This is a genomic window from Polynucleobacter sp. AP-RePozz3-80-G7, assembly GCF_018882145.1.
Taxonomy (GTDB): Bacteria; Pseudomonadota; Gammaproteobacteria; order Burkholderiales; family Burkholderiaceae; genus Polynucleobacter.
In genome coordinates this window covers 1-109,048 of record NZ_JACVPC010000005.1, presented here as the reverse complement: position 1 = coordinate 109,048, position 109,048 = coordinate 1, and the positions used below count along the sequence as shown (strand labels likewise).

Annotated in this window: 131 protein-coding genes, 1 tRNA gene, 1 other RNA gene and 1 pseudogene (1 of these 134 cut by a window edge); 92 read left to right on the top strand and 42 right to left on the bottom strand. The window is 44.7% G+C overall.

Features of this window, described 5'->3' with window-relative positions; all coding sequences use genetic code 11:
- Nucleotides 1-20, bottom strand: the 5' end (the start) of a protein-coding gene (locus ICE90_RS10075; RefSeq protein WP_216192326.1) for an MFS transporter. Its footprint begins 1,186 nt before the window's first position; only the first 20 of its 1,206 coding nucleotides appear in the window; its start codon is at nt 18-20; its stop codon lies beyond the left edge, outside the window.
- A 43-nt stretch (nt 21-63) separates the two neighbouring features.
- On the opposite strand from ICE90_RS10075, the gene ICE90_RS10070 reads away from it, so the two are divergent.
- Entirely contained in the window at nt 64-744 is a 681-nt protein-coding gene (locus ICE90_RS10070) for a cytochrome b/b6 domain-containing protein (RefSeq protein ID WP_216192325.1), read from the top strand.
- A gap of 16 nt (nt 745-760) precedes the next feature.
- Here ICE90_RS10070 and ICE90_RS10065 read toward each other — a convergent pair whose 3' ends face one another.
- Both ICE90_RS10065 and ICE90_RS10060 read right to left on the bottom strand, forming a co-directional pair.
- Nucleotides 761-1,213, bottom strand: coding sequence for a cytochrome c (locus tag ICE90_RS10065; RefSeq protein ID WP_216192324.1), 453 nt, complete (start codon nt 1,211-1,213; stop codon nt 761-763).
- A gap of 68 nt (nt 1,214-1,281) precedes the next feature.
- A complete protein-coding gene (locus tag ICE90_RS10060) occupies nt 1,282-1,944 on the bottom strand; it encodes a site-2 protease family protein (protein WP_215320613.1) in 663 nt (220 codons plus the stop codon).
- 28 nt (nt 1,945-1,972) lie between these two features.
- Here ICE90_RS10060 and ICE90_RS10055 point away from each other — a divergent pair, with 28 nt between their 5' ends.
- The 4 genes from ICE90_RS10055 to crcB are packed head-to-tail and all read left to right on the top strand — an operon-like array spanning nt 1,973 to nt 3,501.
- A complete protein-coding gene (locus tag ICE90_RS10055) occupies nt 1,973-2,140 on the top strand; it encodes a hypothetical protein (protein ID WP_158009059.1) in 168 nt (55 codons plus the stop codon).
- 44 nt (nt 2,141-2,184) lie between these two features.
- Nucleotides 2,185-2,322 carry a hypothetical protein gene (locus tag ICE90_RS10050; RefSeq protein ID WP_169709848.1) on the top strand — a complete coding sequence of 46 codons (138 nt, stop codon included), beginning with the start codon at nt 2,185-2,187 and terminating at the stop codon, nt 2,320-2,322.
- Nucleotides 2,323-2,331: 9 nt separating this feature from the next.
- Nucleotides 2,332-3,111 (top strand): 4,5-DOPA dioxygenase extradiol, encoded by a 780-nt coding sequence (gene ygiD, locus ICE90_RS10045; RefSeq protein WP_216192323.1) that lies wholly within the window; start codon nt 2,332-2,334, stop codon nt 3,109-3,111.
- Between the two features lie 12 nt (nt 3,112-3,123).
- Complete coding sequence (crcB, locus tag ICE90_RS10040) at nt 3,124-3,501, top strand: fluoride efflux transporter CrcB (protein ID WP_216192322.1); 378 nt, start codon at nt 3,124-3,126, stop codon at nt 3,499-3,501.
- 45 nt (nt 3,502-3,546) lie between these two features.
- On the opposite strand, the gene ICE90_RS10035 is transcribed toward crcB, so the two are convergent.
- The 7 genes from ICE90_RS10035 to ICE90_RS10005 all read right to left on the bottom strand — a co-directional run bounded on the left by ICE90_RS10035 (nt 3,547) and on the right by ICE90_RS10005 (nt 9,914).
- Nucleotides 3,547-4,524, bottom strand: coding sequence for a tripartite tricarboxylate transporter substrate binding protein (locus ICE90_RS10035; protein ID WP_215320607.1), 978 nt, complete (start codon nt 4,522-4,524; stop codon nt 3,547-3,549).
- Nucleotides 4,525-4,545: 21 nt separating this feature from the next.
- Nucleotides 4,546-5,067, bottom strand: a complete 522-nt coding sequence (locus ICE90_RS10030) for a chromate transporter (RefSeq protein ID WP_216192320.1) — start codon at nt 5,065-5,067, stop codon at nt 4,546-4,548.
- Nucleotides 5,064-5,603: a chromate transporter gene (locus ICE90_RS10025; protein WP_215320603.1), complete on the bottom strand. Its 540-nt coding sequence runs from the start codon at nt 5,601-5,603 to the stop codon at nt 5,064-5,066. Before ICE90_RS10025 ends, ICE90_RS10030 begins: the two co-directional genes overlap by 4 nt.
- A 23-nt stretch (nt 5,604-5,626) precedes the next feature.
- The gene (locus ICE90_RS10020; protein WP_216192319.1) at nt 5,627-6,604 is read right to left on the bottom strand and encodes a D-2-hydroxyacid dehydrogenase family protein; all 978 of its coding nucleotides are present in this window, start codon (nt 6,602-6,604) and stop codon (nt 5,627-5,629) included.
- Between the two features lie 23 nt (nt 6,605-6,627).
- Entirely contained in the window at nt 6,628-8,001 is a 1,374-nt protein-coding gene (locus ICE90_RS10015; RefSeq protein ID WP_216154543.1) for an MmgE/PrpD family protein, read from the bottom strand.
- Nucleotides 8,002-8,056: 55 nt separating this feature from the next.
- Entirely contained in the window at nt 8,057-9,061 is a 1,005-nt protein-coding gene (locus tag ICE90_RS10010) for a tripartite tricarboxylate transporter substrate binding protein (RefSeq protein WP_255533355.1), read from the bottom strand.
- A 76-nt stretch (nt 9,062-9,137) separates the two neighbouring features.
- The gene (locus ICE90_RS10005) at nt 9,138-9,914 is read right to left on the bottom strand and encodes a sulfurtransferase (protein WP_215320597.1); all 777 of its coding nucleotides are present in this window, start codon (nt 9,912-9,914) and stop codon (nt 9,138-9,140) included.
- An 89-nt stretch (nt 9,915-10,003) separates the two neighbouring features.
- Here ICE90_RS10005 and ICE90_RS10000 point away from each other — a divergent pair, with 89 nt between their 5' ends.
- From ICE90_RS10000 to ICE90_RS09970, 7 genes are all read left to right on the top strand, one after another.
- Nucleotides 10,004-11,017 carry a tripartite tricarboxylate transporter substrate binding protein gene (locus tag ICE90_RS10000; RefSeq protein ID WP_216154544.1) on the top strand — a complete coding sequence of 338 codons (1,014 nt, stop codon included), beginning with the start codon at nt 10,004-10,006 and terminating at the stop codon, nt 11,015-11,017.
- Nucleotides 11,018-11,052: 35 nt separating this feature from the next.
- The gene (locus ICE90_RS09995) at nt 11,053-11,604 is read left to right on the top strand and encodes a carboxymuconolactone decarboxylase family protein (RefSeq protein WP_216192318.1); all 552 of its coding nucleotides are present in this window, start codon (nt 11,053-11,055) and stop codon (nt 11,602-11,604) included.
- A gap of 41 nt (nt 11,605-11,645) precedes the next feature.
- On the top strand, nt 11,646-12,500 hold the full coding sequence (locus tag ICE90_RS09990) for a pirin family protein (RefSeq protein ID WP_216192317.1): 855 nt from the start codon (nt 11,646-11,648) through the stop codon (nt 12,498-12,500).
- Nucleotides 12,501-13,673 (top strand): methyltransferase, encoded by a 1,173-nt coding sequence (locus ICE90_RS09985; protein WP_216192316.1) that lies wholly within the window; start codon nt 12,501-12,503, stop codon nt 13,671-13,673.
- Nucleotides 13,674-13,960: 287 nt separating this feature from the next.
- Nucleotides 13,961-14,398 (top strand): energy transducer TonB, encoded by a 438-nt coding sequence (locus tag ICE90_RS09980; RefSeq protein WP_216192315.1) that lies wholly within the window; start codon nt 13,961-13,963, stop codon nt 14,396-14,398.
- Nucleotides 14,399-14,401: 3 nt separating this feature from the next.
- Nucleotides 14,402-14,581 (top strand): hemin uptake protein HemP, encoded by a 180-nt coding sequence (gene hemP / locus ICE90_RS10905; protein WP_215320585.1) that lies wholly within the window; start codon nt 14,402-14,404, stop codon nt 14,579-14,581.
- An 84-nt stretch (nt 14,582-14,665) separates the two neighbouring features.
- A complete protein-coding gene (locus ICE90_RS09970; RefSeq protein WP_216192314.1) occupies nt 14,666-16,744 on the top strand; it encodes a TonB-dependent receptor domain-containing protein in 2,079 nt (692 codons plus the stop codon).
- Between the two features lie 71 nt (nt 16,745-16,815).
- On the opposite strand, the gene ssrA is transcribed toward ICE90_RS09970, so the two are convergent.
- The 4 genes from ssrA to ompA all read right to left on the bottom strand — a co-directional run bounded on the left by ssrA (nt 16,816) and on the right by ompA (nt 19,276).
- Nucleotides 16,816-17,174: a transfer-messenger RNA gene (ssrA, locus tag ICE90_RS09965) on the bottom strand.
- Between the two features lie 60 nt (nt 17,175-17,234).
- Nucleotides 17,235-17,915 carry an HAD family hydrolase gene (locus ICE90_RS09960; RefSeq protein ID WP_216192313.1) on the bottom strand — a complete coding sequence of 227 codons (681 nt, stop codon included), beginning with the start codon at nt 17,913-17,915 and terminating at the stop codon, nt 17,235-17,237.
- A gap of 8 nt (nt 17,916-17,923) precedes the next feature.
- Nucleotides 17,924-18,613: a bifunctional 2-polyprenyl-6-hydroxyphenol methylase/3-demethylubiquinol 3-O-methyltransferase UbiG gene (ubiG, locus tag ICE90_RS09955; RefSeq protein WP_215320579.1), complete on the bottom strand. Its 690-nt coding sequence runs from the start codon at nt 18,611-18,613 to the stop codon at nt 17,924-17,926.
- Between the two features lie 96 nt (nt 18,614-18,709).
- Nucleotides 18,710-19,276, bottom strand: a complete 567-nt coding sequence (gene ompA, locus ICE90_RS09950; RefSeq protein ID WP_215320577.1) for an outer membrane protein OmpA — start codon at nt 19,274-19,276, stop codon at nt 18,710-18,712.
- A 159-nt stretch (nt 19,277-19,435) separates the two neighbouring features.
- Between ompA and gyrA the strand changes: the two genes are divergently transcribed.
- The 15 genes and pseudogenes from gyrA to cysM all read left to right on the top strand — a co-directional run bounded on the left by gyrA (nt 19,436) and on the right by cysM (nt 36,698).
- Complete coding sequence (gyrA, locus tag ICE90_RS09945) at nt 19,436-22,150, top strand: DNA gyrase subunit A (protein ID WP_216192311.1); 2,715 nt, start codon at nt 19,436-19,438, stop codon at nt 22,148-22,150.
- Between the two features lie 25 nt (nt 22,151-22,175).
- Nucleotides 22,176-23,273 (top strand): 3-phosphoserine/phosphohydroxythreonine transaminase, encoded by a 1,098-nt coding sequence (serC, locus tag ICE90_RS09940; protein WP_216192309.1) that lies wholly within the window; start codon nt 22,176-22,178, stop codon nt 23,271-23,273.
- On the top strand, nt 23,273-24,352 hold the full coding sequence (gene pheA, locus ICE90_RS09935) for a prephenate dehydratase (protein ID WP_216192307.1): 1,080 nt from the start codon (nt 23,273-23,275) through the stop codon (nt 24,350-24,352). The genes serC and pheA overlap by 1 nt, the downstream gene beginning before the upstream one ends.
- Nucleotides 24,353-24,407: 55 nt before the next feature.
- Entirely contained in the window at nt 24,408-25,526 is a 1,119-nt protein-coding gene (gene hisC, locus ICE90_RS09930; RefSeq protein ID WP_216192305.1) for a histidinol-phosphate transaminase, read from the top strand.
- Nucleotides 25,526-26,407, top strand: a complete 882-nt coding sequence (locus ICE90_RS09925; protein WP_216192303.1) for a prephenate dehydrogenase/arogenate dehydrogenase family protein — start codon at nt 25,526-25,528, stop codon at nt 26,405-26,407. The genes hisC and ICE90_RS09925 overlap by 1 nt, the downstream gene beginning before the upstream one ends.
- The gene (aroA, locus tag ICE90_RS09920; RefSeq protein WP_216192301.1) at nt 26,407-27,753 is read left to right on the top strand and encodes a 3-phosphoshikimate 1-carboxyvinyltransferase; all 1,347 of its coding nucleotides are present in this window, start codon (nt 26,407-26,409) and stop codon (nt 27,751-27,753) included. The genes ICE90_RS09925 and aroA overlap by 1 nt, the downstream gene beginning before the upstream one ends.
- Entirely contained in the window at nt 27,750-28,412 is a 663-nt protein-coding gene (gene cmk / locus ICE90_RS09915) for a (d)CMP kinase (protein WP_216192299.1), read from the top strand. The genes aroA and cmk overlap by 4 nt, the downstream gene beginning before the upstream one ends.
- Before the next feature lie 135 nt (nt 28,413-28,547).
- Complete coding sequence (gene rpsA / locus ICE90_RS09910) at nt 28,548-30,221, top strand: 30S ribosomal protein S1 (RefSeq protein ID WP_068324328.1); 1,674 nt, start codon at nt 28,548-28,550, stop codon at nt 30,219-30,221.
- A 52-nt stretch (nt 30,222-30,273) separates the two neighbouring features.
- Nucleotides 30,274-30,612 (top strand): annotated as a pseudogene (locus ICE90_RS09905) (integration host factor subunit beta); the annotation flags it as partial.
- 66 nt (nt 30,613-30,678) lie between these two features.
- Complete coding sequence (gene lapB, locus ICE90_RS09900; RefSeq protein WP_216192295.1) at nt 30,679-31,890, top strand: lipopolysaccharide assembly protein LapB; 1,212 nt, start codon at nt 30,679-30,681, stop codon at nt 31,888-31,890.
- A 15-nt stretch (nt 31,891-31,905) separates the two neighbouring features.
- Nucleotides 31,906-33,270, top strand: coding sequence for a UDP-glucose/GDP-mannose dehydrogenase family protein (locus tag ICE90_RS09895; RefSeq protein WP_216192294.1), 1,365 nt, complete (start codon nt 31,906-31,908; stop codon nt 33,268-33,270).
- Nucleotides 33,271-33,281: 11 nt separating this feature from the next.
- Nucleotides 33,282-34,211 carry a D-glycero-beta-D-manno-heptose-7-phosphate kinase gene (gene rfaE1 / locus ICE90_RS09890; protein ID WP_215320559.1) on the top strand — a complete coding sequence of 310 codons (930 nt, stop codon included), beginning with the start codon at nt 33,282-33,284 and terminating at the stop codon, nt 34,209-34,211.
- Entirely contained in the window at nt 34,208-35,227 is a 1,020-nt protein-coding gene (rfaD, locus tag ICE90_RS09885) for an ADP-glyceromanno-heptose 6-epimerase (protein WP_216192293.1), read from the top strand. Before rfaE1 ends, rfaD begins: the two co-directional genes overlap by 4 nt.
- 89 nt (nt 35,228-35,316) lie before the next feature.
- Nucleotides 35,317-35,745: a helix-hairpin-helix domain-containing protein gene (locus ICE90_RS09880; RefSeq protein WP_251368451.1), complete on the top strand. Its 429-nt coding sequence runs from the start codon at nt 35,317-35,319 to the stop codon at nt 35,743-35,745.
- A 41-nt stretch (nt 35,746-35,786) separates the two neighbouring features.
- Nucleotides 35,787-36,698, top strand: a complete 912-nt coding sequence (cysM, locus tag ICE90_RS09875) for a cysteine synthase CysM (RefSeq protein WP_215320555.1) — start codon at nt 35,787-35,789, stop codon at nt 36,696-36,698.
- Here cysM and ICE90_RS09870 read toward each other — a convergent pair.
- Nucleotides 36,695-37,945 (bottom strand): lytic transglycosylase domain-containing protein, encoded by a 1,251-nt coding sequence (locus ICE90_RS09870; RefSeq protein WP_216192292.1) that lies wholly within the window; start codon nt 37,943-37,945, stop codon nt 36,695-36,697. The genes cysM and ICE90_RS09870 overlap by 4 nt on opposite strands.
- 83 nt (nt 37,946-38,028) lie before the next feature.
- On the opposite strand from ICE90_RS09870, the gene ICE90_RS09865 reads away from it, so the two are divergent.
- The 5 genes from ICE90_RS09865 to ICE90_RS09845 all read left to right on the top strand — a co-directional run bounded on the left by ICE90_RS09865 (nt 38,029) and on the right by ICE90_RS09845 (nt 44,240).
- Nucleotides 38,029-38,949 carry a histone deacetylase family protein gene (locus ICE90_RS09865; RefSeq protein ID WP_216192291.1) on the top strand — a complete coding sequence of 307 codons (921 nt, stop codon included), beginning with the start codon at nt 38,029-38,031 and terminating at the stop codon, nt 38,947-38,949.
- A 36-nt stretch (nt 38,950-38,985) separates the two neighbouring features.
- Nucleotides 38,986-40,638: an acyl-CoA synthetase gene (locus ICE90_RS09860; RefSeq protein WP_216192290.1), complete on the top strand. Its 1,653-nt coding sequence runs from the start codon at nt 38,986-38,988 to the stop codon at nt 40,636-40,638.
- A gap of 84 nt (nt 40,639-40,722) precedes the next feature.
- Nucleotides 40,723-41,472, top strand: coding sequence for an electron transfer flavoprotein subunit beta/FixA family protein (locus ICE90_RS09855; protein ID WP_216156194.1), 750 nt, complete (start codon nt 40,723-40,725; stop codon nt 41,470-41,472).
- Nucleotides 41,473-42,408: an electron transfer flavoprotein subunit alpha/FixB family protein gene (locus tag ICE90_RS09850; RefSeq protein WP_215320545.1), complete on the top strand. Its 936-nt coding sequence runs from the start codon at nt 41,473-41,475 to the stop codon at nt 42,406-42,408. It begins immediately after the preceding gene.
- A 44-nt stretch (nt 42,409-42,452) separates the two neighbouring features.
- Nucleotides 42,453-44,240 carry an acyl-CoA dehydrogenase gene (locus tag ICE90_RS09845; RefSeq protein WP_216192288.1) on the top strand — a complete coding sequence of 596 codons (1,788 nt, stop codon included), beginning with the start codon at nt 42,453-42,455 and terminating at the stop codon, nt 44,238-44,240.
- A gap of 68 nt (nt 44,241-44,308) precedes the next feature.
- On the opposite strand, the gene ICE90_RS09840 is transcribed toward ICE90_RS09845, so the two are convergent.
- Complete coding sequence (locus ICE90_RS09840) at nt 44,309-44,755, bottom strand: hypothetical protein (RefSeq protein ID WP_216192287.1); 447 nt, start codon at nt 44,753-44,755, stop codon at nt 44,309-44,311.
- A 38-nt stretch (nt 44,756-44,793) separates the two neighbouring features.
- Nucleotides 44,794-45,267 (bottom strand): META domain-containing protein, encoded by a 474-nt coding sequence (locus tag ICE90_RS09835; RefSeq protein ID WP_215320539.1) that lies wholly within the window; start codon nt 45,265-45,267, stop codon nt 44,794-44,796.
- Nucleotides 45,268-45,548: 281 nt separating this feature from the next.
- Here ICE90_RS09835 and rpsP point away from each other — a divergent pair, with 281 nt between their 5' ends.
- From rpsP to ICE90_RS09805, 6 genes are all read left to right on the top strand, one after another.
- Nucleotides 45,549-45,794 (top strand): 30S ribosomal protein S16, encoded by a 246-nt coding sequence (gene rpsP / locus ICE90_RS09830; protein WP_216192286.1) that lies wholly within the window; start codon nt 45,549-45,551, stop codon nt 45,792-45,794.
- Nucleotides 45,795-45,888: 94 nt separating this feature from the next.
- The gene (rimM, locus tag ICE90_RS09825; RefSeq protein WP_215320537.1) at nt 45,889-46,455 is read left to right on the top strand and encodes a ribosome maturation factor RimM; all 567 of its coding nucleotides are present in this window, start codon (nt 45,889-45,891) and stop codon (nt 46,453-46,455) included.
- 35 nt (nt 46,456-46,490) lie between these two features.
- Nucleotides 46,491-47,237 (top strand): tRNA (guanosine(37)-N1)-methyltransferase TrmD, encoded by a 747-nt coding sequence (gene trmD / locus ICE90_RS09820; RefSeq protein WP_216192285.1) that lies wholly within the window; start codon nt 46,491-46,493, stop codon nt 47,235-47,237.
- Between the two features lie 137 nt (nt 47,238-47,374).
- Entirely contained in the window at nt 47,375-47,767 is a 393-nt protein-coding gene (gene rplS / locus ICE90_RS09815; RefSeq protein WP_072583649.1) for a 50S ribosomal protein L19, read from the top strand.
- Nucleotides 47,768-47,831: 64 nt separating this feature from the next.
- A complete protein-coding gene (locus ICE90_RS09810) occupies nt 47,832-48,569 on the top strand; it encodes a CoA pyrophosphatase (RefSeq protein WP_216192283.1) in 738 nt (245 codons plus the stop codon).
- Complete coding sequence (locus ICE90_RS09805; protein WP_216192281.1) at nt 48,566-49,525, top strand: CobD/CbiB family protein; 960 nt, start codon at nt 48,566-48,568, stop codon at nt 49,523-49,525. The genes ICE90_RS09810 and ICE90_RS09805 overlap by 4 nt, the downstream gene beginning before the upstream one ends.
- On the opposite strand, the gene rsgA is transcribed toward ICE90_RS09805, so the two are convergent.
- Entirely contained in the window at nt 49,470-50,483 is a 1,014-nt protein-coding gene (gene rsgA / locus ICE90_RS09800; protein ID WP_216192279.1) for a ribosome small subunit-dependent GTPase A, read from the bottom strand. The two genes, ICE90_RS09805 and rsgA, sit on opposite strands and share 56 nt — an antisense overlap.
- 2 nt (nt 50,484-50,485) lie before the next feature.
- Entirely contained in the window at nt 50,486-51,739 is a 1,254-nt protein-coding gene (locus tag ICE90_RS09795; RefSeq protein ID WP_216192278.1) for a M48 family metallopeptidase, read from the bottom strand.
- 15 nt (nt 51,740-51,754) lie between these two features.
- Between ICE90_RS09795 and orn the strand changes: the two genes are divergently transcribed.
- The gene (gene orn, locus ICE90_RS09790) at nt 51,755-52,351 is read left to right on the top strand and encodes an oligoribonuclease (RefSeq protein WP_215320526.1); all 597 of its coding nucleotides are present in this window, start codon (nt 51,755-51,757) and stop codon (nt 52,349-52,351) included.
- A 71-nt stretch (nt 52,352-52,422) separates the two neighbouring features.
- Here orn and mog read toward each other — a convergent pair whose 3' ends face one another.
- Nucleotides 52,423-53,049: a molybdopterin adenylyltransferase gene (gene mog / locus ICE90_RS09785; RefSeq protein WP_216192276.1), complete on the bottom strand. Its 627-nt coding sequence runs from the start codon at nt 53,047-53,049 to the stop codon at nt 52,423-52,425.
- Nucleotides 53,050-53,075: 26 nt separating this feature from the next.
- Between mog and pmbA the strand changes: the two genes are divergently transcribed.
- The 4 genes from pmbA (at nt 53,076) to ICE90_RS09765 (ending at nt 57,515) form a co-directional block, all read left to right on the top strand.
- Nucleotides 53,076-54,422, top strand: a complete 1,347-nt coding sequence (gene pmbA / locus ICE90_RS09780) for a metalloprotease PmbA (protein ID WP_216156173.1) — start codon at nt 53,076-53,078, stop codon at nt 54,420-54,422.
- Between the two features lie 75 nt (nt 54,423-54,497).
- Nucleotides 54,498-55,580, top strand: a complete 1,083-nt coding sequence (locus ICE90_RS09775; protein ID WP_215320521.1) for a TRAP transporter substrate-binding protein — start codon at nt 54,498-54,500, stop codon at nt 55,578-55,580.
- Nucleotides 55,581-55,638: 58 nt separating this feature from the next.
- Entirely contained in the window at nt 55,639-56,916 is a 1,278-nt protein-coding gene (locus ICE90_RS09770) for an NRAMP family divalent metal transporter (RefSeq protein ID WP_215320519.1), read from the top strand.
- 221 nt (nt 56,917-57,137) lie between these two features.
- Nucleotides 57,138-57,515, top strand: a complete 378-nt coding sequence (locus ICE90_RS09765; protein ID WP_216192274.1) for a sulfite exporter TauE/SafE family protein — start codon at nt 57,138-57,140, stop codon at nt 57,513-57,515.
- 186 nt (nt 57,516-57,701) lie between these two features.
- On the opposite strand, the gene ICE90_RS09760 is transcribed toward ICE90_RS09765, so the two are convergent.
- Nucleotides 57,702-58,367, bottom strand: coding sequence for an alpha/beta hydrolase (locus tag ICE90_RS09760; protein ID WP_216192272.1), 666 nt, complete (start codon nt 58,365-58,367; stop codon nt 57,702-57,704).
- A gap of 129 nt (nt 58,368-58,496) precedes the next feature.
- Here ICE90_RS09760 and ICE90_RS09755 point away from each other — a divergent pair, with 129 nt between their 5' ends.
- The 3 genes from ICE90_RS09755 (at nt 58,497) to ICE90_RS09745 (ending at nt 60,412) form a co-directional block, all read left to right on the top strand.
- Nucleotides 58,497-59,726: a dicarboxylate/amino acid:cation symporter gene (locus ICE90_RS09755; protein WP_215320513.1), complete on the top strand. Its 1,230-nt coding sequence runs from the start codon at nt 58,497-58,499 to the stop codon at nt 59,724-59,726.
- Between the two features lie 81 nt (nt 59,727-59,807).
- Complete coding sequence (locus tag ICE90_RS09750) at nt 59,808-60,035, top strand: hypothetical protein (protein WP_215320511.1); 228 nt, start codon at nt 59,808-59,810, stop codon at nt 60,033-60,035.
- A gap of 146 nt (nt 60,036-60,181) precedes the next feature.
- Nucleotides 60,182-60,412, top strand: coding sequence for a hypothetical protein (locus tag ICE90_RS09745; RefSeq protein WP_216192271.1), 231 nt, complete (start codon nt 60,182-60,184; stop codon nt 60,410-60,412).
- A 9-nt stretch (nt 60,413-60,421) separates the two neighbouring features.
- Here ICE90_RS09745 and ICE90_RS09740 read toward each other — a convergent pair whose 3' ends face one another.
- Together ICE90_RS09740 and ICE90_RS09735 are read right to left on the bottom strand one after the other, a co-directional pair.
- Nucleotides 60,422-60,640 carry a hypothetical protein gene (locus ICE90_RS09740; protein WP_072583635.1) on the bottom strand — a complete coding sequence of 73 codons (219 nt, stop codon included), beginning with the start codon at nt 60,638-60,640 and terminating at the stop codon, nt 60,422-60,424.
- A 178-nt stretch (nt 60,641-60,818) separates the two neighbouring features.
- Entirely contained in the window at nt 60,819-61,169 is a 351-nt protein-coding gene (locus ICE90_RS09735; RefSeq protein WP_215320508.1) for an HNH endonuclease, read from the bottom strand.
- 41 nt (nt 61,170-61,210) lie between these two features.
- On the opposite strand from ICE90_RS09735, the gene ICE90_RS09730 reads away from it, so the two are divergent.
- From ICE90_RS09730 to ICE90_RS09695, 8 genes are all read left to right on the top strand, one after another.
- On the top strand, nt 61,211-61,480 hold the full coding sequence (locus ICE90_RS09730) for a TIGR03643 family protein (protein ID WP_215320506.1): 270 nt from the start codon (nt 61,211-61,213) through the stop codon (nt 61,478-61,480).
- Entirely contained in the window at nt 61,477-63,048 is a 1,572-nt protein-coding gene (locus ICE90_RS09725) for a cryptochrome/photolyase family protein (protein WP_216192269.1), read from the top strand. The genes ICE90_RS09730 and ICE90_RS09725 overlap by 4 nt, the downstream gene beginning before the upstream one ends.
- An 8-nt stretch (nt 63,049-63,056) precedes the next feature.
- Nucleotides 63,057-63,209 carry a DUF2256 domain-containing protein gene (locus ICE90_RS09720; RefSeq protein ID WP_215320500.1) on the top strand — a complete coding sequence of 51 codons (153 nt, stop codon included), beginning with the start codon at nt 63,057-63,059 and terminating at the stop codon, nt 63,207-63,209.
- A 110-nt stretch (nt 63,210-63,319) separates the two neighbouring features.
- Nucleotides 63,320-63,631 (top strand): hypothetical protein, encoded by a 312-nt coding sequence (locus ICE90_RS09715; protein ID WP_216156151.1) that lies wholly within the window; start codon nt 63,320-63,322, stop codon nt 63,629-63,631.
- 22 nt (nt 63,632-63,653) lie between these two features.
- Nucleotides 63,654-64,262 carry a glutathione S-transferase gene (locus ICE90_RS09710; RefSeq protein WP_216156148.1) on the top strand — a complete coding sequence of 203 codons (609 nt, stop codon included), beginning with the start codon at nt 63,654-63,656 and terminating at the stop codon, nt 64,260-64,262.
- 119 nt (nt 64,263-64,381) lie between these two features.
- Nucleotides 64,382-65,575 (top strand): CaiB/BaiF CoA-transferase family protein, encoded by a 1,194-nt coding sequence (locus ICE90_RS09705; protein ID WP_215320494.1) that lies wholly within the window; start codon nt 64,382-64,384, stop codon nt 65,573-65,575.
- A gap of 10 nt (nt 65,576-65,585) precedes the next feature.
- Nucleotides 65,586-66,521 (top strand): hydroxymethylglutaryl-CoA lyase, encoded by a 936-nt coding sequence (locus tag ICE90_RS09700; protein WP_216192266.1) that lies wholly within the window; start codon nt 65,586-65,588, stop codon nt 66,519-66,521.
- A 297-nt stretch (nt 66,522-66,818) separates the two neighbouring features.
- Nucleotides 66,819-66,980 (top strand): hypothetical protein, encoded by a 162-nt coding sequence (locus ICE90_RS09695; protein WP_215320490.1) that lies wholly within the window; start codon nt 66,819-66,821, stop codon nt 66,978-66,980.
- Nucleotides 66,981-67,144: 164 nt separating this feature from the next.
- On the opposite strand, the gene ICE90_RS09690 is transcribed toward ICE90_RS09695, so the two are convergent.
- Genes ICE90_RS09690 through ICE90_RS09680 form a run of 3 tightly spaced genes read right to left on the bottom strand, consistent with a single transcriptional unit; the run spans nt 67,145 to nt 70,230 of the window.
- Nucleotides 67,145-67,852, bottom strand: a complete 708-nt coding sequence (locus ICE90_RS09690; protein WP_215320488.1) for an outer membrane protein — start codon at nt 67,850-67,852, stop codon at nt 67,145-67,147.
- 23 nt (nt 67,853-67,875) lie between these two features.
- Nucleotides 67,876-69,633 carry a hybrid sensor histidine kinase/response regulator gene (locus tag ICE90_RS09685; RefSeq protein WP_216192264.1) on the bottom strand — a complete coding sequence of 586 codons (1,758 nt, stop codon included), beginning with the start codon at nt 69,631-69,633 and terminating at the stop codon, nt 67,876-67,878.
- Between the two features lie 3 nt (nt 69,634-69,636).
- Nucleotides 69,637-70,230: a response regulator transcription factor gene (locus ICE90_RS09680; RefSeq protein ID WP_215320484.1), complete on the bottom strand. Its 594-nt coding sequence runs from the start codon at nt 70,228-70,230 to the stop codon at nt 69,637-69,639.
- Between the two features lie 286 nt (nt 70,231-70,516).
- Between ICE90_RS09680 and ICE90_RS09675 the strand changes: the two genes are divergently transcribed.
- From ICE90_RS09675 to ICE90_RS09655, 5 genes are all read left to right on the top strand, one after another.
- Nucleotides 70,517-70,843 (top strand): hypothetical protein, encoded by a 327-nt coding sequence (locus tag ICE90_RS09675; RefSeq protein ID WP_215320482.1) that lies wholly within the window; start codon nt 70,517-70,519, stop codon nt 70,841-70,843.
- 44 nt (nt 70,844-70,887) lie between these two features.
- Nucleotides 70,888-71,229: a helix-turn-helix domain-containing protein gene (locus ICE90_RS09670; protein ID WP_215320480.1), complete on the top strand. Its 342-nt coding sequence runs from the start codon at nt 70,888-70,890 to the stop codon at nt 71,227-71,229.
- A 307-nt stretch (nt 71,230-71,536) separates the two neighbouring features.
- On the top strand, nt 71,537-71,740 hold the full coding sequence (locus ICE90_RS09665) for a cold-shock protein (RefSeq protein ID WP_072583619.1): 204 nt from the start codon (nt 71,537-71,539) through the stop codon (nt 71,738-71,740).
- 85 nt (nt 71,741-71,825) lie between these two features.
- Complete coding sequence (gene infA, locus ICE90_RS09660) at nt 71,826-72,086, top strand: translation initiation factor IF-1 (RefSeq protein ID WP_215320475.1); 261 nt, start codon at nt 71,826-71,828, stop codon at nt 72,084-72,086.
- A 29-nt stretch (nt 72,087-72,115) separates the two neighbouring features.
- Nucleotides 72,116-72,307 carry a hypothetical protein gene (locus ICE90_RS09655; RefSeq protein ID WP_216192262.1) on the top strand — a complete coding sequence of 64 codons (192 nt, stop codon included), beginning with the start codon at nt 72,116-72,118 and terminating at the stop codon, nt 72,305-72,307.
- Between the two features lie 33 nt (nt 72,308-72,340).
- Here ICE90_RS09655 and ICE90_RS09650 read toward each other — a convergent pair whose 3' ends face one another.
- The 3 genes from ICE90_RS09650 to ICE90_RS09640 form a co-directional block, all read right to left on the bottom strand.
- Nucleotides 72,341-73,042 carry a haloacid dehalogenase type II gene (locus tag ICE90_RS09650; RefSeq protein WP_216192261.1) on the bottom strand — a complete coding sequence of 234 codons (702 nt, stop codon included), beginning with the start codon at nt 73,040-73,042 and terminating at the stop codon, nt 72,341-72,343.
- 208 nt (nt 73,043-73,250) lie between these two features.
- Complete coding sequence (locus ICE90_RS09645) at nt 73,251-73,397, bottom strand: lmo0937 family membrane protein (protein WP_216192260.1); 147 nt, start codon at nt 73,395-73,397, stop codon at nt 73,251-73,253.
- A gap of 13 nt (nt 73,398-73,410) precedes the next feature.
- Nucleotides 73,411-73,746: a BON domain-containing protein gene (locus ICE90_RS09640; protein ID WP_255533354.1), complete on the bottom strand. Its 336-nt coding sequence runs from the start codon at nt 73,744-73,746 to the stop codon at nt 73,411-73,413.
- Between the two features lie 425 nt (nt 73,747-74,171).
- On the opposite strand from ICE90_RS09640, the gene ICE90_RS09635 reads away from it, so the two are divergent.
- Both ICE90_RS09635 and ICE90_RS09630 read left to right on the top strand, forming a co-directional pair.
- Nucleotides 74,172-75,416, top strand: a complete 1,245-nt coding sequence (locus tag ICE90_RS09635; protein WP_216192258.1) for a glycosyltransferase family 2 protein — start codon at nt 74,172-74,174, stop codon at nt 75,414-75,416.
- A complete protein-coding gene (locus tag ICE90_RS09630) occupies nt 75,413-76,357 on the top strand; it encodes a hypothetical protein (protein WP_216192257.1) in 945 nt (314 codons plus the stop codon). Before ICE90_RS09635 ends, ICE90_RS09630 begins: the two co-directional genes overlap by 4 nt.
- A 64-nt stretch (nt 76,358-76,421) precedes the next feature.
- Here ICE90_RS09630 and ICE90_RS09625 read toward each other — a convergent pair whose 3' ends face one another.
- Entirely contained in the window at nt 76,422-77,018 is a 597-nt protein-coding gene (locus ICE90_RS09625; RefSeq protein ID WP_216192256.1) for an AAA family ATPase, read from the bottom strand.
- Between the two features lie 164 nt (nt 77,019-77,182).
- Between ICE90_RS09625 and ICE90_RS09620 the strand changes: the two genes are divergently transcribed.
- Nucleotides 77,183-77,989, top strand: coding sequence for a Crp/Fnr family transcriptional regulator (locus ICE90_RS09620; RefSeq protein WP_216192255.1), 807 nt, complete (start codon nt 77,183-77,185; stop codon nt 77,987-77,989).
- A gap of 44 nt (nt 77,990-78,033) precedes the next feature.
- Here the strand turns inward: ICE90_RS09620 and ICE90_RS09615 are convergent, their stop codons facing one another.
- Together ICE90_RS09615 and ICE90_RS09610 are read right to left on the bottom strand one after the other, a co-directional pair.
- Nucleotides 78,034-78,192, bottom strand: coding sequence for a hypothetical protein (locus tag ICE90_RS09615; RefSeq protein ID WP_216192254.1), 159 nt, complete (start codon nt 78,190-78,192; stop codon nt 78,034-78,036).
- A 55-nt stretch (nt 78,193-78,247) separates the two neighbouring features.
- Nucleotides 78,248-78,319: transfer RNA gene (locus ICE90_RS09610), tRNA-OTHER, on the bottom strand.
- Between the two features lie 323 nt (nt 78,320-78,642).
- Here ICE90_RS09610 and ICE90_RS09605 point away from each other — a divergent pair.
- From ICE90_RS09605 to ICE90_RS09595, 4 genes are read left to right on the top strand one after another with little or no spacing between them, the layout of a single operon-like run.
- The gene (locus ICE90_RS09605; protein WP_216192252.1) at nt 78,643-79,095 is read left to right on the top strand and encodes a universal stress protein; all 453 of its coding nucleotides are present in this window, start codon (nt 78,643-78,645) and stop codon (nt 79,093-79,095) included.
- 18 nt (nt 79,096-79,113) lie between these two features.
- Nucleotides 79,114-79,242, top strand: coding sequence for a hypothetical protein (locus ICE90_RS10850; protein ID WP_255533353.1), 129 nt, complete (start codon nt 79,114-79,116; stop codon nt 79,240-79,242).
- Nucleotides 79,243-79,265: 23 nt separating this feature from the next.
- The gene (locus tag ICE90_RS10900; RefSeq protein ID WP_216192250.1) at nt 79,266-79,490 is read left to right on the top strand and encodes a heavy metal-associated domain-containing protein; all 225 of its coding nucleotides are present in this window, start codon (nt 79,266-79,268) and stop codon (nt 79,488-79,490) included.
- Nucleotides 79,491-79,506: 16 nt separating this feature from the next.
- Entirely contained in the window at nt 79,507-79,950 is a 444-nt protein-coding gene (locus tag ICE90_RS09595) for a hypothetical protein (RefSeq protein ID WP_216192248.1), read from the top strand.
- Between the two features lie 11 nt (nt 79,951-79,961).
- On the opposite strand, the gene ICE90_RS09590 is transcribed toward ICE90_RS09595, so the two are convergent.
- The 6 genes from ICE90_RS09590 to ICE90_RS09565 form a co-directional block, all read right to left on the bottom strand.
- Nucleotides 79,962-80,237, bottom strand: a complete 276-nt coding sequence (locus tag ICE90_RS09590) for a SemiSWEET transporter (protein ID WP_216192245.1) — start codon at nt 80,235-80,237, stop codon at nt 79,962-79,964.
- 27 nt (nt 80,238-80,264) lie between these two features.
- Nucleotides 80,265-80,687 (bottom strand): thioredoxin TrxC, encoded by a 423-nt coding sequence (gene trxC / locus ICE90_RS09585; protein WP_216192244.1) that lies wholly within the window; start codon nt 80,685-80,687, stop codon nt 80,265-80,267.
- A gap of 19 nt (nt 80,688-80,706) precedes the next feature.
- Nucleotides 80,707-81,135 carry an organic hydroperoxide resistance protein gene (locus tag ICE90_RS09580; RefSeq protein ID WP_216192236.1) on the bottom strand — a complete coding sequence of 143 codons (429 nt, stop codon included), beginning with the start codon at nt 81,133-81,135 and terminating at the stop codon, nt 80,707-80,709.
- Between the two features lie 120 nt (nt 81,136-81,255).
- The gene (locus ICE90_RS09575; RefSeq protein ID WP_216192234.1) at nt 81,256-81,462 is read right to left on the bottom strand and encodes a hypothetical protein; all 207 of its coding nucleotides are present in this window, start codon (nt 81,460-81,462) and stop codon (nt 81,256-81,258) included.
- 33 nt (nt 81,463-81,495) lie between these two features.
- On the bottom strand, nt 81,496-82,017 hold the full coding sequence (locus ICE90_RS09570) for a YceI family protein (RefSeq protein ID WP_216192232.1): 522 nt from the start codon (nt 82,015-82,017) through the stop codon (nt 81,496-81,498).
- Between the two features lie 8 nt (nt 82,018-82,025).
- Nucleotides 82,026-82,244: a hypothetical protein gene (locus ICE90_RS09565; protein WP_216192231.1), complete on the bottom strand. Its 219-nt coding sequence runs from the start codon at nt 82,242-82,244 to the stop codon at nt 82,026-82,028.
- 210 nt (nt 82,245-82,454) lie between these two features.
- Here ICE90_RS09565 and ICE90_RS09560 point away from each other — a divergent pair, with 210 nt between their 5' ends.
- The 3 genes from ICE90_RS09560 to ICE90_RS09550 are packed head-to-tail and all read left to right on the top strand — an operon-like array spanning nt 82,455 to nt 83,848.
- Complete coding sequence (locus tag ICE90_RS09560) at nt 82,455-82,808, top strand: hypothetical protein (RefSeq protein ID WP_216192229.1); 354 nt, start codon at nt 82,455-82,457, stop codon at nt 82,806-82,808.
- A 4-nt stretch (nt 82,809-82,812) separates the two neighbouring features.
- Nucleotides 82,813-83,214 carry a hypothetical protein gene (locus ICE90_RS09555; RefSeq protein ID WP_216192226.1) on the top strand — a complete coding sequence of 134 codons (402 nt, stop codon included), beginning with the start codon at nt 82,813-82,815 and terminating at the stop codon, nt 83,212-83,214.
- Nucleotides 83,215-83,269: 55 nt separating this feature from the next.
- Complete coding sequence (locus tag ICE90_RS09550; RefSeq protein ID WP_216192224.1) at nt 83,270-83,848, top strand: superoxide dismutase; 579 nt, start codon at nt 83,270-83,272, stop codon at nt 83,846-83,848.
- Between the two features lie 4 nt (nt 83,849-83,852).
- On the opposite strand, the gene ICE90_RS09545 is transcribed toward ICE90_RS09550, so the two are convergent.
- Nucleotides 83,853-84,101 carry a DUF2789 family protein gene (locus ICE90_RS09545; RefSeq protein WP_216192223.1) on the bottom strand — a complete coding sequence of 83 codons (249 nt, stop codon included), beginning with the start codon at nt 84,099-84,101 and terminating at the stop codon, nt 83,853-83,855.
- Nucleotides 84,102-84,192: 91 nt separating this feature from the next.
- On the opposite strand from ICE90_RS09545, the gene fumC reads away from it, so the two are divergent.
- From fumC to ICE90_RS09500, 9 genes are all read left to right on the top strand, one after another.
- Nucleotides 84,193-85,584: a class II fumarate hydratase gene (fumC, locus tag ICE90_RS09540; protein WP_216192221.1), complete on the top strand. Its 1,392-nt coding sequence runs from the start codon at nt 84,193-84,195 to the stop codon at nt 85,582-85,584.
- A 49-nt stretch (nt 85,585-85,633) separates the two neighbouring features.
- Nucleotides 85,634-86,113, top strand: coding sequence for a bacterioferritin (locus ICE90_RS09535; RefSeq protein WP_216192220.1), 480 nt, complete (start codon nt 85,634-85,636; stop codon nt 86,111-86,113).
- Nucleotides 86,114-86,129: 16 nt separating this feature from the next.
- Complete coding sequence (locus tag ICE90_RS09530; RefSeq protein ID WP_216192219.1) at nt 86,130-86,696, top strand: NADPH-dependent FMN reductase; 567 nt, start codon at nt 86,130-86,132, stop codon at nt 86,694-86,696.
- A 2-nt stretch (nt 86,697-86,698) separates the two neighbouring features.
- The gene (locus ICE90_RS09525; RefSeq protein ID WP_216192218.1) at nt 86,699-88,186 is read left to right on the top strand and encodes an RNB domain-containing ribonuclease; all 1,488 of its coding nucleotides are present in this window, start codon (nt 86,699-86,701) and stop codon (nt 88,184-88,186) included.
- A 5-nt stretch (nt 88,187-88,191) separates the two neighbouring features.
- On the top strand, nt 88,192-89,373 hold the full coding sequence (locus ICE90_RS09520) for an MFS transporter (protein WP_255533352.1): 1,182 nt from the start codon (nt 88,192-88,194) through the stop codon (nt 89,371-89,373).
- Nucleotides 89,374-89,413: 40 nt separating this feature from the next.
- On the top strand, nt 89,414-89,854 hold the full coding sequence (locus ICE90_RS09515; RefSeq protein WP_216192216.1) for a universal stress protein: 441 nt from the start codon (nt 89,414-89,416) through the stop codon (nt 89,852-89,854).
- Nucleotides 89,855-89,906: 52 nt separating this feature from the next.
- Nucleotides 89,907-91,379 (top strand): diguanylate cyclase, encoded by a 1,473-nt coding sequence (locus ICE90_RS09510; RefSeq protein ID WP_216192215.1) that lies wholly within the window; start codon nt 89,907-89,909, stop codon nt 91,377-91,379.
- A 51-nt stretch (nt 91,380-91,430) separates the two neighbouring features.
- On the top strand, nt 91,431-92,045 hold the full coding sequence (locus ICE90_RS09505; RefSeq protein ID WP_216192213.1) for an HD-GYP domain-containing protein: 615 nt from the start codon (nt 91,431-91,433) through the stop codon (nt 92,043-92,045).
- 357 nt (nt 92,046-92,402) lie between these two features.
- The gene (locus ICE90_RS09500) at nt 92,403-94,916 is read left to right on the top strand and encodes a bifunctional diguanylate cyclase/phosphodiesterase (RefSeq protein ID WP_216192211.1); all 2,514 of its coding nucleotides are present in this window, start codon (nt 92,403-92,405) and stop codon (nt 94,914-94,916) included.
- A 108-nt stretch (nt 94,917-95,024) separates the two neighbouring features.
- Here ICE90_RS09500 and ICE90_RS09495 read toward each other — a convergent pair whose 3' ends face one another.
- From ICE90_RS09495 to ICE90_RS09485, 3 genes are read right to left on the bottom strand one after another with little or no spacing between them, the layout of a single operon-like run.
- Nucleotides 95,025-95,255 (bottom strand): hypothetical protein, encoded by a 231-nt coding sequence (locus ICE90_RS09495; RefSeq protein WP_216192209.1) that lies wholly within the window; start codon nt 95,253-95,255, stop codon nt 95,025-95,027.
- Entirely contained in the window at nt 95,242-95,571 is a 330-nt protein-coding gene (locus ICE90_RS09490) for a hypothetical protein (protein WP_215361591.1), read from the bottom strand. The genes ICE90_RS09495 and ICE90_RS09490 overlap by 14 nt, the downstream gene beginning before the upstream one ends.
- Nucleotides 95,549-95,839, bottom strand: a complete 291-nt coding sequence (locus ICE90_RS09485) for a hypothetical protein (protein ID WP_215320469.1) — start codon at nt 95,837-95,839, stop codon at nt 95,549-95,551. Before ICE90_RS09485 ends, ICE90_RS09490 begins: the two co-directional genes overlap by 23 nt.
- A gap of 506 nt (nt 95,840-96,345) precedes the next feature.
- Here ICE90_RS09485 and urtA point away from each other — a divergent pair.
- Genes urtA through ICE90_RS09415 form a run of 14 tightly spaced genes read left to right on the top strand, consistent with a single transcriptional unit; the run spans nt 96,346 to nt 108,570 of the window.
- On the top strand, nt 96,346-97,605 hold the full coding sequence (urtA, locus tag ICE90_RS09480) for an urea ABC transporter substrate-binding protein (protein ID WP_076024347.1): 1,260 nt from the start codon (nt 96,346-96,348) through the stop codon (nt 97,603-97,605).
- Between the two features lie 51 nt (nt 97,606-97,656).
- A complete protein-coding gene (gene urtB, locus ICE90_RS09475) occupies nt 97,657-99,240 on the top strand; it encodes an urea ABC transporter permease subunit UrtB (RefSeq protein WP_216192207.1) in 1,584 nt (527 codons plus the stop codon).
- Nucleotide 99,241: 1 nt separating this feature from the next.
- On the top strand, nt 99,242-100,384 hold the full coding sequence (gene urtC / locus ICE90_RS09470; RefSeq protein WP_216192205.1) for an urea ABC transporter permease subunit UrtC: 1,143 nt from the start codon (nt 99,242-99,244) through the stop codon (nt 100,382-100,384).
- A complete protein-coding gene (gene urtD / locus ICE90_RS09465; RefSeq protein ID WP_216192203.1) occupies nt 100,381-101,178 on the top strand; it encodes an urea ABC transporter ATP-binding protein UrtD in 798 nt (265 codons plus the stop codon). Before urtC ends, urtD begins: the two co-directional genes overlap by 4 nt.
- Nucleotides 101,179-101,180: 2 nt before the next feature.
- Nucleotides 101,181-101,873 (top strand): urea ABC transporter ATP-binding subunit UrtE, encoded by a 693-nt coding sequence (gene urtE, locus ICE90_RS09460; protein WP_216192201.1) that lies wholly within the window; start codon nt 101,181-101,183, stop codon nt 101,871-101,873.
- Nucleotides 101,874-101,908: 35 nt separating this feature from the next.
- Entirely contained in the window at nt 101,909-102,784 is an 876-nt protein-coding gene (locus tag ICE90_RS09455; protein WP_216863872.1) for an urease accessory protein UreD, read from the top strand.
- Nucleotides 102,785-102,802: 18 nt separating this feature from the next.
- Nucleotides 102,803-103,105 carry an urease subunit gamma gene (locus tag ICE90_RS09450; protein ID WP_071539400.1) on the top strand — a complete coding sequence of 101 codons (303 nt, stop codon included), beginning with the start codon at nt 102,803-102,805 and terminating at the stop codon, nt 103,103-103,105.
- An 11-nt stretch (nt 103,106-103,116) separates the two neighbouring features.
- Complete coding sequence (locus tag ICE90_RS09445; protein WP_216192199.1) at nt 103,117-103,749, top strand: HupE/UreJ family protein; 633 nt, start codon at nt 103,117-103,119, stop codon at nt 103,747-103,749.
- A complete protein-coding gene (locus ICE90_RS09440) occupies nt 103,746-104,084 on the top strand; it encodes an urease subunit beta (RefSeq protein WP_076024341.1) in 339 nt (112 codons plus the stop codon). The genes ICE90_RS09445 and ICE90_RS09440 overlap by 4 nt, the downstream gene beginning before the upstream one ends.
- Nucleotides 104,084-105,787, top strand: coding sequence for an urease subunit alpha (gene ureC / locus ICE90_RS09435; protein WP_216192197.1), 1,704 nt, complete (start codon nt 104,084-104,086; stop codon nt 105,785-105,787). Before ICE90_RS09440 ends, ureC begins: the two co-directional genes overlap by 1 nt.
- An 8-nt stretch (nt 105,788-105,795) precedes the next feature.
- Entirely contained in the window at nt 105,796-106,392 is a 597-nt protein-coding gene (ureE, locus tag ICE90_RS09430; protein WP_216192196.1) for an urease accessory protein UreE, read from the top strand.
- On the top strand, nt 106,382-107,074 hold the full coding sequence (locus ICE90_RS09425; RefSeq protein ID WP_215363940.1) for an urease accessory protein UreF: 693 nt from the start codon (nt 106,382-106,384) through the stop codon (nt 107,072-107,074). The genes ureE and ICE90_RS09425 overlap by 11 nt, the downstream gene beginning before the upstream one ends.
- 9 nt (nt 107,075-107,083) lie before the next feature.
- The gene (gene ureG, locus ICE90_RS09420; RefSeq protein WP_216192194.1) at nt 107,084-107,707 is read left to right on the top strand and encodes an urease accessory protein UreG; all 624 of its coding nucleotides are present in this window, start codon (nt 107,084-107,086) and stop codon (nt 107,705-107,707) included.
- Nucleotides 107,708-107,712: 5 nt separating this feature from the next.
- On the top strand, nt 107,713-108,570 hold the full coding sequence (locus tag ICE90_RS09415; protein ID WP_216192193.1) for a hypothetical protein: 858 nt from the start codon (nt 107,713-107,715) through the stop codon (nt 108,568-108,570).
- Nucleotides 108,571-109,048 lie beyond the last annotated feature (478 nt).

The window sequence follows — 109,048 nt, the reverse complement described above, 5'->3', positions numbered from 1 at the left end:
AAGGCTTTGCCGGGATTCATGAATTCCCTCTATTTTAGAGGAGAAGAGGATTATTCTTAAAGGATGAAGAAAATTATTCGAGTCTGGGATCTACCAATCCGCTTATTTCATTGGTTGCTGGTGGTTTGTATAGCCGGTAGCTTTGTGACAATCAATCTGGGTGATGAATTCATTCAATGGCATGCTTATTTCGGTTACAGCATTTTGACCTTGTTGATCTTCAGGATTGTCTGGGGTTTTGTTGGGTCTACCCATGCGCGCTTCGCCTCTTTCTTGCCGACTAAAAAAGCGATTTTTGATTACTTAAGTGGAAGTTCGCCCCGCGTTCTTGGACACAACCCCATTGGTGCAATTTCTGTATTTGCACTGATTTTTGTTTTATGCGTTCAAGTGCTGACTGGCTTATTTGTTGATGATGAGGTCTCCTTTCAAGGGCCACTAGCAAAGTATGTGTCTGGTTCGATTTCTTCATTTTTATCGGAGATTCACGAAGGTAATCAAGTGGTGATTTATACCCTGATTGCAATTCATATTGCAGCGATTTGGTATTACAAGAAATTTAAAGGTGAAAATCTGATTAAGCCAATGATTAGTGGCGACAAAGAAATCGACTCAAGTGAAGAGGCTAAGTACTTGCCTACTGACTTGAGTCGGGCCTCCAAGGATGGAATGCTACAGCGCGGTTTCGCTTTATTGGTTTTAAGTGTGATCGCGGTAGTAGTGGGTTATTTGATTACGAAATAACGATCAAAAAAATTACTTATTTCTTTTTGAAGTCATCATGGCAGCCTTTGCAGGTTGCTCCTACTGCACCAAAAGATTTTTTAATACTTTCTAAGTCGCCTGACTGAGCGGCTTTATTGAGATCAACAACAGCCAATTGCATTTTTTCTGCAGCAGCTTTGAACTTTGCATTGTCTGACCACGCCTCAGGTTTTGCTTTGCCGCCTTCAGTGCCAGGACCAAAAGCTTGCCAAGGCAATGTAGACATCATTGCTACGATCTCCGCATTTTTGCTCACATCGTCTTTGTTATAGGGTGCGGCACCTTTAACAACAGCACCAATTCTTCCGAAATGAGTTCCAATGACTGTCATGACGCTTTGACGATATTCAATTGCTTTTTCTGCATTTTGAAATTGAGCAAATGCAGCGCCGGCGCTAATCGCTAAAGCAGTTGCAGTACCTGCTAAAACAAATTTCTGTAGTTTCATGTTTGCTCTCCCTTGATCAATTGGACTGCTTATTTTTAGCATATCCCAGAATAGTAGTTTTTGCCCACTTAAAAAATCATTCTGAGGGGAGTCATTAGGAGATTAATGATGCCCAGGAAAAAGCTGCTGAGGGGCTCCATCCACAGGGTGCCAATAATTCCAGTAAAGACTAGACCGAGCACAATAAAGAATCCCCATGGCTCTAATCTGCCCAGGGCGATGGATTGGCGTGCTGGCAAAAGGCCAGCCAAAATTCTTCCACCATCCAGGGGTGGTAGTGGAAACAGATTAAATACTAGTAAACCGATATTCCACATTACACCTGCTTTTGCCATTGAAGTCAGGAAGGGCTCATCAATTCCAAAGCCCTGAACCAGGACCCAAAAGACCGCCCAAATGATTGCCTGTATGAAATTCGATCCCGGTCCCGCTAAGGCAACCCAAATCGAGTCAATTCTGGGGTTTCTGAGTCGCCCAAAATTGACCGGTACCGGCTTGGCATACCCCACCAAAAAAGGAGACCCCGTCAGAATTAAGACGAGTGGAATCAATATGGTACCCACAGGGTCTATGTGTTTAGCGGGATTGAGGCTCACCCGTCCCAGCATGTAGGCGGTGTTGTCGCCGAACCTGCGGGCTGCGTAGCCATGGGCTGCCTCATGGATAGTGATGGCAAAAATTAGGGGAATCGCATTAATTGCGACAGCTTGGATAGAATAGTCAGTAATCATGGCAATATGATATCCATAGGAGCTCAAAGTGACTGACGAAAAGAAACCCGATTCAAAAACCCCAGCAAAAGCGCTAGCGGCGAAGCCGCCAGCACGTCCACCCGTACCCAAAGGACCCTCTGGCCCAGCTGGAAGGCCTCAGGCAGGCTTTGGTGGGGGAAAAGGCATGATGCGCAAGGCTGGTCGCGGTCGATAGTGGATAATTACCCTATTCATTAATGAGTTTATAGAGGATTTAGCATGAACGAATGGCATAACGAATCTAAAGAAGAGATCAACAAAAAGATCATTACATTGGTCGTGATGTTGGCCGCTGCTACTAGCTTGGCTATTTTGTTTGCCTTGGTTGCGGCTCATACAGGTTACGTATTCGGTTAATCAGTATTAATGACTAGCCATCGCCAACCTGCAATATTTGCTGGCCATGGCAGTCCGATGTATGCCATAGAGCCTAACTACTATACAGCGGCGTGGTCAGCTCTTGGAAAATCATTAAAGCGTCCTGACGCGATATTGGTGATTTCAGCGCATTGGGTAACCCGAGGAGTTTGGGTTACTGCAATGGCTAAGCCAAAAACAATTCATGATTTCGGTGGCTTTCCACAAGCACTGTTTGATGTTCAATATCCAGCTCCAGGTAGCCCTGCATTAGCTGATCGTGTGCAAGAATTATTGAGCGTCCCTGTCGTACTTGAAGAGAATGAATGGGGTATTGACCATGGTGCTTGGTCGGTTCTGAAATACATGTACCCCAATGCAGATGTGCCTATAGTGCAGTTGAGTCTCGATGGTGCGATGTCGGCACGTGAGCACTATGAGCTTGCTAAGGAATTACGCCCCCTGCGCGATGAAAATATTCTTATTTTGTCTAGCGGCAATGTGGTGCACAACTTGCGCACCATTCATTGGCAAGATAGGGCGGAGCCTTACCCATGGGCAAAAGAATTCAATGATTTTTTTGCTTCAGAAATGCGCGCCAATCATCATGAGGCATTGATTGACTGGGAGCATTTTGGTGATGCAGCACACCTATCTATTCCGACCGCAGAACATTATTGGCCAGCCTTGTATACCCTGGCCTTGCAGGAAGCGGGAGAGCAGGCCAAAATCTATACAAATGGAATTGAGATGAGTTCAATTAGTATGCTGGGTTTTTCAATTCAATAACAAGAGCAGATTATGTGGCTTCCTATCTTTGCAATCTTTTTTGGAGCGGGCTTCGGCGCTTTATTAAGAGCTGGCTTTAATTTCGCTACCGTTGGGATGGCTTCTGCGCTGCCATTGGGTACCTTTATATCGAATATGGTTGGCGGATACTTAATCGGGATTGCGGTTGCCTTCTTCGGTAACAATCCAAGCCTTTCTCCAGAGTGGAAGCTTTTAGTGGTCACTGGTTTCTTAGGAGGTTTGACTACCTTCTCAAGCTTTTCTGCTGAGGTGGTTGGCTTTATGCAGCGCGGGGAATTTACCTGGGCTTTGGGCACAGCCCTACTTAATCTAGTTGGCTCACTTGCGCTCACCTTTTTGGGGATCTTGACCTACCAGGCTTTTAAATAAAATTGGGGGCACTAAGCCCCCCAATGCCATTCAAAATTGAATTCCTTACTCCGGCTTGATATTGGCTGTTTTTACAACAGCACTCCATTTGGCACTTTCAGCTTTAATCAGGCTGGCAAATTCAGCTGGACTCCCTCCGCCAATCTCATTCCCTTGAGAGAGTATGAGTTCGCGTAGTTGTGGATCTCTAAGCGCTTCATTTGCAGCGGCATTTAATTTATCGATGATAGCCTTTGGCGTCCCCTTAGGCGCAATCAAGCCTTGCCAATTGAGAACCTCAACCTTGGGATAGCCAGCTTCAGCAAAAGTAGGTATGTTCGGTAGAAGAGGGGAGCGCTTCTTGCTAGTAATAGCAATGGGGCGTAACTTATCGGCTTTGATGCTTGGCATCGCTGAATACATTTGATCAAACATCATGGTGACGTTTCCGGCCATTAGATCGGTTAAACCAGCAGATCCACTCTTATACGGTACGTGAATCATATCGATGCTAGCGCTTTGTTTAAAGAGCTCACCGGATAATTGATGGCTACCTCCAATGCCGCCCGATGAGAAAGTGAGAGTACCCGGCTTAGCTTTAGCGGCCGCAACAATTTCTTGTACTGTTTTATATGGTGAGCTTGGATTGACCACCAGCACCAGAGGCCCTTTTTCAATCAAAATGATAGGCGTAAGATCTGCTTCTGGGTCGTAACGCAAGTTGCCAAAGAGCGTTTTATTAACAGCCATGGGCGCGAAGTTGCCCATCCCAATGGTGTAGCCATCTGGAGCGGCTCTAGAAATGAATTCTGTACCAATGTTGCCGCCAGCCCCCGGTTTGTTATCAACGATGATGGGTTGCTTGAGAATGACACTCATTTTTTGGGCAATCTGACGACTGCGTGAGTCTGCGCCACCACCGGCACCATAAGGAACAATGAAATTAATGGGTTTGCTGGGGTAGTTATTTTGCGCAAAAGCAGCGGCAGAAAATAAGGTAATTAGACTTATTAAACAGACTGAAAAGTTCTGAATGAGTCGCATATTTATCCTAAGAAAAGTGATTTAAATAAAACCCAGAATTCCTAAAGCGCCGCCAATTGCAATGAGGTAGAGCGGATGCCAGCGTGTAAACAAGGTAATAGCAATCGTACCAAAGGTCAAGGCGTAGGCTGCCGCGCCATGGTTAATTTGAATAGCAATTTGCCATGCAGAAGAAAGAACCAGTCCAATAGCTAGTGCAGCCGCTGCGTATTGAATAGATTTCTTCTTGATGGGATCTTGAATACCCATAATAAAGCGTTGCAGAAAATAAATCAGGATGGATGAGGGCCATGCAATTGCCAGTGTGGCAATAAATGCACCTAGTACACCATAAATATGCCAGCCTAATAGCGTGACAGTCATAAAGTTAGGGCCTGGTGCTGCTTGCGCTATAGCAAAGTAATCTGAAAAAGTTTGCAGATCAATCCAATGCTCTTGATAGACAGCTAAGTTCAACAACTCTGGTAGCAATGCATTCACGCCGCCAAACGCAACAAGCGAGAAGGCGGATAGTTTCAGAAAGACACTAAAAAGCATACTCATGAACTAAGCGCTTTCTTGCGTGCCAAGAACAGTGCCAGCGGTAAAACAGCAAGCACAACCCAACCCAGACCGACATGAAAGTAGGTAACTGCACAGATGGTGATGACCACTACTAGCAGCATCAGAGGAAAGCGAAACTCATCGCGTAGCATCTTGAAACCAGTTGAAGCGATGAGACCTACGCCTACTGCAGAGATGCCCCGCAATAGTCCTTTTACTGTATCCAAATAGCTGTAGTGTTGATAGAGTATGGCGAGTAACAGCACAATGGCAATTGGTCCGAGGGTCAGACCAAGAACTGCAGCTGCCGCCCCTCTTGCTCCCGCAAACCGAGAGCCAACGCAAACAGCGAGGTTAACAATATTGGGGCCTGGAACGATCTGGCAAATACCAAGGATGGCACTAAATTCCTCGGAAGTCAGAATTTTGTCCCGCTCCACTAGGGTTCGTCTAGCCCAAGGGAGCACACCACCAAAGCCTGACATACCAATTTTGCTAAAACTAATAAATAGCTGTGACGGCGTTAGGCTACTCATCGAGGTCGCTTTTTATAAATAAATTATTGAGGCTTAAAGGGGTGCGGTACAGGCTTGTTTTCTAACCATGCTTCCAGTGTTTCGGTAATGCCTTTTGAGAAGGTCGCAAAAATTGGTTCAGCAATAAAGCCTAAATGAGGCGTCACCAAAAGATTGGGAGTATTGCGTAGTGCATCTTTTTCAGGAAGGGGTTCAACATCAAATACATCCACTGCTGCTTGTCCTGGTCTACCCACGGAAAGTGCCTTTTGGAGGTCGGGCATATTAATGAGCGCAGCACGTGAGGTATTGATCAGAATCGAATCTGCGCGCATGAGTGCTAATTGATCGGCGCTAATCAATCCTTTAGTTCCGGGACCTGCTACTAAATGCATGGATACCACTTTGGAGGTTTTGAGTAACTCATCCAAGCTAACGGCTTTTGCATTTTCAGCGGCTGCACGTTCTGGGGTCATGCGCGGGCTCCAGGCTACAACCTCCATACCAAAGGCGGCGCCAACGCGCGCCACACGACTGCCAATAGCGCCTAAACCCATGATGCCTAAGCGTTCGCCAGAAAGCATTGGCAGGAGAGAGAATGCATCGCGCCAGCCACCAGAGGCAATCAGTTTATTTTCTTCAACCAGACGCTTAGATGCACCCAGAATCAAAGCCCAAGTAAGCTCAGCGGTAGTTTCTTTGGAGGGTCCACCGGGTGTGCAAGCCATGGGAATGTTTCTTGAAACCAAGGCCGGCGCCTCAAGAGTGCCATTGCGTTCGCCAGTAAACATTAAAAACTTGAGTTTTGGTAAGCGCGCGATCATCGCCTCATTGAAGGGCGAGCGATCTCTTACGATAGCAATTGCGTCGGCATCTTTTACTGCTTCATATAAGGCTTCATCACGCAAAGGCTCATGGTAGATGGTGAGCTTAGCTTGTTGATCTAACTTATCCCAGTTAGAGAAGCGACGTAGAGCGCGCTCATAATCCCCAAGAATAACGATGTTCGGTAATGAAGCCATGGATAAAAAACTTTCAGTTGAAATTAGTCTGGAGTGCAAAGGCTTAAGATTTGTTTGAGGTCTGGCGCTTGTCCTAACTTCCAGAGTGCGGAAATCAGTTGACGGGTTTTCTCTTTTCCAATCACTGGCTCGGCCAAGCTTGTAAATTTTTGCTCCAAGTTTGCATCGCTCATTGGGTTTTCTACTGAACCAATCGCATTCTTTACGAAAATATGCACTTCTTTGCCATCCTTAAGGAAGGCTTTAACGTCCACAGATGCTTCACTAATAGAGGTATCGGTAGTCGCATTCACCTTAGCGCGCAAAGCTACAACGTCAGGACGGTTAACGATGTCATCTGCATATTCACCTTCACCTGCTTGACCAAACATCAAGCCTACAGCACAGCCGTGATACACGCTGAACTTGCCTTCCAGTCCATCCTTAGGTGTTTTCTTGCCAGTTAATTCCAGTACCAGTGGGTGAACACGCAACTCAATGCGTTCAACCTCTTCTGCCTTGACACCTTGGGCGCGTAATTGGGCGCAAGCATCAATGGCTGGGTGAATCACAATTCCGCAAGCAAAAGGTTTGTAGGTATTTAGGGAAATCTCAAAAGATTTTCCGAGGGCGCGATCAATTTCTGACCAGTCACACTTAGTAGAAACGGTTTGCATATATCCACGACCCGCTTCAAGCGCTTTAGAGCTTGCAGTAAAACCATGTTTTGCCAACAACGCAGAAAGTTGACCTGCACGTGCAGCGCCACCCGGATGAAAGGGTTTGGTCATCGTGCCAAATTGCTCGCGCATACCAACCGGTTGTGAGGCAGCAATACCCAGAGCCATAGTTGTTTTTTGCAGATCAAGACTCATTAAGCGTGAACATGCAGCAGCAGAGCCCAGCATCCCTGTGGAGCCAGTGATATGCCAGCCACGATGGTAGTGATCTGGATACATTGCATTACCGACTCGACAGGCAACATCAATGCCTAGAACAAGAGAGTCAATCATTTGGCGACCATTGGCACCGATGTGTTCGCCTAAGGCAAGGATTGCAGAAGCCACTGGGCCAGCTGGATGAATCACGGTTTTGAGATGGGTATCGTCAAAGTCAAAAGTGTGTGAGCTAATGCCATTAATCAAAGCTGCTCCGCCCATATCTACTTTATCTTTGCGACCGAGAATGCTGGCTTGCGGGGCTGGCTGAAATTCACGAATAGCGGCTAGAGACGATTCAACGCTCTCATGATTGGCTGCGCCGATCGCACAGCCTAGCCAGTTTAAGAATGTACGATGCGCTTCGTGCTCAACCTCTGGAGTCCACCCTTGGCTTGGGTGAGTATTAACAAACTCCGCCAAAATTTTGGTGACTGGTGGCGCGTTGAGATCGGCTGCTGCAGCAATAGCGTGAGACATATCAATTTCCTATGAATAAGTATGAATATTTTTTAAAGAAGCGAGGGTTGAAAAATCAATCGATTTCAATATTGCGGTCTTTGGCAACCTTGGCCCAGCGCGCAATATCTTCTTTGATGTAATTAGTAAATTGAGGGGGCGTCATGGGCATTAAAGTCATCGCCTCGCTCGTCATTTTTTCTGAGAAGTCTGGTAGCGCCAATACTTTATTGAGTTCGGCATTGAGCTTGGCAACAATGGCCGGTGGTAGATTAGCTGGGCCCACCAGTCCATACCACTGTTGACCATCAAAGCCGTTAAATCCCAATTCTTTAAAGGTTGGGATATTGGGGGCTGCAGTACTGCGTTTAGCACCAGTCACAGCAAGACCACGAACACGATTGGTGTTGATATAAGGGAGGGCAGCAAATAAGGTTGGAAACATTGCCTGGGTCTGTCCGGCCAGTAGATCTGTGTAAGCAGGGCCTACGCCACGATAAGGCACATGCACCATGAATATTCCAGCTGCTAGCTTTAATTGCTCCATACCCAGATGCGTCAAGGTGCCTGGACCCGCGGATCCATAACTTAATTTGGCAGGATTCTTTTTGGCGTAATCCACAAACTCTTTGAAATTCTTGATGGGTAGATCAGGGTTAATGATGAGTACATTCGGTGTTGCGCCAATCATGCCAATCGGTGTGAAGTCTTTTATGGCATCGTAAGGTAACTTGCGGACAGCAGGGTTGGTGCCGTGTGTCCCTACATAAGCAATCATGAGTGTATAGCCATCGGCTGGCGCTTTAGCGGTTGCTTGCGAGGCAATTGATCCGCCACCACCACCCATATTTTCTACAACTACTGTTTGACCAATGGATCGAGAAAGTTTTTCTGCAACAGCGCGCGCAATATTATCTAGTCCGCCACCAGCAGCTACTGGTGCAATCAGTTTGATAGGTTTAGTGGGGTAGGCTGTTGCTGCACTTTGCGCCTGCGCATTGAAATGGAATGCCAATCCCAAAAAAGCAATGAGAAGGGATGACAAAAAAATCGGCTTTTGCCGATTGAACGTATTAGACATGTCTCGAGTCCGAATTATTGTTATTGGTTAGTTTTGTACAGCTAAGCCATTTTACTATTGGCGGCTCTAGCCCTGCTCAGGCTTGGCTGGCTTTGAGTTTCTTTCGAATAGAGTGTTCTACGGGGATGGAATCTAGGTTTGGCTCCAGCGCCTCACGTTCATCAAAGACAAAGCAGCTGCCTTGGTAATGAGCGGAGCCCACCTCCTCGAAATATTTCAAAATACCGCCTTCTAGCTGGTAGCTGTGCTCCATGCCAATTTCCCGCATATATAAGCCAGATTTTTCACAGCGAATACCGCCCGTACAAAAGCTGACCAGCGTCTTATTGGCTAAATCATCTTTATGTGCAGAAATTGCTGCTGGAAACTCAGTAAACTTTTCAATATTGAAATGCAGTGCATTCTCAAAAGTGCCGTAGTCGACCTCAAAGGCGTTGCGGGTATCAACCATCACTACAGGGCGACCTAGATCGTCAGTACCGCGATCTAACCACTCCTGTAGTTTTTTGGGGCTAATGAAATTAGCACGACCTTCCTCAGGACGAATCGCTGGGTGATTCATGCGAATAATTTCATTTTTGAGCTTGATCAACATCTTCTTAAAGGGCTGATCCTCAGACCAGCTTTCTTTTGCTTGAAGTGGGGCAAAGCGGGGATCGGTACGGAGCCAATCCAGAAAACCACGTAACTCATCCGTTTTGCCGGCAAGGAACATGTTGATGCCTTCACCAGTCAATAGAATGGTCCCCTTCAGTTGGCGGGCATTGCATTCATCCAGCATTTTGGCGCGCAGCTCTGGCAAGCCGTCTAGGCTGACAAATAAATAGGCGGCAATATTTAGAATCGACTTCATTTTTCTCTCACTGGGCTACAACAGCATTATCGAGCAAATAGGCTAAGGGGGTGTTAATCTTGAGGTCTTATTCAAAGGAGACAAAATCCATGCTGAAATTAGCAAAAATGGCTAAAAAAGCCTTTAAAAACAGCCTCTTAGCCACTTTGATGGCCTTAGGAGTAAGCGGTGTTGCTTTGGCACAAAATGCGGGTGTTGGCACATGGCCCACCCAAAAGCCAATTCGTTTAATTGCGGTCTTTCCGCCAGGTGGCTCAGTTGACCAGGTTGCACGTATATTGGCACCTGCTTTGCAAGCAGAGTTGAAGCAAAACGTGATTGTGGAAAACGTTGGTGGCGCCTCTGGTGTAATTGGTACCTCCGCAATGACTCGGTCCGATCCGGATGGCTACACCTTTGCAGTGGTATTTGATACCCACGGCGTTAACCCTAGCCTCAAAGACAAACTCCCCTATGACACGATTAAAGATATTGCTCCAGTGATTTTGGTTGGCACATCTCCCATGGTGTTAGTTGCAAGCAAAAAATCTGGCATCACTAGCTTTAAACAATTGGTAGATCTTTCCAAGACAGGTAAGCAATTTAGTTACGGTTCAATTGGGATTGGTAGCTTGGGTCATCTAGCAATGGCACGTCTTGCAAAACAAGCGGGCTTTGATTGGAATCACATCCCTTATCGTGGTGGTGGTCCTTTAATGCAAGATGCTTTGGGTGGTCAAGTAGAGTTAGCTGTTGGCTCAGAATTTTTAGTGAAGCCTCATATTGATAACGGTGGAGTTATTCCGCTAGTGATTACAACTGCCAAGCGTTCACCATCCTTGCCTAATGTGCCGACGATTTCTGAAAGCGGGTTCCCAGGCTTTAGTGCGCCAGCTTGGTGGGCGGTATTGGCCCCTGGTAAAACATCTCCGGCAGTGATCGATGCAATGAACAAGGCATTAAATAAAGCCTTAAAGACGCCTGCAGTTGCTGAGAAGTTCAAAATGCAAGGCATCCAAATTATTGGGGGCACCCCTGTTGCTGCACAAGACTTTATCGGCAAGCAAATGGGTATTTGGGGCAAGTTTGTCATTGAAAACAATATTAAAGAAACTGCTCAGTAAGAGTTGTTGATAAGCAGTATTAATAAAAGGTAAGTATGTCAGAACGTTTAATTCCGTATCAGCCAATGGATTTAGCGGAGCCAGCAGAGTTGGTTGCTGCAATTCGCAAAAGACGAGGCGGTCAGTTTATTAATTTAGATCGCATGCTCTTGCATAGCGTTCCAATTGCAGAGGGCTGGAATCACTTTATTGGTGAGATTCGGAATAACCTCTCTTTGGATCCGAAATTGCGTGAGTTGGCCATGTGTGGCGTAGCCGTTTTGAATGGTGCTGAATATGAATTCTTTCACCATGCGCCACCTTTTAAGAAGGCGGGCGGGACAGAGGAGCAGGTCCAAGGCTTACGACTTATTGGACAGCCGAATTTCCCAAAAGATCTGTACTCCCCGGTGGAAAACGATGCCGCTGAACTCACTTTTCAGATGACGCGCAATATCAAAGTGGATCCTGAATTAATGAAGCGCTTACAAAGGGCTCTGGGAAGTACGGATACCGTGGAATTAGTCACGGTAATCGCCGCTTACAACATGGTCTCCCGCTTCCTGATAGCGCTCGACGTTAATCCTGAAGATCATCCTCCGGCTTAAAGTTAAAACTTAGCCAAAGCCAAGTCGAAGCATTCATCAATATGATCCGCAACATCCAAACCATTATTCCTGGCATTGCTACCTCTGATGGTGCGGGTGTGAAATTGCGCCGTAGTCTGGGCGGTCAAAATCAAGTCAGGTTAGATCCTTTCTTGATGCTCGATGAGTTTTCCTCCAATGATCCAAATGATTATGTGGCAGGCTTTCCAGCCCATCCCCATCGGGGTTTTGAGACGGTGACCTATATGCTAGAGGGCCACATGTTGCATGAAGATCATTTAGGAAATCAGGGACACCTGAAAACTGGTGGCGTACAGTGGATGACGGCAGGGTGCGGCATTATTCATTCAGAGATGCCGCAGCAAGTGAGTGGCGCCATGCGCGGCTTTCAGTTGTGGATTAACTTGCCCGCCAAAGAAAAGATGAAGCCGGCTGGCTATAAAGATATTCAGGTTGAGGATATTCCGAAGATCGCTTTGGCAAATAGCGGCTCAGTAAAGGTCATTGCGGGCGCATATGAAGATGGTAGTAAAGCAGTTCAAGGCCCGATTCAGGGAATTACTACTGCACCTCTATTTTTAGATGTGCATTTACCACCCAACGCAGAGTTTGAGCAACGCATTCCAAAAGAACTCAATGCATTTATTTATGTATATGAAGGTGAGCTTGAATTAGGTGGGCCAATGATGCCTGCCCCAAAGCAGGCGGCTATTGTTCTTGGTGACGGAGATCTTTTCAAAGCGAGAACAGGATCTGTAGGCGCGCAATTTATTGTTCTGGCAGCTATACCCATACATGAACCCATCGTTCAGTACGGCCCTTTTGTGATGAATACTCGTGCTGAAATTGAACAAGCCATCGATGATTATCAAAACAATCGGTTTGTGGTTTCCTAGGTGACGCAATCAGCAAACCTTCAATGGGAAGAGGGCGAAAAAATCTGTTCCGCTCATTGGCATTCTGAAAATGGCATTGCGCCGCATAAAAAGATTCAGATCGCGGATGACACGCTGACTGCTGACATTGCTTATCGATTGGCTTGTGCAGGCACTGCGATGCTTTACAAGGGCGACTTTCAGAATGCGCGGCAACTCTTGCAGGCCTTGGTAAGAAGGGTGGACAAGCCTTCCAAGAAATCTACCAGAGCTGACAGAGTTACCAAAGAGAAAACCAAAAGCCCTTTAGATGCATTTAATCTGCATCGTCTCACCCAATCTCAGCGCGCACGTATTTTGGGTATGGTTCTCATCCATGTGAATGCTGACCATACGATACCTTTGAGACGCGCCCCAGATATAGCGCAGGCTTGCCATGAGGCTTATGGAACACAAGAAACTTCCTATGTAATTTCTTTGCGTGAGTTGCTTGGCGTTATTAGCGCTCATGAGTGGCGCAAGACAGGTGTTCAAGTTCTGACTAGGGATGATGAAGAGGTTCGCATTCATCCGCACTACGGTGTTTTCTCTCCAGTGCGCAGTGAATATATTGACTTGGTGCTGAAAGCCCCCTTACCAGAAGCAATAAAAAATAGCTCCATTGCTTTTGATATTGGGACGGGTACTGGAGTGTTGGCGATTATTTTGGCTCTGCGAGATGTTCAGAGGATTATTGCGACCGATCTAAGTGATCGAGCGATTGCTTGCGCGAAAGAAAATATTGACCACTTAGGCTTGAATTCTCAAATTGAAATTCATCAAACCAATCTTTTCCCCGAAACAAAAGCTGCGCTTATTGTTTGTAATCCACCCTGGCTTCCAGCCAGACCAAGCTCCTCGCTAGAGCATGCGGTGTATGACCCTGAGAGTCAGATGCTGAAGGGTTTCTTGAGTGGGTTGAAAGATCATTTGCTGCCAAATGGTGAGGGTTGGCTCATTCTTTCTGACTTAGCAGAGCACTTAGGCTTGAGAGCAAGAGAAGAGTTTCTGAATTGGATTGATCAAGCGGGCTTGAAGGTGATTGCGCATTTAGATACCAAGCCAACGCACAACAAGGCATTTGATAGAGCGGATGCATTGTATGCAGCGAGATCTAAAGAAGTCACTTCACTGTGGCGATTAACCCAAAAGTAGTACCACATTAAATAGCCCTACAAGCACCGCCCCCATTGGGATCATGGTTGTTAATCCACTACATCATCCTTAAAATCATTGAGAGTAGTAGTTAACTTACTACACATTTTTCGGTAAGTTAAATATAGTTTCTCTCATTCATTTTTTAAGGGTGCCATTTGCTTTCTGGTGCATTGTCTAGAAACATATTGCTAATTTCGGGGGTAACTTTCTCTCATGTATTAGCACTATTGATACTTTTATCGGGACCATTTGCGGGGTCAAAATCATCCGCTCCAGATTTTTTGATGGTAAATCTAGTAGGCAAAAGTACCTTGTCATCTCAGCAGAAAAAATCCCTGGCCGCACCCCAAATCAATACATCTTCTAGCAGTGAGAGCGATAGTTCCAGTGCTGTAAATGAGTCCCATGCGCATAGTGATAGTAAGGAGGCTGGACGTCTGGCAGTAGGCACGGCTAGACAGGCTATATACAGCCCCAAACCCCATTACCCCTTAGCCAGCAGACAGCTTAAGGAACAGGGTTTGGTCATTGCAAGATTATGTGTAAGTGAGCAAGGCCTTGTGCAAGAAGTTGGTATCACCCAAAGCTCAGGCTTTCAGGGTTTGGATCGCTCAGCCATCAAGGCTTTGACTCGGTGGAGATTTGCGCCAATTGCAATAGCCCCTGCTCAGGTTTCTTTGCAATGCTTTCAGACACCTATTCAATTTACCTTGGAAGGTTAGTGCTTGAACGAGAAAAATACCTTAGATCTTGATTCAAAATGTATTCGATCAAGCCAACTTTTGCCTAGATGCATTCTAAGCGAAACCTTATTGGGTCACACAAAGCAGATCTTCATCTTGCATGATGGGCATTCATATCAATTGCGCATCACTAAATTAGGGAAGCTCATTTTGACGAAGTAAATATGAATTAACTTACTAGCCAGCAAGAGCATTTTCATATGCATATAGCCAGCGATTTTTTGTTTTTATCACTGGAGATGGTATATGAAGCATCAAGAAGTTTTTCGTCCTCGAAATCGGTTGGCCTGGTTTTCATCGTTTGTATTGTTATATGGAGGATCTTTTTCAGTTTGGGCTAATGCTCAAGATATTGAGTTACCTAGGATTGATATTGTTGGGCGAGAGGAAAAGGCCCTTTATAAAATTCCAGGAACGGTTGATGTTATTGACCAAAAGAAGATGGAGGAGTTGCAACCTCAATCCTTGCAGGACGTCTTAAAGACGATTCCTGGCGTCAATATTCGTGGTGATGAAGGCGGCTTAGGAGCCATTCCGAATATTGGTATTCGTGGCTTAGGCCCAGGTCGGAGCACAAAAGTATTGCTCCTGGAGGATGGAGCTCCAATTCAACCAAGCCTCTTCATTTCCAATGCCTCCTATTACAGCCCACCTGTAGAGCAAATCGACGGGATTGAAGTTTTAAAGGGCGCATCGGGCCTGAAATATGGCCCATCCAATATTGGTGGCGTAGTAAATTACCTTAGTAAAACACCTGCTCCAGGATTTAAGTTAACCGGCAAAGTGGGCAACTACGGATATCGTTTAGCAGAGCTTGAGGCAGGGGGAAAATCATCATCGAATGGCGCCATTGGAGGAATAAATCTGATTCAATCTGAGTCCAATGGATACCAAGGCAATGGTTTCAAGATGTACGACATCTTGGTGAAAGGGGGAATGGAGATTTCGCAGAATCAGTGGTTAAGTGTGAAATACACACATTACGATAACAATATCAATACCTCATATGTGGGTCTACGCCCAAATCAGTACAGCAATCAATCAAAAGATAATCCAGCGCCAAATGACCGCTTCATTACTCAAAGAAATGGTGTAGATCTCAATCATGCTATCGAAATTAGTCCAGAGACCAAAATCAATACCTTGATGTATTGGAGTAGGTTATCTAGAGATTATTGGCGGCAAAGTATTGTTAAGCGCACGCAGGAATCGACAGTCTTTAGAGCTTGCAACGTTGGTGCTGATTGCCTGATTGGGCGAAATCGAGAGTTTCAAATGTTAGGCATCGATTCTCGGGTAAGCCATGCCTATAAGGCTCTGGGGATTTCCAATGAAGCAGAGTTTGGATTGCGCTTGCATACCGAATCTCAAATCAATCAAGTATTGAGTTCCAAAACTCTCACCTATTCTGGTCGACTCACTTCGCAGGAAGATAACAAGGCTAATTCAGTGTCGGTCTATGCGCAAAACCGTTTCTTGCTGAGCAAAGACTTTGCCCTTATTCCTGGGGTACGAGTGGAAAGTTATAACCAGACCCGTTCAAATGCTGCTACTGGAAAAGCTGGTAGCGCCAAGAATGTAGAAACTATTCCACAAATTGGTGCTACCTGGCAGCTTGTTCCCCAAGTGCAGGCGTACGGTAGTGTTTATAAAGGTTTTGCGCCAGCACAGTTAGCCACCGCAATTGATGACAAAGGAGTTGATCAGCAGTTAGCCCCAGAACGCTCAACCAATACGGAGCTTGGTCTGCGTGGTCGCTCTGGCGCCTTTACTTATGATTCAGCTATTTTTAGCATGAACTTCAGCAATCAAATTGTGAATCAGAGCTTAGCTGCCGGAATTTCTAAAGCCAATGGCGGTAAAAGTTTGCATCAAGGTGCTGAGATGTCCTTGGCTTATGCGCTAGGAGGAGGATGGGGCATTAATGGTAATGCTACTTACATCCCGGTGGCTAAGTTTGTTGGCACGAGCTCTTTGGGGCGAGATGGTAATCGCATTCCGTACACGCCTAAATTAACTTCAAATTTGGGTGTTAGCTACGAAAAGAATGGCTTCAATACTTTAGTCAATCTGAATTATCTTTCTGCTCAATATGCGGATTCAGCAAATACAGTTGCGCAAAATGCTATTGGAACTTTAGGCGAGGTCCCAGCCTTTGCAACAGTGAATTGGAGCGCTAACTACGCTATTAACAAAGATTGGAAAGTGTTTGGGGTGATTAATAATGTATTTGATAGACGGTATATATCTAGCAGGAGTCCAGATGGAATCTTTGCGGGAGCACCTCTCAATTTCCAAGCTGGTATGAGCTATCAATTTAATTGATAAGAATAGGCGATTTCTGAATTAAAGAAAAACGCCACCTCGATGGGTGGCGTTTGACTGTTACTTCAAAATGGTGGAACCGGCGGGAATCGAACCCGCGTCCGCAAATCCTCCACAACAAGTTCTACATACTTAGTCATATCATTTAATTTAGCCAGCTAGGCACGGATTGACACGTTCCACGCTGACGATTCACTAAGTTTTCGAATCATTCCCCGTGACATGAAATGATCTTATCTCTTGTAAATGACCCTGATCTAGCTTGCGCTAGCTGACCCAAGAGAGAATCAGTTCAGGGGCAACCGCAATTAAGCGGCTAGTGCGAAACGTTCGTCGTTTGCAGTTAAAACATTCCCATTGATTTACGAGATAACGGGTCCTCGGTATGCCCTTGATGCTTTGTAACCCACGTCGAAACCATGTCGGTCCCAGATTGCATGCTTAGGAAGCTCTATTTTAAAGCCGCCAGCTTTAAATTGTTGAATATCTTTTATTCCCTATTGGGAAAGATGATTTGCAGTAGCTCGAGAGGCTTATTGACGATGTAATCGGCTCCCCAAGCCTCTGGAGGCTCTTTACAGCCACAGTAGCCATATGCGGCTGCGACAGTCTTCATTCCTGCCGCTTTGCCTGCTAGAACATCTCTAATGTCATCGCCCACATAAAGCGATTTTGTAGGATCTACTTTAGCTATTCTAGCGGCGTGCAAGATAGGTTCAGGATGGGGTTTTGAATACGGTGTTGTATCGCCAGAAACGGTGGAAATAGCTCGTTGGCGCAAACCCATTAATTCAGTAAGAGGGTTGGTGAAACGCTCACTTTTATTTGTAACAATGCCCCAGGGGAGCTTGGCTTGATCCATTTGATCGAGTAAATGGCTCATGTCATCGAATAATTTACTCTCTACCAGCAATGCTTTTTCATAATTACTGAAAAATTCATCGCGCAATAGAGTGAAATCCGCATGATCGGGGCTAATGCCAAAGGCGCCTTCGAGTAATCCGCGAGCACCAGCCGATGCATAGGGGCGCAGAAATTCATAAGGCTTAGGCTTAAGATTACGTGCAACCAGCAATTGATTGGTTGCCGCTACTAAATCAGGTGCGGTATCAGCTAACGTGCCATCTAAATCAAAAAAGATTCCGGCGTATGGGCTTAAAAGATTTCTCATGTATTGAATTATTTACGAACGGCAATCATATAGTTCACATCGACATCATCATTCAGGCTATAGACCTGAGTGAGTGGGTTGTAGCTCATACCCTTCATGCCGAGCATTTCTAAGCCTGCATGACGTGTAAAAGCAACGAGTTCAGAGGGTTTGATGAATTTAGCGTATTCGTGAGTACCTCTGGGTAGTAATTTCAGAATGTATTCAGCGCCAATAATGGCAAATAAGTAGGACTTAGGGCTGCGGTTGAGGGTGCTAAAAAATAACGTGCCACCAGGCTTACAAAGTTTGGCGCAAGCGCGCACCACTGAAGCTGGGTCCGGTACATGTTCAAGCATCTCCATGCAAGTCACTACATCGTATTGTTCGGGCTGCTCATCAGCCAACGCTTCGGCCGAGATAGAGCGATAGGTGAGGTTTGCGCCCACTTCTAATGCGTGCAATTCAGCAACCTTAAGTGCTTTTTCTGATAAATCAATACCGGTTGTGTCTGCGCCTGATTGAGAAATGGATTCCGCCAAGATGCCGCCGCCGCAACCAATATCAACAACCTTCTTGCCTTCCAGGCTAACAAAGGACTTAATCCAGTTCAAGCGCAGTGGGTTGATGGCATGCAGGGGTTTGAATTCACTATTAGGGTCCCACCAACGATGGGCTAGAGCGCTAAATTTGGCGATTTCTGACTGGTCGACGTTCATATGAATTGCTTATCTGTAAGGCTATAGGAGAAGTTTATGAATATAGCGGAAATAAAAAAGCCCGCTAGAAGCGGGCTTTTTTACAAGTAAAGTGAATTACTTAGCTGCTGTACCAACAACTTCGATGTCAGTACGGCGGTTCTTAGCGCGGCCTTCAGCAGTTGCATTTGATGCAACTGGATTGCTCTTGCCTTTTGATTCTGTGTAGATACGGCTACCGTCAACACCTTTGCTTGTCAGGTAAGTCTTAACTGACTGAGCACGACGCTGACCGAGGGCCATGTTGTATGCATCTGTACCAACGCTGTCAGTGTTACCTACAGCGATGATTACTTCTAACTTAATTTTCTTCAAGTCAGCAGCGATCTTGTCCAATGTAGCTTTACCTTCTGGTTTCAAATCAGACTTATTGAAGTCATAAAGTGTGTCAGCTTGCAAAGTGATTTTGCTTTGGCTAACGCCAGCAGCAGCAGCAGTCAACGCACCGTCACAACCTTTAGCTGCAGTAGCAGGTGTCCAGTTGTTATCGCGCCAGCACAATGTGCCATCGCCGTTTTTCCAGTTTAGGGCGCCATCGCCGTTTTGCCAGTTATCAGAAGCCATCGCTGCAGTAGCAGAAACAGTAATAACAGAAGCGAGCAACACTCTTAGGGTTTTGTTCATTTTTAGTCCTCAAAAATCTCTTTTTTAATTAAAGTCAAACTTAAATGTAATTCGCCCTACCTTGATGCAAAAACTGCAAAGCGACACATCTCAATTTCGTACAAACTGACAGAATCTTAGCATAGGGCCTACCTGTCATCAAAATGATATTATTTCTAGATGGAACAAGCCGCTAAAGAAACACTACCAATATCCCTCGAAGACGAAATGCGGCGGTCCTATTTGGACTACGCAATGAGCGTCATCGTCGGCAGAGCCCTGCCAGACGTGCGTGACGGCCTCAAGCCGGTTCACCGCCGGGTCTTATTCGCAATGTATGAATTAAACAACGATTGGAACCGAGCTTACAAAAAATCTGCCCGCATAGTTGGCGATGTAATCGGTAAATACCATCCGCACGGTGATTCTGCGGTGTATGACACGATCGTTCGGATGGCCCAGGACTTCTCTCTGCGCTATATGCTGGTTGATGGGCAGGGTAACTTTGGCTCCGTAGATGGCGATAACGCTGCTGCAATGCGCTATACCGAGATCCGCCTGCGCAAGATAGCTCATGAGCTTTTGGCCGATTTGGACAAGGAAACTGTCGATTTTGGGCCGAATTACGACGGTAGCGAGAAAGAACCCTTGATTCTGCCTGCCAAAGTGCCTAATTTGCTCATAAATGGCAGTTCTGGCATTGCTGTAGGTATGGCGACCAATATCCCCCCTCATAACCTCGATGAGGTGGTTACAGCCTGTTTGCACGTGCTGCACAACCCTGAATGCACAATTGATGAGCTCATTGAGATCATCCCAGCCCCGGATTTCCCAACCGCCGGCATCATTTATGGCGTTCAAGGGGTTCGCGAGGGTTATCGCACTGGCCGCGGCCGTGTGGTTATGCGCGCTAAGACTCACTTTGAAGATTTGGATAAGGGCGCGCGTCAAGCCATCATTGTTGATGAGTTGCCGTACCAGGTAAATAAAAAGAACTTGCTCGAGCGCATCGCTGAGTTAGTGAATGAGAAAAAAGTAGAAGGTATTTCTGATTTACGTGATGAATCAGATAAATCCGGTATGCGCGTTGTTATCGAATTGAAGCGCGGTGAAGTGCCTGAAGTTGTTCTTAATAATTTATATAAGAGTACACAGCTCCAAGATAACTTCGGTATGAACATGGTGGCATTGGTAGATAACCAACCACGCTTGTTGAACTTGAAGCAGATGCTTGAGTACTTCTTGCAGCATCGTCGTGAAGTAGTGACACGTCGTACGATTTTTGAATTGCGTAAAGCACGTGATCGTGGCCATGTCTTAGAAGGTTTGGCTGTTGCATTGGCAAACATCGATGAGTTCATTGCGCTTATTAAAGCTGCTGCGAACCCTGTGATTGCTAAGCAAGAATTGATGGGCAAAGCTTGGGATTCATCGATGGTGCGTGAGATGTTGGCACGTGCTGAGACAGATACGCCAGGCGGCCGTAACGCCTATCGCCCAGAAGGATTGTTGCCTGAGTATGGTATGCAAACTACTGGCTTATATCGTCTCTCTGATAGTCAGGCGCAAGAAATTTTGCAGATGCGCTTGCAACGCTTGACTGGTCTTGAGCAAGACAAGATTGTTAACGAATACAAAGAAGTGATGTCAGAGATTTCTGACTTACTTGATTTGTTAGCAAAGCCAGAGCGTGTCACTCAAGTGATCGAATCCGAGTTGAAAGAAGTTCAAGCGGAGTTTGGTATTGCTGGTGGCGACACAGGTCGTCGCTCATTCATTGAGATGAATGCCACTGAACTCTTCACAGAAGATTTGATTACACCGCAAGACATGGTGGTGACGCTTTCAAATACTGGTTACATGAAGAGTCAGCCACTGAGTGAATACCGCGCACAAAAACGTGGTGGTCGCGGCAAGCAAGCTGCAGCCACTAAGAATGAAGATTGGATTGATACACTTTTCGTTGCGAACACCCATGACATTATTTTGTGCTTCTCCGATCGCGGTCGGATGTATTGGCTCAAAGTTTGGGAAGTGCCGCAAGGTAGTCGCACCTCTCGTGGCAAGCCAATCGTCAATATGTTCCCGTTAATTGAAGGCGAGAAGATCACTGTGATTCTGCCAATTAAGGGCTATCAAGATGATCATTACGTCTTTATGGCTACTAGCCTGGGCACTGTGAAGAAGACTCGCTTGTCGGATTTCTCAAATCCACGTAAGGCCGGCATTATTGCGGTTGACTTGAATGAAAACGACTTCTTAGTTGGTGCGGCGATTACTGATGGTCAGCACGACGTCATGTTGTTCTCTGACGCCGGTAAAGCAGTGCGCTTTGATGAGAATGATGTTCGCCCAATGGGTCGTACCGCACGCGGTGTGCGTGGCATGAACTTAGGCGAAGGTCATCAAGTGATCGCTATGTTGGTTGCTCCCGCAGAAGCTGCAGAAGGCGTTGAAGAGGCTGTGGTGGATGCAAACGGCATTGCAATTCCAAGTAGCGTATTGACGGCTACAGAGAATGGTTACGGTAAGCGTACGCCAATCGCTGAATATACGCGTCATGGTCGCGGTACGAAGGGCATGATTGCCATTCAGACTTCAGAGCGTAACGGTAAGGTGGTTGCTGCTGCCTTGGTATCTCCAGAAGATCAAATTATGTTGATCACTACTGGCGGCATCTTGGTACGTACCCGTGTTTCTGAAATCCGCGAAATGGGACGGGCCACTCAAGGCGTTACCTTGATCAACGTTGATGAAGGCACTCGCTTATCAGGCTTACAGCGTATTGCTGAGAGCGATTCGGACGAAGAGGTTGATGCTGATGGCGCAGAAGAAGGTGATGTATCCGCTGATCCAGATACCGACTCTAATGACGATACGGTAGGTGACGCTTAAGCGTCACCTTTAGACTAGACACATCATGACTTTTGACCGCCGCATTTTCAATTTCGCTGCGGGGCCCGCTACTTTGCCTGAAGAGGTGCTGAAGCAGGCTGCCGATGAAATGCTCAATTGGCGTGGGCTCGGTACGAGCGTGATGGAGATCAGTCACCGCAGTAAAGAGTTCATGGAAGTGTATGAAGAGGTGGTGCAAGATTTGCGCACCCTCATGAATATTCCTGATAATTATGAAATTTTGCTCTTACAAGGCGGTGGTCTTGGACAAAATGCAGCCATCCCCATGAACCTGATGCCTTTGGCCAAGAACGGACCGAGGGCGGATTACATCGTTACTGGCGTGTGGTCAGACAAATCCTATAAAGAAGCGCAGAAGTATGGCGCTGCAAATTTAGCCGCCTCTTCAGCCGCAGAAAAATTCAATACCATTCCGGCAAGATCAACTTGGAAGTTATCTGGTGATGCTGCTTATGTTCTCTACTGTGCCAATGAAACGATTGGTGGTGTTGAGTTCCCAGACGTGCCGGATGTTGGTGATGTTCCACTAGTTGCGGATATCTCTAGCAATATCCTTTCTAAAGAGATGGATGTAAGCAAGTGCGCCGTTTGGTTTGGTGGTGCGCAAAAGAATATCGGCCCTTCTGGCGTGACGATTGTGATTGTGCGTAAGGATTTAATTGGTCATAGCATGGGCATTACTCCCACGATTTGGGATTGGGCTGTGCAGGCCAGTACACAGTCGATGATCAATACGCCGCCGACATTTTCGATCTATATGGCTGGCCTAGGCTTTAAGTGGCTGCTTAAGCAAGGCGGAGTGAAGGCCATTGAAAAGCGCAATCAAGAAAAAGCGGATTTACTCTATAACTTCTTAGATCAAAGTAGCTTGTATGAGAATCGTGTCACCAAAGAATATCGCTCACGCATGAACGTGACTTTCTTCTTAAAAGATGAGAACCAGAATGCAGAGTTTTTGGCGCAATCAAACGCAGCTGGCTTGGTTGCCTTGCGTGGCCATAAAGCTGCAGGCGGTATGCGTGCCAGCATCTATAACGCAATGCCAATTGAGGGTGTAAAAGCCTTAGTTGAATTTATGCGCGACTTTGAAAGGCGGGCTTAATGAGTACTGAAGAACAGCGCTTAGCGCCCTTGCGGGAAAAAATTGACACGCTCGATGCGCAGATCTTGGATTTACTCACCCAGCGTGCACAAGCTGCGCAAGAAGTAGGCCATGTTAAAGGCGGCTTCGCATCACCAGTATTTCGTCCTGAGCGTGAGCGCCAAGTTGTAGCACGCCTTCAAGAGATTAATAATGGCCCATTACTTTCAGATGGTATTGCTGCTATCTGGCGCGAAGTGATGTCTGCATGTAGAGCTTTGGAAGCTCGCCAAACCATTGCTTACCTTGGTCCAGTAGGAACATTTTCTGAGCAAGCAGCACAAACCTATTTTGGTCATTCCATCGCTGGCTTACCTTGCGCTAGTTTGGATGAAGTTTTTAAAGCGGTAGAAAAGGGCGCGGCACAATTTGGCGTAGTGCCTGTTGAGAACTCTAGTGAAGGTGCGATTTCTCGCACGTTGGATTTATTGCTTGACTCTTCTATGCGTATTAGCGGCGAAGTCGTATTGCCAATTCGTCATCACTTATTGACTAAGAGTGGCAAGCTTGATGGTGTAACGACCGTTTGCGCTCATGCTCAAGCATTGGCTCAGTGCCAGCAATGGTTAAGTGTGCATGCTCCACAATTAAAGCGTCAAGCAGTGAGTAGTAATGCGGAGGCTGCTCGCATGGCGGCAAGTGATCCTACTCTGGCTGCAATTGCTGGCGATCCTGCTCAAGAAGCTTATGGCTTGCAAGCAGTGGCTGCAGAGATTCAGGATGATCCACACAATCGTACCCGTTTTGTTGTGGTCGGTAACTACGCCTGCCAGCCAACCGGTAAAGATCAGACCTCTTTAGTGCTCTCTGTTGATAACCAGCCTGGTGCCGTCCATCGTTTATTGGCGCCTTTGGCAAAGCATGGCGTCTCTATGAATCGCTTCGAATCTCGTCCTGCACGCAAAGGTACTTGGGAGTATCACTTCTATATTGATATAGCTGGCCATGCAGATGATGCGAAAGTAGTGAAGGCGCTTGAAGAGTTAAAAGGGGTTGCAGCGTTCTATAAGAACCTTGGCTCTTATCCTCACTCTACTTAATCCAAGATTAACTGTAAATAACTACGACATTAGTAAATAAATTAGTAAAGCTCGCATGACACCCAAGATTGGCTTAAAACATATTCACGCAATTGCCCCTTATGTTGGTGGGCGACCTATTAGTGAAGTTGCGCGCGAGTATGGTTTGGATGAAAGCAAAATTGTGAAGCTGGCTTCTAATGAAAATCCATTGGGCATGCCTAAGTCTGCCCAAGATGCCATGCTTAAGGCTGCGAGTGATTTAGGTCGCTACCCAGATTCCAATGGTTTTGAATTGAAGAATGTTTTGGCTGATCGATTGGGTGTGCCAACTGATTGGATCACCTTGGGTAATGGCAGTAACGATATTTTAGAATTGGCTGCACGTGCAGTAGCACAAGCAGGCGATGAGGTGATCTTCTCAAGGCACGCTTTTGCTGTTTATCCTTTGGCTACCCAGGCTGTTGGCGCCAAGGCAATTGAAGTGGCTGCTACTGATATTTATGGCCACGACCTACCAGCCATGTTGGCGGCAATCAAAGCATCTGGCGACAAGGCGAAGTTGGTGTTTGTGGCTAACCCCAATAATCCTACTGGTAGCTATTTGACGGCTAAAGAGATTGAAGACTTTTTAGTTGCAGTTCCGTCTAATGTAGTTGTTGTACTTGATGAAGCCTATAACGAGTACCTCACGCCTGAGCAACGCTACGATGCAATTGCTTGGGTAAAGCGCTTCCCTAATATGATTTTGTCGCGCAGCTTCTCCAAGGCTTATGGCTTGGCCGGTCTGCGCATTGGTTATGGCGTTGCACAACCCCACTTAACTGATCTTCTGAATCGAATTCGTCAGCCGTTTAATGTAAATAGTTTGGCTCAGGCTGCTGCTATTGCAGCCTTTCAGGACAAAGAATTTTTGCAGCAAGGTTTTGAGCTCAATCGCGCTGGTTATACCCAGCTCACCAAAGCTTTCGATGAACTAGGTTTACGCTATCTGCCCTCTGCAGGCAACTTTGTTCTTGTCAAAGTGGGTGATGATGACCAAGCTGGTACTCGTATTAATTTGGAATTACTTAAGCGCGGCATCATCGTTCGTCCAGTGGGTAACTATGGTTTGCCACAGTGGTTACGCATCTCGATTGGTTTGCCAGAAGAAAATGCAGCATTCATTGATGCTTTAAAACAAATACTTTCCTAATGACCATCATTAATCCAGCAAGCAATTACGGTACCGTCACCATCGTTGGAGTTGGTTTGATTGGCGCCTCTTTGGGTTTAGCGCTAAAGCGGGCTGGCGTAGTAACTCAGGTTTTAGGCGTTGGTCGCAGTAAAGAAAATTTAGAGCAAGCGCAAAAGATGGGTGCGATTGATGGTGTGGTGGATTTGGTTGAGGCAGCAAAACAATCTGATGTGATTGTGCTTTGCGTACCGGTAGCTCAAATGCGCGCTGCCTTTGAGGAGATGGAGCCGCATCTTGAGCCTCGCACCATGATTACTGATGCTGGTAGCACTAAGGGTGACGTCATCCTGGCTGCTAAAGAAGTATTGGGCAAGAAGGCTTGTCAATTTGTGCCAGCACATCCGATTGCAGGAGGTGCACAGCATGGCGCTGCGGCTGCTAAAGCGGATTTATTTCAAGGCAAGCAAGCCATTATTTGTCCTTTGCAGGAAAACTCACCTGAAGATACCGCCTTGATCGCTGGCTTTTGGGAATCTGTTGGTTCTGAGGTGAAAAAGATTGGTGTCGTGCAGCACGATGCGATTTACGCTGCTGTTTCTCATCTCCCACATCTACTGTCATATGCCTTAATGGCTAGCGTGGTGAACTCAGAAGATGCTGAGCAAAAGTTGAGCCATGTTGGTGCTGGTTTTAAAGATTTCACACGCATTGCTTCATCCAGCCCAGAGATGTGGCGCGATATTTGCTTGGGTAATCGCACCGCCATCCTAAAGGAATTAGATCAATATCTATTGATCGTCAACCACATGCGCAAACTCGTTGCTGAAGGTGATGGCGCAGGTTTGGAAAAATTATTCAACAAGGCGAGCAAAGCACGTCAAGACTTGGACGTCCTTTAATGAGCGGTTTACCAGATATTAGTATTGGGCCATTTCAGCTAGCGCAAGGCTCGATTGTGTTGCCAGGCTCGAAAAGTATTTCTAACCGCGCCTTGTTATTAGCAGCCTTATCCACCGGCACAACTACCCTCAAAAATTTATTAGATGCGGATGACACTCAGGTGATGCGCAGTGCCTTGCGTCAGCTCGGCTTATCTGTAACAGATAAAGATGACAAGGTATGCGTCGTTGAGGGTTGTGGTGGCAAGTTTCCAGTACAGGACGCAGACCTCTTTATGGGTAATGCCGGTACTGCGATGCGTCCGTTAACTGCCGCTTTAGCAATGCAAGGCGGCAACTACCGTCTATCTGGTGTTGCTCGCATGCACGAAAGACCTATTTGGGATTTGGTCGATGGTCTACGTCAAGTGGGCGCAAAGATCGACTATGAATTACAAGCAGGCTATCCGCCAATCAAAATCTTGGCGGCAGATATTCAGATTAAAGATGTTGTTAAGGTGCGCGGTGATGTATCAAGTCAGTTCTTAACAGCTTTACTCATGGCTTTGCCATTGGTGGCAAATGAGCCTGTGCGTATTGAAGTGATTGGCGAATTGATTTCTCGTCCGTACATCGATATCACTTTGAAGTTGATGGCGCGCTTTGGCGTAACGGTTGCTTGTCCTGATAAGCAGTCATTCATTATTCCTGCAAAACATTCTGATGTGGTTTACAAAAGTCCAGGTCAGTTATCCGTAGAGGGTGATGCTTCTTCTGCCTCCTACTTTTTGGCTCTAGGCGCCATAGGTGGTGGCCCAGTTAAGGTATTAGGGGTTGGCAAAGATAGTATTCAAGGCGATGTGGCATTTGCCGATGCGCTTGCGCTGATGGGTGCAAAAATTAATGCAGGCGAAGATTGGATTGAAGTGTCTGGCGTGAAAAATGCCAATGGCAAACTCAACGGCATCACGATTGATTGCACTGAAATTCCGGATGCAGCGATGACCTTGGCTGTGGCTGCATTGTTTGCAGAAGGCTCAACGCGTTTAAATAATATTGCTAGCTGGCGCGTTAAAGAAACAGATCGTATTGCCGCAATGGCAAAAGAATTAAAGAAGGTTGGTGCAATCGTTGAAGAGGGTGCGGATTACATCGTGGTTCAAGCTCCCACTTCACAAAGCAACTGGAAATCACCAAGCGAAGGCATTGATACTTATGATGACCATCGCATGGCAATGTGTTTCTCGCTCGCTGCATTTGGTCCAAATGCACTCAAGATCAATGATCCGAATTGCGTTGCGAAAACATTCCCGACCTATTTCGCAGAATTTGCGAAAGTAGTTAGCCAAACCAAATCCTATTTATGAGTCCTTCACCAGTCATCGCAATTGACGGACCTACCGCCTCTGGTAAAGGTACGGTTGCCTCGCTCGTTGCAGAAAAGCTGGGCTTTCATTATTTGGATAGCGGGGCGCTCTACCGCTTAGTGGCTTTAGCCAGCGAAAAACAGAGAATTGACGTTAAAAATGGCTCAGAACTTGGACTTTTAGTCCCTAAATTATTGATTTCATTCAAAAATGGGCAGATTTTTCTGAATGGCGAGGATGTCACAGATGCTATTCGCACTGAAAATATAGGATTAAGGGCCTCCGCTTTAGCCGTCCACCCTGAGGTGAGATCTGCTTTAGTGGGCCTGCAGCGCGGTTTTCGCCAATCTCCTGGGCTGGTAGCCGATGGCAGGGATATGGCAAGTGTCATATTCCCAGACGCTGTTTTGAAGGTTTTCTTGACTGCAACGGCAGCTGCCAGAGCCGAACGTCGCTATAAGCAATTGATAGCTAAGGGAATTTCTGCTAAACTTGAGGACTTGCTGCAAGATTTGCAGGAGCGCGATGCCAGAGATAGTAGTCGAGGTACCGCACCCTTGTTAGTTGCAGATGGTGCGAAAGTGCTTGAAACATCAGATTTATCTATAGATCAAGCAGTTAAGACGGTTTTGGATTGGTATCAATCAACAATCGCCTAGTTCGTATGTAGTTGGCTGTAAGCAGTAGTTTTGGTGTCTTAAGAAACTCCACAACGCGACTTTTCATTAGCGTGTTTCTTGAAGACTTTTTTAACCTAACCCGTCAGGCCTTCTGGCGGCACAAAGTGAATACACATGTCTGAATCATTTGCAGAATTATTTGAAGAATCATTAACCCGATCGAATATGAAGACCGGCCAAGTTATTTCGGCTGAAGTTCTTCGCATCGACCATAACTTCGTCGTTGTTAACGCTGGCTTAAAGTCTGAAGCGTTTATTCCTGTTGAAGAATTCCATAACGACGCTGGCGAGATTGAAGTAGCTCCTGGCGATTTCGTTTCTGTTGCTATTGACGCTCTTGAGAACGGCTATGGCGACACCATCCTTTCCCGTGATAAAGCGAAACGCTTGGCATCATGGATGAACTTGGAAAAAGCGCTTGAGCAAGCGGAGATCGTTACCGGTACTGTTACTGGTAAGGTTAAAGGCGGCTTGACTGTAATGGTTAACGGTATCCGCGCATTCTTGCCTGGATCACTCGTTGATACACGTCCAATCAAAGATACCAGCCCTTACGAAGGTAAGACGATGGAGTTCAAGGTTATCAAGCTTGACCGTAAGCGTAACAACGTAGTGTTGTCACGTCGTGCAGTGGTTGAAGCTAGCCAAGGTGAAGAGCGTGCTAAGTTGATGTCTAACCTTAAAGAAGGCGCAGTAGTTACTGGCCTCGTTAAGAACATCACCGATTACGGTGCGTTCGTTGACCTGGGCGGTATCGATGGCCTCTTGCACATCACTGACTTGGCATGGCGTCGTGTGCGTCACCCAAGTGAGATGTTGACTGTTGGTCAAGAAGTTACCGCGAAGATTTTGAAGTTTGATCAAGAAAAGAACCGTGTTTCACTCGGCGTGAAACAGCTTGGTGATGATCCATGGGTTGGTATCGCTCGTCGTTACCCACCAAACACCCGTTTATTCGGCAAAGTAACTAACTTGACTGATTACGGCGCATTCGTTGAAATCGAATCTGGTATTGAAGGTTTGGTACACGTTTCTGAAATGGACTGGACTAACAAGAACGTTGCTCCAAGCAAAGCTACTGCATTAGGAACTGAAGTTGAAGTAATGGTTCTGGACATTGATGAAGACAAGCGTCGTATCAGCTTGGGCATCAAGCAGTGCAAAGCTAATCCATGGGAAGAGTTCTCACGTGCCCAACAAAAAGGCGATAAGTTAACTGGCGCAATCAAGTCTATTACTGACTTTGGTGTGTTCATTGGCTTGCCTGGCGGCATCGACGGTTTAGTTCACCTTTCAGACCTTTCATGGAATGAGCCAGGTGAAGAAGCTGTTAAGAAATACAAAAAAGGTGATGAAGTTGAAGCCACTGTATTGGCAATTGATGTTGAGAAAGAGCGTATCTCTCTCGGTATTAAGCAATTGTCTGGCGACCCATTCAACAACTACACATCTGTCAGCGACAAGGGTAGCCTCGTTACTGGTACTGTGAAGGCTGTTGATGCTAAGGGTGCAACAATTCACTTGGCTGATGAAGTTGAAGCTTACTTACGTGCTTCTGAGATCTCAACCGATCGCGTTGAAGATGCACGCAATGTATTGAAAGAAGGCGACAGCGTTACTGCAATGATCATTAATATTGATCGCAAGTCACGTGTTATCAATCTTTCAATTAAGGCAAAAGACAGCTCTGATCAACAAGATGCAATGAGCAAGCTCCAAGGTGATGCGCAGTCTGGCACAACCAATTTGGGCGCTTTGTTAAAAGCAAAATTGGACAATCAAGGCTAAATCAATATCGCCGCTTTCCACTAGGAAGGCGGCGATTTTTTATTGATAGATCATGACAGATCAAGAGCAACAAGCAATCACCCGCTCCGAACTAGTGGAGAGCCTCGCGGAACAGTTTCCGCAGCTTTTGCCTAGGGACGTGGAGTTAGCGGTAAAAACTTTGTTGGACACAATGACTCATGCTTTGGCTGAGGGCAAGCGTATCGAGTTGCGCGGCGTGGGAAGTTTTGTACTTCACCATCGTCCTGCACGCACTGGTCGCAATCCAAAGTCTGGTGAGAAAGTATTGATCCCAGAAAAACGCGTTCCGCACTTTAAGCCTGGCAAAGAATTGCGTGAGCGAGTAGACTACAAGCCGTTGAAGCAGGCGGGCCCCAAAGAGGGTTCTGGTGGCTAAGATTCAGGCTCAACCTCAGTGGTCCATTCGGGCCATTTTTTTATTTAAATTCTGCACGCTATGATTCAGATAGCTACTCCTTGGTTATTGCTGCTGCCAGTCATGTTTGGCATCGGTTGGTTAGCGGCCCGCTGGGACTTGCGTCTTGAAAACCGCATGGATGAGCGTGAGCGCATGCGTCAGCAGCGATCTACCTTTAAAGGTTTGAGTCTTTTGCTCAATGAGCAACCTGATCAAGCGATTGAAACCTTGGTCAAAATTGCCCAGTTAGATCCAGAGACTATTGAGTTGCATTTCTCATTAGGTAATTTATTTCGCCGTCGTGGTGAAACAGAGCGAGCTATTCGCATTCATCAACACTTAGCCAATCGCGATGATTTAAAACCACGTGATCGTGATCATGCTGCCTATGAGTTAGGTAGGGACTTTTTGCGCGCAGGCTTGCTTGACCGCGCCGAAGCCTCGTTAAATCGCGTAGGTGATGGCAAGTATGCCGAGCCTGCAAAAGAAAGCTTGTTGGAGATGTATCAAATTGAGCATGATTGGAAAAAAGCCATCATTGCTGCAAGTGAACTTGAAGGACTGCAAGGTAAATCGCATCATACTGAAATTGCTCAATTTCACTGTGAGCTTGGTCAAGAGGCTTTACGTCGCAAAGACTTGGTTGAGGCGGAGCAATCAATCCACCGTGCTCTACAGGCTGTCCCAAATCATGCACGCGCTTTGATCTTGCAAGGCGATTATTTGATGGCAATGGATCGCCCTGCTCAAGCGATTGAGGCTTGGAGTCTGATTGCCAGCTCTCACCCTGCTTATATGCATTTGTTGGCTGATCGTTGGATGGTTGCTCACGCAGCGGTTAATAAAGAGGGCGAGGGTTTGGATCGCCTCTGTGAATTGTTAAAAACTCAAGCCACTGGTGAGTTGCTCGATATTGTGCATAAGCACCTCATGAAAATTCGGGGTCCACAGACAGCAAGTGCGATGTTATCTGATGTCATGCAGCATTCGCCGACTTTGATTGCTTTGTCTAAGATGGCTGAAACTCGCCTTGCATTGGAGGAGGGTAGTGCCAGCCCAGAAAGACTCTTGGAATTACAGTCTATTCTGAATCTTTTGCGTCAGCGCACCACCAGCCTAGCTCGCTACACTTGTGGTAATTGCGGATTTAGAGCGAGAAGATTTTATTGGCAATGTCCTGGCTGTAATCATTGGGAGGCATACTCCCCGAGACGGAGTGAGGGTGCGGCACCTAGCGGCCCTTCCATGTAAAGATTTGGAGAGAAATTGAAAGTCACCATCATCGGTAGTGGTTACGTAGGCCTTGTTACTGGCGCATGCCTAGCTGAGCAGGGTAATAACGTCTTTTGTGTCGATGTCGATTCCAAAAAGATCGAGATTCTCAACTCTGGCGGCGTTCCTATTTATGAGCCTGGTCTTAAAGAGATGATTGAGCGCAATCGCGCTGCAGGTCGTTTACAGTTCTCTACTGATATTGCTGCCTCAGTTGCTCATGGTGAAATTCAATTTATTGCAGTAGGTACACCTCCAGATGAAGATGGCTCAGCTGATCTTCAATATGTCGTAGCAGCAGCGCGCAATATTGGTCGTCACATGACTACCCCTAAAGTGATTGTCGATAAATCGACTGTGCCAGTCGGTACTGCCGATAAAGTAAGTGCAGCGATTACCGAAGAATTAGAAAAAAGAAACTTATCTCCTGAGTTATGCTCTGTAGTCTCCAATCCTGAGTTCCTCAAAGAAGGTGCTGCAGTAGAAGACTTTATGCGTCCCGACCGCATTGTGATCGGTACTGAAAATACCCCAGCTGGATTGCACGCCAAAGAACAGATGCGTAAGCTCTACGCCCCCTTTAATCGTCACCATGAGCGTACCTACTACATGGATGTTAAAAGTGCTGAGCTCACTAAATACGCAGCTAATGCCATGTTGGCTACCCGCATTTCCTTTATGAACGAGCTGGCCAACTTGGCTGACTTAGTAGGCGCTGATATTGAAGCAGTGCGCCAAGGTATTGGTTCGGACTCTCGTATTGGTTATGGCTTTTTGTATTCAGGTACCGGCTATGGCGGCTCCTGCTTCCCTAAGGACGTGTCCGCCTTATCCAAAACCGCTAAAGAGCATGGGCGAGATCTCAAGATCCTGGATGCCGTAGAAGCTGTGAACGAATTGCAAAAGTACATTTTGGTCGAAAAGATCGAAAAGCGCTTTGGTAGTGACCTCAATGGTATGAAGTTTGCACTCTGGGGTTTAGCCTTTAAACCAAATACCGACGATATGCGCGAAGCACCTAGTCGTGTGATTATTCAAGAACTCGTTAAGCGTGGCGCACAAGTAGTAACTCATGATCCCGTATCGATGGCAGAAGCCAAGCACTGCTTAGATGTAGACTTTAAAGATAATCCAGCAGGCCTCAAACAAGTGTCGATGGTCGATGACCCGATGAGTGCATTAGATGGTGCTGATGCTCTAGTGATTGTGACTGAGTGGAAAGCCTTTAGAAGCCCAGATTTTGAGCAAGTGATGCAAAAACTCAAGCGCCCGGTGATCTTTGATGGCCGTAATCTCTATGAGCCCGCTTCTATGCAAGAATTGGGTATTGAGTACCACGGTATTGGTAGACATAATTAAAGTAGATGCAAATGGAAAAAGCAAACCGAGAACAGTTCTCTAAAGCCCGCTTATTAGTGGTGGGCGATGTCATGTTAGATCGCTACTGGTTTGGTGACACCAATCGTATTTCTCCTGAAGCTCCTGTGCCGGTGGTACAGGTAGGCAAGATTGATGAGCGTCTAGGCGGTGCTGCCAACGTAGCTCGTAATGTAGCTGCGCTCGACGCCAAAGCAACTATTTTGGGTATCGTTGGTAACGATGAGCCTGGTAAACGTGTGGTTGAGTTGTTAAAAGCGGGCGGTGTCGATAGTCAACTAGAAATTGATACCAATGTTCCAACGATTGTGAAGTTACGCGTCATTGCGCGTCAGCAGCAGTTAATTCGCCTGGACTTCGAAGAAACCCCTAGTCAAAAAGCACTTGCACATAAATTAGAGCGTTTTGAAAAACTCGTTGGTGCTGCTGACGTAGTAATACTATCGGATTACGGCAAAGGCGCATTGGGCCAAGTGGCTCATATGATTGAACAGGCTAGAGCACAAAATAAAATGATCTTGGTTGACCCTAAGGGCGAGGATTATGAGAAGTATCGTGGCGCTACTGTTTTAACGCCTAACCGCAGTGAATTGCGTCAAGTGGTTGGTCAGTGGATGAGCGAAGAAGACTTGACTAAGAAAGCCCAGGACCTTAGAAAGTCCCTTGACTTACAAGCCTTGCTGCTAACACGCTCTGAGGATGGGATGAGCTTATATACCGAATCCGGTGTGAGTCACGTTAAAGCGCAAGCTCGTGAGGTGTTTGATGTTTCTGGTGCTGGTGATACTGTAATCGCAACATTGGCTGTGGCATTAGCTGCGAAGTGGCCTTTAGAAAAAGCCATGGCGCTTGCAAACCGTGCAGGTGGAATCGTTGTTGGTAAGCTGGGAACTGCAACCGTTACTTCAGAGGAATTACAGTGACTATTATCGTAACCGGAGCAGCTGGATTTATTGGTGCCAATATTGTTCAAGCGCTCAATGTGCGTGGCGAGAAAAATATCATTGCAGTAGATGATCTTCGTCCTGCAGACAAGTATCGCAATCTTGCTGATTTAGACATTATTGATTACCTTGATAAAGACGAGTTTCTAGAGGCATTCAGAAGTGGTCGTTTTGGTAAGGTGAGGGCCGTGTTTCATGAAGGAGCTTGCTCCGACACCATGGAAACAGATGGTATTTTCATGATGGCGAACAACTATCGCTACACCATGGACCTGTTAGATATTTGTACTGAGCAAAAGGTTCAATTGCTTTATGCCTCTTCTGCGGCTACCTATGGTGGCTCAGATGTATTTGTAGAGAGCCGTGAGCACGAGAAGCCGCTTAATATTTATGGCTACTCCAAGTTTTTATTCGATCAAGTGATGCGAAAGCGTTTTGCAGAAAAGGCAAATACAGCACAGGTTGTTGGCTTTCGTTACTTCAATGTCTATGGTCCGCGTGAGTCACATAAGGGCCGTATGGCTTCGGTTGCCTTTCATCAGTACCACCAATACAAAGCCAAGGGTCATGTGAAATTGTTTGGTGAGTACGGTGGTTATGCGCCTGGTGAGCAAAGTCGCGACTTTGTATCAGTTGAAGATGTAGTCAAGGTAAACCTCTTCTTTCTGGACCACCCAGAAATCAGTGGCATCTTCAACTTAGGTAGTGGTCGTGCGCAACCGTTTAATGATGTAGCCCATGCGGTCGCTAACTCCATGCGTAAGCTGGATAAAGCAGCCCCTGCAAGCCTACAAGAATTGGTTAAAGAAAAAGCGATTGAGTACATTCCATTCCCGGATGCGCTCAAGGGCAAATACCAGTGCTTTACTCAAGCTGATCTCACCAAACTCAGAGCAGCTGGCTATACGGAGCCCTTCTTAAATGTTGAGCAGGGCGTAGGAAGATATATTGAGTGGTTGGAAGCCAATTCTGGTTTCTTGGCTAACCCTTTGTAAGTCAGTCAACAGAAGTAGTTTCTCTTCGTTGTAAACGATCCACGCACACTTTGTGTTCGTGGATTTTTTTATTCACTACCGGAGAGAAGATGACAAGAAATTTAAATGTAGATAAATTTTGGAATTTAGTTCGAGCTGCGGCTGCAACTTTCACCTTATTGGCTTCAAATACTGGGTTGGTATATGCCTCGCCCATTAATGTCAATACTGCCACTCAAACGGAGCTTGAGAGCATCAAGGGAATTGGTCCAGCTAAAGCAAAAACAATTATTGCTGAGCGTTTGGATGGCGGCCATTTTCAAGATGCCAATGACCTACAGAAGCGGGTTCGTGGCATTGGCATGAAATCGGTAGAAAAAATGGTGGATAACGGCTTAACGATTGAAGCCCCCAGCTCTTTTCGGGAGCCGAATGGTCGAACCAAGAAAGAGGGTGGGGCCTCTAGCCGACGCCATTCGCGTAATCAAGCTAGTCCTCGTAATCAGCAGGAGCGTATGGGAGCAAGTCGCAGAAATTAAACCCTTCCGTGTGTAAGGCGGCTTATGGCTAAAATGGCTTCATGAGCAAACCTTCCTACCTTACTATTTCACAGACTGTGGGCAATACTCCCTTAGTTCGTTTGCAGCGTATTCCTGGTTTAGAAAACGACAACCGCAATAATGTGATCTTGGGTAAGTTGGAAGGAAATAATCCAGCCGGGTCGGTGAAGGACCGACCTGCGCTGTCGATGATTTCACGCGCACAAGAACGCGGTGAGATTAAACCTGGCGATACATTAATTGAGGCAACTAGCGGTAATACAGGTATTGCTTTAGCAATGACCGCAGCCATGCTCGGTTACAAAATGATTTTAGTCATGCCAGAAAATCAAAGCATTGAACGTCGTCAAAGTATGGCGGCTTATGGCGCTGAATTAATATTGACCGCAGCCTCTGGCGGCATGGAATTTGCCAGAGATTACGCCTTGCAGCTACAAAGAGAAGGACGCGGTAGATTGCTCGATCAATTTGCCAATCCTGACAATCCTAGAGCACATATAGAGACTACTGGGCCAGAAATTTGGCGAGACACTGATGGGCAGATTACCCATTTTATATCCGCCATGGGAACAACTGGAACCATCACGGGAGTCTCCACTTATCTGAAGTCCATGAATCCTGCGATTCAGATTATTGGCGCACAACCAGAAGAGGGCTCTCAAATTCCCGGCATTCGGAAGTGGGCGCCGGCATATCTGCCTAAGATTTATCAAGGTGATCGCGTTGATTTAATTGAGTATGTTTCGCAAGCAGATGCAGAGGAGATGGCGCGTCGCTTGGCAGCACAAGAGGGTATTTTCTGCGGCATTTCTGCTGGAGGTGCTTTGGTAGTGGCTTTACGTATAGCCCGTCAAGTTGAAAATGCCACGATCGTCTTTATTGTCTGCGACCGTGGTGACCGCTACCTATCTACCGGCGTTTTTCCGGCCTAAGACTTTGCTTTTTTCTTGGGGTTGGATTTCTTGGATTTAGACTTTTCAGTAGTTGCTTTTGGCCCACTGGCTTTGCTTGGGTTTTCTACTGGCACAACACTTTGGTTTTTATATCCTAGGGCTTGGGCAAACTCAGCAACACTTTGCGCATAGAAATAACTGCGGTTGTATTGCACTATCGTCAGAAAATTATTTAAGCCAACAAAATATTGCACTTGGTCTACACCATCTTTATCTGGATACGGTAGGTCAATGATGAAAGCTTTACTTTGTGGCTCTACACCACCACTTTGAAGATCGCCTTGTTGTTGAGTCAAGATTCCTTTTTCAATGAGCTCTTGAACCGTATATTTCAGCTGCGGCTCACCATCAGCCAATGCTTTCGCCTGACCAATACCATTAGCTTGAGCTGGAAATGAAATCGGCATACCGGGTTGCCAGCCATGTTTTTTCATGAAGTTGGCAACACTCGCAATAGCGTCCTTAGGGCTTTGCTTTAAATCAATTTGGCCATCGCCGTCACCATCGACTGCAAAGCTGCGAATACTGCTGGGCATGAACTGGGGTAGGCCGATGGCGCCAGCATAAGAGCTATTCTGATTTAGACAGGCATTAAAGCGTGCGCTATTGATGCCTTGACTGCTGTTCTTGGAGGGTAACTTGCCACCCGCCCCAGTCCAGCACATTAGGATGAGTTCTTTGAGTTGATCCTTGAAGAGCTGTTCGCGTGCAGGTTTGTTAGGGGTATCTGGGTAACTAAAGGCGAGAGTGGACAGAACGTCTTTCACTCTGAAATTGCCCGTTTGGCGCCCATAGATGGTTTCGATGCCAATAATGGCCACAATAATCTCAGCTGGCACCCCTGACTCTTGTTCAACTTGACTCAAAAAGGCTTGATTTTGATCCCAAAAGACCCTGCCAGCCTTAAGGCGTACAGGCTCAATAAAGCGTTTACGATAAGCCAGCCAGTTTTTCTTAAATGTACCCGATGGGGGTAATACCAATTTCCGAATTGAGGGAACCGTTTTAGCATCTAGGAAGCCCATTTCTAGGGCTGGGAGTGGGATTTCTTGGTTTTGTGAGACCTGGTTAAGGAGTTCGTTGAGGTTCTGGCTAAAACGCGCCTCGGTAGCGGCATCGTCAGTCTGGTTTACGATGGGCTGTTGCGATTGGGTTGGCTGCGTGGGGGTGCTAGAGCACCCTGCTAACGCAAGAGCAAGCAGTAAGTAGGAGACATGAAAGTTCATGCAGTAAGTATTGGATTTTCGAATGTTGAGCACGTTTAATTAGATTATAAAAATTACAAATTTGCTATTGAGGATTTCGAGTAATGACAACAGGATACATAACTCATCCAGACTTTCTGAAACATGAGATGGGAAGCCATCATCCAGAGTGTCCAGAGAGAATTCAGGCGATTAATGATCAGCTGATTCGCAGCGGTGTTGATCAATTTTTGCATCATTTAGATGCGCCATTGGCAACCGAAGACCAATTGGAATTGGTCCATAGTCCTGACCACGTATCTTTTGTTCGGGATCGTGCCCCAGAGAGTGGGTATTTCATGCTCGATGGTGACACCATCATGAATCCTCATACTTATAGAGCATCACTCAGAGCGGCAGGCGCTGCTATTGCAGGCGTAGATGCCGTGATGAAGGGTGAGGTTGAGAACGTATTTTGTGCCGTAAGACCGCCAGGACATCATGCGGAGCCAACGCGTTCTATGGGTTTTTGTTTATTTGATAACGTGGCGATTGCTGCGCGATATGCAATGGAAACATACGGCATTGAGCGTGTCGCCATCATTGATTTTGATGTCCATCATGGCAACGGTACTGAAGCTGCTTTTTTCAATGACCCTAATGTCTTGATGTGTAGCTTCTTCCAGCACCCTTTTTATCCATACAGCGGCCTTGATCATGCTAACAATATGGTGAATGTGCCTTTACCTGCGGCGACTCGAGGCGATGTGGTTCGCTCCATTGTGGAGGAGCAATGGTTGCCTGCTTTGCATAACTTTGAGCCTGAGCTCATTATGATTTCAGCAGGGTTTGATGCTCATCGCGAGGATGATTTGGGTCAGATGGGCTTGGTAGAGGACGACTATGTCTGGATTACCAAACGTTTAAAAGAAATTGCTAGCGACTATGCGCAGGGACGCATTGTGAGTTGCTTAGAGGGTGGTTATAACCTCTCGGCATTAGGCCGCAGCGTAGTGGCTCACATCAAGGCGCTTGCAGATATTTAATGAAGAATTTAGTAAAACAGAAATAGAAAGCTGAAGATGGCAAATATTTATGAACAAGGTTTGGCTCGTAATCCAGCTAACCACACCCCAATTACTCCGCTCTTATTTTTAGAGCGCTCCGCAGAAATTTACCCCAATAAAACTGCCGTTATTCATGGGAAGTTGCGTCAGACTTGGGGGCAAACTTATGAGCGTTGCCGTCGCTTGGCTAGTGCTTTGCAAAAACACGGTATTGGCTTGGGCGATACGGTGGCAGTGATGTTGCCTAACACCCCTCCAATGGTAGAGGCCCACTTTGGTATTCCGATGGCGGGCGCGGTTTTAAATGCCCTAAATACGCGTTTGGATGCAGAGACTGTGGCCTTTATGCTGAACCATGGTGAGGCAAAGGTAGTTATTGTTGACCCTGAATTTTCAGGGGTGATGAAAAAAGCGCTTGAGATTGCTAAGAAAGATTCTGGTCGTGATTTCTTGGTGGTGGATGTTGAAGAAAAAGAGTTTGATGTTCCTGGCGAGAGGTTAGGCAACCTCACTTATGAGAAATTACTCTCCGAAGGAGATTCTAACTTTGCATGGCAGGTTCCTGCAGATGAGTGGCAAGCGATTTGTTTGAACTATACATCTGGTACCACTGGTAATCCTAAGGGCGTGGTGTATCACCACCGTGGCGCTGCAATTAATGCCGTTTCCAATGTGCTGGACTGGGATATTAATAAGCATCCCATCTATCTCTGGACTTTGCCAATGTTCCATTGCAATGGTTGGTGCTTCCCATGGACGATTGCCGCTCGCGCTGGCATTAATGTCTGCTTGCGTCGGGTTGATGCGCAAAATATTTTTGCGGCCATTAAAGAACATGGTGTGACGCACTACTGCGCAGCACCCATTGTGCATAACCTATTAGTCAACGCGCCTGATGAGTTGAAGGTGGGAGTGCCCACAGGCGTCAAAGGCTTGATCGCGGGCGCCGCACCACCTGCATCCATTATTGAGGGCATGGAAAAGTTAGGATTTGATTTAACTCATGTCTATGGATTGACTGAAACCTATGGACCGGCAGCTGTGTGCGTCAAACAAGATGAGTGGAATGCTGTGGATATCGGTGAACGTGCTCGCTTAAATGCGCGTCAAGGTGTGCGTTATCACATGCAACAAGCAATCGCTGTTCTTGATCCAGAAACAATGAAGCCCGTCCCAGCGGATGGTGAGACCATTGGCGAAATTATGTTCAAGGGCAATATCGCGATGAAGGGCTACCTAAAAAACGAAAAGGCAACTCAAGAAGCTTTTGAAGGCGGCTGGTTCCACTCAGGTGACTTAGCAGTAATGAATCCAGATGGCTATGTGAAGATGAAGGACCGCAGTAAAGACATCATTATTTCTGGAGGTGAAAATATTTCATCTGTAGAGGTTGAGGATGTACTCTATCGACACCCAGCTATCAACGCTGCTGCAGTGGTTGCTAAGCCTGATCCTAAATGGGGTGAAACGCCTTGCGCCTTCTTGGAAATCAAACCTGGTTCAGAGGTGACTGCCGAGGAGATTATTGCCCACTGTAAAAAGCATTTAGCAGGCTTTAAGGTTCCGAGAGCTATTATCTTCTGTGAACTACCAAAGACCTCGACTGGCAAGATTCAGAAGTTTGAGCTTCGGAAACAGGCGGGTTCAGCCACCGCAATTGATGTTTAATTTGGCAAATATTCAGGTAAAATAAAACGATCGTGCTTTTTTAGAGGGTTTATCCTCGATTTATATATTAGAGAGGTTTGAGGGATGAAAGTCTTAGTAGCTGTAAAACGCGTTGTTGATTACAACGTCAAAATTCGGGTGAAATCAGACAACTCTGGGGTTGATTTAGCAAACGTCAAAATGAGTATGAATCCCTTTGATGAAATCGCAGTAGAGGAGGCGGTACGCTTGAAAGAGGCGGGTGTGGCCAGTGAGGTGGTAGTGGTTAGTGCTGGTGCAACCCAGTGTCAAGAAACTCTCCGTACTGCATTAGCAATTGGCGCGGATCGCGCCATCCTGGTTGAGACAGATGCAGAGCTACAACCTTTAGCAGTAGCGAAGATTCTCAAGGCGCTCTCTGATAAAGAGCAAGCGCAAATCATCATTCTCGGTAAGCAAGCAATTGACGATGACAGCAATCAAACCGGTCAGATGCTGGCAAGCTTGTTGGATATTCCTCAAGCTACCTTTGCCTCCAAAGTAGTGGTTGCAGACGGCAAGGCCACTGTAACTCGCGAAGTTGATGGTGGTTTAGAAACTATTGCACTATCTTTGCCGGCAGTGATTACCACTGACTTGCGTTTGAATGAACCACGCTATGTCACTTTGCCGAACATCATGAAGGCCAAGAAGAAAACGATTGATATCGTGAAGCCTGAAGAATTGGGTGTCGATATTGCCCCACGCCTGAAAACACTTAAAGTAGAGGAGCCGCCAAAGCGTTCTGCTGGCGTAATGGTTGCTGATGTAGCAGCCCTTGTAGAAAAACTCAAAAATGAAGCGAAGGTGATCTAAATGGCCGCACTTGTTATTGCTGAACACGACAATCAATCATTAAAAGCGGCAACCTTAAATGCCGTCGCAGCTGCTTTGCAGTGCTCTCCTGAGGTGGACGTTCTCGTTGCTGGTAGCAGTGCTGATGCTGCCGCAGCTGCCGCAGCTCAAATTGCTGGTGTACGCAAAGTCATTCAAATTGATGCCGCTAATTTGGCTGATCAATTGGCTGAACCTTTGGCTGCGCAGATCCTCTCCATTGCAAATGGCTACAGTCATATCCTCGCTCCTGCAACTGCTAATGGTAAGAATGTATTGCCACGCGTTGCTGCTAAGTTAGATATGGCTCAATTGTCCGACATTACTAAAGTCATCTCTGCAGATACTTTTGAGCGTCCGATCTACGCAGGCAATGCAATTGCTACCGTGCAATCTGCTGATCCTGTAAAAGTCATTACTGTCCGTACAACGGGTTTTGATCCAGTAACTGCCACTGGCGGTTCTGCAGCAGTTGAGAAACAAGCTGCCGCTGAATCTGCTGGCAAATCTTCCTTTGTTGGCCGTGAGTTGACTAAATCGGATCGCCCAGAATTGACCGCCGCCAAGATTATTGTTTCTGGTGGTCGCGGTTTAGGTTCCGGTGAAAAGTATCAGGAGCTCATTGCACCTTTGGCTGACAAGCTCGGTGCTGCTTTGGGCGCATCCCGTGCAGCGGTGGATGCGGGTTACGTTCCCAATGATTACCAAGTGGGCCAGACCGGCAAGATTGTTGCTCCTCAGCTTTACATTGCTGTAGGTATCTCAGGGGCCATTCAGCATTTGGCTGGCATGAAAGATTCCAAAGTGATCGTCGCAATCAATAAAGATCCAGAGGCGCCAATATTTGGTGTTGCTGATTATGGCTTGGTTGCGGATTTGAATACTGCCGTGCCTGAATTAACAAAAGCACTTGGTTGAATCGTAGATTAGTTAAGTAACAAACTGAATAAAGAGGAGTTGTAATGTCATACGTAGCCCCAGTGAAAGACATGCTGTTTGTAATGAATGAATTAGCTGGGCTTTCGGATGTCGTTGCCTATCCTGCTTATGCTGATGCGGGTGCAGATGTAGATTTAGCCCCTGCGATCTTGGAAGAGTCGGCCAAATTTAATCAAGATGTAGTGGCGCCCCTTAACTGGGCTGGTGATCAAAACCCAAGTTCCTTAAGAGATGGTGTAGTGACAACCACCCCTGGTTTCAAACAGGCTTTTGAGCAATACGCCGCTGCTGGCTGGCAAGGCGTCATTCATCCGGCAGAGTTTGGCGGTCAAGGCTTGCCAAAATTGATCTCCACTGCTTGTTTGGAGATGGTGAATGCAGCCAATCTTTCTTTTGCACTCTGCCCATTACTTACCGATGGTGCTATTGAAGCTCTCTTAACTGCTGCTAGCCCAGAACTTCAGGAGCAATATGTTCCAAAGATGATTTCTGGTGAGTGGACTGGAACAATGAATTTGACTGAGCCGCAAGCTGGCTCTGATCTTGCGATGGTTCGCTCACGCGCTGTTCCAGAGGGCGATGGTACGTACAAGATTTTTGGTACCAAAATCTATATCACCTATGGTGAGCACGATATGGCTAAGAATATTATCCATTTGGTGTTAGCCAGAACACCTGATGCGCCAGAGGGCGTAAAGGGTATTTCATTATTTGTAGTGCCGAAGTTTATGGTGAATAAAGATGGTTCATTAGGTGAGCGTAATGATGTACATTGTGTTTCGATTGAGCATAAGTTAGGCATTAAAGCGAGCCCGACTGCCGTTCTGCAATTTGGTGATCATGGTGGCGCAATCGGCTACTTAGTTGGCGAGGAAAATCGCGGTCTTGAATATATGTTCGTGATGATGAATGCAGCTCGCTTTGCAGTAGGTATGCAAGGTGTAGCGGTGGCGGAGCGTGCCTATCAAAAGGCAGTTCAATATGCAAAAGATCGTGTACAGAGTCGTGACTTAGCTGGCTCACCAGGCCCAGTTGCAATTATTCATCAGCCGGATGTAAAGCGTATGCTCATGACTATGCGCGCCTACACAGAAGCCTCACGTGCATTAGCCTACTACGCTGCTTCTGCTTATGACGCTCAGCATGCTGCTCCAGATGAGGCAGTGCGTAAAGTCAATCAAGCTATCTATGAATTCCTAGTGCCAATTGTCAAAGGTTTCTCAACAGAAATGTCGATTGAAGTGGCTAGTCTAGGAGTTCAAGTGCATGGTGGCATGGGCTTTATCGAAGAAACTGGCGCAGCGCAGTATTACCGTGATGCCCGCATCTTGACGATTTATGAAGGCACTACTGCAATTCAGGCGAATGACTTGGTTGGTAGAAAAACAGTGCGTGATGGTGGGGCGATTGTCAAAGAGCTTTCACAAAGAATTGCCGCTACTGAAAAAGATTTAGCTGCCAGTGGAAGCCCTGATGCTAAAGCGGTGCTCAAGCAACTCACCTCAGCGCGCGCCGCCTTCGAGCAGGCCGTCGCATACATCGTTACGAATGCAAAGACAGATATCAAAGCTGTCTATGCTGGTAGCTGTGCTTACTTGCGCTTATCTGGCTTGGTATTGGGCGGCTGGCAAATGGCAAGGGCGCTCCTAGCTTCCGAGCGTCTGCGCGATGGCGATCCAAAATTCTATGATGCAAAGATTGCTACAGCCCGTTTTTTTGCTGAGAATCTCCTGCCTCAAGCGCAAGCTCTAGCAACGTCAATTGTTGAAAGCGGTCACTCTACTAATGCCCTAGAAGTAGAGCAGTTCTAAAGGGACGCAAAAGAGAATAAAAAAACCGCTCTTAAGAGCGGCTTTTGCAAAATGAAAGCTATCTGCAATTACTGGGATAGCTTTTTTGCTTCATAGATTTGAGAGATGAAGAATTGCTCAAATGAGACTGCTAAAAAGGTCATCATCACACCAGCTCCCAATACCAAAGAGAAAATCACGGTCAGTATCTCGAGCCAGCCAGAGCGGCTGCGTCGTTGTTCTTCAATGCCGGGATTAAATTGGGCATCCCACTTCTCATCCAAGCGAAGACCAAAGGTTATAGTGGTTAACCAGCTTGCTTCAATGGCCATAAAACCAAAAGTAACGAGCACCCATCCTGGCGCGGAATGAAAGTGGGTGTCCTTGAGAATGACCCAGCCTACTGCGCCACCTATCAAGGCAAATAGCTGAACCCATGCCCAAAAAGATTTAAGCCCTTGTAGATAAAAACAATTGAGGCCGCTGCCGGGAATGAGTAATCCGAGTGCGCAAAAAAGAAGTTTGGATTTTTTCATGAATCTTTCAATGATATTGCTAATGAATAATGTGAAGCTTATTTATTGTTGTTTGGTTTTTGAGTAAAGCTGAGTACTTCACGATCGGTGCCGATCATTAGTAATTGATCGCCATTGCGCACAATGCTGCGATAGTCATTTAATTCGTAGAGGAAATCATTTTCCAATTCCATGCGCTGTGGGCTGCAAGCCATCTTGGTGCTAGCGATTTGCTTGAGAGAAAAACCGCGGGCGTCTTCATCAAGGGTTGCAGTAAACCGATTGCATCCTGTCGAGCCGCTCAGCCGTTGTCCGCTAGCATCAAAAATGATTTGAATCGGGTTGCTGGCATCGCCTTGCGGAATTTGACGGGTACGCACCTCTCCATTGCTATTGGGGGGTAAGTTCCAGCGGGTCAGCTCCCATTTGGTATTTTTGAGTTCGCTGCTTGGCGGGCTTATTTTGGCTCCACATGGAGGGATGACGTTTGCGCAGCCGCTTAAAAGTCCAAGACTCAGGCAAGAAAGTGTCATAAAGAACCCTTTTGAAGGTCTTCTGAGGAAGTCTAAAAGTCTGGATTTAAGGACCATATTTACCTAAGTTATTGTTTTTAATGTATATTTTATCTAAGTACACACTCTATTCTACTGTCTTAGATGCTTAAATAGGTGGAAGAAGTAGGGGTTTTCGTCTAGAATATGAGGTTTTCCGCTCTACCTTATCTTTATTTGGTGAGCTGGAGCCCAAGGTTTTTTGTAGAAATTTCATTGGGTTGTAATCAACCTGTTTTCATTTTAGATTTTAAGGAATAAGTATGGTCGTCATTCGACTGGCACGCGGCGGTTCTAAGAAGCGCCCTTTTTACAGCATTGTTGCTACTGATAAACGCAACCGTCGTGACTCGAACTTTATCGAGCGTATCGGTTACTTCAACCCACAAGCAGCGGCAACTGAGCAAGCAATGCGTATTGCTCAAGACCGTTTGGCTTACTGGACTGGTGTTGGCGCGCAGATTTCCCCAACAGTAGTTCGTTTGATCAAAAACAATCCAGCTGTTTAATATTCGATTGCTAAAAGCTTCATCGATGTGATGAAGCTTTTAGTGACAGAATTTCTAGTAGTTTTTATTTTGGGAAAATAAGGTGTCATTGCAAATGAGTACGCCTTCCCTAGATGAATTGATTGAACTTGGCGCCATCTCTGAGGCGCAAGGTTTGCAGGGACAAGTGAAGGTTAGGCCTCACTCACCAGAACCTGTAGCACTTCTCTCTTCTAAGTCCGTTTGGCTATCTCTTATCCCTCGTCGGGATGCAGGCGTTTCTGTATATACAGAGCAAGCGTCTTTGACTCAATACAAAGTGAAAAGCGCCAAGATGCATAGTGGTAATGTGGTGCTTACTCTGGATGGGGTAACTGATCGTGATCAGGCGCTCGCGTTAAAAGGTTCTCGCATCCTAGTGGCGCGCGACGCTTTTCCAAAAGCGGAAAGTGATTCCTATTATTGGGTTGATCTGATTGGCTGCAATGCAGTAAATTTGCAAGGCGAAGTGCTTGGTGAAGTGATTGATGTTACCGAGAATGGCGCTCATGGTGTTATTACTATTGGTGATGCATCAACGAAGACGATCAAGTACTTAGTGCCCTTTGTAAAGGAAGTGGTGCAAAACGTAGACCTACCCAATAAAACGATTACGCTTGATTGGCAGTCTGACTGGCAATAAGAACGCAAAGATTAATTTCAAAAATAATTACCGATATGCGCTTTGATGTTGTTACCTTGTTCCCTGAAATGTTCTCTGCCTTAACGCAGTGGGGCATTACTGGTCGCGCATGTGAACAATCATTGGCCAGCGTTCATCTTTGGAATCCTCGTAACTTTTGCTCTGATCCTCGTAAAACCGTAGACGACCGTGCTTATGGCGGCGGACCTGGCATGGTGATGATGGCCAAGCCCTTAGAAGATACGGTCGCCGGAATTACGGCAGCCCATCAGGCGGCAAACATCAAATCAGGCCCAATTTGCTTATTGGCACCCCAGGGTGAGCGTTTTTCTCAGAAGATCGCGGCAGATATCCTGGGTTACGGCAATTTGAGCTTTATTTGTGGTCGATATGAGGCTATTGACCAACGTTTTGTTGACCGAAACGTTGATTTACAGCTTTCTATCGGTGATTTTGTGCTTTCTGGGGGCGAAATCCCCGCTATGGCCATGATGGATGCGGTCATTCGATTGATCCCAGGGGCGCTTGGGGATGGCGAATCTGCCACTCAGGATAGCTTTATGAACGGTCTTTTGGACTATCCGCACTACACCCGCCCTGAAATATATGAAAATTTATCCGTCCCGGACGTGCTTTTGGGCGGACATCACGCTAAAATAGCGGATTGGCGTCGGCAGAAGTCTTTAGAGCTGACGTTCAGGTTAAGGCCGGACTTAATTGAATCGGCCAGAGCCAAAGGGTTGCTAGCTCGAGAAGATGAACAATTTCTTCACTCTCTGTAAATACTTTCAGTAGTGTGCAGTGGTGAATAGGTGGTTTAGTTTTTTGGTTTAGTGAAATTGTTTTAACTGCATCCTCTGTTAGGTCCGTTGATTTAGATCTCGGGATTAAACGCTAATACGATGTTTAAGGATTGAAAATGAATTTAATTGAAAAAATTGAGCAAGAAGAAATTGCTCGCTTAAGTGCTAACAAGGTTTTGCCTAGCTTTGCTCCTGGCGATACAGTAGTTGTTGGTGTGAACGTTGTTGAAGGTGCGCGTAAGCGTACACAGGCGTTTGAAGGTGTTGTGATTGCAAAGCGCAATCGCGGACTCAATTCCAGCTTTATCGTTCGTAAGATTTCATCTGGCGAAGGTGTAGAGCGTACATTCCAAACTTACTCACCATTGATCGCTAGCATTGAAGTGAAGCGTCGCGGTGATGTACGTCGTGCTAAGTTGTACTACTTGCGCGATCGTTCAGGTAAGTCTGCACGTATTAAAGAGAAGCTTCCTGCACGTAAAGTAGCAGTAGCAACTCCAGCCGCATAATTAATGCTGGCTTGATTTAAAAAGGCGGCCTCGGTCGCCTTTTTTGTTGCCTTAGAATATGAATATGCCCAAGAACTCAACACCTGAAGATAATGCAATCAACGTTGCTGCACCTCCAGGATTTGATGCGCAAGCAATTCCGATTCATGCAGTGTGCTCGGCTGAAAAAAAGGTGGCACCAGAATTTTTGGAGCCAGCTGGTTTGAGAGCTAGACTGAGCTCACCCCCTCAATGGGAGCCAGAGATTACCGATGAAAACCGTCATGTGATTGCGGCAGACATTATTGCTAAGCGCCAAGCTGTCGGAAAAGTCACTAAAGCAGCAGTACTGATTCCACTTCTATTGAAGGAGGATGGCTTGTCAGTATTGCTGACGCAAAGAACCAATCATTTGCGCGATCATGCGGGCCAAATTAGTTTTCCAGGGGGTCGGATGGATCCAGAGGATCAAAGTCCTAATGACACTGCCTTGCGTGAGAGTCAGGAAGAAATCGGATTAGATCCTGAGCGAGTGGAGATCATTGGTCATTTGCCACAGTATTTAACAGTCTCTGGCTATAGCGTTACACCAGTAGTAGGATTGGTCCAAGCTCAGGCAGAATATGTCTTAGACGAGTTTGAGGTGGCCGATGTCTTTGAGGTGCCTCTGAGTTTTTTGTTGGATCCCGCTAATCATCAAGTCAGATTGTGGCAAAGTGAGCAGGGTGGACGACGTTTTTATTCAATGCCTTATGAGAACCGCTTTATTTGGGGTGCTACTGCGGGAATGTTGCGTAACCTTTATCATTTATTAAAAGTATGACTTTCTTTTCTATTCTCTTCGCCCTCATTGCTGAGCAATACCGCCCAGTCACTTCAAGCCATTGGATTGCGCGTGTATGCGCTCGCTGGTTAGACTGGGTCGCCGCTGAGTTCGGTGGCAAGACTGAAGACGGCGCAAGCCCTATCGGTGCTCGCATGGCTTGCTTAGTAGCCTTCATACTACCTACTTTCTTAGTCTTCATTGTGTATGTCACTTGCATGGTGACTTATCCAATCTTAGGTTTTCTTTGGAATATCGTCATCGCTTATTTGTTTTTTGGCTTCCGTCAGTTCAGCCATTCTTTTACTGCGGTACATGAAGCAATTGAAGCGCATGATTTACCTGCAGCTCGCGCTGCCTTAGGTGAATGGTATAGCTCAGAATTGGATACCTCCAATCTCTCAGAGACAGAAGTGATTTCTTTGGCGCTAGAGCGCGCCATTATTGGTTCACACCATCACGTGTTTGGCGTACTGTTCTGGTTCATGATGCCAATGGGTCCAGCAGGTGTTGTGCTTTACCGCTTGGCTGATATTGCCTCTCAACGTTGGTCAGAGCGTGGCGACCTTAATCTCAGCGAATCCGCTCGTCATTTCTTCTACGTTTTGGATTGGGTTCCTGCGCGCATTACCGCAATGGGCTTTGCCATTGTGGGTAACTTCGAGGGTGCTGTATATGGCTGGCGCTATCTCACCCAAAAATGGTCAGACTCTTTGTCTGCAGTAATTTTGGCAGCAGGTAGTGGTGCATTGGGCGTCCGCCTTGGTGAGCCAATGAGTGAGCCTGATAGTGATGAAGCCTTACGCATGGCCGAAGCAGGTGAACCAGTTATTTATGAAGTAGGTCTTGAGCCTACTGAACGAACCATGCGCTCTGCAGTCGGATTGGTGTGGCGTCTCGTTATCGCTTGGATGGCTTTGTTGCTAATGCTGACCATCGCTCTTTGGCTTGGCTAATTCCCTGAATTTGTACATCAGCTGTTTTTGAATCCGAGTGCAGCTGTCTAAATAGCGCCAGTCTTTCTGGCGCTATTTCATTTCTATCTACTGCTTCTCTTACTGCACAATCTGGCTCAGTCAAATGCGCGCAGTTATGAAAGCGGCACTTACCTAGCAAGTCTTTAAATTCCCTAAAGGCATGCTGCAATTCACTAACAGACATGTGCGCCAAACCAAACTCCTGAAAGCCTGGTGAATCAATGAGGGCGCCAAGCTTGCCTGTCGCATCTCTGCCCCAAGCCTCAGGCAATTCAAAATAACGGCATGCAGTAGTAGTGTGTTTGCCGGTATCTAAGCGAACTGAATATTCTTGGGTCAGTGCGGCAGCATTCGGTATCCAGGCATTTAATAGACTGGACTTGCCCATGCCTGATTGGCCTACAAAGACAGAGACCTTGCCCTGCAGGGCAGACTGTAATGAATCGATTGAGGCTGGATCAAATTTGGCAGAGACTTCGCTGACTTGATATCCCATGCGAGCATAGGGCGCGATAATTTTACGTGCGTGTTCTAAATTATCTGTAAGGTCACACTTGTTGAGCAAAATATGTAGACCAATTTGATTAGCTTCAGCAGCTACTACTGCTCTACCCAAAAGATCGGGTGAGAAGGCAGGCTGAGTGGCAAGTACGACCAAGATTTGATCCACATTTGAGGCAATTAGCTTGCTCTTAAACGCATCTGAGCGATAGAGAAGATTTTCTCGGGGTTCAATTTGAATAATGCGGGCTTGATCGGCCGAAGTCATCTCAAGCAACATACGGTCACCCACAGCGCCAATATGTTGCTTAGCTGGAGTGCTGACTTGTATTAATGGACCATCAGGTGATTCTTGATCAGCAGCATCTGCAATTAAACGCTGCGCTAAATAATGCCTTCCGTAGGAGGCAATCAATAGCGCATGAAATTGCTCCATCGTTATGAGCTAAACCGCTGTAAGTTAGCAATACGCAAGGGCGCAGGCGGATGTGAGCTATAAAAAGCGGTATAGATCGGATCGGGCGTGAGGGTCGAGGCATTATCTTGATATAGCTTCACTAGTGCCGCAATTAAATCTTTTGCGGAAGATTTCTCAGCGGCAAACCCATCTGCCTCGTACTCATGCTTACGAGAGGCTAGGCTAGAAAGTGGTGTGAAGAAAAAACTAAATACAGGTGAGACCAGCATAAAGAGTGCCAATGCGAGGCCACCGTTATAACCATTGAGGTTAGGCATTACGCCTAAGTCTGTGTAGAACCAGACCTTGGTGCTGATCCAACCCAATAGAGCAAACATCGCAAAACTGAGGGCGAATGAGACCAGGAGGCGTTTACGAATATGTTTACACTTGAAATGACCAAGTTCATGGGCGAGCACCGCCTCGACTTCGCCTGGATTAAGTTTCTCAATCAAGGTGTCAAAAAATACAATGCGCTTAGCTTTACCCATACCGGCAAAGAATGCATTGCCGTGAGCGCTACGTTTACTGCCATCCATCACAAACAGGCCTTGACTCGCAAAGTCACAGCGTTTTAGTAGCGCTTCAATCTGTGTTTTTAAAGGACCATCTTCTAAGGCTTGAAACTTATTGAAGAGTGGTGCGATAAAAGTTGGGAAGATCCACTGCATGAGCAAGCTAAATGCTGTCAACACTGCCCACGCCCAAAGCCACCATAACTCACCAGCCTTAGACATTAAAGTCAGAATGACCCACAGTAGTGGAATGCCAATCGCGCCGCCCACTGCCATTCCTTTAAACATATCCGTGAAGAATAGTTTTTTCCCCATACGGTTAAACCCAAAGCGTTCCTCTAAATGGAACTGCTTGTACCAGGAGAAGGGCATGTCAATCACGCCAGAAATGATCACGACTGAAACCAGCAGGGCAATTTGTTGAGTAATACCTTCACCCAAAAATTGCAGTAATGCTATGTTCAGAATTTGTAGGCCACCTAATATGGTGAAGCCAATTAAAATAATAGCGCTGACTCCATTCTCTAAAATGCCAAGACGTAATTTAGCGATAGTGTAGTCAGCTGCTTTTTGATGTTCGGCTAAAGTCACTTTTTCGGCAAAATCTGCGGGGACAGCATTACGATGCTGCGCCACATAGCGAATTTGACGTTGGGAGAGCCAATGGCGTAAGCCAAAGCTAGCAATAAAGGCAATTAGAAAAACAATTGTGAATGTCATGAGATCATTATAGATATGAGCGAGCAAACTAACACTACAGCCACACCAGCATCCAAGGCAGCGCCAGCGAATGAGCACCTGATTTGGGTAGATATGGAGATGTCAGGTCTAAACCCGGAAACCGAACGGATTCTGGAAATTGCCATCATTGTGACGGACGCCCACCTCAATACCATCGCCACAGCACCGGTCTGGGTAGTGCATCAGGAAGATGCTGTTTTAGATGCTATGGATGCCTGGAATAAAGGTACGCATGGGCGATCTGGTTTGATCGATAAAGTGAAGGCATCCACTTTAGATGAGGCAACGGCGGAGGCAGAATGCATTGCCTTCTTGAAAAAATATATTAAGGCTGGTATTGCTCCAATGTGCGGCAATACGATTGGTCAAGATAGACGCTTTATGGCGAAATATATGCCAAAGTTAGAGGCTTACTTTCACTATCGAAATATTGATGTATCTACTTTGAAAGAGCTCTGCAAGCGTTGGCATCCTGAGTTGGTGAAAGGCTTCACCAAGAATCAGGCCCATACTGCTTTGGCAGATATTGAAGAGTCCATCGAAGAGCTGAAGTACTACCGCGAGAAATTTATCGTACCCTTACCTCAGTAATCTTATGGGCGCATCAAAAGATAAAGGTCTGCATTGCGGACCTTTTGTGTATCTTCTCCAAGCAGTTGAGATCAAGTTTTCTTAAGAGCACTCTTCGGTCTAAAGACTTTAATGACGGTTTCATCAGTTTCGATATATGGGCCGCCAATTAAATCAATGCAGTAAGGCACTGCTGCAAAGATGCCGGGAACAATCGATTTACCGTTCTCGTCTTTCAGGCCTTCAAGCGTCTCTGCAATTGCCTTAGGTTGTCCGGGCAGGTTAATGACCAGGGCGGCATGACCCTCAATTTCTCTGAGGACAGCCGTCTGTCTAGATAGAATCGCAGTCGGCACAAAACTTAGGCTAATCTGACGCATTTGTTCGCCAAAACCAGGCATCTCACGAGTGCCGGCTTCACGGGTGGCCTCAGGGGTGACATCTCTTCTGGAGGGGCCAGTACCCCCTGTAGTTAGAACGAGGTCGCAACCTAGTTCATCCACAAGCTCAACGATCGACTCGGTAATGGCTTCGGACTCATCGGCAATGAGGCGTTCATGAAAAACACAGGGATTATTAATGGCCTTCAAAAGCCAGGTTTGTAGGGCAGGAATGCCTTCATCCTGATAGACGCCTTTGCTGGCGCGATCTGAGATGGAAATGAGGCCAATTTTGACCTCGTTAGGGCTGTTTCGTTTCAGGGCTTCTGTATGCTTCATGTTTCTATTCTAGCTATTATTAGGGTATGTTTACATACACATCCAACCAGTTTCAAGAAATCATCGATTTCATGCTTAAAGAGGCCAAAAGAAGGGGTGCCTCAGATGCCGTAGCGGAGGTTTCAGAGGGTCAAGGCCTCTCCGTTACCGTTCGTAAGGGTGAGGTTGAGACGATCGAGCAAAGTCTGGATAAGCAAGTGGGGGTCACCGTATTTTTGGGTCATCACCGCGGTAACGCCAGCACTAGCGATTTCTCTAAAGCATCATTAAAGGCAACAGTAGATGCTGCCTATCACATTGCACAACATACTGCAGAAGATTTGTGTGCTGGCCCGGCTGAGAAGGATCTCTTAGAAAAAAATCCGCTGGATTTAGATTTGTTTCATCCATGGAATATTGATGCAGCCGGTGCAATAGAAATCGCACGTAGTGCTGAGGGCGCTGCATTTTCAGTGAGCAAACAAATTCAGAATAGTGATGGCGCATCGGTATCCGCGCATCATGCGCATTTCATGATGGGAACATCGCATGGATTTATGGGTGGCTATCCTTTTTCTCGTCACTATATTTCTTGTGCGCCAATCGCTAGCGAAGGTGGCAAGAAGGCTCATATGCAACGTGACGATTGGTATTCCAGCTCTCGCATTCCCGAGGAATTGGCCGATCCTGCTGCAATCGGAACGTATGCAGCTCAGCGAGCCTTGTCACGTCTCAAGGCCAGATCTCTAACAACTCGACGTTGCCCGGTGATCTTTGAAGCGCCCCTCGCTGCGGGTTTATTGGGCGGCCTAGTGCAAGCTGTTTCAGGCGGCGCTCTTTATCGCCGCTCCAGCTTTCTACTCGATAGCTTGGGTAAGCAAGTATTGCCCAAACATATCAGCTTGTTTGAAGATCCGCATCTAAAGTCAATGACTGGTAGTGCACCATTTGATGAGGAGGGTGTGAAAACTTCTGCCAGAACAGTGGTGAACAAAGGAATACTCGAAGGTTATTTTTTATCGACTTATTCTGCTCGCAAGTTAGGCATGAAAACCACCGGTAATGCTGGTGGGTCACATCACCTGACTTTACAAAGTAAGAAAACGCCTAAGGGCGGCTTACCTGCACTATTAAAAGAAATGGGCACCGGTTTATTGGTGACAGAATTAATGGGGCAGGGGGTCAATTACGTGACAGGTGATTATTCACGAGGCGCATTTGGTTACTGGGTTGAGAATGGAGTCATTCAATACCCTGTTGAAGAGGTTACCATCGCTGGTAATCTACGCGATATGCTGATGGATATCCAGCTAATTGGCAGTGATACTCTTATTCGTGGCACTAAAGAAACGGGATCGATTTTGCTGGGCTCAATGACCGTTGGTGGAAAATAAAGCAAGACAATCAATACAGACTCAAAAAATAGTCTTGATATAAAAAATTTATTATTTTTTAAAGGGGTGACGGAAATGCAAAGACGTTCATTTTTAAAGAAAGCCACTATTGGTGCCGGAGCTGCAGCCTTAGCTGCACCGTCGATTGCACAAAGTTTACCAACTCTAAATTGGCGTCTGGTTTCAAGCTTCCCTAAATCATTAGATACTTTATTTGGTACTCCTGAGGTATTCGCTAACGCTTTGCGTAAGGCTACTGACGGAAAATTTAACGTCAAGGTATTTGCAGCTGGTGAAGTAGTTCCAGCGCTTCAGGTATTGGATGCTGTACAAAATGGCACTGTAGAGTGCGGGCACACTGCGAGCTATTACTACCTTGGTAAAAATAGTGCTTTTATCTTCGATACTGCTGCACCATTTGGTTTAACTGCTCGCCAACAATCTGCTTGGATGCTGCATGGTAATGGTATGAAATTAATGCGCGAACTCTATGCCAGTTACAACATTGTGAATTTCTTGGGCGGCCAAACTGGCACGCAAATGGGTGGATGGTTTCGAAAAGAAATTAAATCACCAGAAGACCTCAAGGGCCTGAAATTCCGTATCGCCGGATTTGCAGGGCAGGTGCTTGCAAAGCTTGGTGTAGTGCCACAACAGCTTCCGGCCGGTGAGATTTATTCGGCTCTGGAAAAAGGCACAATTGATGCTGCTGAATTTGTTGGACCCTATGACGATGAAAAGTTAGGTCTAGCAAAGGTAGCCAAGAATTACTACTACCCCGCCTTCTGGGAGGGTGCCGCTGGACTTTCTTTCTTGGTCAATAAAAAGCAGTGGGATTCTTTACCGCCTGCCTATCAGGCAGCATGGGAGGCGGCTTGTTTCGAAGCGCATACTGATATGTGCGCAAAGTACGATGCGTTGAATCCACCTGCATTGCAACGTCTTTTGCAAAATGGTGCTGTACTCCGCAAGTTTAATACTTCTATCCTGGATGCGTGTTTTAAAGCAAGCCAAGAAACCTATGCCGAGGAGTCTGCGAAGAATCCGCAATTCAAAAAGATTTTTGAGGACTACCGCGCATTTAGAAACATGGAAGCGCAGTGGTTTAATGTGGCTGAGCAAGCGTTTGCTCAATATAGTTTTAGCAAGAAACTCTGAAACTTAAACTATCTGGTAAAGGCTACACTCAAAGGATGCTCCTTTCACTGCAACCCATATGAATCTCTCTGAAATCTGGGTCCGCATTAAGCAACATCCTTTATCTCGGGTAGGTCCGGGATTGGTTACGGGTGTGGCGGATGATGATCCTAGTGGGATCGTCACTTATTCTCAAGCGGGTGCGCAATTTGGCCTAAATATGCTTTGGACAATGCCCTTTGCATATCCTTTGATGTCGACCATTCAAGTCTTATGCGCTCGTATCGGCAGGGTGACTGGCCGTGGTTTATCTGCCAATATGAAATTGGCTTTTCCGCCGGCTGTATTGGTAACTCTAGTTTTTTTGCTGTTGATTGCAAATGTGTTGAATATCGCTGCAGATATTGCTGCAATGGGTGAGGTTGCACAATTGGTTACGGGCATTAATTGGCATATCATGACCGGCATCTTTGTATTGTTGACCCTAGCATTGCAAATACTGATTCCTTATCGCCACTATGTTTTCTTTTTGAAGTGGTTATCCCTGTCCCTGCTAGCGTATGGTGCCGTGCTTTTTACGGTTCATATTTCTTGGGGTGATGTGATCTGGAGTACCTTCTTTCCTCAGTTGACCTGGAGTGCGGATTCGGCTGCAGTAGTGGTCGGGATCTTTGGCACTACCATTAGTCCTTATTTATTTTTTTGGCAATCCTCTCAGGAAGTGGAGGATATGAACTTGCGTGGTCAGCCCAGTCTGCTTGAACAGAAAAATCCTGAGGTGGTGACAGCGGAGCTCAGAAGAATTCGTTGGGATACTTGGAGCGGCATGTTGTACTCCAATGTGGCTGCGTACTGCATTATTCTCGCTACGGCAGTGACCCTCTATGCTGCCGGTGTACGTGACATCAATACCGCGGCCGAGGCTGCATCGGCATTAAGACCACTTGCCGGCGAGTTTACCTTTCTGCTTTTTGCGCTGGGGATCTTGGGCGTCGGGCTGATGGGTGTACCGGTTCTTGCTGGCTCGGCTGCCTATGCTTTGTCAGAAGTGTTTGGCTGGCGCTCTAGCCTGGAAGATAGCGCTGCTCAAGCAAGCAAGTTTTACGCCATCATTGCCTTGAGCCTGTTGGTTGCCCTAGCGATTCAATACTCACCCATTAGTCCGATGAAAGCCTTGTTTTGGAGTGCGGTAATCAATGGGATTGTCGCTGTACCACTCATGGTGGCTATTATGTTTTTGTCATCAAAACAGTCGGTGATGGGGGTTCATGTCGCCTCTTTGAGTATGAGGATTCTCGGATGGCTAGCTACAGGCTTTATGGCCGTAGCTGCCGTCTACTTATTCATAGCTTGGTAAGATCGCTGGATGCTTGATTTACTCTTGACATCTTTGACGCAATCTTTTCACGCACATTCTTTGATATTTTTTGTGTGCGCGGTAATTAGCGTCATCATTGTCGGTATATCTAAAAGCGGGTTCGGAGCTGGGCTTGGCATTCTCTCTTTGCCCTTAATGGCCAGTCAATCTAGTATTAACGAAGCTCTTGCAATCTTGTTGCCGCTATTGATGCGATTGATTTGGTTGGCTTAGGTCGATTTATTCGTAATGCCAATTGGCGTATTCTCAAGATCATTATTCCACCAGCGATAGCGGGCCTTTTATTGGGAATGTTTTTCTTCACCACTATCACGCCTAAGGTATTAACTCCATCAATTGGTATTTTTACATTGCTCTTTCTGATTCAAAATCTCGCCATGTCGAAAATGGATCTGAAAGAGACAAAGTCTTACCCTTGGCTTGGGCGTCTGATGGGTCTAACGTCTGGCTTCACTTCTTTTGTTGCGCATATTGGCGGCCCACCGATTACGGTGTATATGCTCAGAGAGAAACTCATGCCGATGGTTTACACCTCGACACTGGGGGTCTTTTTTACAATTATTAACTTCGGAAGCTAGGCCCTTATGCCTATTTGGACCTACTAAATTACCGGCAGCTGGCAACCTCAATCATCTTATTGCCTTGCGTACCGGTAGGGGTCTACTTCGGCTTTTATCTAGCCAAAAGAATCTCAATGAAATGGTATTACCGATCAGTGAGATTCTTTTTGCTGATTGCCAGTATCAAGTTAATTTCGGGCGGGCTTATTTAGCCGCTAATACTTCTTGTAAGAAGCGCGAGATATCCATGAGCTCTTCATGATTAACGGAGTGTTCCATGGGGTATTCATTCCAATCTACTTGATAACCCATTTTCTCTAGTAAGGCATGCGATGCTTGGGCGCGATCAAGAGTCACCACTGGATCATAAGTGCCATGTGCCATAAAGACCAGTGTCTTAGCATTGGCTGCATGCTTCTCAATATTGGCAGTCATCGCTAAGGGTAGGTAGCCTGATAGGGCAATAATGCCGGCAAGTCTGTGTGGAAAACGTAAGCCAATATGCAAGGCCATTGCACACCCTTGCGAAAAACCAGCCAAAACAATCTTGTCATAGGCAATCCCGCGCTCAACCTCTTTTTCTATTAGCCGAACAATCGCCGCTGCCGATTTTTGAATGCCTGCGGCATCTTCCTGATCCGTCAGATTCCTGCCAATGATGTCATACCAGGCTGGCATGACGTAGCCACCATTAACGGTGATGGGCATGCTTGGGGCGCTAGGAAATACAAAGCGAATGCCAGGGCATGCAGCTAGCTTTAATTCGGGAATGATGGGTACAAAATCATTGCCGTCTGCTCCAAGGCCGTGTAACCAGATAACGGCGGCTGTAGGATTCGGGCTGGTTTCCAATTCAATACAAGGGAGCATATTTATTTTCTCTAAAGTATGTTTAGTTGATGATTATCGACGGATACAGGTTTCTGCATTCTAAGTTGATACCCTGAGGGGTCTAAAGATGGGTAGAATCTCCCTGTTCCCCCATTTATTAGGTCATCCATGAACTCTAAAAAGCTAACCAACTTTATTCTAGGGGCGATGGTCTTAGGTGTCTTGGTTGGCTATCTTGTCAACTTGTACGGCGCAGGAACTTCTTTCCCCGATCAGTACGTCCTTTACATCTCAATCTTGACAGATGTCTTTTTGCGTTTGATTAAGATGATCATTGCTCCCTTGGTATTTGCCACCTTGGTTGTTGGTATAGCCAAAATGGGTGATGCCTCAACTATCGGTAGAGTGGGTCTGAAAACCTTCTCTTGGTTTATTTCCATGTCGCTAGTTTCTTTACTGCTTGGCTTGGTCATGGTCAATATTCTGAAGCCAGGTATTGGTGTGGACTTAACCCTGCCAGAGATCGCAGCGAATACGGGGCTAAATAAAGCTAGCTTAAATTTCCCAGATTTTGTGAGACATATTTTCCCGGTCAGCATCTTTGATGCGATGGCTAAAAACGAGATCTTACAGATCGTAGTTTTTGCTGTTTTCTTTGGGGTTGGCGCAGCAGGCATGGGTTCCCGAGCGGATGAGTTCATTCGTAATCTGGATATGCTCTCTCACATCATGTTAAAGATTACGACCGCAGTTATGAAAATGGCCCCTATCGCAGTCTTCTCGGCGGTTTCCTCTGTCATTGCTGAGAATGGTGTCAGCATATTAATGACCTATGGAAAATTCATGCTGAGTTTTTATGCTGCTATTTTCACCTTATGGATCGTCATCATTCTGATTAGCTCCTTGGTATTAAAAAATCGTACTTGGACTTTAGTGAAGATGTTGCGAGAACCCGCCTTACTTGCATTTACCACTGCGAGTTCAGAGGCGGCCTATCCAATGACTTTAGAAAGAGTGGAGCGCTTTGGCTGTAAAAACAAAATTGCTTCCTTCGTTTTGCCGGTGGGGTATTCATTTAACTTAGATGGCTCAATGATGTATTGCACATTTGCTGCGATCTTTATTGCGCAGGTCTACGGCATTGAGATGGAGCTCAGCCAGCAGCTATTGATGTTACTAGTGTTAATGATTACTTCAAAGGGGATAGCAGGTGTGCCGCGAGCCTCCTTGGTGGTCATTGCCGCAACCCTGTCCCAATTTAATTTGCCTGAAGCAGGTGTCCTATTGATCCTTGGGGTAGATCACTTCTTGGATATGGCGCGTTCAGCAACCAATGTATTGGGGAATGGCCTGGCAACGGCCGTTATCTCCAAGTGGGAGGGTGAACTCGAGGGCTAGCATTCCTTAAATGTTTCCCCTTTTGTTAATACCCAGGTGTAATATCGTCTTATTGGCCTGATCTAGATAGAGGGGTTGGTAATGAAACCGTTTTATATCGACTATCCCCAAGAAAAGATTGAAGAACATCAGCATGCCTATCGGTGCCTTCATTGCAAAATTCCAACTACCATCATTTTTGGCTTACTAGAGAATCACGCTGAACATTGCGACTACCGAATTCATCAAAGTAAATGGACTCAGCTGGCAGTTAAGCTCAGGCCTCACAAGACGCATTTTGACGAACCCCATGTTGACGAGGTAGATTGATGAAAACATATCCAATTGCTCTGGAATTAACAATTTGGGAAGATCTGGGGCTTAATCAATAGGAGGTAACGATTGACGAGGTCTCCAAGATTTCTATTAAGCGTACGGATGATGTACTGCGAACCCGAGAGTTGACCGGTAATGAAGTGAGCACATTAATTGCTACCATCGAGTCCTTACGCGTTCCTGTAAGTGACGAGCTAAAGGGAGGTGAGAGCAATAAGGTATCGACTAGTTATGAGCTCATCGTCGAGTCTGCCCATTTCTCCTTGGAGTTCAACTGGGAGGATATTGATACCAGCGGTGTTAATTCAAAAGCTTTTGAATCTGTTTCTGCAATGACGGCGGTAGTAGTAAGCCTGGATTTATCTCGCTGAAATCCGATCTCAAGCCTCCATCACAATAAATTCACCTAGCGAGATTCTTTCTCTAAATTGCGAGAAGGAAAAAAGGGCTTTTATTTTCCGCGTATTAATCACCTCAATCTTCCCATCGGGGGTGAGGTTGGCAAGGTAATCTCCCTCAGGAAACAGTGCCTCAGGAATGCTTTCGGTCTCGAGTATTTGGGCCGGTAATACCAGGCTTTTTGTAATTTTTATACGCATAACGTATCTTAGGTTTTAATAATTAGAACGATATTTAGGTTTGCACAAGTTCAAAAACTCATGCACCAAAGAGGGGTTTTTATTGAAATCTCTTCGACAGCCTTTTAAGAAAAGGTTCTTGAGTCGCTAATAAGTCTATTAGACTCTTTAATGCACTTAAATAGGGCAAGGTAAATACTTAACTAGAGCCTTTCAAGCGCGTGCTCTTGCGGGTTTTTTCATAAAAAGAATTGGGCTTGCCTTTTACCCATTGAATAAATTTCTTCATCTCCGGATGTTCTCTTAGGATCTGGGCATGATGATATTGCTGGGCTAACTCAGATTCGGTAAACAAGGCATGTATTTGCTTATGGCAAATACGGTGAAGGTATTCAGTGGTTTTTCCACCCTTAGATTTGGGGATGAGATGGTGTGCATCTTTCTGTGAATCTGGGATGGGCCGATCACAGATAGGGCAAATGATTACCGCCGGCTTTTGTATTGCTGGGACCTCTTGAGAAATCAGTTTTTGACGAATTTTTCCAATCATAGTCTCAAGCTAGTTTATTGAATAAGTCTTAAACTTGCAGGGTGCCAAAACTAGCCCCCAAGACTCTCGCAGAACCCGATTTATCTCGCCTCATTGAAATGGCTTGGGAGGATCGCACGCCATTTGATGCGATTGAGAAGACCTTTGGTCTAGGTGAGCCTCAGGTGATTGCCATTATGCGCAAAGAGCTAAAACGCAGCTCCTTTGAACTTTGGCGCAAGCGGGTAACTGGACGAGCAACAAAACATAGCGCTTTACGTAGTGAAGATGTGACTCGAGCCTATTGCCCCACTCAATACAAAAATAAATGAAGCAGCAAATCAAGCAGAAAATCAAGCAGCAAACCACGGAGTCTGAGCGCTTAGTTCTGATTTTAGGGGATCAACTTGATTTGCAGAGCGCCGCATTACGAGGCTTTGATCCTCAAGCCGATGAAATCATCATGATTGAATCGGCTAATGAGGCTCAGTATGTTTGGTCGCATAAAGCCAAAATTGCTTTATTTCTTTCGGCAATGCGCCACTTTGCAGTAGAGCTTAAAAAGCTGGAATATCCACTGACCTACGTTCAAGGTTCGCATCTGCCTATTGTCGAGGTTCTCAAAGAGCATATTCTGCAAAAGAAGGTAAAGCATTTAGTTTGTATTGAGCCTGGTGAATGGCGTCTCAAGCAGGCGATTGAGGCATTAGCAAAAGAGCTCAATATTGAGCTAGAGATGCTTGAGGATGAGCATTTCTATTGCTCGCGCCAAGAGTTTGTGGAGTGGACTGCAGGCAAAAAAGAACTCAGGCTGGAGTACTTTTACCGCCTAATGCGTAAGAAGCACCATGTGTTGATAGATGCTGATGGTAACCCCGAGGGTGGTCAGTGGAACTTCGATCAAGATAATCGCAAGCCCTATCCGAAAAAGGGGCCTGGCATCATCGATGCTCCTGCGGCGTTTGAAGTGGATGCGATTACCAAAGAAGTATTGGCATTCGTTGCAAAGACTTACCCAGATCATCCTGGATCTTTGGGTTCATTTAACTGGCCCGTTACGAGAAACCAGGCTCTCCAAGCCCTTGAGTATTTTGTCGAATACCGCCTCAGAAACTTTGGCATTTATCAAGATGCTATGTGGACGGATACCCCATTTGGATGGCATTCAATTTTGTCGAGCGCATTAAACCTAAAGCTGCTGAATCCTCGCGAGGTGATTGATGCGGTCATCATTGCTTGGAAAAAATATGCTTTAGATCTATCGACAATCGAAGGATTCATTCGACAAATATTGGGTTGGCGTGAATTTGTTCGGGGTATGTATTACCTTGATATGCCTAAGATGGCGCAAGATAACTACTATCAGCATCAGCGCTCATTACCCAAATGGTATTGGACTGGGCAAACCCAGATGGCTTGCTTGAAAGATGCTATTGGTCAAACATTGCAATATGGTTATGCTCACCATATTCAGCGTTTAATGGTGACAGGAAACTTTGCACTTCTAGCTGAAATCCTGCCTCAAGAAGTGTGTGATTGGTATTTGGCGATTTACGTAGATGCGATTGAGTGGGTGGAGCTGCCTAATACGGCTGGAATGGCCTTATTTGCGAATGGCGGGCGGTTTACTAGCAAGCCCTATATAGCGAGCGGGGCGTACATCAAGCGTATGAGTAATTATTGCGCCTCATGTAAATACAAGCCTGAGATACGTTATGGGGAAGAGGCATGCCCCGTCACAACTTTGTATTGGAACTTTTTGATCAAGCATCGCGCTCAATTTGAAGCGAGTCCGCGCACCAAGTTAATGACGACCAACCTCAAAAGAATTAGTGATGAAGATCAAAAAGAAATTGTGCTGCATGCCAAAAAGATTCTGAATCAGCTCGACATCCTTTAAGAGTGCTCATGAAGACAACACATAAGGGAAATAAAAGTTTTCTTCCAAGTAAGATTTGCGTTGTCTGCAAAAAGGAAATGACTTGGAGAAAATCCTGGGCTAAAAATTGGGAATTGGTCAAATATTGCTCTGAAGCTTGTCGAAAGAAAAAACTTCCATAAGCCTTGGTTATAAATACTTACGAAAGTATTTAATTTAGAAGCGTCAACCCACCTCAAAGCTGATCCGTTATGTAAGAAAGGGCTTAATGCCTTTATGAATGGGGTTCTATATGAAAAAAATACTAATATGCCTGCTTACTGGAGTCATGCTTGCAGGGATGGCTAGCTCAGCCAGTGCTCATGGTGGTAGGGGTTGGTACGGTGGATATGGTGGTTGGCGTGGTGGCTGGGCGCCCTTTGCTGTTGGTGCTGTGGCTGGAGCGGCTGTTGCCAATGCGTACTACAGGCCTGCGCGCATTTATTACACTCCACAATATGTTTATCCACCGCAACCACAAGCTGCCGCCTATTGCCCTGAAAATGGACTGTACTATCCACAGACACAGGCCTGCCCAAGCGGTTGGCAACGGGTGAGCTATTAGTTGCTGGGAGTAAAGTGCTTGCATGACACCCACTTTGTATTCTTATCGAAGATGTCCATATGCCATGCGAGCCCGCATGGCATTGAAGTATGCGGGTATTCAGGTTGAGCACCGAGAAATTGAGTTGCGCAATAAACCGCAATCGATGTTACAGCTCTCTCCCAAAGGAACGGTCCCTGTTTTGCGGATTGATGATCTCGTATTAGATCAAAGCCTAGATATCTTGCATTGGGCGTTGCAACAGTCTGACCCGCATGGGTGGGGGGAGGTTGATGAGTCTATCGCGAATTCTTGGATTGAAAAAAATGATGGCCCATTTAAGACTCTATTAGATCAATATAAATATCCCAATCGATTCCCAGAGCTAGATCCAGAGGCAATTCTAGATAAAGCATTGCAAGTCATGTTGCTCCCTATGGAGCATGCGCTGCAAAACTTCCAATACCTAATGGGAGATAGATTAACTTGGGTGGACGTGGCTATCTTCCCATTCATTAGACAGTTTTCAATGGTGGATCCCAAAAGGTTTGAGCAAACCTCTATACCCGCAGTCAAAAAATGGCTCACTCAGCAGCTTGAATCTGAATTATTCGATTCAGTCATGCAAAAATATCCCACCTGGAATGATTGAGCACTCCCCGTCATACTGAGGGCGAAGTTTTAAGCTCAGAAAATAGGCTTTTATTAGATCAATTGCTGATTGATTTAAAGTACCCACTTGGAGCATAAAAGCATAATTCAGGGGATTTGATGGAGCCATTATCAAAGTTAAAAGTCGTAGAGATGGGGCAACTCATTGCTGGACCTTTTGCCGCAAAGACCTTGGCTGATTTTGGTGCTGATGTTATCAAGATCGAAACACTCAAAGAGGGCGATGCATTGCGCAAGTGGCGTCTTCTTAAAGATGGCACTTCAATATGGTGGCAAGTGCAGTCACGCAATAAGAAATCACTTTCCCTGGATTTAAGAAAAGCGGAAGCGCAGGATATTGTCAGGACCTTAGTCAAAGAGGCTGATGTATTAATCGAAAACTTTCGCCCTGGAACATTGGAGAATTGGGGCCTTGATCCAGAAAAATTACTTCAACTCAATCCTAAGTTAATTGTTCTTCGCATTAGTGGTTATGGCCAGACTGGCCCATACAGAGATAAACCAGGATTTGGTGTGGTTGCAGAAGCTATGGGCGGTTTGCGACATCTCACTGCTGAGCCTGGCAGAGTGCCGGTGCGGGTTGGTATCAGCATTGGCGACACTTTAGCGTCTTTACATGGTGTGATTGGTATCTTGCTAGCACTGCAAGAGCGTCATAACAGTGGTAAAGGTCAGATTATTGATATTGCATTGTATGAAGCAGTCTTTAATTGCATGGAAAGTCTGTTGCCTGAATACAGCGCATTTGGTGAAGTGCGGCAAGCGGCCGGTAGCGCCTTACCTGGCATTGCCCCAACTAATGCCTACCAGTGTGCTGATGGCGGTTATGTATTGGTTGCTGGCAATGGCAACAGCATATTCAAGCGCCTAATGACAGTGATTGGGCGTGAAGATTTAGGCAATGATCCTCAGCTAGAAAACAATGACGGTCGCGTCAAACGAGTCGCTGAGCTTGATCAAGCTATCGGCGAGTGGGCTAAAACAGTCATTACCACCAAAGCATTAGAGGCGTTAGATTCTGTATCCGTACCAGCGGGAAAAATTTATACGGTTGCTGATATTGCAAACGATCCACACTACAAAGCCCGAGAAAATATTCAAACGATTCAGATGCAAGATGGCACAAAGTTGGATGTGCCGGGCGTGATTCCGAAGTTATCGCGTACACCAGGATCCATAAAGACTCTTGCGCCAGATATTGGGCAGAACACCGATGAAATACTCAAAAGCATTGGTTTGAGTGATGATCAGGTCGCCTCTTTAAAAGAGCGCGGCATTGCATTTTCTAAATAAAGATTAAACCATGACCAGAATTTATTTCAATGACGTCGTAATGCGGGACGGTTTCCAGATTGAGCCCAATTTTGTACCAACAGACGATAAAGTAAAGCTGGTTGATGAGCTTAGTGAGTGCGGCTTTGCCAAAATTGAAGTGACCTCATTTACTTCGCCTAAGGCGATTCCGATGCTACGAGATGCCGAGGAAGTGATGGGGCGTATTAAGCGTGTGCCTGGAGTGGAGTACACCGTCTTAGTCCCCAATTTAAGAGGTGCCGAGCGCGCTTTGGAATCTAAGGCTGATGAATTTAATCTCGTGATGTCGACTTCAGAGACGCATAACTTAGCCAATCTGAGAATGGGGAGAGAAAAGAGCTTTGCGGGATTGGCGGAAGTTATTCAATACGTTGATGGCAGAACACCCATTAATGTTTCCCTTTCCACTAGTTTTGGCTGCCCCATGGAAGGGGAGGTTTCTCAAACGGTGGTTATAGGGTTCGCTAAACGTTTTGCAGACCTCGGTGTAAGAGGTGTAACAATCTGCGACACCACAGGCATGGCAAATCCTGACCAAGTAAAGAGAATGTGCGATACATTGCAGAAGCAATTCCCAAATCTACAGCTGACGTTGCACTTCCATAACACTAGAGGCATGGGCTTAGCCAATGTCTTAGCTGCAGTACAGTCCGGTATTGTTCGTTTTGACGGTTCATTGGGTGGCCTGGGCGGATGCCCGTATGCACCAGGTGCAAGTGGCAATATTTCCAGTGAAGATGCGATTCATATGCTCGATGCGATGGGTTATTACACCGGCATGAATATTCCCAAGCTAATACAGCTGGCAAGAGAATTGCCAAAGATTGTGGGGCACGAGGTGCCGGGGCAGGTAGCAAAGGCCGGTACTACCTCCACGTTGCATCCTGAGCCAAGTTACGTGGATGAATTACGCCGCGCTAAATAAGGCGTAGATAAGAAGACAAGCATGATTGACCATTTAGATCACTTAGTTCTCACCACCGCAAAGGAGGCTGAGTGCGTGGATTTTTATAGAGACTCCTTTGTTGATCGCTGAATGACGATTCATCATAAGAGACTGAAATAAATTTGATATAAAACTTTAGTGCTAGCGTCTCTAAATTCTCGCTAATACTTTAGCTCTAATAAATGTGTTTTTAATAAATTTTTCACATTTTATGAATTACTATTCCCCCGGCTAAAGAAATTAGCTTTCATTTTTTAATTCATATGGGGAAGTCAAGTGGGAAAACTCAATACAAATTTAATTGTGGCGGTATGCGCATTCTTGATCGGTATCGCAAGCGCGATGGCCTTTAATAAACTTAATGCAGAGGATCAATCTCCAGCATTGCCGAGCGTTCACTCAGACCCAATGGGTAATGTTAGAGCGATTCAAGACTAATACTTTAGTTCTAGCGGCAGTGAATGATTGACCTAGATCAAGATTCTTCTTGATGATAGCTTTTATAAAGGAATCCAGTAGCTATTCAAATTTCCATGACGGTTTTTTGAATATTGATAACCACCTTTCGGGGTGGTTTTTTTTGCTCTGAAGATCTGTGCCTATTAGAAGTGGTAGCCAACGCCCAAAACAATATCGTATCCAGTTGCATCGGCAGTAGATTTCACGGTAGCGCCACTATCCGTTAGCACGGTTACTGCTTTTGCTCTATTCACAGCGTAGTTTCCTTCGCCAAATGCATAGATGGATCCTGCAATAAATTGCTTATAGCCAATGCCATAAACGGTCCCATTCACTCTATTGGATTGCTGCGGATAGTTTCCGGGTGAATTTGCGTTGAGGGTTGACCCAGCGTAACCTATCTTTCCATAAACCAAACGGGCCTGATCAATGACATAACCCGGGAGCAAAGAAAAACTAAAAATGTTTGACACATCATATGTTCCGGTTTTCACAGATGCACCGGCGGGCGTAGTTGTCACTAGCGTAGAGCTTGCAGATCTCGAGTGGCCGGGATACAAAGCAGCGCCAATGCCCAATAAATAGCTGCTGCCTAGATCAAAGTTGTAGCCGATTCCGATATTGGCTGCAGGCCCATTGGCGTGATCTGCAGTTGAGGTATTCGGAAATGTAACCCCGCTCGCAGTTGTTGTTGTCCCACTTGCGCCTTTGGGTATATAACTCTCGTACCCAATTAAACCCACTTGTCCGTATGCGCCAGACCAGGAATTTGCTTTGGTCTCTGCATACACGTAGCCAGAAAATAGGATGGTAATGATTGTTGCAAGGCGGATGAATTTAAAAGTACTCATTTATTAGATCTTTCAATTTAATATTATTTTTTTAGTAGTAGCTTGATTGCGTCGACGATATCGCTATAGCCGATGGGCTTATATAGCACCTCAATATTTAAGCCTTTAAATAGCTGAATATGCTGGGGGGAGGTGTCCGCGGTAATGATGATGGATGGAATGTCTATGCCAAAACTATCGCGCAGTTGCTGAATAATGAGATCTCCAGTAGTCGTTTCCAGGCGATAGTCACTGAGAATGCAATCAATGTGATTAATAGTGGCTAATTGGTTTGCCAATTCGTGACTATTCTCTGAGAGTAATAGAACATTGAACCCATTTTGTGTCAGCGCTTGCTTATAGGCTTCAAAAATAGTGTGATCATCTTCAAAAACCGCAATTGTTTTTGCTTCCAAAAGAGCTTCTTGAGCATTTGGGGCTAATAGGTTTGATCGTTGGGTTAGTGTTTCAGCACCCTCAGCGAGGGTAATGGTGGAATACTGTGTTTGAAGATTGAAAGTGGTACCAGATCCCAGCTCTGATTCAACGACCAAGTCTGTATTGGATGTTTTGCAGAGTCGCTTGACGATCGATAGACCCAAGCCAAGGCCATCATGCATGTTTCGAGTGCTATCCACCCTAAAGAATTCATCAAATATCTTATCTAGTAGGGTTGGGTCAATGCCATAGCCTGTATCTTTGATGGATATGTGCAAGCAATCATTACTGGAGGTGAGTTTGACTTTAACCGTTCCCGATGCCGTGTATTGAATTGCATTAGATATTAAGTTGCCAAGCAGCTGCTGCAGCAGAAACTTGTCACCATTGACTCCCATATTAAAGAAGTCAAACTGAAGCGCTAGATTTTTACTGGCTGCAATGGGGGTAAAGGTATTGGATAAGAAGCCAACCAGCTCTATGAGTTCAAAAGGCTTTTCTAGCTTATTGGATGCACCCGCATCCAACTTGCTCAAGTCTAAAAGAGACTTAAACATGGAGTTTAAGGTTTGGATACTCTTTCTGATTTGCAGGAAGTTAATCTTTTCCTTGGGGTTGAGTTTATTTGGCTCAAATAGATCTAGATAGATATTGACAGCATGAAGTGGCTGCCTGAGGTCATGGCTAGCGGTTGCAATAAATTTTGATTTGGTAATATTTGCCACAATTGCACTATTGCGCTCGAGCTCTAATTCTTTATTGAGAGCTTGGTTTTGAATTTGTAGGCTGACTGTTTTAATCCATGAGCTGGAAAAATAAGATGCCATTTTGATTGCGTACAGTGAAAACGCAAATTCACCCATGAGGATCGGCCATGGAAACATGAACGGAGGTGTCAGCGAGGAAATAAATTGACCTGCAAAGATCGGTAGTGCAAAGCAGATAAAGGTTGAGCGATGAATCGAGTAACCATAAAGCCCTACAAACACTGCAGTTGAGCTCATCAAAAGATATAAGCACTGCAAGTTAAATGGGAGGGTTGGTGCAACAATGAGCCAGCCTAAGCCCCAACATGCAGTCACTGTGAATACACCAAGATTCAGGTTGAATATTTTTCTTTTGACCGACAATTGTGGATCTTTGTTTCTAGTAAAGACCATATAGGCCCTGAATATCACGCAGAGCAACATGACTCCTAGCCAGATGGAGAGGGGTCTAAGGGGCGCCTCCTGAAATACTAAGATTCCAGTGAGCAAGGGCCCAATAACTGTTCCAGTCGTATTGGCTTTAGAGGCTGTTTCAAGAAATTGATACTTTTCTTCGAGCAGTAATTCATTGCTGTTTTGCATTGAGAAGGCATCCATGTCTTATACCCACCCATTCTCTTTGGCTTTAATAACAGCCTGTGTTCTATTAAATACTTTGATCTTCTTAAAGATCTCACCTAAGTGGACCTTTACAGTCTGTTCGCTGATATTAAGAGAGTAGGCAATCATTTTGTTGGAGTCACCATTGGAAATATGGTGAAGGATTTGCTTTTGCCTGTCTGTAAGCTGCGTCAGTTCAGCCTCATTTGGACTCAATCCCATCAAGTTACACAAACTTTGATAAATGAAGGAGGTGTCACTGCTTTTCGGGATAAAAATACTGCAACCAGCATCAAGACACTCGTTTTCTAGACTTTCTTTTTCTAGACCTGATATCGCGGCAATCGCAATGATGTCTTCGCACTTTTTAAATTCTTGGATCCCGAAAAGCTGATTTTCTGAATCCGGAATTAATAGGTCCAAAAGAATGATCCATTTGGACTTCTTAGAGCGGACGATATTGAGACCTTCTTTAATCGAATTTGCTGAAAATACTTGAGTGCCAGAGGAAAAGAATTTTCGAGTAAGAAACTGATGGAGAGCATCCCTGTATACCGGATGATCATCGACGATCAACAATGACACAGAATGCATGTAAACCCCTATTTTTGCTTGTTTTAATGGCTATATTTGGTTGAATAATTATGTCATTTGTAACTTCAATCTACCTAGTGCTTTAGCTCTAGGGCGAATATTGACCAAGATCAATTTTTAAGATCAAACCTTTAATTAGAAGAGCTAATTAGCGGGTTTTGCCAGAATCCGCAAAACTCAGTCTTGGAGAAAATCATGACAATTGCATGACTAGAGCTAAAGTGCTATGGATAAGAGGTGGTGGAGCTTTTAGGATGGCTCAAGTTCAATTTTTCGGAGATCCGCCATGCCATCAACTTCTATTTTTGGTCGCCACCAACTCGTTGCTTTACTAATGCTTGTATTGCTCGTATTTGGTTCTGTGGCGATTGCCGCAACGAACATCCAATTGGGCGGGGATGACGTTGTTCGCGCCAATCCAAATAATCCGCACCAGATCCCTGCGTATTTGGATCCGAAGTCTGAAGCCCTATCCGAAGAAATCCGACTCATTAAATATGAAGTGAGAGAAGAGGTCTTAGAAGTTGGTGAATCAGTGCACGATATTGCAATGCGCGATTTTCATGGCCAATCACAACCTATCTTAGATTTCACAACAGGCACATCAAACTAGTTCACTTGTCTAGATCTTCATTCTCAATGTTTGAGGATAAATTTATGGAAATCTCCCAATACCTGCCGATTTTTGAAGCTCTTGGTCATGAGACCAGATTTAAGGTATTCATGTCCATCTATCGCTCCGGAAAAGTGGGGGTAAGACCAAAAGAAATTATTGATAAATTTGGTGTGGACTCAGGCACGCTAGATTTTCATTTGAAGAGACTTACGGCTGTTGGGTTAATTGTTATCAAGTTTGGTTGCCAAAGGGGAATTTATTGTGCCAATGAGAACATTCCGCCTGAGCTAGCCCAGCTCTTTGCTTCAGGGCTCAGTGCTAATGAGCTGTTAATGGTCAATCCTGCACCTTTGGCTCTGCCTGTATCAGAGCACCTGCATTAAGGGCCGCTCAGCCCAAAGATTGCTATAGCTGGTAGGTCGGGCAAGATTCCAGCTCGGAACCAGCGGGTTGCCAAGGTGCTTTTAACGTTACCTAGGGCTGTTATAAAGGTGATTTGTTGGTAAATAGTCTTTTGTTACTAAAGTAGAGTAAAATACATTTAACGATTTTCAAGCTAATAGTGTTGTTGTACTAGTAATTAATACCGCAGTTCTGCGATAGTTCTTCTTAGCATCTCCCCCGCCATTCTTGACTTTCGCCTCATTTGGGGCTTTGTCCCTTTTATATTTTTTTAAGGAATAGTCAGATATGGCAAACGGAATTGTGAAATGGTTTAACGACGCTAAAGGCTTCGGCTTTATTACCCCTGAACTCGGCGGCGAAGATTTATTTGCCCATTTTTCAGCAATTAATAGCAGCGGATTTAAGTCTTTGGCTGAAGGTCAAAAGGTGACTTTTGATATTACTACTGGCCCTAAAGGCAAGTTAGCATCCAATATTCAACCTGTTTAAATCAGCAGCAAATACCAGGCAGAAATTATTTGCCTGGCCTAAAGCCCAGCATGACTGGGCTTTTTATTTTTATTAAGGATGTTAAATGGCAAAAGAAGAATTGCTTGAAATGGAAGGTCTTGTTGATGAAATTTTGCCAGACTCTCGTTATCGGATTACTTTAGATAATGGCCATAAGCTTATTGCCTATACAGCGGGAAAAATGAAAAAAAATCACATCCGTATATTGGCAGGAGATAAGGTTTCTTTAGAAATCTCTACTTATGACTTGAGCAAAGGCCGCATTACATTTAGACATCTTGAGAAGAAGCAATCTTTCGCTGGTGCGCCGAAGAGGCGGTATTGATAGCTTTGAAGTTTAAAACTGCAAGTTAAATGAATGTTTGCAAAGAATCTCAGGCTCTGGTCGATGCTGCCCCAGGCAAGCAAGAAATACTAAAACCACCTTCGGGTGGTTTTTCTTTAATCGCCTATTGCCACCATAAGTTACCGACACATTCCAAACAAGCAAAAGATGGATTAAAAGATGTCCTCATTATGATCAACAGTATTCAAGCTACTCACTAAAATCTGCCTGATGTCTATTGCAATAATTGGGTATCAGCAGTGCAATTGAGTTGCAAGGCCCGTAAGATCTTTGGCATGGTAAGTGGTAAATTCTTCACGATGCAAGTCTTGCCTTGAGAAGTTAGGGCCAAACTCTAGCGGTCTTTCAATGAAGGCCGTTTGAAGCCCGCAGGCATTTGCTGCCAGAAGATCATCTTTGTGAGCTGCCACAAGCATCACTTGTTCGGGGAGGACATTGAAAATCTCCGCGACACCTAAATAAGTTTCTGGATCAGGCTTGTAGTGACGAAATACTTCTGCTGAAAGAATTAAGTCCCAAGGAAGTCCCGCATTCTTAGCCATATCTGCAAGTAGGCCGAGATTTCCATTGGATAAGGTAACGATAGTAAATTTACTTTTTAATCTTGTCAGCCCTTCGACTGTATCTAGCCAGGGATTGAGGCGATGCCAAACTAGATTTAATTCTTGTACTTGTGATTCCGACAACGAGGTAATGTTGAATGTCTTCAATATGTCATCAAGGATCATACGATGCAAATCATCAATCTTTGTCCATGGCAGAGTTCCAGAGCGCACCTTGGCCATTGCTGGTTTATAACCATTACGCCATGCGGTAGCGAATTCATCTGCATCAACTGGCAGGCTGAGTCTTTTGGCTTCGGCCGCGATTGATCCATGCCAGTCAACCACTGTTCCAAAGACATCAAAGGCTAGTATTTTGGGATCTGTACTCATTTTTAAAGTTCTTTTTGGGTTGGTATGTAGTGGAAAGGAGTCCCTCTTATTGGATATTAGCGGAATTCCAAATAAAAAACTCCCGAACTTTCATTCTTAGGCTTCATATCACTTGTGGGTCGGGCGAGATTCGAACTTGCGACCAACGAATTAAAAGAGCTGTTTTAACGCCGACAGACTCAACTTAACACAAAAATATACGTTAAATCTACAGCCGTCGCCCTTGAATGATTTCAACAAGAAACATAACAATTGCAATGACTAGCAGAACGTGGATAAACCCACCAAGGGTGTAAGAGGAAACAAAACCTAGTAGCCAAAGGACTAGAAGAATAATGGCAATGGTACGAATCATGGAGTCTTCCTTGTTATCTGTAGAAGGGGTTCATACTTCCCTTAACTCGCATATCATTTTTAACTGAAGTCACGCCATTGATGGTCTTTGCAACATCAAATGCGCGATTGGTTTGTTCGATGCTGCCTACAAACCCGCTAAGTTGAACCTCTCCCTTGAAGGTGACAACATTGATCTCAAGGGATTTTAGTGAGGGGTCATTAAAAATGGCAGCCTTAACTTTGGTGGTTATTGCGCTGTCATCAATATATTGACCTGCGCTTTCACTGGTGGCTGAGCCGGCACATGCCGATGTAATCAGGGTGACGGATATTGCTAACAATACGAGTGATTTTTTTATGAATTGCATGTGAAGCCTCATTTCTAAAAAGAGTGCTTTGCGGGGAGGGGGTAACCCAAAAGGCCTAAAGGTGAGCCTAATTTCATGTTACGCCTATTAGTTCTATAAAAGGGCTTTTAATTGAAGGGATCGGATGCCATGCCTTATTGAGTTAATGTCATATAAATTTGTGACGCGTTAGTCGTAATTTCAGTTTTCAAATTTTGGAATATCCTCAATGGTTGAAAACGCTACCCCCCATCCTATTGCTGATAACAATATGGGCAGGCAATAACCTACTAGCTTATTGAGGTTTACATAGTATTTATAGTGAATATTGCCCAATTTTCAGCGTTCATGACATACTTAAATACATCATTAATTTTTGGTATCAGTTTTTGTACTTTTCTGTAAAAACAAAATTTGTTGCTGCCTTGCTCTTTTCCCTGAGCTGGATGGCCTTTTCTTTTTGGTTTTCTCAGCCCTGGTATTCAGATCTGAGCAATGCTATTGGGCCCATTCCTGCTTATTTCATCATTACATTCATAGCAATAGCCCCTGGGTTTATGAATGCATTTGTATCAATTGCTTTGTTCTTAGATAAGCGTCCCAAGGTTATCGAAGGGCAAAAGTATCCACCAGTCACAATACTGGTTGCAGCCTATAACGAAGAGCGGGCAATCGGCTCAACCCTATCCGGAATATTTTTACAAGATTATCCGGCTGATATATATGTCATTGTTATTAATGATGGCTCAATAGATAACACGTCTCACATTGTTAAGTCCCTTGAGGAAAAACACTCTAAATTAGATTTAATTGACTTGTCTACGAACGTTGGAAAGGCTGCCGCTCTTAATCGGGGACTTGAAAAAAGTAAAACTGACATCATTATTTCAATCGATGCGGATAGTTATATTCTTAAGGATGGTGTACGACACCTAGTCGGTCGCTACCTCTCGGATCCCACTAATACAAGGGCGGTAGCTGGTGAGATTCTGATTAGAAATTCGCGAGAAAATTGGATTACCAAGGCGCAGGAATGGGATTATTTCCTTGGTATTGCAACCATTAAGCGCATTCAGTCTTTATTTCAGGGTACGCTAGTTGCCCAAGGCGCCTTTTCGCTCTATGACCGCAAAACTGTGGTTGACTTGGGTGGGTGGCCTAATATGGTTGGTGAGGATATTGTCTTGACATGGAAGATACTATTGGCTGGCTATAGAGTTGGGCATGCTGAAGATGCTTTAGCATTTACTGACTGTCCAAACACTTTGAAAAAGTTTATTAAACAGAGGCAGCGCTGGTCGCGGGGGCTGATAGAGACATTCAAAGAAAATCCAACAATCTTATTTAAACCGAGGTTATCTACACTTTATATATGGTGGAATACGCTATTCCCATTTATAGATATAGCCTATACCTTTGGCTTCATACCTGGAATGGTGTTGGCATGCTTTGGAATATATTGGATAGTTGGCCCAATGACTTTGTCGCTCTTGCCCTTGGCTTTCATACTCAATATGCGTATGTATTCAAAAGGTAAAGCCATGTTTGATCAAGAGGGCCTAAAAGTGCGTAAGAATATCTTAGGGTTTCTATTCTATGTATTTGCGTATGGATTGGTTTTGCAGCCCGCCTGCGTATATGGATATTTTTCAGAGCTTTTTAACCTTAAGAAGACTTGGGGGACAAAATGAGATCGCTTCGCCATTGCCTCTTCGTCTTGCTATTGTTAAATATTACTTCAAGCGTATACGCTGAGGAAGAGCAGGCTACAAAGCAAGCAATCTCTATTCCAAATGCCTATATTGCCTCTGATAGTGAGGGGTTTTCAACCTACAAGTACAACGCTGGCTATATGCCTTTATACGAGCATGGAGAAAAATTTACCGGAGTGAGTTATCAGCATAATTACTTTACGCAGGGTGGTTGGGACTCATCTGCAGAGGTTTATACGTTATTCACAAAAGCTATTAACCCTAGAACAAGCCTGGGCTACAACCTTAGTCTTGGTTATAACTTGCAAAATGGCTATAAGCTACTTACCACGGATAGTAATTACAGCTTTCGCGTTACCGATTCGACAAAAGCAGAAGTTTTTGTTAACCGCGACAGAGTTGAAACTCAAAATGCACTGAATAACGGGATCTATTACACATTTGGTGGTGCCAGTATTGAGCAGCAAATTATTGAGCGATTATCAGCAATTGTGATGGCGGGCAATATGTATTTTTCGGACACTAACACTAGGCCGACAGTTAGGGCAAAGCTGATTTATGACTTAATTCCTGATTATGGGGTGACGGCCCAATTGCGTTATCGTCAATTTCGCGATACCAATACAAATGTTGCAAACAATTACTTCAACCCAAACGAATACAGCGAAACGATGATTGCATTGGGAGCAAGAAAACGGATTGCTGGTTGGGTTTTGAGTGGCACAGCAGGGGTAGGTCGACAAACCGTCAATCAGGATCCAAGCACTACTACTCAGCTTTATGAGTTCGCAGCAACAAGCCCTGTTGCCTCTAATGACTACTACTTTAAGACCCGTGCAGGGTACGGCAAGTCTGCTGGTTTTTTAGGGCCCAATTACTTTTACCGCTATGTAATGGAGGAGCTGATCATTCCGTTCTAGCATTGCTAAGGTTGCGATCTGCTTAATCCATCATTTGCTATCTTCGAGTCTTGGGTAATAATCTTCAGTGAGTCAGATTGTTGATAAGCTGATCAAATTGAATGGGGTCAAAATTCAGATTATCGAATCTGAAAAGAGAGGGGTTGGTTGGCGGCTCAGTTCTACGCGGTACATATTGATCCCAATGCACAAGCTTCCATTCATCGCGTGGATCTGCACGTAGTTCCATCCTACGCTTTGCCTCACCTTCTTCCAAATCTATCCAGGCCAGACGAATTTTTGTTTTAAGTGGTACCCCCAAGAGTTCCGGACTAAACATCTTGCCGTTCTTAATTTCATTTGAAAAAGGTCCTACAAGGATGATATTGACACCGAGGAGGAGATTTTCTCTAGCCACATCAATAAGGCCCGAATATTCCCAGTCTCGTAAATTCTTTAGGTAATAGGGGCTATCACGGTCATTTGGATTGCCGGTAGTTAACTCCATGACATGAGCGCTATAGGCACCAAATGCCGTATCTTTATCTAGGAAGAAAAAATCTTCACCTGTCTTTTCAATAATTAAAGGAAGGGCTTTTTTAGCCAAAGTAGATTTACCGGTACCCGCATGACCAGCAAAAAGAATCAGACGTGGTGCTAATGGCGATAGCTTGCAACTCATTTGCAATCAGTCTGTCAGAAATTTAACCAAATTGCTAGTATTTCGGATTAAAAAAGTAGCCTTTTAGGGCTTTGAGCCAATAGGAGCATTTTCTAATTGCCAATTAGCCAATCAAGATCTATAAAAGAAGTATGTACTTTTGCATTTGATAAGCGGTAGATATTATGGATATTAAGGGTGGCACTGTAATTCCTTCGGACTCTCATGCGCCGTGCTCAAAATGTGCTCAACGCAGTAGATGCGTTATCAATGAAATTTCAACTAAAGAAGTAAACACGCTTTCATCATCGTATATATCGCGAAAATCTCTTCATGAAGGCCAATATCTCTATAGAAGAGAGGACGCATTTCATGGCGTCTATTCTTTGAGATTTGGTTCCGTTAAAAGCGAATTAGTATTTCGTGATGGCGTATCGCAGGTGACCCATTTTTCTGTGCCCGGCGAAGTTCTAGGCTTAGATGGTCTGAGCAGCGGGAATTACCAGTTAGATGTTGTATGTCTTAGCTCTGTAGAGGTCTGCTCTATTCCTATAGCAGACCCCAAGGCCATGATTCAAAGCTATCCTGAATTTATGGGGGAGCTAGCATCCTCATTGAGTGAATTATTAAACGTTTCATATGCGCACAATTACGACCTCATGAACCTGAACTCACTTGAGCGGGTTGCTGATTTTCTGATTAATTATTCCAACCGACTGAGTACGGTTGGGTTTGACCGTGATAGCTTTGTATTGCCTATGTCACGACCTGATCTGGCAAATTACCTAGGGTTAACAGTGGAAACCCTCAGCAGATCTTTATCTCATTTAGAGAAAATCAATGTTATTAAAGCTAAAAATCGGGAGATTAGGTTCATCTCTAGGGCGCCTATCTTTGAGATGCTTAATTCAATTACATTAAGAGAGAGGCATGAGCTCTCTAAAATTGGATCTCATTCATTCCCACCATTCAAAGAGAAGAGAAAGCCATAAATTGCACATTAGCTCAACTATGGCTTCCTTGTATTAATGTTTTATTAGTTTGCAATATCTAGATGTCGAACATAGCTTTGTAAGATCTTCTCTCGAAAAACTAAGTCCTCAAAAATAAGCTTTTCTAAATTATCAGCATGTTTTTTTGGATCTTCACCAGGCTGCTTGGTTAACCAATCATATACATCGATGAGACTCTTCATATTAATCATCTTCATTCTCCATAATTTCATTGCTAAATAGGCAAATTGCATAATTGATGGGCGAAGGGAATTGAACCCTTGTGGCATCTCTTTTGAGGCTTCCGTTCTACCATTGAACTACGCCCATCTCAGAGGGCGAGGACTAGATGTTTTGCCGCGCTAGCAAAAGATTTCGATTTATTCCCTCTCCCATAAATCGAACTACACATCGCTGTCCACATCCTCTTTATAAATAGTCTATTAATTTAATTTTTGATTCGTATCAATTTTTTGCGGCTAATTAAAAGTGGCAATGTAGCTTTTTGGGTGAAACCCTCATTGATATTTATAGGATGCTAAATGCCACAATTTATCTTGAATATTTTGATGTATATCAATCCCAGAGCTAATCATCAATATACATTTAAGACATTGGTTATTAATCTAGTCTTTCTCATAAGGATGGTAAGTATGTATAAAAAGATACTAGTGGCGGTCGATAGTAGTGACACAAGCAAATTGGCGCTTAAGGAGTCAATTAAGCTGGCTAAAGAGGGTGGCTCTACATTACGCGTTGTATACGTAATGGATGTCTTTAATATCTATCCGGAGGCAGAGTACATGAGTTACAAGGATATGCAGAAGTCCTTGCAGCATGAAGGTGAAATGATTCTGGACGCAGCTAAAAAAAGCCTGAAGTCATCTGGGGTTTCATATGGCCAGCACTTGATTAATACAAGTGCCAGAAATCCCAGAATTGCCGAGGCCATTGCTGCGGATGCCGATAAATGGAAGGCAGATTTAATTGTGGTTGGAACCCATGGAAGACGCGGTTTTAGCCACCTTTTACTTGGAAGCGTTGCTGAGTCCATTGTGCGTTTAGCAACCAAGCCAGTCTTGCTCATGCGAGGAAAGTCTAAATAAAGATCAAAGGAGGTCGATATGAATCAGATGATGGATAGTTTCATGCTGAGCGGTATGAGCATCATCGGCATCCTATTGGTGATAGCACTCTTACTAACTATTGCTTCACTATGTAAGTATCTTTTTTCAAGCGACAAGAAGTATTGAAAAATTTGAAACTAGGGGGTTAAATGGAAAAGCTAAATTTGAGTGTCCAGGGCATTTCCTCGGCATCCTGTATAAAAACTATCAAAAGTGCATTGAGTCATCTAGAGGGCATAACCAGTATCCATGTTGACTGGGAGTCTGGAAGAGTCCAAATACAGCGAAAATCTCCTCAATATGACGATATTATTCATGCCCTAGCGGAAGTTGGCTATTTGTCTAGCCTTGATCTGGATGAGCAAAACCCCTAAATGTTCTGATCAAAATATGAAAACTTTATTACATGCCAGCGCAGGAATCTTTGCAGCATTTTTCTTGTTCATATTTTTTTCTGCCACTCTTGTGGCTGAACTTTACTATTCCCCAAATGATGTTATTGCAGTTCAGCAATCGATTTTGCAGGCAATGTGGGTATATATTCCGTTGATTTTTGTTGCCGGGGGAATGGGCTATGTGCTTGGGAATGAGCGTAAAGGAAATATTGTTGAGGCTAAGAAGAAGCGAATGCTGGCGATAATTCTAGTTAGCATCTTTTTGTTGTTTCCAAGCGTTTATGCATTAGCAAGTCAGACCGCTGACTATGTTAGAAATGCAGTTTTTTATGGCGTTGAGGTGCTTGAGTTGATTGTGACGGCACTGTTAATGATTCTTTTAGTTTTGAATGTTCGAGATGGGGCTAAATTAACTGGCGATATGTCAACAATGGACTAGCAATTGAGATCTTAAGATTTGGTGAGCGATCTTATTTTTAAAATTAAGATACTGCCAGCTAATATCAGACTCATGCTGTTTGATAATATAAGTGGCCACTTGTATATCAATATCCCATACAAAAGCCAAGTTGCAGCACCTGCTGCGAAGAGGGAATAAACAAAGACAGAGATGCACAAGAAGTTGCCGCTCTTCCAAATCTGAAGCGCCTGTGGAATCAATGCGATTCCAGTAATTGCCGCAGCTAAAAAACCAATATATTCAATAATTTGAGGCGAATCAGGCATGAGAGCATTGATAAATGAGTACCTGACTCATCCAATTGCCTGATCGATAAATTGATTTAATTGCGCTGTTTGCAGTGCTCCGCTGACTCGATTAAGCTCCTTACCACCCTTAAATAGAACCAGAGTAGGGATTGATCGAATATTGAATTTTGCACCAATTGCCGGGTATTTCTCGGTATCAATCTTTACGTGAACTATTTTGTTAGAACGAGCAGCAGCGCTTGCCTCAAATGTTGGCGCAAACATTTTGCAAGGTCCGCACCATGGAGCCCAAAAATCGACAACGATAGGCAGGCTAGAGTTCTCAATCAACTCTTTAAAGTTGGCTTCATCAGGATTGATGGGGAGTGATAACAGTTCTTTTTTGCAGGCTCCACAAGTGGGTTGATTAGCAATTTTTTCAATAGGAACGCGATTGCCTTTTTGGCAATGAGGGCATGAAAGAATCATATTATTTCTCCTTCTAAGTTCAAATTAAAACAAGTTCAACTGGAATGTTGCCTCTTGTTGCATTTGAATAGGGGCATACTTTGTGTGCCTCATCTATTAGATTCTGCGCCACACTCTTTTCAATGCCCGGTAACGAAATGCTCAATTTAACGGCGATTCCAAAACCTAACGGTGTTGGGCCAATATCAACACTTGCATCGATATAGGTATCAGCAGGGACCTCTATCTTCATTGGGCCTGCAACATACCGCATGGCACCTAAAAAGCAGGCCGAGTATCCAGCTGCAAATAATTGCTCTGGATTTGTACCGGTTCCAGAGCCCCCCATTTCCTTTGGCGGGGTGAGTATGACGTCTACATGGCCATCATCGGTGCGTGAATGTCCCTCTCTACCTCCGGTGGTATGGGCATGGGCGGTATAAACAACTTTATCAAGCTTGGTAAGCATATAGCCTCCTATAGTAAATATTTGTGATGCAAGAATCTATCTTAATAGGGTGTTGAGTAAATCAGCCGTTTCTGACTTATGTAGAAATAATGTAAATGAGTAGTAAGTGGTCTTCAAGATCTACCCCCTAACTTTTGCAATTAAATTGTCGGCATCTCCTCGGCCCTCATCTTGAGCAAGCCTTAGCGCCTCAAGCTCAAATGCCCTGAGATCTACCTGATCATGGTTTAAGTCAATGGGGTTAATAATCCCCTCAATTGAGATGATATAAGTTCCAATAATTTCTGGAGACCAGTCACTCGTAAAAACATCGACAATCCGTTTCATTGGTTATCTCTCTGTCTAAGTTCAAATTCTTTACTACTCAACCATCGACGCCTCAATTGCAACCTTAATCACAACTTCATCAGTAATTTGTGGTGCGAATTTACCCATGTTGAAGTCTGATCTCTTGACGACCGCTACGGCATTTGCGCCAAAGTGTTCTTGGCCACCAACGGGGTGTTTTCCATATTCAAAATGAATAACCTCTAGAGTGATGTGTTCGCAAATATCCTTTATGGTCAATACGCCATGCACTGCGGTAACCTTTGAGCCCTCAAATTCGATCCTATCAGACACAAAAGTGGCCTTTGGGTATTGAGCGGCATTAAAAAAATCAATGCCTTGGATATGCGTGTTAAAAAGATCTGACCCAGTGCTGATCGACTTGGTATCAATATCAATCTTGACTGAGCCGGTTCGTGATTTCAGATTTAGCTTAATTTCTCCGCTTATTTTGTCAAATCTACTGATCTGCCTTGAAAATCCGAAATGACAGTATTCAAAGTAGACAAAAGTGTGGCCTGAATCCAAGATATAGAGCTGTTCACTTTTTGGCATACGTCCCCCTAGATTGCGATAACCACTAAAACACCCATAGCAATTTTTTCCTCAAACTGAGCTAACTTGAGATAGCTGGCATCACCAGTACTTTTGAGGATTGAAAGCCCTTCATTTGGGTCGAACTTTGCTAGGTAGTCGCCTGGGGTGATCGGTGAAAACCCGCTATCAGAGCCATCAATTGCATGTCTGCGACCTAAAAAACCTTTATTCACATGTACTTGCATTGCAAACCCCTTACTAATTCAAATTGAATGAAGTAATCATCTCTTTTGCCGCCAATTGTTTCTTGATATGTATCAAAAAATTGCAAAAATTATTCAAAAGATATTTGATTAATTTTGATACGTATCAAAAAAGATAACTCCTTGCGTTTTATTGTGGTTCATACACCAGTTGGTGTTATTGAATTTCTATCTAAAAGTAAGGAGAAGTTGATGAAAACAATCATTCGATCGGTAGTAGCGCTCGCTATTGGATTTTCAATTGGCACTTCGTATGCCGCTGATGCTGGATCCATAAGCATCATCACCCCTTCGGATGGGGCCGTAGTGCAAGGTAGTGCAATCTCAAAATTAATCTATCGGGTTAAATTGGGTCCCCAGGGCAATCATCTACATGTCTACGTCGATGATCAAAAACCTATAGTTGATAGGGAGGTAACTGGCTGTCCATGCGCCGTTGATTTGCCTTCGCTCTCGCATGGTAAACACATAATCATCGTCAAGGAAGCCCGTGCCGATCACAGCCTCACTGGATTGCAATCATCAACTGTATTTATTACCAAATAAAGATATGCAAAACTTACTCTACGCCCTTATTCAAAGCGTTCACAATTTGCTCGCTGTTCTTATAGTTGGGGTAGGTGCGTACGGTTTATTTTTTGCACTCAATCCAACCAAGAGGACGTTAGCAGTAGTCCAGTCATTTGCCTGGGCTCTACAGGGTTTTACAGGCGGAGCATTTGGGTTAACTACTTATCACTACTTTCATCAGCTTCCCGACATTCATGGGGTGGCGATTGCTGCGCTTTTGATAAAGATTGGCTGTGTGGTCCTGGGATTTGCATTTGCCTCAACCTACGTATTATTTGGCCCGCAGTTTTCAAAGGCCGTAGATAGGATATTTTGGTGGCCTATGTTCCTGTTTGGCGTTCTTGCGTTAAGTTCTGCAGCATTCCTAAGATGGTTTTCATAAGCATATAAGTGGATTTCACACATCTCATAAATTTGAATGATTAGAAAGACTGAATATGGAACACAAATTACCCGCATTGCCCTATGAATTAGATGCATTGGAGCCCTATATCTCAAAAGAAACGGTGGAGTTCCATTACGGCAAGCATCACAAGGCCTATGTTGATAACCTCAATACCTTAATCATGGGCACTGGCTTTGAAAACTCAACCCTAGAAGACATTATCAAGAATGCATCTGGCCCAATTTTTAACAATGCTGCTCAAGTATGGAATCACACGTTTTACTGGATGGGGTTAGAGCCTTCCACTCCCGAGATCCCATTTGGAAAACTTGCTAAAGCTATCGATGCAAAGTGGGGCTCATATGAGGTATTCGTAGAAGATTTTTCAAAGGTGGCTGTTGGAACCTTTGGATCTGGATGGGCCTGGCTAGTAAAAAAGGCAGATGGATCCCTAGAAATTGAGTCTACAAGTAATGCAGGTACACCCCTAGCTACAGGATCTAAACCCTTACTCGCGTGTGATGTGTGGGAGCACGCTTATTACATTGACTATAGAAATGCTCGCCCCCATTACTTACATAGCTTTTGGAGGTTGGTGAACTGGGAGTTTGTTGAGAAGAATTTTGAATGAGTAGCTACCCCTTTGTCGGCAGCTGTCTCAGTAGATTGTTCAACAAATCAATTGCTTCGGCCCAATCGGCATCTCTTAATAATTCATCCCTTAAAAAATCTTTTTGAACAGGACTCCACCATGCAGCATCTGCTAACAGTATGGATTCATCTAATGGAGCATGAGACTTAATGAAAGATTCAATTTCAGAGCATTTATCAGGCACGCCCAACTGTTTAAAGAGATCTTTAAGGGATTCGAATGGCTTATTCATGTTAACTCCTTCTCTATGTTTAATTTATACGCCGATAAAAAATAAACAGCAAGTATCTTGCTATGTGCATGGAAAGGTATAGGATAAAAATATGAGTGAAACTCGAATAGAGCATGACACCATGGGTGATATAGAGGTATCCAATACAAATTTATGGGGCTCTCAAACTCAAAGAGCGCTTATGCATTTTGATATCTCAACTGAGAAGATGCCTCTCGAATTTCTTTGGGCTTTAGCTGAGGTCAAGCGCTCCTGTATTTTGGCCAATATTCATCTTGGCTTATTTTCCATGCGCAAAGGGGAGCCTTTGTTGCTGGCTGTAGAAGAAGTAATTATGAAATTGCATTGGAAGGAGTTTCCGCTCTCAATTTGGCAAACAGGCTCAGCGACTCAAACAAATATGAATATGAATGAGGTCATAGCGAATCTAGCAACACGCTTAACGGAGACTGAGGGCGGGCAAAAGCGTCAATTTCATCCAAACGATGATGTGAATGCAGGGCAATCATCCAATGACGTCATTCCAACAGCGATTAATGTAGCTGGGGTATGTCAAATAAAACAGTCTTTGCTGCCCATCCTGGATGAGTTGATAGACACTTTTGAGAAAAAGAGTCAGGATTTCTCAGGTATCACTAAAGTTGGCAGAACGCACCTTCAAGATGCAGTGCCCCTTACTCTTGGCCAAGAGTTTTCTGGGTACCTTTCTCAGCTGCGCATCGCTAGATGGGCAATACAACTAGCATTGCCGAGTTTGTCTGAGCTTGCAATAGGTGGAACAGCTGTAGGAACTGGCATTAACTCAACTCATCAATTTGCAAAATTGGTAGTTGAAAATCTTTCCCTCTCAACATGCATTGCTTTTGCCGAAGCGGACAATAAGTTTGCTGCAATAGCGGGAAGTGAAGTACTTGTAAATATGCATGGGGCCCTTAAAACGCTAGCAGTCGCGTTAATGAAGATTTCTACTGACATTCGGTGGATGGCTTCTGGCCCCCGGTCTGGATTGGGTGAAATTAGCATTCCTGAGAATGAGCCTGGAAGCTCAATCATGCCGGGAAAAGTGAATCCCACTCAATGTGAAGCGCTTGCCATGATTTGTTATCAGGTAATGGGAAATGATGTGACTATCGGCATGGGCGCTGCATCAGGCAATTTTGAGCTCAATGTATTTAGGCCATTAATTTTGCATAATTTTCTTCAAAGTATTCGCATTCTTGCCGATGGTATGAGTTCCTTTAATCAGCATTGCGTTAAAGGCATCGAGCCAAATCGCGCTCGAATAACGGAATTAATGAATGCCTCTTTGATGTCGGCTACCGCTTTAAGCCCCCATATTGGTTACGAGAAAACGGCAGCCATCACAAAATTGGCTCATGAGAAAAATATGAACTTAAGAGAAGCTGCAATAACTAGTGGGCTGGTAACGGAATCTGATTTTGATCGGTGGGTGGTGCCTGAAAAACTAACCAAGAATGAATAGAGAAGTAGTGATGTATGTAGTTTTACTAACATGATCTAAGGAGGTCAGTATGAACGATATGAATAATCAAATTGCTGTCGAGTCGCTCAATAGAATTATGGAGCTAGAGTTAGCTGGGGTTGTTAAATACACCCACTACTCGCTAATGGTGTATGGCTACAACCGAATTCCCATTGTTGATTGGTTAAAGGGAAATGCAACCGAGAGTCTGGGCCATGCCCATAGGGCAGGTGAGCTGGTTACCTTGCTTGGCGGTCACCCATCTTTAAAGATTGGACCCTTACTCGAGACAGAAAAGCATGATATTGGCGATATATTGCGTGAAAGTCTTGAGCATGAAACGATCGCTCTGGCTGCTTACTATGACCTATTAAAGATTGCTACCCGTACTCATCCAGAAACCAGTGGAGTTCAGTCGGTATTGCTTGAAGAGTATGCAAGAGAGCTGATTGTTCAGGAGGAAATGCATCTTGATGAGGTCAATAAGATGTTAAGAAAGCCTGGAGAGATTAGCCCATTTTCATCATAAAGTTAGGAGCTTAATTATGGATGCCTTACAGATAGCCGTCATTGTGGGAAGTTTGCGCAAAGAATCTTTTAATCGTCACCTTACAAATGCTATTGTCCGATTAGCGCCCACTACAGTTGGCTTTCATTTTGTGGAAATAGGCGATTTGCCTTTGTATAACCAGGATGATGACGAACATCAGGCTAATGCGGTATTGCGAATGAAGTCTGAGATTGAAAATACTGATGGTGTGTTATTTGTCACCCCAGAGTACAACCGATCTATTCCAGGGGTTTTAAAAAACGCCCTAGATCATGGCTCACGTCCATTTGGCAGTAACTCCTGGGGTAAAAAACCTGCGGCCATCATTGGCATATCTCCAAGCCCTGTAGGTACGGCATTAGCACAACAACATTTGCGTGGTGTCCTTGCCACTCTGAATATGCCAACTCTATGTCAGCCTGAAATGTTTTTGCAAATGAAGGATGGCTTTTTCGATGAGGCAGGCAATATCGGAGAAGGTAGCAAGCAATTTCTCTTGCGTTGGATTGAGGTTATGATTAATTGGATTAGAAGTCATAGCGGCCATGACAAATTAGCCTAATAATGAAAATAAGTCTGAAAAATCAACATACCCAAAATCAAAGAGAAGAGTTAGATCGCATTGCTGTTGGCGTAATGATTATTCGCGGCTTGGAGCCCGATTTTTCGTCGAAGGTTGTTGAACAACTTAAGGAATTCACCGGCCCCGCGCGCGATACAGATACTTTGTATCGTGACCTAAGTGATCTCTTGTGGTGTTCAATCGATAATGACGATTCCCGTGACCTCGATCAAATTACAGTCACAGAGCCGATGCCTGATGGCGGGATAAAGCTATACGTAGCAATTGCAGATGTTGATGCACTTGTGAAGATCGATAGCCCTGTAGATGATCATGCCTTTATTAATACACGCTCTGTGTATACCTCTGCGCGCATTTTCCCAATGCTGCCTACGAAGCTATCCAATGATTTAACTTCGCTCAATCCTAATGAAGACCGCCTCGCAATGGTCTGTGAAATGCATTTTTCTAAGCACGCGGAAATGCTGAGTTCTTCCATTTATATGGCGAAAGTCAGAAACCAATCTCAGCTTTCATATGATGCGGTCTCTGCTTGGCTTGAGGACAAAGGTCCAATACCTGATGGCGTAAAACGCATCAGTGGTTTAGAAAGTCAATTAAGGGCCCAGGATGAGCTAGCCCAAAAGCTCAGAGTCCTTAGGCATGAGAAAGGATCGCTTGAGTTCGATATTTTTCAGCCTAGAGCAAGTTTTGTAAATGATGAGATTGCTGAAATTTCGCAACAAGCGCACAACCGTGCCAGGCAGTTGATTGAAGAATTCATGATTGCTACTAATGGATGCACATCAAGATTTCTGGCTGAGGCGGGAATTTTTTCTATGAGAAGAGTGGTTCGCTCGCCGGAGCGTTGGTTACGTATAGTCCAGGTTGCAGCCGATCGTGGATATAAGCTACCCAAGGAGCCTGACTCTCAAGCCTTAGAAGTATTTTTGGCAAAAGAGCATCGTTCTGACCCAGTGAGGTTTCCAGATCTCTCGCTGGTGATTGTTAAGTTAATGGGCTCCGGTGAGTACATTGTTGAAAGGCCCAAAGGTCATGCGGTAGGACACTTTGGTTTAGCGGTATCGGATTACATGCACTCAACAGCCCCCAATAGACGGTACCCTGATTTGATTACTTTGCGCCTCATCAAATCGGTTTTGTTTGGTCAAAAACCCCCATATTCCACGGAGGAATTAAAGGCCCTTGCTTTGCATTGCACCATTCAAGAGGATATTAGTAAGCGCGTAGAACGTCAGGTAAGAAAATCGGAGGCTGCACTTTTACTAAGTTCGCGTATAGGGCAATATTTTGATGGCATCGTTTCTGGTGCTAATGAAAAAGACACCTGGGTTCGGATCTTTAATCCGCCTGTAGAAGGAAAGCTGGTACATAGTCCAAAGGATCTTACTGTCGGTCACCTTGTAAGGGTGAAGTTAATTTACACCCATGTTGAACGAGGGTTTATTGATTTTGTTGTAACTGGATAGAAGATATGCTTAGCTTCATAGCGGGACTCAGGGGCTTGCCCAGAACAGTTTGGCTTATAGGGCTGATAAGCCTTGTGAATGATTCTGCCAGCGAAATGCTTTACCCATTGCTACCCCTATATCTAACCTCAGTGCTAATGGCCGGCCCTAAGGTGCTGGGTCTCATTGAGGGCATTGCAGAATCTACATCAAGCTTGCTAAAACTTGTTTCTGGAGTGGTGGTTGATCGAACAAAAAGAAGTAAGCCATGGATTGTGATCGGGTATTTGATGGCTGGCTTAGCTAGACCCCTGATTGCATTTGTAAATTCATGGGGTTGGCTGCTATTAATTCGCTTCTCGGATCGTGTTGGCAAGGGACTTCGCACATCCCCCCGGGATGCCCTATTGGCTGAAAGTGTGCCGAGAAATAAGAGGGGGCTAGTGTTTGGGTTTCATCGCTCAATGGATAACGCTGGAGCGGTTATTGGGCCGTTAATGGCTGCATTACTGCTGGCATTGCATGTGCCTCTTAGGGACATATTTTTTTGGGCAATCATTCCAGCAGCCATTACCTTAGCATTAGCGATTTCGCTTAAAGAACCTAAGCAGGTAATTAAAATACAAGAGCCAGGTTTTCAATGGAGCTTTGACGGTATGTCGCCAGAATTGAAGCGCTACCTGTTTGCAGCTGGACTTTTTGCCCTCGGAAATTCATCGGATATGTTTTTGCTACTCAGGGCGCGTGAGTTAGGTGTCCCGCAAGCTCAAATTCCTCTGTTGTGGGCAGCAGTTTCATTAATAACCACCTTGTTTGGGGCGCCCCTATCGGCAATATCAGATCAGTATGGACGCAAGCAATTCATCCTTGTTGCCTGGGTTGGATTTGTCATCTTTTATCTAGGAATGGGAATACCAGGTCTGCCAATTTATGCTTTATATAGCCTTTTTGTTCTCTATGGGTTGTTTAAGGCTGCGACAGAGGGCGTTGAAAAGGCAATGGTTGCTGATTTGGCACCGATGGGGCGGACAGGCGCTGCATTCGGCTGGTTTAATTTAATCACTGGAGTAATGGTGTTGCCCGCCTCCTTAGTGTTTGGGGAAATATATGAATCAATAGGGCCGAGTTACGCATTTTGGTTCTCGGGTGGCTGTGCCATTTGCTCGATAGCCCTATTGAAAATTTGGGTATTCAGGAGCAATATTTAATAGAGATACCAGAACAGACTTATGCAGAAAGGCGTTCATCATGTTTAAAAATCTATTAGTTCCCGTAAGTGGAGAAAGCATTACTAAAAAAGAGTTAAATATGGCTATCAAATTAGCTAAATTGGACGATGCAAAGATTAGCCTAGCTTATATTTCAGACCCAGTTATTCCTTACTCATCATCCGAGGTTCAATCAGCTTTAGCGTTGTCAGCAAAAGAATACAAAAAGGTGAGCGCGGAGTTCGCCAAGCGAGTGTTAGCAAAGGCTAGGGCAGTTATCGGTTCTGATGTAAATGTCCAGGAATTGCATATCTACCATCCCAATATTTCCGATGGAATTCTAGAGGCCGCCAAAAAGGCAAAAGCCGATGTCATTGTGATGGCATCTCATAAGCGAACAGGGTTACGTGGAATTTTTCTGAGAAGCGAAGCTCAAGAAGTAATCTTGCATAGCAAGCTGCCAGTTTTAATCTTAGGTTAATGTCGCCCAAAAAATAATTTAATTTCAAGTATTCAATAGCAATAAGTGAACAATGCTTAGTTCCCGGTATCAACATATTAAATTCAAAATAAAACTAGGTTTTTGTTTTGCAATTTTTGGCATTCTTAGCGCAACCGCCTATCAGATTTATACGATTTGGCAGGATAATTTCAGGGCTGAATCATTAGAGATTTCTCATAATGTGCGGATGGCTAACACCCTCGTAGAGGATGCGCTCACCGATGGATCAAAGCTCTTGGACATTACGAAGCTTGACTTAAAAGGTCCAAAAGGTCAGATTAAGCTTAGCAATCAAGAGATTGAGTTGTCACTTAAAAGGTCAGTGGCTAAATTTCAAATTAGCAGTTGGTTTAATGTGTATGGCAATCTTTTATGTGTAGATGCCGATGGTAATGTCTTAGCTCAAACCGATGGTCCTCTAAAGAGAAAAATAAACGTGGCTGATCGTTACTACTTTCAGGCACTAAAGGAGCAGGAAAAAGAAGCGATAGTCATTAGCCCGGAGGTAACCGCAAAGTCTAATGGGAGAAAAGTTTTTCATTTGGCTGGTTCCATCGTCAATGACAGGGGCGAATTTATTGGGCTCTTGACGATTCAGGTAAATTCGAAAAAATTTAAAGACGATCTAGTCACGACTTTAAGTGATGGCTATGAGACGATGGGCCTATACCTTGCCAATGGAAAGCTAATATTTTCTCTTGGAGATCAAGAGCGTGGGATCGCTGAAGCCTCAATTGCGGAGATTAAGTCGAAAGATGCCTCTGGCATGGCTATATTGCTACCAGCCAACGAGGCTTTTGGTTTCGGTCGGATTGTTGCTAACTCTGAAAATTCTAAGTTTGGTGCTTACATGATTGGAGAGGCGACGACGAGAAAAGTCTGGGCTCAAACTTTTAGCTCAGCCCTTAAGTTTCTTTTGCTAGTCTTTTTTAGCTGCCTGTTGGTGGGTTATTTTGCATATCAGTTACTTAAATCTATTGCCAAAATTGAGGCTGAAAATCATCTGGCCATTCATGATGCATTAACGCATTTACCTAATCGCCGCTATTTTGATGAAATGTACCCAAAAATACAGGGTGATTGCAGAAGATCTCATAAGCCACTGAGTGTGCTTTTTATTGATATCGATAAGTTTAAGGTCTTCAATGATCTACATGGTCACGAATGTGGCGATAAGGTATTAAGAGTTGTCGCACGCTCAATATTGAGAATTAGGAAGCGCCCTATGGACTTCTTTTGTCGTTATGGCGGAGAAGAGTTCATATTTGTGCTGCCGGATACGGATGAACAAGGTGCCATGCATTACGCTCAAGAAATACTTGAGACAGTTAGTGCTCAAGAGATTGAAGTTGATGATGGAATCGTAGTGCATGTTACCGTCAGTATAGGCGTCGCCACAGACCCAGATGGCTCACAAAACTTAAGTGATGATTTGATTAAAAAGGCAGATTCTGCAATGTATAAGGCAAAGCAGAGTGGTCGAAATCGGTATGAATACTTTTAATTCCGAGTCGGTGGATTTATTTGTGCTGAAAAGTTATCAGAGGAGAGAATTATGGGCGATTCATTAAATGAAAAGCTATCACCATCTTTGCAAGAGACTGTAGGAATAGCCAGAAAACTCATTGCACTACGTGATCCATACACTGCGGGCCATGAGAACCATGTAGGTGAGTTTGCCAAGGATATTGCCGCTGAGATGGGTTTTAATGAAGACTTTCAGGAAGAATTATTGCTTGGAGGCTATTTGCACGATATTGGCAAAATTGTTGTCCCCGTATCCATTCTGACTAAACCTGGAAGAATATCTTCCGAGGAATATGGTCTGATTCAAAATCATGTGCAAGCGGGATTTGACTTGCTTAAAAACATCAGCTTTCCTTGGGATGTATCAAGAACGGTATTAGAGCATCATGAGCGTCTTGATGGAAGTGGATACCCAAATCACCTGAAGGCTGATGAAATCAGTATGCAAGCGAGAATTTTGGCAATTGCTGACGTGGTTCTATCAATGGCCGCGGCAAGACCATATCGCTCAGCTCTTGGTATCGATGCTGCTTTAGCTGAAATTGAGCGAGGTCGAAATATTCAGTACGATAGCGGAGCTGTTGATGCCTGCGTCAATTTAATCCGTCAAAAAGGCTATCAATTGCCTGGCAATTCAGATTAGTAGTCAACCTTCAATTTTGCTAGCTTGACTGTACGTAATTCAAGGGCAAGGCGATGTACATTGCTTGCCGCTATAGAGGATTTCTTCGCGACCCCTATAAGCTCTTCATTACTAGTGATTTGAACTGTCTTCTCTGTTAATTAGATCGCTTCTACTGCTAGGCGTACAAAGTCTTCGACTTCTGAGGCTTCTTCAATCAGCTCCTTACTGCTATTTTCAAATCTCCACTTGCCTACAATCTAGAAAAATAAATTTTGATTTATATCAAATTAATCTCTATTTATTGGTCTGAATATGGTTTTACAACCCTCGAAAGCTAGAATTGAATCGTGGGATGTAAACACATTTGGAGGGCGTATGAGTCAAGAAAAGATAGCGCAGGTTTATTCGGCTAAAGTTAAAGAGTCTGCCGATGAGGATCTATATGAGTCTGATGATTTCCTCAAAAATATCGTTGATAACTCATCCGATGCCATCATTACCAAAGATTTAAAGGGCGTCATCAGAAGCTGGAATAAAGGCGCTGAAAAAATATTTGGTTACTCCGCCCAAGAGATGGTAGGTGAGAGCATGCTTCGCTTAATTCCGGAAGATCTGCTTTATGAGGAAGAAGTTTTCTTGAAAACAATTGCGAGTGGCAAATCTATTGATCACTTTCAGGCAAGGCGAATTCATAAAGATGGGCACATCATACATATTTCAGCCTCTCTTTCACCAATTCGAAATCCTCAAGGGGTGATTTTTGGAATTGTTAAGATTGCTCAGGATGTTAGCAAAGAGTTTGAGCTCTTAGAGACGCTGAAATTAGTTAAAAGCGCTGTTGAAAATTCTACAGATGCCATCATTACCAAAGACCTAAACGGCATTATTTCGAGCTGGAACAAAGGTGCCGAGAATATTTTTGGATATTCCGCTCAAGAGATGATTGGCACGAGCATGCTTCGCCTATTCCCACCTAATCGAGAGCTAGAAGAGGCCTTGATATTGGAGAAAATTTCCTCAGGGAAGAAGGTTGATACCTTTCAAACTGAACGAATCCATAAAGATGGTCACATCATTCATCTTTCGGTAACAATTTCACCTATATTTAACTCGCGTGGGGTGGTTATGGGGGCCACAAAAATTGCGAGAGATATTACGGTTGAGTGGAACTTAACTAATCGTCTTAAAGTTATTAATGAGATTTATCAGCAGTCTCATCAGGCAGTCGTTTTAACTGATGAACATGGGACCATTACTGAAGTAAATCCAGCGTTCACTATCATCATGGGCTACCAACCTGAAGAGGTGATCGGTAAAAATCCTCTGATGTTTCATTCCAGCAAGCAAGGACCTGAAGTGATCCGTCATATTGAGGATGAAGTCCTTGAAAAAAACCATTTTCAGGGAGAGGTTTGGGCTAGAAGAAAAGATGGCAGTACAGTAGCTAGCCTTTTAACTATAGGTAAGATTCAAACAACAGATGGCTCACGCTTTGCAGGAATTTTCTCAGACATTACTGCATTGAAGGCTTCTGAAGATCAACTACTCAAAATTGTTCACTATGACCCATTAACAGGCCTTCCAAACCGCCTGCTCTTTATGGAGCGTCTCAAAGCAAAAATATTAAGTTGTGCTCAGTTAAATACAGGGCTGGCGATTATTTATATTGACCTGGATGACTTTTCGCATATCAATGAAAAATTCAGCTTGGCTGTTGGAGATAGGTTAATGATTGAGGTGGCTCGTAGATTAAGCGCATCAATGAGGGAGGCTGACTCTCTTGCGCGTGTTGGAAGCGATGAGTTTGTGGGATATTTATCTGGCATGGAAAATAGTGTGGAATTTGAGGTTCTCATGGAGCGATTGATGCGAAATCTATCGGCACCATACGAAATTGAAAATCAGAGCCTACAAATTACTGGCAGTATAGGAGTGAGATTTTTCGCTTGTGGCGATGTCCAAAATATAGAAGTACTGGTTCGTCAGGCTGATCAGGCAATGATTGCTGCCAAGCAAAGTGGAAAGCATCGATACAAAGTTTTCGACCCTGCGAGAGATCTCGAAACCAAGCAAAGACTAGCCTCCTTGGATGATATTTCCAGTGGAATCGCTCGTAATGAGTTTTTTATGAAATACCAACCGAAGGTTAATCTTAAATCGGGTGAAATGACTGGGGTAGAGGCTTTGGTCAGATGGAATCATCCATCAAAAGGTGTATTGACGCCTGTCGACTTTCTTCCCGGATTAATCGATACCAAACTTAAAATTGAATTTACAGAAAATGTTATCAAAATGGCATTTGCTCAGAGTGTTGCCTGGGCTAAAGAGGGATTGGTACCAGTTGTAAGTATTAATGTTTACATTAATCAATTGCAAGATACCTTTTTTGATTTTATAAAGATCCAGATGGCGCAATTTCCTAATCTAAATCCACGAAATATAGAATTTGAATTGCTTGAGACGGATGCTCTTTTGGATACTGCCAAAGCTATTTACATAATGGAAGAGCTTCATGCCTTAGGTTTCTCCTTCTCAATAGATGATTTTGGCACCGGATACTCCTCCTTGACCTACTTAAGGAAGTTGCCATTTGACACTATTAAAATTGATCAAGGTTTTGTATTAAATGATGGTCTCGCAGAAAAAAATGTGGACATTGTGAGAGCCATTATTGAGCTTGCGAAAATATTTGACCGCCATGTCATTGCAGAAGGAATTGAAACGGTAGAAATTGGCACTAGGCTAATCGAGCTGGGATGTTTGCATGGTCAGGGATATGCGATTTCAAGACCAATGGAGGCAAATGAAATTGCTAAATGGCATGAAAAATGGAAGGTCCCAGAAGTTTGGCTCAACGCCAAGATTGCCTCCACTTTGAATTCAATCTAGGCATTCTAACTACTCCCTAAGGTCTTCTATGCCCACTCATTACAGCTCACGTGAATCACTTCTTTTGCTGGTGGGTCGAGCGAGATTCGAACTCGCGACCATCGGTGTTTAGGCCGTAAGTTGGCGCAGCTTAATGAGTTCTGCGGCAGGGATCCGCACTATCTTGCCATCAATGATAGTTACGATTGCAGTATTGGTTTGAATTGCCAAGTCTATTGCAGCTTGTCCAGCACGTTGCATGGCGTAGTAGGATCCAGCAATATCAGGATCTGATGAATTACGTATATCTTTGCATGGAGTTACCGCAAAAGGCTTTTCTATGGGATTATTTTTTTCCATAAGCAGCATCATGATCTGGTTCAATTAATAAAACCCTTAGGAAATGATCTTCTCTGAAGCCAATTCCCCGGATTGATTTGCTAACTCGAAATGAGTAGAGTGCATCAATGCCTTTTGGTGTGGGAATGCTATGAATCTTTTCCCACTTCAATCCCTTATCGCGGTAAACCTGGTTCCAGGTCAATTGCGTGATTTTCTCAAAAGTGGCTAAGGCTTTCTCTTGTTCGGATGGCTCCAAACTCTCCCAGGTAGATTGGAAGATGGGGCTATTCAGATCAAGCTCAACTAAAGGCTCAGGCTTTGCGTTTTGCGCCATGAGTTTTAGCCATTTTTAGTTTAGAAAGGTCAGTTGCTTTGGCTGGCGTTTTTTGTGCCCAGACCAAGGCTGCTGATAAGTCCTTTTTAATGGCGGGCGTATGTACCCAACGCTCATTGTCGGGAATAACTGTGGCGGTACGAATAACCCAAACGCCAGGTTCAGGCGTTTCCACTAATACCTGACGTCCCGCATGCTCTTTGCCAAGCGAGATCTGCCCACTGGATCCAATGGATTTAATAACTTGATGATCTATCACTGCGCCCATGGCGTTCTCCTATATTCATGCAGCATGATTGCATTATAGCATGATATTAAAACAAGATGCTAATTAAGGTTTCAATTGAAAGGGGGTAATGCCAATTAACCGATTGTTAAAAGAAAAAGCCCCTAGATTTCTCCAGAGGCTTTTGTATAACTGGTGGGTCGGGCGAGATTCGAACTCGCGACCAACGGGCTTAAAGAGATTTAATTGCGATACATAGGGGTGTCACTTTTCTAGACAGTAGGTTTGTCGGGTTAAACGACAAAAAGTTGTCCTAGTTCAAGTTCCCATGGTTCCAGCACAAGTAACAAAGTGGAAAATAGGGCATCCCCTTTGTAACGGTATAAATTCCTATTCTTAGTGCAATTCTTAATTTGATGACGCTTTGTTTTGGTGCAGACGCTCTGTTTTGGTGATTATTTGAATTTGCACCAACATGAAACACCCTCTAATCAATGCAGGCAGTGGTTGTATGTGCCCAACTGATTAATTTACTCAAGAGGTGAGACATGAAGCGTAGATCAATTTTGAAGTTGTCAGCTTTGGCTGCGGCTTTGAGTTTTACAGGTTTAAGTCATTTGGCGATGGCTCAAAGCAAGGAGCCAATTAAGGTTGGTATTTTGCATTCACTATCCGGAACAATGGCAATCTCCGAAACATCACTTAAAGATATGGATTTGATGGTGATTGACCAGATTAATAAAAGCGGCGGCGTATTGGGTCGTAAATTAGAGCCAGTAGTAGTTGATCCAGCTTCCAATTGGCCATTATTTGCTGAAAAGGCTCGACAGCTTTTAACTAAAGATAAGGTTTCGGTTGTTTTTGGCTGCTGGACTTCCGTATCACGTAAATCTGTACTGCCAGTTTTTGAAGAGCTCAATGGCTTACTCTTTTACCCCGTGCAGTACGAAGGCGAAGAAATGTCTCGTAACGTTTTCTACACTGGCGCAGCGCCAAATCAACAGGCTATTCCAGCGGTTGAGTACTTGATGAGTAAAGAAGGTGGCGGGGCTAAGCGTTGGGTGCTTTTGGGTACTGACTATGTATATCCACGCACAACCAATAAGATCTTGCGTGCATTCTTGAAATCTAAAGGTGTTAAAGATGATGATATTCAAGAAACATACACACCATTTGGCCACTCAGACTATCAAACTATTGTTGCCAATATCAAGAAGTTCTCTCAAGGCGGCAAGACAGCAGTTGTTTCTACTATTAACGGCGACTCAAACGTTCCTTTCTATAAAGAATTGGGTAATGCAGGCTTGAAAGCGAAAGATGTTCCAGTAGTGGCATTCTCTGTTGGTGAAGAGGAATTGCGTGGCGTTGATACCAAGCCGTTGGTAGGTCAATTGGCTGCATGGAATTACTTCATGTCAGTTAAGAACCCAGTCAATGACGAGTGGAAAAAACAGTGGGCTGCTTACTCTGTAGAGAAAAAGTTGCCAGGGGCTAGCAAGCCTTTGACAGATGACCCAATGGAAGCTAGCCGTACCGGTATCTTGATGTGGAAAGCGGCTGTTGAGAAAGCGGGCACAACCGATGTTGATGCTGTTCGTAAGGCAATGATTGGTCAAAAACTTAACACTCCAAGTGGTTATCTTGAGGTGATGGGTGCTAATCACCATTTGTCTAAGCCGGTCATGATTGGTGAAATCAAGGCAGACGGACAATTCAACGTGATCTACAAAACTCCAACAGCTATTCCAGCTAAACCATGGAGCCAGTATATCGACGGTAATGCAGGCAAGCCTGATTCAGTACAGTAATTTTCAATAGAAATACCCTCCCTCAATTGGGGGAGGGTTTTCATAAACCATATGAAATTCCCGGTCTTTTCAAAACTAATTCTTTTTGTCGTTTGTTCATTGGCAAGTGGGATTACTTTTGCAAAAATTAATGCTCCAGATTTAAAACCTCTTTTTAGCGATAATTTTGATGCCAAGGTTAAGGTAGTCCAAAATTTATCTAAAGAGGGTGGTCCCGAGGCCTTGGAAGTTCTTCAGGCTCTCAGTGCAGAAAGCCTCTTCTTGTCACCCCAAGGTGTTGTAATTCAAAAGGGTGATCAATATATAGATCCGTTAACCGCACAAAACATGCCAGTGAAGTCCGATGAGCTGCAAGAGGTTGTACTCAACAATCAATTGCGCGGTAAAGTTGATAATGCTTTATTAGGTTTGCAGCTAGCTTCAGCAGATCCACAGATTCGCACTAAGGCCGTAGACGCTTTAATTAAAGATCCTGAGCCAGATACCTTCCCATTAGTTGAAAGCTTATTAGTTACTGAAAAGGATTCCGCTCTAAAGCCAAAAATAGAGAGGCTCTGGGCGCTTCTCGCTTTGCAATCTGATAATCAAGAATCAAAACTAAAGGCGATAGAACTCCTAGGCGATAGTGGCGATCCACAGGTTGCAGCTTTACTGGCTCCTCTTGCCAAAGAAGGTGGGCCAGTACAAGAGGCAGCTGAAAAGGCGCTAGCTAAAATTAAGAAATCTGAGTTCAGTGGCGAAATTTTGGGTAATGTGATTGCTGGTTTTAGTTACGGCAGCATTCTCTTGCTCTGCGCACTAGGCTTGGCAATTACTTATGGCTTGATTGGTGTTATCAATATGGCGCATGGCGAGTTCCTCATGGTAGGAGCTTATGCAACCTATGTTGTTCAGGGATTCTTCAGGCAATATGCGCCTGGCTATTTAGATTGGTATTTGTTATTTGCTTTACCAGTAGCATTTTTAGCCGCAGCATTGGTGGGCATCTTGATTGAAAGAACGGTCATTAAATTTTTATATGGTCGTCCACTAGAGACTTTATTGGCAACTTTTGGCGTCAGTCTTTTGATGATTCAGATGACTAGAACAATATTTGGTGCGCAAAACGTAGAAGTGGCTAATCCAACATGGATGTCTGGTGCCATGCAGGTACTACCTAACTTGGTTGTGCCCTATAACCGGATCATTATTTTTGCTTTTGCGATTGCGGTAGTAATCGTGACTTGGCTAGTATTAAACAAAACTCGTCTAGGGCTTTTCGTCAGGGCGGTTACTCAAAACCGGACTATGGCTGCATGCGTGGGTGTCAAAACAGTGCGCGTGGATATGTATGCCTTTGCATTTGGCGCAGGCATTGCCGGTCTTGGTGGTGTAGCCCTCTCACAGATTGGTAACGTAGGTCCCGATCTTGGTCAAAGCTATATTGTTGATTCCTTCATGGTGGTGGTACTCGGTGGAGTAGGTCAGCTTGCAGGCACTATTTATGGTGCATTTGGACTTGGTATCACCAGTAAATTATTAGAGCCATTTATTGGCGCCGTATTGGCCAAGATTGCTATCTTAGTGTTCATTATTATTTTTATCCAAAGACGTCCTCAAGGCCTCTTCGCACTGAAAGGCAGGAGCGTTGATTAATATGGATATTAGAAAGCTTGCTCCTTCATCTAGCTTTAGTTTGGCAATTCCTGAGCGTGAATCCATACTCAGCAAGCGTGCCTATATTGCCTTAGCAGCATTGACACTGTGCGTATTAATTGGTGTGCCAATATTTTCTTTGCTGGTTCCCGAGACTAGTATGTTCTTCATGTCTGCTTATGCGCTTAGTTTAATTGGCAAGATTATGTGCTTTGCAATTGCGGCCTTAGCGCTTGATTTGGTTTGGGGTTATTGCGGAATATTGAGTTTGGGGCATGGATTGTTCTTTGCTATTGGCGGTTACATCATGGGCATGTATCTCATGCGCCAGATAGGAACTGAAGGTGTATACAAAAGCGAATTACCTGACTTCATGGTTTTCTTAGACTGGAAAGAGTTACCTTGGTTTTGGAAAGGGAGCGATCATTTCTGGTGGATGCTTTTGATGTTGATTCTGGTTCCTGGAGCGATTTCTTGGGTGTTTGGATACTTTGCTTTTCGCTCCAGAATTAAAGGGGTTTACTTCTCCATCATTACCCAAGCCTTAACATATGCCGCTATGCTTCTTTTCTTTAGGAATGAAACGGGCTTTGGTGGCAACAATGGTTTCACGGACTTTAAGCGGATATTGGGTTACTCCATAAGCGCGCCAAGTACTCGCGTCACACTTTTCATTGTTACCTTCTTAGTCCTGTTGGGCAGTTTTATTCTTTGCCGAGCCCTGGTGACCTCAAAAATGGGAAGGGTGATTACAGCGGTACGGGATGCAGAATCTCGTTTGATGTTTTGTGGGTACAACCCCTTAGGTTACAAACTCTTTATTTGGGTTCTATCTGCCATCCTATGCGCCATTGCTGGAGCTTTATTCGTTCCGCAGGTGGGCATCATTAATCCTGGAGAGATGTCTCCAACAAACTCGATTGAGATGGCGATCTGGGTAGCAGTAGGTGGCCGCGGCACCTTGCTAGGTCCAATTATTGGCGCATTTGCGGTGAGCGGGGCTAAGAGTTTTTTTACCACTAACTTTGCAGAATATTGGCTGTTTTTCTTAGGAATGATGTTTGTATTGGTGACCTTGTTTCTACCGAATGGATTGCTGGGTATCTATCACAAATTCGTTGTTAAGAAGGGTGGGTCAAAATGACAGCTCACTTTCTTGAGAAGGGAATCGATACTTCTCATACTGGAATCCTCTATGTGGATGATCTATCGGTAAATTTTGATGGCTTTCAGGCCATTAATAAATTGTCATTAACGATTGATGTCGGCGAACTGCGCTGTGTGATTGGGCCCAATGGCGCTGGTAAGACAACCTTAATGGATGTCATTACTGGTAAAACTCGCTCTAACATTGCCGATATTGATGGCTCTGTCTATTTAGGTTCGACCATTGATCTGATGACTATGAACGAGCCACAAATTGCTCAGATTGGGGTGGGTCGAAAATTCCAAAAGCCCACGGTATTTGAGCAACATCCGGTTTGGGAGAATCTTGAATTGGCGATGGCTGGAGATAAATCATGGCATCACTCCTTGATTGCTAAAGTGGATATTAAAGGACGCCAACTAATGGAGGCTGTGCTGGCCCTGACTCAGCTTGAATCAGAGGCTTATCGTCAAGCCGGCCTTCTATCGCATGGTCAAAAGCAGCGCTTAGAGATTGGTATGCTTTTAATGCAGCAGCCCAAGCTGTTATTGCTTGATGAGCCCGTTGCAGGGATGACAGATGAGGAAACGATGCGCTTGGCTGAGCTTTTAAATTCATTACGTGGTCAGTGCTCGATGATGGTAGTTGAGCATGATATGGAATTTGTTGCTGCTTTAGCTGGCCCAAAAGGTAAGGTTACTGTATTGGCTGAAGGTTCAGTTCTAGCTGAAGGCACTTTGGATGAAGTGAAGCGTGATGAACGCGTAATTGAATCGTATTTAGGGCGTTAATCATGCTAATCGTCAAAGATCTAAATCAATATTATGGCGGAAGCCATATTTTGCGTAATGTGAACTTTGAAGTCCCCAAGGGTCAACTAACTAGTTTGCTTGGGCGAAATGGTGTTGGTAAAACTACTTTGCTCAAATCTCTCATGGGTGTAGTAAAAGTAAAGACTGGCTCGATTGCTTGGGATGGAAAAGAATTGGCTAATCTACCCCCATGGTCTCGGGTAGAGGGTGGATTTGCTTATGTTCCACAAGGCCGAGAAATTTTTCCAAGACTCACAGTCGAAGAAAACCTGCTTATTGGGGCGGCAAAATTCTCAAGCCCAAAAAATATCCCTGGATATATCTACGAGCTATTTCCAATTTTGTCGGACATGAAGGCGCGTCGGGGTGGCGATTTATCAGGCGGCCAACAGCAACAGTTGGCGATTGGGCGTGCATTAATGTCTCAGCCAGAGTTGATTATTTTGGATGAGCCTACCGAGGGTATTCAGCCATCGATTATTCAGGATATTGGGCGCTGTCTTCGTAAATTAGTCGATGAGATGGGCATCACTGTTTTATTGGTAGAGCAGTATTACGATTTTGCAAAAGAGCTATCAGATAACTATATTGTGATGCGCCGCGGTGAAGTCGTCGCGCAAGGCAAAGGTGCTGATATGGATCTCAATGGTGTTCAGGAGATGATTTCGGTTTAAAGTGGATACTCATTCCACTTAGATGGCTTACCCATATGTTTTTGGCTCCAGACAACGCAGTAAAAAAGCTATTTAGGTCTCTAAGTCCTAGTTGGCTGGCCAAACTGAGCCTATCTTATGAGCTCACCTCCATTGGTACTGTCCTTAAGAAAAGTTTGCATGAGGGGCCACTGCGAGTTCAAAAAGCTTTATATCCCGAAGGTGATGATATTTGCCACACGGTCATCATTCACCCGCCAGCAGGTATCGCAGGCGGAGATACCTTAGATATCCAGGTTGCTGTTGGCAAGGGTAGTCATGTGGTTCTATCTACTCCAAGTGCCACTAAATGGTACAAATCATTTAAAAATCCTGCTACTCAAAATATTCAATTTGAGCTGGATGAGAATGCCAAATTAGACTGGCTGCCTCAAGAGAATCTTTTTTTCAGAGGCGCAAACTCTAACGTTATTACCAAGCTAAGCCTTTCATCGAATGCTTCATTTATTGGTTGGGACGCTCTGATGTTAGGACGCCATGCCTCTGGCGAGGAATGGTCTAGTGGCCACATTCATATGCTCAATGAAATAAGGCGTGATGGAAAGTTAATTTGGATCGAGAACGGGCATGTAGATGCCGAAGATCAATACTTCAGATCTTTGCCTCAACTAGGGTCTTGGCCTGTATCCCTAACCTTATGGGCCATAGGACCAAGTTGCTCGGCTAATTTAGTTGAAATCTTTGCTGAGATGATGCCTTGGACTGATTCATTACGGGCTGGAGTGACGTTGATGCCACAAGGCGTCCTGTTGGTAAGAGCAGTCTCAAATGATATGGAGATTGCTAGAAATTTTATGATTGATGTTTGGTCCAAATTAAGACCAATAGTTCATGGTGTACCAGCTCAGCCATTACGGCTTTGGGCTTCTTAAGATTGTTAAAGGTGAGATATGGAATTAACTCCACGCGAAAAAGATAAATTACTAATATTCACAGCGGCACTCTTAGCGGAGCGAAGAAAGGCTCGAGGTCTCAAGTTGAACTATCCGGAATCAGTCGCTTTAATTAGCGCTGCGATTATGGAGGGTGCGCGTGATGGCAAAACGGTCGCACAACTGATGCACGAAGGTCAAACCATACTAGGACGTGAGGATGTCATGGAAGGGGTACCGGAAATGATTCCAGATATTCAGATTGAGGCAACATTCCCTGATGGAACAAAATTAGTCACAGTTCATAACCCGATTGTTTAGGAGCAATACAAATGAGTCTTCATATAAAAAAAATATTGTTAGCATTTGCTGGATTGATCGGAGTTTTATCTTCAAGTTTGGTTTATGCCCACCCAGGACATGAAACTTCGGTTAGTTTTCTATCGGGTCTGATGCATCCATTTAGTGGCTTTGATCATTTTTTAGTCATTGTGCTCGTAGGATTTTGGAGTGCTTTCATGCTGAAAAAAATCTGGTTTGGGCCTTGTGTTTTTATATTAGGCATGTGTCTTGGGGTATTTGCTGGTCTAAGTAATTTACCCCTTAATATCTTTGAATTTGGGATCGCTACTTCTGTAATTGCAATGGGATTATTGTTGCTTGTACAACGCGAATACTCCAATAATGCAATCCTTTCATTAGTTGGCTGTTTTGGAGTATTTCATGGGTTTGCCCACGCTGCATTATTTTCAAATGGATCCCTTGGAGCCTCCTTGGTAGCACAAGATATGGCCGGCTTGATTTTGGCGACAGGGATCTTGCATTTATCAGGCGCTCTATTGGTCAGGCTCCTTAGGGACAAGACAGCGATCTTTGCAAGAGTGACTGGGTTTGCTAGTGTGATATATGGCTGGGTATTAATCAGTCAACTTTCCTTTGCGCTGCTTGGTGGAGCTTCGACATGAGTACACCATCAAGTGCAAATAGCCAACGCTTTATTCCGGGGCAGATGTTTGTAGAGCCTGGGGATATTGAATTGAATGTTGGCCGAAAAACACTTTCAATTGAAGTCTCTAATAGCGGCGATCGTCCTATTCAAATCGGTTCCCATTTTCACTTCTTTGAAGTAAATGATGCCCTGTTATTTGATCGCGATAAAACAAAGGGTATGCGATTAAATATTGTTGCAGGTACTGCTGTGCGTTTTGAGCCAGGCCAAAAGCGCACTATTGAGCTTGTGGAGGTGGCTGGTGAGAAGAAGATTTATGGCTTTGCTGGCCGCGTTATGGGGAGTCTCTAATGGCTAAGATTGGTCGTCAAGCCTATGCTGAAATGTTTGGTCCTACTGTAGGTGATCGTTTAAGACTGGCGGATACCGGCCTCATGATTGAGGTTGAGAAGGACCTCACTATCTATGGCGAAGAAGTCAAATTTGGCGGCGGTAAAGTCATTCGTGATGGTATGGGCCAAAGTCAACGCGAGTCAAAAGATTGTGCTGATACCGTTATTACCAATGCGGTAATCATTGATCACTGGGGCATTGTCAAAGCCGATATCTCTATTAAAAATGGCAGAATATCCAATATTGGTAAGGCCGGTAACCCAGATATTCAACCTGGAATTACTTCTGTCATTGGTCCTGGTACCGAAATTATTGCGGGCGAAGGAATGATAGTGACAGCGGGTGGTATTGATACTCATATCCACTTTATTTGTCCGCAGCAAATTGAAGAGGCCCTAATGTCTGGAGTGACTACCATGATTGGTGGTGGCACGGGCCCAGCAACTGGTACTTTTGCAACTACTTGCACGCCTGGTCCTTGGCATATTCAAAGAATGTTGCAATCCATCGATGCATATCCTATGAATATTGGCCTATTAGGTAAAGGCAATGCTAGCTTGCCAACTGGATTACGAGAGCAAGTTGATGCAGGCGCAATTGGATTGAAGTTGCATGAAGACTGGGGGACTACGCCAGCAGCAATTGATTGTTGTTTGGGTGTTGCTGATGAAACCGATACTCAGGTGGCAATTCATACCGACACTTTAAATGAGTCTGGATTTGTAGAGACAACCTTAGCTGCATTTAAGGGGCGCACTATTCATACTTATCACACCGAGGGCGCAGGAGGTGGTCATGCCCCTGACATTATTCGTGCATGTGGCGAGTCAAATGTATTGCCATCCTCAACTAACCCCACCAGACCATTTACGGTAAATACATTAGATGAGCATTTGGACATGCTGATGGTGTGCCATCATCTTGATGCATCTATTGCTGAAGATATTGCCTTTGCAGAATCGCGCATTCGTCGTGAAACAATCGCTGCTGAGGATATCTTGCATGACTTAGGTGCCTTCTCGATGCTTTCATCAGATTCTCAAGCGATGGGTCGTGTGGGTGAGGTAATTATTCGTACCTGGCAAACTGCTGACAAGATGAAAGTACAGCGTGGTTTGCTTCCGGGTGATACAAATCGTCACGATAACTTCCGAGTCAAGCGTTACATCTCTAAGTACACCATTAATCCTGCCATTACCCATGGCATTTCTCATGTTGTTGGGTCTATTGAGGTCGGTAAGTATGCGGATTTAGTATTTTGGAAGCCTGCCTTTTTCGGCGTAAAGCCTTCATTAATATTAAAGGGTGGGTCTATTGCGGCAGCGGCTATGGGCGATCCAAACGCATCTATTCCAACGCCGCAGCCCGTTCATTACCGAAATATGTTTGCGGGCATTGGCCAAGGGATACGTCATAGCTCGTTAACTTTCATTTCTCAATCGGCTATGAATGCCAATATTCGCGATGCTTATGGATTAGAGAAGCAAGTTGAGGTGGTAAAGAATTGTCGATCTATCACCAAGGCAGATATGGTCCATAACGATTGGCAGCCAAATATCTCCGTAGATCCAGAAACCTACCAAGTGATAGCAAATGGCGAACTATTAACTTGTGAGCCAGCAAAAGTATTACCAATGGCTCAACGATATTTCTTGTTCTAGGGAAAGCAATGTTAGAACCTATCCGAATTGAGAAGATTATCCCCAAAGGACAAGGCTTAGCCAAAGCAGTCTTGGCTAGAGCGCTCGAACTAAAGTTGCCATTTGAGGTGCGTAACAAAAGCCGCTTTTCAGAAAAACTTTCTGATGGTCGCGAGGCGCACTTTTTCTTGCCAAGAGGAAATGTATTAGTAAGCGATGATATTTTGATTGCAGATGATGGATCCATGATTCGAATCTCCGCGGCGGATCAAGAGGTAATAACAATTGCCTCTACCGACGCACATCAGCTGATGAGGGCGGCTTACCACTTAGGTAATCGACATATTCCCGTTCAGGTGGGCTTGGGATTCTTGAGGATTGAGCCTGACTCAGTGTTAGAGGGCATGATTCATCAATTGGGGTTGGAGTCTAAGCATGAATTTGCCCCGTTTGAGCCTGAAACAGGTGCGTATGGAGGTGGACATCGCCATAGTCATGCTGAGACATTTGATAGTGACTATGCCTTAGCTCAAAAAGTGTACGCCGAACATGAGAAGCCACATGTTCATGGGCCTGGATGCTCTCACCATCATCACGGCGATCATGATCATTCACATGAGCATTGATCTAAACGAAATCACTGCATTGATGCAGTTGGCATCACCAGCATTGCCAATCGGTGGATATAGCTATTCTCAGGGCTTAGAAGCTGCCATTGATTCTGGCTTGGTAAACGATGCTCCAACTGCAGAAGCATGGATAAAAGATGTATTTTTAGGCGTCTTTGTCAGATCTGAAGCCCCACTTTGGCTTCTCAGTTATGAGGCATGGGCAAAAAAAGATATTGATTCCGCCCAAAGTCTGAACGACTATTTCTTAGCCAGTCGCGAAACCTCAGAGCTCAGATCAGAAGCTGAGCAGATGGGTTGGTCTTTATTGCAAATTGCTCAGTCTTTGGGTTGGGGTAGCGAATACCTTACTAAATTATCTGCAATCAAACCTTTGTCATTATTGACGGCCCATAGCTATGCCTGTTTTCATCTAAATATACAGTCAAAGAATGGGCTTGCAGCTTATGCATTCTCATGGATAGAAAACCAAGTAGCAGCTTCTTTAAAAGCTATACCGCTGGGTCAAGTAGCAGGGCAGCATGCCCTAACAAAGCTTCGCTTGCTTGTTCCTGAAATGGTTGAGCAGGCTGAACAAAGAGCCAAATCTGGTTTATCGATGGTTGACAATTTTGCACCGATGTTGGCTATCCTTTCTTCCAGACACGAGACTCAGTATTCCCGATTATTCCGTTCATAGAAATAAGAAATGATGAGAACTAAAAAAAATCCCCCTTTGAGAGTTGGTATTGGTGGCCCTGTAGGTTCAGGCAAGACAACTTTGCTCGAGATGCTTTGTAAAGCAATGCGTGATCAGTATGACTTGGTAGTGATTACCAACGACATATACACTAAAGAAGACCAGCGCTTACTTACTGTTGCCGGTGCATTGAATCCAGAGCGAATTATGGGGGTTGAGACAGGCGGTTGCCCGCATACCGCCATTAGAGAAGACGCCTCTATCAATTTAGAAGCTGTTGATCGTATGCAACGGCAGTATCCAGATGTAGATATTATTTTTATTGAGTCTGGTGGTGATAATTTGGCGGCAACTTTCAGCCCAGAGCTTTCTGACCTGACGATTTATGTGATTGATGTAGCTGGAGGGGAAAAGATTCCTCGTAAAGGTGGCCCAGGAATTACACGTTCTGATTTATTGGTAATCAATAAGACCGATCTTGCTCCTTATGTTGGAGCTTCCTTACCCATCATGGAGTCAGACGCTAAAAAGATGCGTGGTGATCGACCATTTATTATGGGTAGTGTGAAGTCAGGCGATGGGCTTAAAGGAATTATTGAGTTTATTGAGAAGAAGGGACTGCTAAAGAATTAGGTTTTATGAGTTTATTTTTTCAATGTACGACCCTCTTACTTCTAACTATTTTTATCGCATCGCCAGCTAGTGCTCATGGAATTGCTGGCAATAGATACTTTCCACCTACTATCGTTGTAGATGATCCATATGCTGCTAATGAGGCTCATGGCGTAGTCGGTAGAACCCCGAATATTGGTGCTGGAAATTCGAATACCACCTCGGGAAATGTGGCACTAGTAGGCGCCGGCATAGAACCTTTTGATGGCTTTGGTATTGCGATAGATGGTGTGTATCGACAACCCAATGGCAATCTAACGCCGCAGGCTAATGGATTTGATAATCTCTATTACACGGTAAAGAAAGAATTAGAAATTAACGCCGAGCATGAGTTTGCGGTAACTATCGGTATGACGGGGCAGGCATCACGCACCGGCGGAAAGGGTTCGGATGCTTACAGCACCTATGCCCCGACAATTTACTATGCAAAGGGATTTGGGGATTTGCCCAATTCAATGGCGTTACTTAAACCATTTGCATTAACAGGAATACTGGGCTATCAAATACCTACCGAGCAAACTCAAGCAAAAGTATTTAATTGGGGCTTTACTGCTCAATATAGTTTTTTATATTTGAACCGTTATGTCCGCTCAACTGGCTGGAATGATTTTTTTAATAGATTGGTTGCTGTAGTTGAATTTCCTATGCAAACATGCCTTACTACTCGTTGTGCTGGACAAATTACTGGATCAGTAAATCCTGGTGTGGTCTGGGTAGGGGAGCATTTCAACTTATCTGCTGAGGTGGTATTTCCGGTAAACAGTCAATCAGGTGTATCAAATGGAATCCTTTTCCAGATTCATAAGTACCTTGGTAAAGAATAGCTCGATCAATCATTATTGCTTTAAGTGCTGCTTATTGTTATGCGAAGTCCTAGCTGATTACTTGATCAAAAATGCGAAGATTAAAACTTTTTTATAGTAGTTAATTCATTTCATCCTGAGGCGCTAAGAATCAAAATAAACCCACTCGAGGATGGCCACCCAGATATAAAATGTCGGTTAACCCGACAACACAAGTGTCGCGTTTCGAGACGCCCATAGTCCAATCTGTCATCTAGCGCCCACCATCCCCACTCGAAACGTCTATTAAGTTCCGCATTGCTCCTAACAGTTGTCACATTTCACCAACCTAGAAAGACAAAACCCCCACTATTGCTAGTGAGGGTTTCTTGATACTGGTGGGTCGGGCGAGATTCGAACTCGCGACCAACGGATTAAAAGTCCGTACAAGACATTGATCTAAGCAACTGAATAAACTAAGAAATCACCTTTTTAGTGGTGAATAAATGCGTTTATCTCG

What these genes read in the sequence shown, in the direction of transcription:
- ICE90_RS09495 (WP_216192209.1), bottom strand. Translation starts at nt 95,255, where the DNA reads ATGGAAAAAAATAATCCCATAGAAAAGCCTTTTGCGGTAACTCCATGC.
- ICE90_RS09925 (WP_216192303.1), top strand. Translation starts at nt 25,526, where the DNA reads ATGACCATCATTAATCCAGCAAGCAATTACGGTACCGTCACCATCGTT.
- ICE90_RS09725 (WP_216192269.1), top strand. Translation starts at nt 61,477, where the DNA reads ATGAAGCAGCAAATCAAGCAGAAAATCAAGCAGCAAACCACGGAGTCT.
- ICE90_RS09570 (WP_216192232.1), bottom strand. Translation starts at nt 82,017, where the DNA reads ATGCCAAAAAGTGAACAGCTCTATATCTTGGATTCAGGCCACACTTTT.
- ICE90_RS09860 (WP_216192290.1), top strand. Translation starts at nt 38,986, where the DNA reads ATGGCAAATATTTATGAACAAGGTTTGGCTCGTAATCCAGCTAACCAC.
- ICE90_RS09625 (WP_216192256.1), bottom strand. Translation starts at nt 77,018, where the DNA reads ATGAGTTGCAAGCTATCGCCATTAGCACCACGTCTGATTCTTTTTGCT.
- ICE90_RS09855 (WP_216156194.1), top strand. Translation starts at nt 40,723, where the DNA reads ATGAAAGTCTTAGTAGCTGTAAAACGCGTTGTTGATTACAACGTCAAA.
- ICE90_RS10020 (WP_216192319.1), bottom strand. Translation starts at nt 6,604, where the DNA reads ATGGCTTCATTACCGAACATCGTTATTCTTGGGGATTATGAGCGCGCT.
- ICE90_RS09770 (WP_215320519.1), top strand. Translation starts at nt 55,639, where the DNA reads ATGAATCTCTCTGAAATCTGGGTCCGCATTAAGCAACATCCTTTATCT.
- ICE90_RS09595 (WP_216192248.1), top strand. Translation starts at nt 79,507, where the DNA reads ATGAAAACTTTATTACATGCCAGCGCAGGAATCTTTGCAGCATTTTTC.
- ICE90_RS09715 (WP_216156151.1), top strand. Translation starts at nt 63,320, where the DNA reads ATGAAAAAAATACTAATATGCCTGCTTACTGGAGTCATGCTTGCAGGG.
- orn (WP_215320526.1), top strand. Translation starts at nt 51,755, where the DNA reads ATGAGCGAGCAAACTAACACTACAGCCACACCAGCATCCAAGGCAGCG.
- ICE90_RS09525 (WP_216192218.1), top strand. Translation starts at nt 86,699, where the DNA reads ATGAAAATAAGTCTGAAAAATCAACATACCCAAAATCAAAGAGAAGAG.
- ICE90_RS09640 (WP_255533354.1), bottom strand. Translation starts at nt 73,746, where the DNA reads ATGCAATTCATAAAAAAATCACTCGTATTGTTAGCAATATCCGTCACC.
- ICE90_RS09995 (WP_216192318.1), top strand. Translation starts at nt 11,053, where the DNA reads ATGTCAGAACGTTTAATTCCGTATCAGCCAATGGATTTAGCGGAGCCA.
- ICE90_RS09575 (WP_216192234.1), bottom strand. Translation starts at nt 81,462, where the DNA reads ATGAAACGGATTGTCGATGTTTTTACGAGTGACTGGTCTCCAGAAATT.
- ICE90_RS09580 (WP_216192236.1), bottom strand. Translation starts at nt 81,135, where the DNA reads ATGCTTACCAAGCTTGATAAAGTTGTTTATACCGCCCATGCCCATACC.
- ICE90_RS09555 (WP_216192226.1), top strand. Translation starts at nt 82,813, where the DNA reads ATGCAAAACTTACTCTACGCCCTTATTCAAAGCGTTCACAATTTGCTC.
- ICE90_RS09450 (WP_071539400.1), top strand. Translation starts at nt 102,803, where the DNA reads ATGGAATTAACTCCACGCGAAAAAGATAAATTACTAATATTCACAGCG.
- ICE90_RS09685 (WP_216192264.1), bottom strand. Translation starts at nt 69,633, where the DNA reads ATGGATGCCTTCTCAATGCAAAACAGCAATGAATTACTGCTCGAAGAA.
- ICE90_RS09620 (WP_216192255.1), top strand. Translation starts at nt 77,183, where the DNA reads ATGGATATTAAGGGTGGCACTGTAATTCCTTCGGACTCTCATGCGCCG.
- ICE90_RS09530 (WP_216192219.1), top strand. Translation starts at nt 86,130, where the DNA reads ATGGATGCCTTACAGATAGCCGTCATTGTGGGAAGTTTGCGCAAAGAA.
- cmk (WP_216192299.1), top strand. Translation starts at nt 27,750, where the DNA reads ATGAGTCCTTCACCAGTCATCGCAATTGACGGACCTACCGCCTCTGGT.
- ICE90_RS09445 (WP_216192199.1), top strand. Translation starts at nt 103,117, where the DNA reads ATGAGTCTTCATATAAAAAAAATATTGTTAGCATTTGCTGGATTGATC.
- ICE90_RS09835 (WP_215320539.1), bottom strand. Translation starts at nt 45,267, where the DNA reads ATGACACTTTCTTGCCTGAGTCTTGGACTTTTAAGCGGCTGCGCAAAC.
- trmD (WP_216192285.1), top strand. Translation starts at nt 46,491, where the DNA reads ATGCGCTTTGATGTTGTTACCTTGTTCCCTGAAATGTTCTCTGCCTTA.
- ICE90_RS09545 (WP_216192223.1), bottom strand. Translation starts at nt 84,101, where the DNA reads ATGAATAAGCCATTCGAATCCCTTAAAGATCTCTTTAAACAGTTGGGC.
- lapB (WP_216192295.1), top strand. Translation starts at nt 30,679, where the DNA reads ATGATTCAGATAGCTACTCCTTGGTTATTGCTGCTGCCAGTCATGTTT.
- fumC (WP_216192221.1), top strand. Translation starts at nt 84,193, where the DNA reads ATGAGTGAAACTCGAATAGAGCATGACACCATGGGTGATATAGAGGTA.
- ICE90_RS09850 (WP_215320545.1), top strand. Translation starts at nt 41,473, where the DNA reads ATGGCCGCACTTGTTATTGCTGAACACGACAATCAATCATTAAAAGCG.
- ICE90_RS09520 (WP_255533352.1), top strand. Translation starts at nt 88,192, where the DNA reads ATGCTTAGCTTCATAGCGGGACTCAGGGGCTTGCCCAGAACAGTTTGG.
- ICE90_RS09510 (WP_216192215.1), top strand. Translation starts at nt 89,907, where the DNA reads ATGCTTAGTTCCCGGTATCAACATATTAAATTCAAAATAAAACTAGGT.
- ICE90_RS09735 (WP_215320508.1), bottom strand. Translation starts at nt 61,169, where the DNA reads ATGATTGGAAAAATTCGTCAAAAACTGATTTCTCAAGAGGTCCCAGCA.
- ICE90_RS10060 (WP_215320613.1), bottom strand. Translation starts at nt 1,944, where the DNA reads ATGATTACTGACTATTCTATCCAAGCTGTCGCAATTAATGCGATTCCC.
- rplS (WP_072583649.1), top strand. Translation starts at nt 47,375, where the DNA reads ATGAATTTAATTGAAAAAATTGAGCAAGAAGAAATTGCTCGCTTAAGT.
- rpsP (WP_216192286.1), top strand. Translation starts at nt 45,549, where the DNA reads ATGGTCGTCATTCGACTGGCACGCGGCGGTTCTAAGAAGCGCCCTTTT.
- ICE90_RS09655 (WP_216192262.1), top strand. Translation starts at nt 72,116, where the DNA reads ATGAATGTTTGCAAAGAATCTCAGGCTCTGGTCGATGCTGCCCCAGGC.
- ICE90_RS10025 (WP_215320603.1), bottom strand. Translation starts at nt 5,603, where the DNA reads ATGAGTAGCCTAACGCCGTCACAGCTATTTATTAGTTTTAGCAAAATT.
- ICE90_RS09680 (WP_215320484.1), bottom strand. Translation starts at nt 70,230, where the DNA reads ATGCATTCTGTGTCATTGTTGATCGTCGATGATCATCCGGTATACAGG.
- ICE90_RS09565 (WP_216192231.1), bottom strand. Translation starts at nt 82,244, where the DNA reads ATGCAAGTACATGTGAATAAAGGTTTTTTAGGTCGCAGACATGCAATT.
- ICE90_RS09710 (WP_216156148.1), top strand. Translation starts at nt 63,654, where the DNA reads ATGACACCCACTTTGTATTCTTATCGAAGATGTCCATATGCCATGCGA.
- ICE90_RS09675 (WP_215320482.1), top strand. Translation starts at nt 70,517, where the DNA reads ATGCCATCAACTTCTATTTTTGGTCGCCACCAACTCGTTGCTTTACTA.
- ICE90_RS09775 (WP_215320521.1), top strand. Translation starts at nt 54,498, where the DNA reads ATGCAAAGACGTTCATTTTTAAAGAAAGCCACTATTGGTGCCGGAGCT.
- ICE90_RS09560 (WP_216192229.1), top strand. Translation starts at nt 82,455, where the DNA reads ATGAAAACAATCATTCGATCGGTAGTAGCGCTCGCTATTGGATTTTCA.
- ICE90_RS10010 (WP_255533355.1), bottom strand. Translation starts at nt 9,061, where the DNA reads ATGTCTAATACGTTCAATCGGCAAAAGCCGATTTTTTTGTCATCCCTT.
- ubiG (WP_215320579.1), bottom strand. Translation starts at nt 18,613, where the DNA reads ATGAACGTCGACCAGTCAGAAATCGCCAAATTTAGCGCTCTAGCCCAT.
- ICE90_RS10900 (WP_216192250.1), top strand. Translation starts at nt 79,266, where the DNA reads ATGGAAAAGCTAAATTTGAGTGTCCAGGGCATTTCCTCGGCATCCTGT.
- ICE90_RS09645 (WP_216192260.1), bottom strand. Translation starts at nt 73,397, where the DNA reads ATGATTCGTACCATTGCCATTATTCTTCTAGTCCTTTGGCTACTAGGT.
- ICE90_RS09605 (WP_216192252.1), top strand. Translation starts at nt 78,643, where the DNA reads ATGTATAAAAAGATACTAGTGGCGGTCGATAGTAGTGACACAAGCAAA.
- ICE90_RS10015 (WP_216154543.1), bottom strand. Translation starts at nt 8,001, where the DNA reads ATGTCTCACGCTATTGCTGCAGCAGCCGATCTCAACGCGCCACCAGTC.
- ICE90_RS09810 (WP_216192283.1), top strand. Translation starts at nt 47,832, where the DNA reads ATGCCCAAGAACTCAACACCTGAAGATAATGCAATCAACGTTGCTGCA.
- ICE90_RS09535 (WP_216192220.1), top strand. Translation starts at nt 85,634, where the DNA reads ATGAACGATATGAATAATCAAATTGCTGTCGAGTCGCTCAATAGAATT.
- serC (WP_216192309.1), top strand. Translation starts at nt 22,176, where the DNA reads ATGACTTTTGACCGCCGCATTTTCAATTTCGCTGCGGGGCCCGCTACT.
- ygiD (WP_216192323.1), top strand. Translation starts at nt 2,332, where the DNA reads ATGACTAGCCATCGCCAACCTGCAATATTTGCTGGCCATGGCAGTCCG.
- ICE90_RS09425 (WP_215363940.1), top strand. Translation starts at nt 106,382, where the DNA reads ATGAGCATTGATCTAAACGAAATCACTGCATTGATGCAGTTGGCATCA.
- ICE90_RS09665 (WP_072583619.1), top strand. Translation starts at nt 71,537, where the DNA reads ATGGCAAACGGAATTGTGAAATGGTTTAACGACGCTAAAGGCTTCGGC.
- ICE90_RS09415 (WP_216192193.1), top strand. Translation starts at nt 107,713, where the DNA reads ATGAGTTTATTTTTTCAATGTACGACCCTCTTACTTCTAACTATTTTT.
- infA (WP_215320475.1), top strand. Translation starts at nt 71,826, where the DNA reads ATGGCAAAAGAAGAATTGCTTGAAATGGAAGGTCTTGTTGATGAAATT.
- ICE90_RS10050 (WP_169709848.1), top strand. Translation starts at nt 2,185, where the DNA reads ATGAACGAATGGCATAACGAATCTAAAGAAGAGATCAACAAAAAGATC.
- ICE90_RS09755 (WP_215320513.1), top strand. Translation starts at nt 58,497, where the DNA reads ATGAACTCTAAAAAGCTAACCAACTTTATTCTAGGGGCGATGGTCTTA.
- ICE90_RS09705 (WP_215320494.1), top strand. Translation starts at nt 64,382, where the DNA reads ATGGAGCCATTATCAAAGTTAAAAGTCGTAGAGATGGGGCAACTCATT.
- trxC (WP_216192244.1), bottom strand. Translation starts at nt 80,687, where the DNA reads ATGATTCTTTCATGCCCTCATTGCCAAAAAGGCAATCGCGTTCCTATT.
- ICE90_RS09870 (WP_216192292.1), bottom strand. Translation starts at nt 37,945, where the DNA reads ATGAACTTTCATGTCTCCTACTTACTGCTTGCTCTTGCGTTAGCAGGG.
- ICE90_RS09490 (WP_215361591.1), bottom strand. Translation starts at nt 95,571, where the DNA reads ATGGCGCAAAACGCAAAGCCTGAGCCTTTAGTTGAGCTTGATCTGAAT.
- ICE90_RS09505 (WP_216192213.1), top strand. Translation starts at nt 91,431, where the DNA reads ATGGGCGATTCATTAAATGAAAAGCTATCACCATCTTTGCAAGAGACT.
- ICE90_RS09865 (WP_216192291.1), top strand. Translation starts at nt 38,029, where the DNA reads ATGACAACAGGATACATAACTCATCCAGACTTTCTGAAACATGAGATG.
- rpsA (WP_068324328.1), top strand. Translation starts at nt 28,548, where the DNA reads ATGTCTGAATCATTTGCAGAATTATTTGAAGAATCATTAACCCGATCG.
- ICE90_RS09635 (WP_216192258.1), top strand. Translation starts at nt 74,172, where the DNA reads ATGGCCTTTTCTTTTTGGTTTTCTCAGCCCTGGTATTCAGATCTGAGC.
- ICE90_RS09630 (WP_216192257.1), top strand. Translation starts at nt 75,413, where the DNA reads ATGAGATCGCTTCGCCATTGCCTCTTCGTCTTGCTATTGTTAAATATT.
- ICE90_RS09615 (WP_216192254.1), bottom strand. Translation starts at nt 78,192, where the DNA reads ATGAAGAGTCTCATCGATGTATATGATTGGTTAACCAAGCAGCCTGGT.
- ICE90_RS10070 (WP_216192325.1), top strand. Translation starts at nt 64, where the DNA reads ATGAAGAAAATTATTCGAGTCTGGGATCTACCAATCCGCTTATTTCAT.
- ICE90_RS09670 (WP_215320480.1), top strand. Translation starts at nt 70,888, where the DNA reads ATGGAAATCTCCCAATACCTGCCGATTTTTGAAGCTCTTGGTCATGAG.
- ICE90_RS10005 (WP_215320597.1), bottom strand. Translation starts at nt 9,914, where the DNA reads ATGAAGTCGATTCTAAATATTGCCGCCTATTTATTTGTCAGCCTAGAC.
- ICE90_RS09590 (WP_216192245.1), bottom strand. Translation starts at nt 80,237, where the DNA reads ATGCCTGATTCGCCTCAAATTATTGAATATATTGGTTTTTTAGCTGCG.
- ICE90_RS09485 (WP_215320469.1), bottom strand. Translation starts at nt 95,839, where the DNA reads ATGGGCGCAGTGATAGATCATCAAGTTATTAAATCCATTGGATCCAGT.
- ICE90_RS09840 (WP_216192287.1), bottom strand. Translation starts at nt 44,755, where the DNA reads ATGAAAAAATCCAAACTTCTTTTTTGCGCACTCGGATTACTCATTCCC.
- ICE90_RS10035 (WP_215320607.1), bottom strand. Translation starts at nt 4,524, where the DNA reads ATGCGACTCATTCAGAACTTTTCAGTCTGTTTAATAAGTCTAATTACC.
- pheA (WP_216192307.1), top strand. Translation starts at nt 23,273, where the DNA reads ATGAGTACTGAAGAACAGCGCTTAGCGCCCTTGCGGGAAAAAATTGAC.
- gyrA (WP_216192311.1), top strand. Translation starts at nt 19,436, where the DNA reads ATGGAACAAGCCGCTAAAGAAACACTACCAATATCCCTCGAAGACGAA.
- ICE90_RS09845 (WP_216192288.1), top strand. Translation starts at nt 42,453, where the DNA reads ATGTCATACGTAGCCCCAGTGAAAGACATGCTGTTTGTAATGAATGAA.
- crcB (WP_216192322.1), top strand. Translation starts at nt 3,124, where the DNA reads ATGTGGCTTCCTATCTTTGCAATCTTTTTTGGAGCGGGCTTCGGCGCT.
- ICE90_RS09740 (WP_072583635.1), bottom strand. Translation starts at nt 60,640, where the DNA reads ATGCGTATAAAAATTACAAAAAGCCTGGTATTACCGGCCCAAATACTC.
- ICE90_RS09880 (WP_251368451.1), top strand. Translation starts at nt 35,317, where the DNA reads ATGACAAGAAATTTAAATGTAGATAAATTTTGGAATTTAGTTCGAGCT.
- cysM (WP_215320555.1), top strand. Translation starts at nt 35,787, where the DNA reads ATGAGCAAACCTTCCTACCTTACTATTTCACAGACTGTGGGCAATACT.
- ICE90_RS09760 (WP_216192272.1), bottom strand. Translation starts at nt 58,367, where the DNA reads ATGCTCCCTTGTATTGAATTGGAAACCAGCCCGAATCCTACAGCCGCC.
- mog (WP_216192276.1), bottom strand. Translation starts at nt 53,049, where the DNA reads ATGAAGCATACAGAAGCCCTGAAACGAAACAGCCCTAACGAGGTCAAA.
- pmbA (WP_216156173.1), top strand. Translation starts at nt 53,076, where the DNA reads ATGTTTACATACACATCCAACCAGTTTCAAGAAATCATCGATTTCATG.
- urtE (WP_216192201.1), top strand. Translation starts at nt 101,181, where the DNA reads ATGCTAATCGTCAAAGATCTAAATCAATATTATGGCGGAAGCCATATT.
- urtA (WP_076024347.1), top strand. Translation starts at nt 96,346, where the DNA reads ATGAAGCGTAGATCAATTTTGAAGTTGTCAGCTTTGGCTGCGGCTTTG.
- ICE90_RS09970 (WP_216192314.1), top strand. Translation starts at nt 14,666, where the DNA reads ATGAAGCATCAAGAAGTTTTTCGTCCTCGAAATCGGTTGGCCTGGTTT.
- ICE90_RS09960 (WP_216192313.1), bottom strand. Translation starts at nt 17,915, where the DNA reads ATGAGAAATCTTTTAAGCCCATACGCCGGAATCTTTTTTGATTTAGAT.
- ureC (WP_216192197.1), top strand. Translation starts at nt 104,084, where the DNA reads ATGGCTAAGATTGGTCGTCAAGCCTATGCTGAAATGTTTGGTCCTACT.
- ICE90_RS09650 (WP_216192261.1), bottom strand. Translation starts at nt 73,042, where the DNA reads ATGAGTACAGATCCCAAAATACTAGCCTTTGATGTCTTTGGAACAGTG.
- urtC (WP_216192205.1), top strand. Translation starts at nt 99,242, where the DNA reads ATGGATATTAGAAAGCTTGCTCCTTCATCTAGCTTTAGTTTGGCAATT.
- ICE90_RS09980 (WP_216192315.1), top strand. Translation starts at nt 13,961, where the DNA reads ATGGTAAATCTAGTAGGCAAAAGTACCTTGTCATCTCAGCAGAAAAAA.
- ICE90_RS09750 (WP_215320511.1), top strand. Translation starts at nt 59,808, where the DNA reads ATGAAACCGTTTTATATCGACTATCCCCAAGAAAAGATTGAAGAACAT.
- rfaE1 (WP_215320559.1), top strand. Translation starts at nt 33,282, where the DNA reads ATGGAAAAAGCAAACCGAGAACAGTTCTCTAAAGCCCGCTTATTAGTG.
- rimM (WP_215320537.1), top strand. Translation starts at nt 45,889, where the DNA reads ATGAGTACGCCTTCCCTAGATGAATTGATTGAACTTGGCGCCATCTCT.
- ICE90_RS10850 (WP_255533353.1), top strand. Translation starts at nt 79,114, where the DNA reads ATGAATCAGATGATGGATAGTTTCATGCTGAGCGGTATGAGCATCATC.
- ICE90_RS09700 (WP_216192266.1), top strand. Translation starts at nt 65,586, where the DNA reads ATGACCAGAATTTATTTCAATGACGTCGTAATGCGGGACGGTTTCCAG.
- ICE90_RS09805 (WP_216192281.1), top strand. Translation starts at nt 48,566, where the DNA reads ATGACTTTCTTTTCTATTCTCTTCGCCCTCATTGCTGAGCAATACCGC.
- ICE90_RS09455 (WP_216863872.1), top strand. Translation starts at nt 101,909, where the DNA reads ATGTTTTTGGCTCCAGACAACGCAGTAAAAAAGCTATTTAGGTCTCTA.
- ICE90_RS10065 (WP_216192324.1), bottom strand. Translation starts at nt 1,213, where the DNA reads ATGAAACTACAGAAATTTGTTTTAGCAGGTACTGCAACTGCTTTAGCG.
- ICE90_RS09720 (WP_215320500.1), top strand. Translation starts at nt 63,057, where the DNA reads ATGAAGACAACACATAAGGGAAATAAAAGTTTTCTTCCAAGTAAGATT.
- ICE90_RS10030 (WP_216192320.1), bottom strand. Translation starts at nt 5,067, where the DNA reads ATGAGTATGCTTTTTAGTGTCTTTCTGAAACTATCCGCCTTCTCGCTT.
- ureE (WP_216192196.1), top strand. Translation starts at nt 105,796, where the DNA reads ATGTTAGAACCTATCCGAATTGAGAAGATTATCCCCAAAGGACAAGGC.
- ICE90_RS09550 (WP_216192224.1), top strand. Translation starts at nt 83,270, where the DNA reads ATGGAACACAAATTACCCGCATTGCCCTATGAATTAGATGCATTGGAG.
- ICE90_RS09990 (WP_216192317.1), top strand. Translation starts at nt 11,646, where the DNA reads ATGATCCGCAACATCCAAACCATTATTCCTGGCATTGCTACCTCTGAT.
- urtD (WP_216192203.1), top strand. Translation starts at nt 100,381, where the DNA reads ATGACAGCTCACTTTCTTGAGAAGGGAATCGATACTTCTCATACTGGA.
- ICE90_RS09440 (WP_076024341.1), top strand. Translation starts at nt 103,746, where the DNA reads ATGAGTACACCATCAAGTGCAAATAGCCAACGCTTTATTCCGGGGCAG.
- hisC (WP_216192305.1), top strand. Translation starts at nt 24,408, where the DNA reads ATGACACCCAAGATTGGCTTAAAACATATTCACGCAATTGCCCCTTAT.
- aroA (WP_216192301.1), top strand. Translation starts at nt 26,407, where the DNA reads ATGAGCGGTTTACCAGATATTAGTATTGGGCCATTTCAGCTAGCGCAA.
- ICE90_RS09500 (WP_216192211.1), top strand. Translation starts at nt 92,403, where the DNA reads ATGAGTCAAGAAAAGATAGCGCAGGTTTATTCGGCTAAAGTTAAAGAG.
- urtB (WP_216192207.1), top strand. Translation starts at nt 97,657, where the DNA reads ATGAAATTCCCGGTCTTTTCAAAACTAATTCTTTTTGTCGTTTGTTCA.
- ompA (WP_215320577.1), bottom strand. Translation starts at nt 19,276, where the DNA reads ATGAACAAAACCCTAAGAGTGTTGCTCGCTTCTGTTATTACTGTTTCT.
- ICE90_RS09690 (WP_215320488.1), bottom strand. Translation starts at nt 67,852, where the DNA reads ATGAGTACTTTTAAATTCATCCGCCTTGCAACAATCATTACCATCCTA.
- ureG (WP_216192194.1), top strand. Translation starts at nt 107,084, where the DNA reads ATGATGAGAACTAAAAAAAATCCCCCTTTGAGAGTTGGTATTGGTGGC.
- ICE90_RS09795 (WP_216192278.1), bottom strand. Translation starts at nt 51,739, where the DNA reads ATGACATTCACAATTGTTTTTCTAATTGCCTTTATTGCTAGCTTTGGC.
- ICE90_RS10000 (WP_216154544.1), top strand. Translation starts at nt 10,004, where the DNA reads ATGCTGAAATTAGCAAAAATGGCTAAAAAAGCCTTTAAAAACAGCCTC.
- ICE90_RS09515 (WP_216192216.1), top strand. Translation starts at nt 89,414, where the DNA reads ATGTTTAAAAATCTATTAGTTCCCGTAAGTGGAGAAAGCATTACTAAA.
- rsgA (WP_216192279.1), bottom strand. Translation starts at nt 50,483, where the DNA reads ATGGAGCAATTTCATGCGCTATTGATTGCCTCCTACGGAAGGCATTAT.